The 115,343-nt window shown below is 72.6% G+C and carries 90 protein-coding genes and 6 pseudogenes (2 of these 96 cut by a window edge); 49 read left to right on the forward strand and 47 right to left on the reverse strand.

The window, feature by feature from the left end; translation table 11 throughout:
* Both cbiQ and ACSUPV_RS02645 read left to right on the forward strand, forming a co-directional pair.
* A protein-coding gene (gene cbiQ, locus ACSUPV_RS02640) for a cobalt ECF transporter T component CbiQ (RefSeq protein WP_031117656.1) crosses the window boundary here: on the forward strand, window positions 1-632 show its 3' portion. 118 nt of this gene lie to the left of the window's left edge; 632 of the gene's 750 nt are visible here — the last part of the coding sequence; the start codon falls outside the window, past its left edge; the stop codon is at window positions 630-632.
* A complete protein-coding gene (locus ACSUPV_RS02645) occupies window positions 629-1,489 on the forward strand; it encodes an energy-coupling factor ABC transporter ATP-binding protein (RefSeq protein ID WP_037764356.1) in 861 nt (286 codons plus the stop codon). Before cbiQ ends, ACSUPV_RS02645 begins: the two co-directional genes overlap by 4 nt.
* A gap of 53 nt (window positions 1,490-1,542) precedes the next feature.
* Here ACSUPV_RS02645 and ACSUPV_RS02650 read toward each other — a convergent pair whose 3' ends face one another.
* Window positions 1,543-2,679, reverse strand: coding sequence for an amidinotransferase (locus tag ACSUPV_RS02650; RefSeq protein WP_382608786.1), 1,137 nt, complete (start codon window positions 2,677-2,679; stop codon window positions 1,543-1,545).
* A gap of 103 nt (window positions 2,680-2,782) precedes the next feature.
* Between ACSUPV_RS02650 and ACSUPV_RS02655 the strand changes: the two genes are divergently transcribed.
* The 5 genes from ACSUPV_RS02655 (at window position 2,783) to ACSUPV_RS02675 (ending at window position 8,158) form a co-directional block, all read left to right on the forward strand.
* Window positions 2,783-3,460: a maleylpyruvate isomerase N-terminal domain-containing protein gene (locus ACSUPV_RS02655; RefSeq protein ID WP_436946828.1), complete on the forward strand. Its 678-nt coding sequence runs from the start codon at window positions 2,783-2,785 to the stop codon at window positions 3,458-3,460.
* A 145-nt stretch (window positions 3,461-3,605) separates the two neighbouring features.
* A complete protein-coding gene (locus ACSUPV_RS02660) occupies window positions 3,606-4,409 on the forward strand; it encodes an alpha/beta fold hydrolase (protein WP_031117652.1) in 804 nt (267 codons plus the stop codon).
* Entirely contained in the window at window positions 4,409-5,830 is a 1,422-nt protein-coding gene (locus ACSUPV_RS02665) for a PP2C family protein-serine/threonine phosphatase (protein ID WP_037764367.1), read from the forward strand. The genes ACSUPV_RS02660 and ACSUPV_RS02665 overlap by 1 nt, the downstream gene beginning before the upstream one ends.
* Window positions 5,827-6,159 carry an STAS domain-containing protein gene (locus ACSUPV_RS02670; protein ID WP_031117649.1) on the forward strand — a complete coding sequence of 111 codons (333 nt, stop codon included), beginning with the start codon at window positions 5,827-5,829 and terminating at the stop codon, window positions 6,157-6,159. The genes ACSUPV_RS02665 and ACSUPV_RS02670 overlap by 4 nt, the downstream gene beginning before the upstream one ends.
* A gap of 184 nt (window positions 6,160-6,343) precedes the next feature.
* Window positions 6,344-8,158 carry an ABC transporter ATP-binding protein gene (locus ACSUPV_RS02675; RefSeq protein WP_078650899.1) on the forward strand — a complete coding sequence of 605 codons (1,815 nt, stop codon included), beginning with the start codon at window positions 6,344-6,346 and terminating at the stop codon, window positions 8,156-8,158.
* 57 nt (window positions 8,159-8,215) lie between these two features.
* Here ACSUPV_RS02675 and ACSUPV_RS02680 read toward each other — a convergent pair whose 3' ends face one another.
* Window positions 8,216-15,598, reverse strand: a complete 7,383-nt coding sequence (locus tag ACSUPV_RS02680) for an SDR family NAD(P)-dependent oxidoreductase (RefSeq protein ID WP_436946829.1) — start codon at window positions 15,596-15,598, stop codon at window positions 8,216-8,218.
* A gap of 159 nt (window positions 15,599-15,757) precedes the next feature.
* Between ACSUPV_RS02680 and ACSUPV_RS02685 the strand changes: the two genes are divergently transcribed.
* The 6 genes from ACSUPV_RS02685 (at window position 15,758) to ACSUPV_RS02710 (ending at window position 21,100) form a co-directional block, all read left to right on the forward strand.
* Window positions 15,758-16,786 (forward strand): 3-oxoacyl-ACP synthase III family protein, encoded by a 1,029-nt coding sequence (locus ACSUPV_RS02685; protein WP_031117644.1) that lies wholly within the window; start codon window positions 15,758-15,760, stop codon window positions 16,784-16,786.
* A gap of 17 nt (window positions 16,787-16,803) precedes the next feature.
* Entirely contained in the window at window positions 16,804-17,727 is a 924-nt protein-coding gene (locus tag ACSUPV_RS02690) for an alpha/beta fold hydrolase (RefSeq protein WP_031117643.1), read from the forward strand.
* Window positions 17,724-19,319, forward strand: a complete 1,596-nt coding sequence (locus tag ACSUPV_RS02695) for an AMP-binding protein (RefSeq protein ID WP_436946830.1) — start codon at window positions 17,724-17,726, stop codon at window positions 19,317-19,319. Before ACSUPV_RS02690 ends, ACSUPV_RS02695 begins: the two co-directional genes overlap by 4 nt.
* Window positions 19,316-20,296 (forward strand): NAD-dependent epimerase/dehydratase family protein, encoded by a 981-nt coding sequence (locus ACSUPV_RS02700; protein WP_436946831.1) that lies wholly within the window; start codon window positions 19,316-19,318, stop codon window positions 20,294-20,296. The genes ACSUPV_RS02695 and ACSUPV_RS02700 overlap by 4 nt, the downstream gene beginning before the upstream one ends.
* 66 nt (window positions 20,297-20,362) lie before the next feature.
* A complete protein-coding gene (locus ACSUPV_RS02705) occupies window positions 20,363-20,776 on the forward strand; it encodes an SRPBCC family protein (protein ID WP_031117640.1) in 414 nt (137 codons plus the stop codon).
* 15 nt (window positions 20,777-20,791) lie between these two features.
* Complete coding sequence (locus tag ACSUPV_RS02710) at window positions 20,792-21,100, forward strand: hypothetical protein (protein ID WP_359794216.1); 309 nt, start codon at window positions 20,792-20,794, stop codon at window positions 21,098-21,100.
* Between the two features lie 16 nt (window positions 21,101-21,116).
* Here ACSUPV_RS02710 and ACSUPV_RS02715 read toward each other — a convergent pair whose 3' ends face one another.
* From ACSUPV_RS02715 to ACSUPV_RS02745, 7 genes are all read right to left on the reverse strand, one after another.
* Window positions 21,117-22,289 carry an aromatic ring-hydroxylating oxygenase subunit alpha gene (locus tag ACSUPV_RS02715; RefSeq protein ID WP_037764380.1) on the reverse strand — a complete coding sequence of 391 codons (1,173 nt, stop codon included), beginning with the start codon at window positions 22,287-22,289 and terminating at the stop codon, window positions 21,117-21,119.
* Between the two features lie 171 nt (window positions 22,290-22,460).
* Complete coding sequence (locus ACSUPV_RS02720) at window positions 22,461-23,087, reverse strand: hypothetical protein (protein ID WP_037764383.1); 627 nt, start codon at window positions 23,085-23,087, stop codon at window positions 22,461-22,463.
* 86 nt (window positions 23,088-23,173) lie between these two features.
* A complete protein-coding gene (locus tag ACSUPV_RS02725) occupies window positions 23,174-23,806 on the reverse strand; it encodes a potassium-transporting ATPase subunit C (RefSeq protein WP_436946832.1) in 633 nt (210 codons plus the stop codon).
* A gap of 5 nt (window positions 23,807-23,811) precedes the next feature.
* The gene (kdpB, locus tag ACSUPV_RS02730; protein WP_382608801.1) at window positions 23,812-25,890 is read right to left on the reverse strand and encodes a potassium-transporting ATPase subunit KdpB; all 2,079 of its coding nucleotides are present in this window, start codon (window positions 25,888-25,890) and stop codon (window positions 23,812-23,814) included.
* Window positions 25,887-27,551, reverse strand: coding sequence for a potassium-transporting ATPase subunit KdpA (gene kdpA / locus ACSUPV_RS02735; protein WP_359794226.1), 1,665 nt, complete (start codon window positions 27,549-27,551; stop codon window positions 25,887-25,889). Before kdpA ends, kdpB begins: the two co-directional genes overlap by 4 nt.
* 1 nt (window position 27,552) lies before the next feature.
* Window positions 27,553-27,642: a K(+)-transporting ATPase subunit F gene (kdpF, locus tag ACSUPV_RS02740; protein WP_009326374.1), complete on the reverse strand. Its 90-nt coding sequence runs from the start codon at window positions 27,640-27,642 to the stop codon at window positions 27,553-27,555.
* Complete coding sequence (locus ACSUPV_RS02745; protein WP_382608806.1) at window positions 27,639-27,767, reverse strand: hypothetical protein; 129 nt, start codon at window positions 27,765-27,767, stop codon at window positions 27,639-27,641. Before ACSUPV_RS02745 ends, kdpF begins: the two co-directional genes overlap by 4 nt.
* Window positions 27,768-28,183: 416 nt before the next feature.
* On the opposite strand from ACSUPV_RS02745, the gene ACSUPV_RS02750 reads away from it, so the two are divergent.
* The 3 genes from ACSUPV_RS02750 to ACSUPV_RS02760 all read left to right on the forward strand — a co-directional run bounded on the left by ACSUPV_RS02750 (window position 28,184) and on the right by ACSUPV_RS02760 (window position 30,668).
* Window positions 28,184-28,759: an RNA polymerase sigma factor gene (locus tag ACSUPV_RS02750; protein WP_037764953.1), complete on the forward strand. Its 576-nt coding sequence runs from the start codon at window positions 28,184-28,186 to the stop codon at window positions 28,757-28,759.
* Window positions 28,756-29,751 (forward strand): hypothetical protein, encoded by a 996-nt coding sequence (locus ACSUPV_RS02755; protein WP_037764397.1) that lies wholly within the window; start codon window positions 28,756-28,758, stop codon window positions 29,749-29,751. Before ACSUPV_RS02750 ends, ACSUPV_RS02755 begins: the two co-directional genes overlap by 4 nt.
* Before the next feature lie 170 nt (window positions 29,752-29,921).
* On the forward strand, window positions 29,922-30,668 hold the full coding sequence (locus tag ACSUPV_RS02760) for a dienelactone hydrolase family protein (RefSeq protein WP_031117632.1): 747 nt from the start codon (window positions 29,922-29,924) through the stop codon (window positions 30,666-30,668).
* Window positions 30,669-30,680: 12 nt separating this feature from the next.
* Here the strand turns inward: ACSUPV_RS02760 and ACSUPV_RS02765 are convergent, their stop codons facing one another.
* The 4 genes from ACSUPV_RS02765 to ACSUPV_RS02780 all read right to left on the reverse strand — a co-directional run bounded on the left by ACSUPV_RS02765 (window position 30,681) and on the right by ACSUPV_RS02780 (window position 37,745).
* The gene (locus ACSUPV_RS02765; RefSeq protein ID WP_031117631.1) at window positions 30,681-31,646 is read right to left on the reverse strand and encodes a YihY/virulence factor BrkB family protein; all 966 of its coding nucleotides are present in this window, start codon (window positions 31,644-31,646) and stop codon (window positions 30,681-30,683) included.
* A 171-nt stretch (window positions 31,647-31,817) separates the two neighbouring features.
* Window positions 31,818-34,763 (reverse strand): hypothetical protein, encoded by a 2,946-nt coding sequence (locus ACSUPV_RS02770; RefSeq protein WP_436946833.1) that lies wholly within the window; start codon window positions 34,761-34,763, stop codon window positions 31,818-31,820.
* 2 nt (window positions 34,764-34,765) lie between these two features.
* Window positions 34,766-36,622, reverse strand: coding sequence for an HSP90 family protein (locus tag ACSUPV_RS02775; RefSeq protein ID WP_037764402.1), 1,857 nt, complete (start codon window positions 36,620-36,622; stop codon window positions 34,766-34,768).
* Between the two features lie 136 nt (window positions 36,623-36,758).
* Window positions 36,759-37,745: a hypothetical protein gene (locus ACSUPV_RS02780; protein WP_382608816.1), complete on the reverse strand. Its 987-nt coding sequence runs from the start codon at window positions 37,743-37,745 to the stop codon at window positions 36,759-36,761.
* A 184-nt stretch (window positions 37,746-37,929) separates the two neighbouring features.
* On the opposite strand from ACSUPV_RS02780, the gene ACSUPV_RS02785 reads away from it, so the two are divergent.
* The 5 genes from ACSUPV_RS02785 to ACSUPV_RS02805 all read left to right on the forward strand — a co-directional run bounded on the left by ACSUPV_RS02785 (window position 37,930) and on the right by ACSUPV_RS02805 (window position 50,823).
* Window positions 37,930-46,257 (forward strand): SDR family NAD(P)-dependent oxidoreductase, encoded by an 8,328-nt coding sequence (locus tag ACSUPV_RS02785; protein ID WP_436946834.1) that lies wholly within the window; start codon window positions 37,930-37,932, stop codon window positions 46,255-46,257.
* A gap of 32 nt (window positions 46,258-46,289) precedes the next feature.
* Window positions 46,290-46,781 (forward strand): DUF2975 domain-containing protein, encoded by a 492-nt coding sequence (locus ACSUPV_RS02790; RefSeq protein ID WP_031117624.1) that lies wholly within the window; start codon window positions 46,290-46,292, stop codon window positions 46,779-46,781.
* Window positions 46,781-47,026, forward strand: a complete 246-nt coding sequence (locus tag ACSUPV_RS02795; RefSeq protein WP_031117623.1) for a helix-turn-helix domain-containing protein — start codon at window positions 46,781-46,783, stop codon at window positions 47,024-47,026. Before ACSUPV_RS02790 ends, ACSUPV_RS02795 begins: the two co-directional genes overlap by 1 nt.
* An 11-nt stretch (window positions 47,027-47,037) precedes the next feature.
* The gene (locus tag ACSUPV_RS02800; protein WP_382608821.1) at window positions 47,038-48,177 is read left to right on the forward strand and encodes an NAD(P)/FAD-dependent oxidoreductase; all 1,140 of its coding nucleotides are present in this window, start codon (window positions 47,038-47,040) and stop codon (window positions 48,175-48,177) included.
* 168 nt (window positions 48,178-48,345) lie between these two features.
* The gene (locus ACSUPV_RS02805) at window positions 48,346-50,823 is read left to right on the forward strand and encodes a transglycosylase domain-containing protein (protein ID WP_436946835.1); all 2,478 of its coding nucleotides are present in this window, start codon (window positions 48,346-48,348) and stop codon (window positions 50,821-50,823) included.
* 285 nt (window positions 50,824-51,108) lie between these two features.
* Here ACSUPV_RS02805 and ACSUPV_RS02810 read toward each other — a convergent pair whose 3' ends face one another.
* Window positions 51,109-51,249 carry a hypothetical protein gene (locus ACSUPV_RS02810; protein ID WP_436946836.1) on the reverse strand — a complete coding sequence of 47 codons (141 nt, stop codon included), beginning with the start codon at window positions 51,247-51,249 and terminating at the stop codon, window positions 51,109-51,111.
* 659 nt (window positions 51,250-51,908) lie between these two features.
* Between ACSUPV_RS02810 and ACSUPV_RS02815 the strand changes: the two genes are divergently transcribed.
* The 3 genes from ACSUPV_RS02815 to ACSUPV_RS02825 all read left to right on the forward strand — a co-directional run bounded on the left by ACSUPV_RS02815 (window position 51,909) and on the right by ACSUPV_RS02825 (window position 57,075).
* Complete coding sequence (locus tag ACSUPV_RS02815) at window positions 51,909-53,219, forward strand: MFS transporter (RefSeq protein WP_436946837.1); 1,311 nt, start codon at window positions 51,909-51,911, stop codon at window positions 53,217-53,219.
* Between the two features lie 125 nt (window positions 53,220-53,344).
* Complete coding sequence (locus ACSUPV_RS02820; protein ID WP_382608828.1) at window positions 53,345-55,786, forward strand: SpoIIE family protein phosphatase; 2,442 nt, start codon at window positions 53,345-53,347, stop codon at window positions 55,784-55,786.
* Between the two features lie 89 nt (window positions 55,787-55,875).
* Entirely contained in the window at window positions 55,876-57,075 is a 1,200-nt protein-coding gene (locus ACSUPV_RS02825; protein ID WP_436946838.1) for a GTP-binding protein, read from the forward strand.
* A 26-nt stretch (window positions 57,076-57,101) separates the two neighbouring features.
* Here the strand turns inward: ACSUPV_RS02825 and ACSUPV_RS02830 are convergent, their stop codons facing one another.
* Complete coding sequence (locus ACSUPV_RS02830) at window positions 57,102-58,814, reverse strand: IlvD/Edd family dehydratase (protein ID WP_382608831.1); 1,713 nt, start codon at window positions 58,812-58,814, stop codon at window positions 57,102-57,104.
* Window positions 58,815-58,863: 49 nt separating this feature from the next.
* Here ACSUPV_RS02830 and ACSUPV_RS02835 point away from each other — a divergent pair, with 49 nt between their 5' ends.
* The 3 genes from ACSUPV_RS02835 to ACSUPV_RS02845 all read left to right on the forward strand — a co-directional run bounded on the left by ACSUPV_RS02835 (window position 58,864) and on the right by ACSUPV_RS02845 (window position 61,398).
* On the forward strand, window positions 58,864-59,688 hold the full coding sequence (locus tag ACSUPV_RS02835) for an IclR family transcriptional regulator (protein WP_037764415.1): 825 nt from the start codon (window positions 58,864-58,866) through the stop codon (window positions 59,686-59,688).
* Window positions 59,689-59,779: 91 nt separating this feature from the next.
* Window positions 59,780-60,802: a zinc-dependent alcohol dehydrogenase gene (locus ACSUPV_RS02840; RefSeq protein WP_037764417.1), complete on the forward strand. Its 1,023-nt coding sequence runs from the start codon at window positions 59,780-59,782 to the stop codon at window positions 60,800-60,802.
* A gap of 137 nt (window positions 60,803-60,939) precedes the next feature.
* Entirely contained in the window at window positions 60,940-61,398 is a 459-nt protein-coding gene (locus tag ACSUPV_RS02845; protein WP_037764419.1) for an SRPBCC family protein, read from the forward strand.
* Between the two features lie 175 nt (window positions 61,399-61,573).
* On the opposite strand, the gene ACSUPV_RS02850 is transcribed toward ACSUPV_RS02845, so the two are convergent.
* Window positions 61,574-63,328 carry a lysyl oxidase family protein gene (locus ACSUPV_RS02850; RefSeq protein WP_436949866.1) on the reverse strand — a complete coding sequence of 585 codons (1,755 nt, stop codon included), beginning with the start codon at window positions 63,326-63,328 and terminating at the stop codon, window positions 61,574-61,576.
* 446 nt (window positions 63,329-63,774) lie between these two features.
* Entirely contained in the window at window positions 63,775-64,167 is a 393-nt protein-coding gene (locus ACSUPV_RS02855) for a nuclear transport factor 2 family protein (protein ID WP_037764420.1), read from the reverse strand.
* Window positions 64,168-64,302: 135 nt separating this feature from the next.
* On the opposite strand from ACSUPV_RS02855, the gene ACSUPV_RS02860 reads away from it, so the two are divergent.
* Both ACSUPV_RS02860 and ACSUPV_RS02865 read left to right on the forward strand, forming a co-directional pair.
* Window positions 64,303-64,878, forward strand: a complete 576-nt coding sequence (locus ACSUPV_RS02860; protein ID WP_436946839.1) for a PadR family transcriptional regulator — start codon at window positions 64,303-64,305, stop codon at window positions 64,876-64,878.
* A gap of 241 nt (window positions 64,879-65,119) precedes the next feature.
* On the forward strand, window positions 65,120-66,322 hold the full coding sequence (locus tag ACSUPV_RS02865) for an MFS transporter (RefSeq protein WP_436946840.1): 1,203 nt from the start codon (window positions 65,120-65,122) through the stop codon (window positions 66,320-66,322).
* A gap of 10 nt (window positions 66,323-66,332) precedes the next feature.
* On the opposite strand, the gene ACSUPV_RS02870 is transcribed toward ACSUPV_RS02865, so the two are convergent.
* Window positions 66,333-66,932: a beta-ketoacyl synthase N-terminal-like domain-containing protein gene (locus tag ACSUPV_RS02870; RefSeq protein ID WP_436946841.1), complete on the reverse strand. Its 600-nt coding sequence runs from the start codon at window positions 66,930-66,932 to the stop codon at window positions 66,333-66,335.
* Between the two features lie 12 nt (window positions 66,933-66,944).
* On the opposite strand from ACSUPV_RS02870, the gene ACSUPV_RS02875 reads away from it, so the two are divergent.
* The 5 genes from ACSUPV_RS02875 (at window position 66,945) to ACSUPV_RS02895 (ending at window position 72,042) form a co-directional block, all read left to right on the forward strand.
* Complete coding sequence (locus ACSUPV_RS02875; RefSeq protein WP_436946842.1) at window positions 66,945-67,400, forward strand: thioesterase II family protein; 456 nt, start codon at window positions 66,945-66,947, stop codon at window positions 67,398-67,400.
* Window positions 67,391-68,215: an SDR family oxidoreductase gene (locus ACSUPV_RS02880; protein WP_436946843.1), complete on the forward strand. Its 825-nt coding sequence runs from the start codon at window positions 67,391-67,393 to the stop codon at window positions 68,213-68,215. Before ACSUPV_RS02875 ends, ACSUPV_RS02880 begins: the two co-directional genes overlap by 10 nt.
* A 14-nt stretch (window positions 68,216-68,229) precedes the next feature.
* Window positions 68,230-71,049, forward strand: a complete 2,820-nt coding sequence (locus ACSUPV_RS02885; RefSeq protein WP_436946844.1) for an amino acid adenylation domain-containing protein — start codon at window positions 68,230-68,232, stop codon at window positions 71,047-71,049.
* A gap of 77 nt (window positions 71,050-71,126) precedes the next feature.
* Entirely contained in the window at window positions 71,127-71,891 is a 765-nt protein-coding gene (locus tag ACSUPV_RS02890; protein ID WP_436946845.1) for a thioesterase II family protein, read from the forward strand.
* 7 nt (window positions 71,892-71,898) lie between these two features.
* Window positions 71,899-72,042, forward strand: a complete 144-nt coding sequence (locus tag ACSUPV_RS02895) for a TetR family transcriptional regulator (protein WP_382608857.1) — start codon at window positions 71,899-71,901, stop codon at window positions 72,040-72,042.
* On the opposite strand, the gene ACSUPV_RS02900 is transcribed toward ACSUPV_RS02895, so the two are convergent.
* Window positions 72,006-72,275, reverse strand: coding sequence for a hypothetical protein (locus ACSUPV_RS02900; RefSeq protein WP_382608860.1), 270 nt, complete (start codon window positions 72,273-72,275; stop codon window positions 72,006-72,008). The genes ACSUPV_RS02895 and ACSUPV_RS02900 overlap by 37 nt on opposite strands.
* Before the next feature lie 45 nt (window positions 72,276-72,320).
* Window positions 72,321-73,195, reverse strand: a pseudogene (locus ACSUPV_RS02905) (glutathione S-transferase C-terminal domain-containing protein).
* Between the two features lie 776 nt (window positions 73,196-73,971).
* Here ACSUPV_RS02905 and ACSUPV_RS02910 point away from each other — a divergent pair.
* The 6 genes from ACSUPV_RS02910 to ACSUPV_RS02935 are packed head-to-tail and all read left to right on the forward strand — an operon-like array spanning window position 73,972 to window position 80,858.
* Window positions 73,972-74,760 carry a GntR family transcriptional regulator gene (locus ACSUPV_RS02910; RefSeq protein ID WP_382608865.1) on the forward strand — a complete coding sequence of 263 codons (789 nt, stop codon included), beginning with the start codon at window positions 73,972-73,974 and terminating at the stop codon, window positions 74,758-74,760.
* A 50-nt stretch (window positions 74,761-74,810) separates the two neighbouring features.
* The gene (locus tag ACSUPV_RS02915; protein WP_055491243.1) at window positions 74,811-75,038 is read left to right on the forward strand and encodes a 4Fe-4S dicluster domain-containing protein; all 228 of its coding nucleotides are present in this window, start codon (window positions 74,811-74,813) and stop codon (window positions 75,036-75,038) included.
* Between the two features lie 36 nt (window positions 75,039-75,074).
* Entirely contained in the window at window positions 75,075-76,418 is a 1,344-nt protein-coding gene (locus tag ACSUPV_RS02920) for an ABC transporter substrate-binding protein (RefSeq protein WP_382608868.1), read from the forward strand.
* Entirely contained in the window at window positions 76,415-77,278 is an 864-nt protein-coding gene (locus ACSUPV_RS02925) for an ABC transporter permease (RefSeq protein ID WP_382608871.1), read from the forward strand. The genes ACSUPV_RS02920 and ACSUPV_RS02925 overlap by 4 nt, the downstream gene beginning before the upstream one ends.
* Complete coding sequence (locus ACSUPV_RS02930) at window positions 77,262-78,029, forward strand: ABC transporter ATP-binding protein (protein ID WP_037764444.1); 768 nt, start codon at window positions 77,262-77,264, stop codon at window positions 78,027-78,029. Before ACSUPV_RS02925 ends, ACSUPV_RS02930 begins: the two co-directional genes overlap by 17 nt.
* Window positions 78,030-78,041: 12 nt before the next feature.
* A complete protein-coding gene (locus ACSUPV_RS02935) occupies window positions 78,042-80,858 on the forward strand; it encodes a fumarate reductase/succinate dehydrogenase flavoprotein subunit (protein ID WP_436946846.1) in 2,817 nt (938 codons plus the stop codon).
* A 967-nt stretch (window positions 80,859-81,825) separates the two neighbouring features.
* On the opposite strand, the gene ACSUPV_RS02940 is transcribed toward ACSUPV_RS02935, so the two are convergent.
* The 6 genes from ACSUPV_RS02940 to ACSUPV_RS02965 form a co-directional block, all read right to left on the reverse strand.
* Window positions 81,826-82,158 (reverse strand): acyl-CoA dehydrogenase family protein, encoded by a 333-nt coding sequence (locus tag ACSUPV_RS02940; protein WP_051648981.1) that lies wholly within the window; start codon window positions 82,156-82,158, stop codon window positions 81,826-81,828.
* A complete protein-coding gene (locus ACSUPV_RS02945; RefSeq protein ID WP_359786159.1) occupies window positions 82,155-83,318 on the reverse strand; it encodes an LLM class flavin-dependent oxidoreductase in 1,164 nt (387 codons plus the stop codon). Before ACSUPV_RS02945 ends, ACSUPV_RS02940 begins: the two co-directional genes overlap by 4 nt.
* 27 nt (window positions 83,319-83,345) lie before the next feature.
* A complete protein-coding gene (locus ACSUPV_RS02950; protein WP_382608884.1) occupies window positions 83,346-84,542 on the reverse strand; it encodes an SfnB family sulfur acquisition oxidoreductase in 1,197 nt (398 codons plus the stop codon).
* A complete protein-coding gene (gene ssuE / locus ACSUPV_RS02955) occupies window positions 84,539-85,096 on the reverse strand; it encodes an NADPH-dependent FMN reductase (protein WP_031115456.1) in 558 nt (185 codons plus the stop codon). Before ssuE ends, ACSUPV_RS02950 begins: the two co-directional genes overlap by 4 nt.
* Window positions 85,097-85,135: 39 nt before the next feature.
* Entirely contained in the window at window positions 85,136-86,263 is a 1,128-nt protein-coding gene (sfnG, locus tag ACSUPV_RS02960) for a dimethylsulfone monooxygenase SfnG (protein ID WP_359786153.1), read from the reverse strand.
* 189 nt (window positions 86,264-86,452) lie between these two features.
* A complete protein-coding gene (locus tag ACSUPV_RS02965; RefSeq protein ID WP_351078001.1) occupies window positions 86,453-86,533 on the reverse strand; it encodes a putative leader peptide in 81 nt (26 codons plus the stop codon).
* A gap of 138 nt (window positions 86,534-86,671) precedes the next feature.
* On the opposite strand from ACSUPV_RS02965, the pseudogene ACSUPV_RS02970 reads away from it, so the two are divergent.
* Window positions 86,672-87,578 (forward strand): annotated as a pseudogene (locus ACSUPV_RS02970) (LysR family transcriptional regulator).
* A 263-nt stretch (window positions 87,579-87,841) separates the two neighbouring features.
* Window positions 87,842-88,549: a DUF1684 domain-containing protein gene (locus tag ACSUPV_RS02975; RefSeq protein WP_436946847.1), complete on the forward strand. Its 708-nt coding sequence runs from the start codon at window positions 87,842-87,844 to the stop codon at window positions 88,547-88,549.
* Between the two features lie 101 nt (window positions 88,550-88,650).
* Here the strand turns inward: ACSUPV_RS02975 and ACSUPV_RS02980 are convergent.
* The 10 genes and pseudogenes from ACSUPV_RS02980 to ACSUPV_RS03025 form a co-directional block, all read right to left on the reverse strand.
* Window positions 88,651-89,135 (reverse strand): annotated as a pseudogene (locus tag ACSUPV_RS02980) (LLM class flavin-dependent oxidoreductase); the annotation flags it as partial.
* Window positions 89,087-89,439, reverse strand: a pseudogene (locus ACSUPV_RS02985) (LLM class flavin-dependent oxidoreductase); the annotation flags it as partial. The pseudogenes ACSUPV_RS02980 and ACSUPV_RS02985, both read right to left, overlap by 49 nt.
* Window positions 89,436-90,809 carry an NtaA/DmoA family FMN-dependent monooxygenase gene (locus tag ACSUPV_RS02990; protein WP_436946848.1) on the reverse strand — a complete coding sequence of 458 codons (1,374 nt, stop codon included), beginning with the start codon at window positions 90,807-90,809 and terminating at the stop codon, window positions 89,436-89,438. The pseudogene ACSUPV_RS02985 and the gene ACSUPV_RS02990, both read right to left, overlap by 4 nt.
* A gap of 20 nt (window positions 90,810-90,829) precedes the next feature.
* A complete protein-coding gene (locus tag ACSUPV_RS02995; RefSeq protein WP_037764463.1) occupies window positions 90,830-92,032 on the reverse strand; it encodes an LLM class flavin-dependent oxidoreductase in 1,203 nt (400 codons plus the stop codon).
* A gap of 212 nt (window positions 92,033-92,244) precedes the next feature.
* Window positions 92,245-93,228 carry an ABC transporter substrate-binding protein gene (locus tag ACSUPV_RS03000; RefSeq protein WP_359786142.1) on the reverse strand — a complete coding sequence of 328 codons (984 nt, stop codon included), beginning with the start codon at window positions 93,226-93,228 and terminating at the stop codon, window positions 92,245-92,247.
* A gap of 38 nt (window positions 93,229-93,266) precedes the next feature.
* Window positions 93,267-94,073, reverse strand: coding sequence for an amino acid ABC transporter ATP-binding protein (locus tag ACSUPV_RS03005; RefSeq protein WP_382608895.1), 807 nt, complete (start codon window positions 94,071-94,073; stop codon window positions 93,267-93,269).
* Window positions 94,070-95,092, reverse strand: a complete 1,023-nt coding sequence (locus ACSUPV_RS03010; RefSeq protein WP_436946849.1) for an amino acid ABC transporter permease — start codon at window positions 95,090-95,092, stop codon at window positions 94,070-94,072. The genes ACSUPV_RS03005 and ACSUPV_RS03010 overlap by 4 nt, the downstream gene beginning before the upstream one ends.
* A 21-nt stretch (window positions 95,093-95,113) precedes the next feature.
* Window positions 95,114-96,070, reverse strand: a complete 957-nt coding sequence (locus ACSUPV_RS03015) for an ABC transporter substrate-binding protein (RefSeq protein ID WP_436946850.1) — start codon at window positions 96,068-96,070, stop codon at window positions 95,114-95,116.
* Window positions 96,067-96,609: a GNAT family N-acetyltransferase gene (locus tag ACSUPV_RS03020; protein ID WP_436946851.1), complete on the reverse strand. Its 543-nt coding sequence runs from the start codon at window positions 96,607-96,609 to the stop codon at window positions 96,067-96,069. The genes ACSUPV_RS03015 and ACSUPV_RS03020 overlap by 4 nt, the downstream gene beginning before the upstream one ends.
* A complete protein-coding gene (locus ACSUPV_RS03025) occupies window positions 96,606-97,742 on the reverse strand; it encodes an LLM class flavin-dependent oxidoreductase (RefSeq protein ID WP_436949867.1) in 1,137 nt (378 codons plus the stop codon). Before ACSUPV_RS03025 ends, ACSUPV_RS03020 begins: the two co-directional genes overlap by 4 nt.
* Window positions 97,743-98,337: 595 nt before the next feature.
* Here ACSUPV_RS03025 and ACSUPV_RS03030 point away from each other — a divergent pair.
* From ACSUPV_RS03030 to ACSUPV_RS03040, 3 genes are read left to right on the forward strand one after another with little or no spacing between them, the layout of a single operon-like run.
* Complete coding sequence (locus ACSUPV_RS03030; protein ID WP_037764469.1) at window positions 98,338-99,345, forward strand: amino acid ABC transporter permease; 1,008 nt, start codon at window positions 98,338-98,340, stop codon at window positions 99,343-99,345.
* On the forward strand, window positions 99,342-101,318 hold the full coding sequence (locus tag ACSUPV_RS03035; protein WP_436946852.1) for an FAD/NAD(P)-binding protein: 1,977 nt from the start codon (window positions 99,342-99,344) through the stop codon (window positions 101,316-101,318). The genes ACSUPV_RS03030 and ACSUPV_RS03035 overlap by 4 nt, the downstream gene beginning before the upstream one ends.
* Window positions 101,319-101,322: 4 nt before the next feature.
* The gene (locus ACSUPV_RS03040; RefSeq protein WP_359786128.1) at window positions 101,323-101,628 is read left to right on the forward strand and encodes a (2Fe-2S) ferredoxin domain-containing protein; all 306 of its coding nucleotides are present in this window, start codon (window positions 101,323-101,325) and stop codon (window positions 101,626-101,628) included.
* 24 nt (window positions 101,629-101,652) lie between these two features.
* Here ACSUPV_RS03040 and ACSUPV_RS03045 read toward each other — a convergent pair whose 3' ends face one another.
* The 8 genes and pseudogenes from ACSUPV_RS03045 to ACSUPV_RS03080 all read right to left on the reverse strand — a co-directional run bounded on the left by ACSUPV_RS03045 (window position 101,653) and on the right by ACSUPV_RS03080 (window position 107,351).
* Complete coding sequence (locus ACSUPV_RS03045) at window positions 101,653-102,417, reverse strand: class I SAM-dependent methyltransferase (RefSeq protein WP_359786126.1); 765 nt, start codon at window positions 102,415-102,417, stop codon at window positions 101,653-101,655.
* 277 nt (window positions 102,418-102,694) lie between these two features.
* Window positions 102,695-102,958 (reverse strand): metal ABC transporter permease, encoded by a 264-nt coding sequence (locus tag ACSUPV_RS03050; RefSeq protein ID WP_359786246.1) that lies wholly within the window; start codon window positions 102,956-102,958, stop codon window positions 102,695-102,697.
* 21 nt (window positions 102,959-102,979) lie between these two features.
* On the reverse strand, window positions 102,980-103,192 hold the full coding sequence (locus tag ACSUPV_RS03055; RefSeq protein ID WP_382609308.1) for a hypothetical protein: 213 nt from the start codon (window positions 103,190-103,192) through the stop codon (window positions 102,980-102,982).
* 13 nt (window positions 103,193-103,205) lie between these two features.
* Window positions 103,206-103,994 (reverse strand): annotated as a pseudogene (locus tag ACSUPV_RS03060) (metal ABC transporter solute-binding protein, Zn/Mn family); the annotation flags it as partial.
* The gene (locus tag ACSUPV_RS03065; protein ID WP_436946853.1) at window positions 103,991-105,190 is read right to left on the reverse strand and encodes a hypothetical protein; all 1,200 of its coding nucleotides are present in this window, start codon (window positions 105,188-105,190) and stop codon (window positions 103,991-103,993) included. The pseudogene ACSUPV_RS03060 and the gene ACSUPV_RS03065, both read right to left, overlap by 4 nt.
* A 47-nt stretch (window positions 105,191-105,237) precedes the next feature.
* Entirely contained in the window at window positions 105,238-106,041 is an 804-nt protein-coding gene (gene aztB, locus ACSUPV_RS03070) for a zinc ABC transporter permease AztB (RefSeq protein ID WP_436946854.1), read from the reverse strand.
* A 220-nt stretch (window positions 106,042-106,261) separates the two neighbouring features.
* Window positions 106,262-106,431, reverse strand: a pseudogene (locus ACSUPV_RS03075) (hydrolase); the annotation flags it as partial.
* A gap of 38 nt (window positions 106,432-106,469) precedes the next feature.
* Window positions 106,470-107,351, reverse strand: coding sequence for a universal stress protein (locus ACSUPV_RS03080; RefSeq protein ID WP_436946855.1), 882 nt, complete (start codon window positions 107,349-107,351; stop codon window positions 106,470-106,472).
* Window positions 107,352-107,776: 425 nt separating this feature from the next.
* On the opposite strand from ACSUPV_RS03080, the gene ACSUPV_RS03085 reads away from it, so the two are divergent.
* Together ACSUPV_RS03085 and ACSUPV_RS03090 are read left to right on the forward strand one after the other, a co-directional pair.
* Window positions 107,777-108,655, forward strand: a complete 879-nt coding sequence (locus ACSUPV_RS03085) for a universal stress protein (RefSeq protein WP_436946856.1) — start codon at window positions 107,777-107,779, stop codon at window positions 108,653-108,655.
* A gap of 380 nt (window positions 108,656-109,035) precedes the next feature.
* Window positions 109,036-109,533, forward strand: a complete 498-nt coding sequence (locus ACSUPV_RS03090; RefSeq protein ID WP_359786105.1) for a hypothetical protein — start codon at window positions 109,036-109,038, stop codon at window positions 109,531-109,533.
* 153 nt (window positions 109,534-109,686) lie between these two features.
* On the opposite strand, the gene ACSUPV_RS03095 is transcribed toward ACSUPV_RS03090, so the two are convergent.
* From ACSUPV_RS03095 to ACSUPV_RS03105, 3 genes are all read right to left on the reverse strand, one after another.
* On the reverse strand, window positions 109,687-110,517 hold the full coding sequence (locus tag ACSUPV_RS03095) for a hypothetical protein (protein WP_436946857.1): 831 nt from the start codon (window positions 110,515-110,517) through the stop codon (window positions 109,687-109,689).
* Between the two features lie 273 nt (window positions 110,518-110,790).
* A complete protein-coding gene (locus ACSUPV_RS03100) occupies window positions 110,791-113,520 on the reverse strand; it encodes a cation-translocating P-type ATPase (protein WP_436946858.1) in 2,730 nt (909 codons plus the stop codon).
* A gap of 2 nt (window positions 113,521-113,522) precedes the next feature.
* A complete protein-coding gene (locus ACSUPV_RS03105) occupies window positions 113,523-114,404 on the reverse strand; it encodes a universal stress protein (RefSeq protein WP_359786099.1) in 882 nt (293 codons plus the stop codon).
* 285 nt (window positions 114,405-114,689) lie between these two features.
* Between ACSUPV_RS03105 and ACSUPV_RS03110 the strand changes: the two genes are divergently transcribed.
* Complete coding sequence (locus ACSUPV_RS03110; protein WP_031115487.1) at window positions 114,690-115,169, forward strand: cation:proton antiporter regulatory subunit; 480 nt, start codon at window positions 114,690-114,692, stop codon at window positions 115,167-115,169.
* Window positions 115,170-115,172: 3 nt separating this feature from the next.
* Window positions 115,173-115,343 carry the 5' end (the start) of a cation:proton antiporter gene (locus tag ACSUPV_RS03115; protein WP_436946859.1) on the forward strand. 1,026 nt of this gene lie beyond the right edge of the window, so only the first 171 of its 1,197 coding nucleotides appear in the window; the start codon lies at window positions 115,173-115,175; its stop codon lies off the right edge, out of view.

Genomic DNA, 115,343 nt, shown 5'->3' on the forward strand with positions numbered 1-115,343 from the left:
GCGCGGCCCTGGTGCTCGTGGCGGCACTGTCCCTGCTGCTGGGGCCGGCCGGTGTGCCCGGCCGACGGCTGTGGCGGGCCTACCGGGTGCCGCTCGGCTTCTGCGTGACCGGCGCGCTCCCCCTGCTCGTCCAGGTCGGTGGGCCGGAGGGCTTCGTCTCCCTCGCCGGTGACGGGCCGGTGCGGGCCGGGGAGTTGCTGCTGCGCACCTCGGCGGCCTCCCTGGGCGTGCTGCTGTTCGCCTTCACCACGCCGATGTCCGACCTGCTGCCCCGCCTGGTGCAGGCGGGCGTGCCCGCGCCCGTCGTCGACGTCGCCCTGGTGACGTACCGGATGAGCTTCCTGCTCCTGGACTCCGTGCGCCGCGTCCGGGACGCCCAGGCCGCCCGGCTCGGGCACACCGGCCGGGCCGCGGAGTGGCGGTCCCTGGCCGGGCTGGGCGCCACCGCGTTCGTCCGGGCCTTCGACCGGGCGGCCCGCCTCCAGGCCGGTCTCGCCGGGCGCGGCTACGACGGCACCCTGCGCGTCCTGGTGCCCGAGGCCCGCGTCTCCGTCCGCTTCACCACGGCCAGTTGCGCGCTCCTCGCGGCGCTGGCGGTGCTCACCTTCGTGCTGGAAAGGCCGCTGACATGAGCGAGGCCGCCCTCGTCGCCCTGCGGGGCGCGTCCTTCGCCTACGAGGACGGCCCGGCCGTGCTCAGCGGCCTCGACTTCGAGATCCGCGAGGGGCGCGCGCTCGCGCTGCTCGGCCGCAACGGCAGCGGCAAGACCACGCTGATGCGGCTGCTCAGCGGCGGACTGCAGCCGCACCGGGGCCGGTTGACGGTCGACGGGCAGCCGGTGACGTACGACCGCAAGGGCCTGACCCGGCTGCGCACGACCGTTCAGCTGGTGGTGCAGGACCCGGACGACCAGCTGTTCGCGGCCTCCGTCGAGCAGGACGTGTCGTTCGGGCCGCTGAACCTCGGCCTGGACGACACGGAGGTGCGGGCGCGGGTGGCTCAGGCGCTCGACGCCCTGGACATCGCCGCCCTGGCCGACCGGCCCACCCATCTGCTCTCCTACGGGCAGCGCAAGCGGACCGCCATCGCGGGCGCGGTCGCCATGCGGCCCCGGGTCCTCGTCCTCGACGAGCCGACGGCCGGGCTCGACCCCGACGGGCAGGAACGGCTCCTCGACACGCTCGACGGGCTCCGCGCCCGGGGCACCACGGTCGTGATGGCCACCCACGACGTCGACCTCGCCCTGCGCTGGGCCGACGACGCGGCGCTCCTCACGCCGTCCGGCGTCCGCACCGGGCCCGCGCCGACGGCACTGGCCCGCACCGATCTCCTCCGGGAGGCGGGGCTGCGGCTGCCGTGGGGCGCCGCCGCGGCGGAACTCCTCCGCGCCCAGGGTGTGTTGGCCGAGTCGGCGCCGGGCCCGCGAACGCCGGACGAGCTGGCCGCCCTCGCGGCGGGACAGCGGCCGACGACACCCCGGAGCGGCTGAGGGGAGTGCGGTCGGTCAGTTACGGTCGGTCAGTTACCGTCGGTCAAGCACGATCAGTCGAAGTACGACTGGAGCGAGCCGCGGCGGCGGATGTCGAGCGTCGCGCAGTGGAACGAGCCGCCGAACGGCGCGTAGTGCAGCAGGTCGCACGGGATCGGCTCGAAGCCCCACTTCTCCAGCGCGCGCAGCATGCCGGTGTGGTGCCGCTCCGCGATCACCCGCCGCTCGTCGATCATGAGCACGTTCATGCTGAGCCACTTGCCGCACATCGAGGTGACCCTGAGCAGCCGCTCGTCGATCGGCTCGGGCTCGGGGGCGACCAGGACGTCCCAGGAGTCCAGGACGGCGGGCAGCCGGTCGACGTCGATGTACTCGGGGTTGACCAGCACCTTTCCGGGCGCGAGCAGGACGAACGTCGTGTCGATGTGCATGGGCGTGCGGCAGCGGCTCTCGATCTCGTGGATCCGGTACCCCGGCCCGAGGTGGCGGCGCAGCCAGTCGATGCCCATCGCGTTGGTGACGTTGCTGCGCGTGACGAACAGGTCGCGTCCCGCCCGGACGAAGTCCGCCGCGTCGAAGACGGGCTCGAACTCGGTGAGGATGTACCGCATGGGCTCGCCGTCCTCCGGGACGCGGAAGTCCCGATCGAACAGCTCGTCCGTGAGCTGCGGCCTGGGCGCCGCCGTCCAGCGCGCGCCGCGCCGGAAGTAGTCCTTGAGGATCGGGCGGTAGGAGTGCGTCTCGAAGTACCGGCACGGCCACGCCATCGGGGTCTCGATGATCTCGTCGCCGATCACGAGCATGCTGTCGCGCGGACAGGTGTTGCAGAAGCCGCGTGAGGACCAGTCCGGGGTGGCGAAGCGGCGCCGGTGGTCGACCGCGTCCGGGCGCCGGACCGTGACGCCGAGGGACTCCAGCAGGCCGACGAACCCGTCGATCTCCTGCTGCGCCTGCTCGACGAGCACGCGTGGGTACCGGAAGCCCGCGGCGAGCCCCTGCAGCCGCCCGGCCCACGGGGGCACGTTGCAGGTCACCACCGGGTGGTCGGAGGGGATCGTCGCGCCCTCCAGGCGCCCGACGATGATCTCCTCCAGCGGATCCCACTCGGTGTGCGAGTTCACCGGCGACACCTGCTGCTCCACCAGCTCGCCGGTCGGGGTCGGTACTCCTGGATTCTGCAGGACCGCCATGCTCACCCCCTCGGAGTCGCGGGCTTCACGGATGCCACCGCTACCCAGCCGGTTGCCCCGAATTCGCTTGTCCACGCCCGCGGCGCCGCACTACGTTGCCGAGATGGATCATCACGGTGCCGACGCGGATCTCTTCGCACGCTCCTGGACGGCCTTGAGCGAGGCGGTCGCCGGTCTCTCCGACGAGGACTTCGCCCGGCCGTCCGGCTGTACGGGCTGGCTGGTGCGGGACCTGGTGTGCCATCTGGTCATCGACGCCCAGGACGTGCTGATCACCCTCGCCACCCCTTCCCGCCAGGAGCCGACCCGGGACGCGGTGACCTACTGGGAGGTCTCCGGCACACCGCCGACCGGCGACGACCCGCTCGACGCGCTGACGGTGCGGCTCGCCGCGGCGTACCAGGAGCCGCACCTGCTCAAGTTCCACCTGGACGACGTCGGCTCCGCCGCCGGCCGCGCGGCCCTGCTCGCCGACCCGGCCGCCAGGGTCGGCACCCGCGACGAGGTCCTCACGGTGGCCGACTACCTCTCGGTGTACGTCCTGGAGTGGACGTTGCACCACCTCGACCTGATCGCGTACCTGCCGGACCCGGAGCAGCCGCCGGCCGAGGGGCTCACCCGGTCCCGAGAGTTGCTGGAGCGGATCGCGGGGAGCCCGTTCCCCGCCGCCTTCCACGACCTGGACGCACTGCTGGTCGGGACCGGGCGGCGGGCGCCGACCGAGGCGGAGCGGGCCGAGCTCGGCGATCTCGCCGCGCGGCTCCCGCTGTACCTGGGCTGACCGGCTCCCCCCCCGGCTGACCGGCTCCCTGGCTGGGCTTCGGGCTTCGGGCTTCGGGCTTCGGGCTTCGGGCTTCGGGGAGGACGATCGCGCTGCTCAGGAGCCCGCCGTGGGACGGTCCCGGGTGAGGTGGGAGCATGGGGGCATGGACATCCGCCGCCGGAACAACGTCAACGTCACCGGTCGCGACGACGCACCGGTGCTGCTGCTGGCCCACGGGTTCGGCTGCGACCAGAACATGTGGCGCCTGGTGGTGCCCGCGCTGGCGGAGCGGTACCGGGTCGTGCTGTTCGACTACGTCGGCTCCGGCGGCTCGGACCTGTCGGCGTGGAGCGAGGAGCGGTACGCCTCGCTGCACGGCTACGCCGCGGACGTCGTCGACGTGTGCGAGGAGCTGGATGTGCGGCAGGCGGTGTTCGTGGGGCACTCGGTCAGCGCCATGGTCGGGGTGCTGGCGGCGCAGGCCGCGCCCGAGCGGATCGGGGCGCTCGTGATGGTGACGCCCTCGCCCTGCTACATCGACGACGAGGGCTACCGCGGCGGCTTCAGCACGGCGGACATCGACGAACTGCTGGACTCCCTGGAGGCGAACTACCTGGGCTGGTCGTCCGCGATGGCCCCGGTGATCATGGGCAATCCGGAGCGGCCGGAGCTGGGCCGGGAGCTGACCAACAGCTTCTGCGCCACGGACCCCGACATCGCCCGGGTCTTCGCCCGCACGACCTTCCTCACCGACAGCCGCGAGGACCTCAAGAGCGTGTCCGTGCCGACCCTGGTGCTGGAGTGCGAGCAGGACGCCATCGCGCCCCGCGAGGTCGGCGCCTACGTGCACGCGGCGATCCCGTCCTCCCACCTGGTCACGCTCGCCGCCACGGGGCACTGCCCGCAGCTGAGCGCGCCGGAGGCCACCGCCGAGGCGATCCTCGACTTCCTGGAGTCACGGCAGTGATGTGTCGCGCCGGCGGGGTGCCGGACCCCGCGGGGAACGGGGCCGGCATGGACGCGGCGTTCACCGCGCTGCTGGAGGACAGCGCGGAGGACCTGTACGAGTCGGCGCCGTGCGGCTATCTGTCCACGATGATGGACGGCACCATCGCCAAGATCAACGCGACGCTGCTGGACTGGCTCGGCCTGGAGCGCGAGGCCGTGGTGGGCCACAGGCGCTTCGCGGACCTGCTCACCGTCGGCGGGAGGCTGTACCACGAGACGCACTTCGCGCCGCTGCTGCGCATGCAGGGCGAGCTGCGCGGTGTCGCCCTGGAGATGCGGAGGCAGGGCGGCGGCCGGCTGCCCGTGCTGGTCTCGGCCGTGGTCAAGCACGGCACCGGCGGCGAGCCGCTGCTGATCCGTACCACCGTCTTCGACGCCTCCGACCGCCGCTCCTACGAGGAGGAACTGCTGCGGCGCCGCAAGGAGGCCGAGCGGGTCCGAGCCGAGGCCGAGCAGGCCCGCGTCGAGGCGGAGCAGGCCCGCGTCGAGGCCGAACGCGCCCGGGCGGAAGCGGAACGGGCCCGTGCCGAGGCCGAGCGGGCCCATGCCGAGGCGGACGAGGCCAGGCGGCAGGCCGAGGCCGACCGGACCCGGCTGGCCGCCGCGCTCGCCGTCCTGCAGCAGTCCCTCGTGCCGGACTCGCTGCCCGCCGTGCCGGGCCTGGAGACGGCCGTGCACTACCACACGGCCGCGCCCGACCAGCTCGGCGGCGACTTCTACGACCTGTTCCCCGTCGCCGGCGGCCGCTGGGCGTTCTTCCTCGGCGACGTGTGCGGCAAGGGCCCCGAGGCCGCCTCCCTCACCTCGCTGACCCGCTACACCCTCCGGGCCGCCGCCCACCACGATCCGGAGCCCGCCTCGGCCCTGGCCACGCTGAACGCCGTGCTGCACGACCGGTACACCGCCGGCGGCGACCCGCGGTACTGCACCTGCGTCATCGGCGTCGTCGAGCCCGGCGGCGAGCACGGGTCCGTGACCGTGCGCATCGCCTCCGGCGGCCACCCGCCGGCGCTCGTCCTGCGGTCCGACGGCAGCGCCGAGTACCTGCCCACCCCCGGCGGCCTGCTCGTCGGCATCCTGCCCGGCGCGCCGATCGGCACGGCGGAGACCGTGCTGGCCCCCGGCGACACGCTGGTGCTGTACACCGACGGCCTCACCGAGGCCCGCACCGGCCCCGGCCGCGACGACCTGTACGGCGAGGACGCCCTGCGCGCCTTCGGCGCCGGTCACGCCCCCGCCGGACCACGCGAGGTGATCACCGCGCTGACCGGGCTGCTGGAGAGCTTCGGTGAGGGTCTGGACGACGACACCGCCCTGCTCGCCCTCGGCGTCCCCGCCGCCCCGTCCCCGACCCGCCCGACCACGAGCCCCACCTCATGAAACCGCTGACCATCGACCACCGCTCCACCGCGACCGGCCCCGTCCTGCGCGTGGCCGGCGACCTGGACTTCGACCAGGCCCCCGAACTGCGCCGCCGGATCGGCCTTCTGCCCCTCGCGCCGGGACAGTGCCTGGTCCTCGACCTGTCCGGGCTGGAGTTCTGCGACTCCTCCGGCATCACCGCCCTCCTCGCCGCCCGCCAGCACGCCCTGGCCGCCGAGGCCGACGCCGTCCTCGCCGCCGTACCGGCGAACCTGCTGCGGGTCCTCACCCTCGTCGGTCTCGATCAGGTCTTCACCCTGCGCCCGTACAGCGACCCCGCGTCCTGAGTCCGCCCACCGTGCCTCTTGGCGCTCCCCGGACACCACCGCCGGGCCGGAAAACACTTGGACTGCGCGGTCGCGGTCGCGGGACACTTCCGGACTCGAACCGAAATCCACACATCCGTTGCGGTGATGGCCCCTGCCCGCACACCGCGCGTGGCGGCGGGCCACAGGACGACACAGGGGTGGGATGGAAACGCCTGGAACACGCAGGGTTCAGCCGGGCAGGCGCTCGGTACTCCTCGCACTTCGCTACTACGGACGGGAGTTGACCCGGCTGCGCCGGTGGACGGCTCCCGCGATGCTGCTCTCGGCGCTGGGCAACATCGGAATCAACTACGTCGCGCCGCTGATCGTCGCCAAGCTCGTCGGCGACATCGCCGGTGATGAGGACCTCACCGTCGCCTCGGCACTGCCGTACGTGCTCGGCTTCGCCGGTGTCCTGCTGCTCGCGGAGGCACTGTGGCGCGTCGCCCTGCACTGCCTCAACCGGCTCGACGCCCTCGGCATCGAGCACCTGTACGTGATCGGGATGGACGAGCTGTTCGCCAAGGACGCCGCGTTCTTCCACGACAACTTCGCCGGTTCGCTGACCAAGCGGGTCCTCAGCTTCGCCTCCCGCTTCGAGCAGTTCGTCGACACGGTGACCTTCCAGATCGTGGGCAGCTTCGTGCCGCTGGCGTTCGGCGCGGTGGTGCTGTGGCGCTACGAACCGCTGCTCGTCGTCGGCCTGCTGGTGATGATCACGCTGACGGCGGTGCTGGTGGTGCCCCTCATCCGGCGCCGCCAGGTCCTCGTCGACCAGCGTGAGGAGGCGATCGCCCGGGTGTCGGGCCATGTCGCCGACAGCCTGATGAACATGGACACGGTCCGGGCGTTCGCGGCGGAGGAGCGCGAGGCCGCCGAGCACCGGGCCCGGGTCGCGATGTCGCGCCGGCTCACCGTGCGGTCGTGGGACTACGGCAATCTGCGCATCGACACCCTGGTCGCGCCGATGTCCGTGCTCACCAACGCCATGGGTCTGCTGCTGGCGGTCATGCTCGGCGGGGGCGCGCACGGCGTGGAGGCGATCGTGGTCGCCTTCGCCTACTACAACAACGCGACCCGGATCATGTTCGAGTTCAACCAGATCTACCGCCGGCTGGAGAGCTCGATGACGGAGGCGGCGCAGTTCACGGAGCTGCTCCTGACGCCGCCGACGGTGCTCGACCCGCCGGCACCGGAGCCGCTGCGGCCCCGGGCCGCCGATGTCCGCTTCGAGAAGGTGAGGTTCGCGCACCGGGGTGGCCGGCCGCTGTTCGACGGGCTCGACCTGACCGTGCCGAGCGGGGCGAAGGTCGGCCTCGTCGGCCGGTCCGGCGGCGGCAAGACCTCGCTGACCCGGCTGCTGCTGCGGATGACGGACATCGACGGCGGCCGCATCCTGGTCGGCGGCCAGGACATCAGCCGGCTGCGCCAGGCCGACCTGCGCGGTCAGATCGCCTACGTGCCACAGGATCCGGCGATGTTCCACCGCACCCTGCGGGAGAACATCGCGTTCGCCCGGCCGGACGCCGGCGACGCCGAGATCCGGCGGGCGGCCGAGGCGGCGCACGTCACGGAGTTCGCCGACGCGCTGCCGGACGGCTTCGACACCATGGTGGGCGAGCGGGGCGTCAAGCTGTCCGGGGGTCAGCGCCAGCGGGTTGCGCTCGCCCGGGCGATCCTGCGGGACGCGCCGATCCTGCTGCTCGACGAGGCGACCAGCGCGCTGGACTCCGAGAGCGAGCTGCTCGTCCAGGAGGCGCTGTGGCGGCTCATGGAGGGGCGGACCGCGCTGGTGGTGGCGCACCGGCTGAGCACGGTGGCCGGCATGGACCAGTTGGTCGTCCTCGACCGCGGCCGGATCGTCGAGCAGGGCACGCACCAGGAGCTGCTCGCGCTCGACGGGGCCTACGCGAGGCTCTGGGAACACCAGTCGGGCGGGTTCCTCGACGACACCGCCGGGCGGGCCGAGGTGCTGTAGCGCGGGTCCGGGGGCCGTCTCCCCGCCTGGGGAGGCGGCCCCCGGAAGGCCCTGGCGTCACGTCAGCTCCAGGCGGGTGTGCACCAGGTGCGCGAGGTGGTTCAGCGTCCGGTCGCTGCTCATCAGCTCGGCGGCGGCGAGGCGGACGTCGAAGTGCTCGCCGGCCCGCACCAGGAACTCGGTGATCAGCAGCGAGTCGAGGCCGAACTCGGTCACCGGCCGGGCCGGGTCCAGTTCCTCGGGGTCGCTGTGCAGGACGGCGGCGAGCAGCCGGGTCAGGGTCCGGGTGATGGCGGCCCGGGCGTCGTCGGGTGTCAGGGCGGACAGTTCCCGCAGCAGGTCCGCGCGGCCCTCAGGGTCGGGGGCGGCGTCCGCCGGCACCATGCCGGTGAACCGGGCCGTGGCCAGGGCGGGCAGCAGGCGGCGGGCGCGGCTCCAGCGGTAGCGGCCGATGCCCGCCACGTCGGTGCCCTGCCGCAGCAGGCCGCCGGCGGTGGCGAGGGCCTCGGCGACGGAGAGGGGCTGGAAGCCCCGTTCGGCCATGGCGTCGCCGATGGCGTGCCGGGCGACGTATCCGGTCTCGCCGATCGGGCCGAAGGCGAGGGCCGTGGCCGGCCGCCCCTGGGCGCGGCGGGCGCGGGCCTGGGCCTCCAGGTAGGCGTTGCCGGCCGCGTAGGGGGCCTGGCCGGCGTTGCCGACGGCGGCGGCGATGGAGGAGTAGGTGAGGAACAGGTCGAGTTCGTGGTCCGCGGTGAGGCGGTGGAGCCGGGCCGCGCCGTCGGCCTTGGGGGCGAGGACGGCGGTGAACCGGTCGTCGGTGAGGTCCGCGAGGGGCGCGTCGTCGAGGTGCATCGCGGCGTGGACGACGCCGCGCAGCCGGTTTCCGGTGGCGTCGACCGCGTCGACGACCCGGCGCAGCGCCGCCTCGTCGGTGACGTCGGCGGCGTACGCGGTGGCGTGGACGCCGCGCCGGGCCAGTTCCTCCAGCAGGGCCGGTGCTTCGGGGGTGGCCCGCCCGCGGCGGGAGACCAGTGCCAGGTGCCGGGCGCCGTGGTCGGCCAGCCACCGTGCGGTGGCGGCGCCGAAGCCGCTCGCGCCGCCGGTCACGAGGTAGGTGCCGTCGGCGTCCAGGGCGGGCTGGTGGGGTGCGGGCCGGACGGGGACGGGCTCGTCCAGCGGGTCCTCGAAGGAGACGACGACCTTGCCGATGTGCCGGGAGTGCTGGAGGACCTGGAAGGCCTCCTCCACCCGGGCGGCCGGGTAGACCGTGTGCGGCAGCGGCCGGTAGACGCCGCGGTCGATGTGGGAGACGAGGTCCGTGACGAGGCGGGCGCCGCGTGCCCGGTCCAGGACCACGTGGTCGAGGTTGAAGCCGATGAAGGTCAGGCTGCGGTCGAAGGGGCGCAGCGGCAGCGTGTTGTTGAGGTAGATGTCCCGTTTCCCCAGTTCGACGAAGCGGCCGTTGGGGCGCAGCAGGTCCAGGCCGTGGGCGATCGCCTCGCCGCTGAGGGAGTTGACGACGACGTCGACGCCCCGCCCCTCGGTGAGTTCGCGGACGCGGGGGACGAAGTCCAGGCTGCGCGAGTCCAGGACGTGCCAGGCCCCGAGGCTGCGCAGCAGGTTCCGCTTGGTCTCGGTGCCGGCGGTGGCGATGACGCGGGCACCCCGGGCGTGGGCGCACTGCAGTGCGGCCAGGCCCACGGCTCCGGCGCCGCCGTGCACGAGCACCGTCTCCCCGGCCGCCAGGTGTGCCTGCGCGACCAGGGCGTGGTGGACGGTCAGGAAGGCGACGGGGAAGGTCGCCGCCTCGGCGTGGCTCATGTCGTCGGGGATCTTCATCAGGGTGTGGGCGGAGGTGACGCCGTGGGAGGCGAGGGCCGCGGGGACGGCACCGCACACCCGGTCGCCGACCGCGAAGTCGGTGACTCCGGGTCCGACGGCGCACACGATCCCGGCCCCGTCGGTGCCGAGTCCCTGGCTGAGGGGGCTGTCCTCCACGGCCTCGGGCGGCAGCAGGCCGTTGGCGCGCAGGGGGTCGCGGTAGTTCAGCGCGACCGCGCGCATCTCGAGTGCGACTTCCCCGGGGCCGGGTTCCGGGACGGCCGTCTCCCGCCAGACCAGGCGGCGGGCCGGGCCGGGGTCGCGTGCCTCCAGGACGTAGGGGGCGCCGGTGGGGACGGCGGGAGGCTCGTCGGCCGGGTGCTCGACGTGCCGGGGGGTGAAGCGGCCGGCCGGTGTGAGGACGACCTCGTCCTCGTCCGCGCCGTCGGTGCCGTCCGGGGAGTGGCCCGGGGTGAGCAGTTCCACGGCGAGCCGCCGGGCGTCGGCGGCCGGGTCCGCGGTGCGGTCGAGGGAGACGCGCCGCAGTCCGAGTCCGGGTTGTTCGTTGGCGAGGGTGCGGGCGACGCCCCAGACGGCGGCGTCCTCGGGGTGCGCGGGGCGTTCCGGGGCGGGAAACAGGCCGGTGGGGCGCGTGACCAGCCAGACCTGGGGCGCGCGCTCCTCGGGGCGGGTGCGGCAGGCGGCGGCCAGGGCGCGCAGGACGGCCGCGCGGTGGGTGGTCCGGACGACGAGCCGCCGCGGGTCGGCCTCGGCGAGCAGCAGGACGATGCGGGGCGTGACCTCGGCGGGCAGGGCCGCCGTCCACGCGCCGGCGTCGGCGGGCGCGGTCAGGACCGTCGCCGGGCCGAGCAGGGCGGCCAGTTCGCGCGCGGTCGGGGTCTCGGCGTCGGTCTCCGTGGCGACGATCCAGGCCGTGTCCGGCGCTGGTCCAGGCAGGGCGGTCGGAGCGGCCGGTGCGACCGGTGCGGCCGGTGCGGCGGCTGCCACGACCGAGTGGTCTGCGGGCCCGGTCTGCCAGGGGTCGGTGAATCCGCACCGCTCCAGCAGGGGCGTCCACGCGTCGCGGGGCAGCAGCCGGGTGGTGGGGCGCAGGGCCCGGTCACCGCGTTTCCACCAGGACTCCAGCCCGCCCAGGAGCAGGGCGTCGAGCCGCTCGTGGTGCCGCTCGGTGGCCAGCAGGTGGCCGCCGGGGGCGAGGAGCGTGCGGACGTGGCCCAGCGTGGCGGCCAGGTCGGCGGTGGCGTGCAGGGCGTCACCGGCCAGGACGAGGTCGAAGCTCGCCGGGGCGAAGCCCTGGACGGCCGGATCGGCGTCCGGGTCGAGGGTGCGGTACTCGATGAAGCGGCAGGCGGCGAAGCGGTGCCGGGAACGGGCGAAGGGGGCGTTGGACGGGGCGGTGCAGGTGTAGTGGGTGCGGTCGGCCGGGAGCAGGGGCAGCACGGCGGCGGTCAGGGCCGTGCTGGTCGCGCCCACTTCCAGGACGCGGAGCGGGCGGTCGGCGGGCCAGCCGTGGACGATCCGGTCGAGCAGTGCCTGCACCACGCGGTGGGTGAAGCGGTGGGCGGGTGCGGTCTCCTGCCACTGTTCGAGGAAGTTCTCGCCGACGGTCAGCAGGTCGCGGGGGTCGACGCCGCCGCGCAGCACCTCGGGCAGCTGCCGCAGCTGGCTGTTGATCAGCAGCGCGACGGGACCGAACCGCGGGTGCTCCGCCACCAGGCTCCGCAGCGACTCCTCGGGGCGGGCCGTGACGTCGGTGAGCCGCCACGTCTCCCCGTCGGCCCGCGCCCGGTGGTGTTCGGCCAGCAGGGGCAGCATCAGGCGCACCAGCCTGCGGTGACGCGGTGCCAGGCCCCGGGCGACCAGGTCCGCCATGGTGAACGGCGCGTCGGGGCGGGGCGCCAGGTCGCGCAGGGCCGCTGCCCAGCAGGTCGCGCCGGCTCGTTCGGCGGCGGCGGTGAACGCCGCGTGGCCGCTGTCCTCCCAGGCGGCGCGGGCGGCGGCGATACGGCCTCGGGCGGCCTCCGCCAGTTCGGCGGGAGGGGGCAGCGGGGACGGCGGGGCGGGCGTCGAGGGGTGCGGGGCCGCGCGCAGGACGGTGTGCTGGACGGTCAGTGGGGCGTGGTCCGAGATGCGGGCGCGCCGGGTGCGGCACTTGTCGATCTGGGCGCTGACGGTGCCGTCGAGGTCGGCGTAGGTGATGTCCCAGCAGATCTCGTTGGCGCTGCGGCTGCGGCGCCGCAGGTGGACGACGCCCTCCTGGGCGGGGGTGCGCCAGACCCGTACGGCTCCGAAGGCCGAGGGCAGGTAGCTCGCGGCCTCCCGGGTCGGCTGGTCGGCCAGGGCGACGGTGGCCTGCAGGGGGCCGTCCAGCAGGACGGGGTGGACCGTGTAGCCGTCGGCCGGGTGGTCGAGCCGGTACCACGCGAGGAGTTCGCCGTCGCCGACGTCCAGGGTGCGCAGGAGCCGGAACCCGGGTCCGAGGTCCAGTCCGACGCGGTGGCAGTGCTCGTAGTAGTCGGGGCCGGTGAGGGCGCGGGGGCAGCGGGCCTTGAGCGCGGCGACGTCCAGCGGGGCGGGGGCGGTGCCCAGCCGGGTGCGTACCTGGGCGCGGACGACCGGCTGGACCTCGGTGCCGCGGGTGTCCCGGCTGCTGATGGTGAGGGTGCCGTCGGCCGGGGTGACGGCGGTCTGGAGCGCGGCTCCCGCAGGGTCGGGCCACGCGATCGCGAAGGGGCGGGAGATCTCCAGGTGCCGCACCTCCACCGGGCGGTCCAGCGCCCGCAGTCCGGCCGTGACGGCCATCTCCACGTACGCGGCGGCGGGCATCAGCACGTCGCCGCCGATCCGGTGGTCGCCCAGCCAGGGCACGAGCTGGGGTTCGACGCCGCCGTGCCACAGGGGGTGGGGGGCGGGCAGGCGTTCGCCGAGCAGGGGGTGGTCGAGCACTCCGGTGCCGCTGGTGTGCAGGACGAGGTCCTGCGGGGTGCTGTGCCAGTGCCGGTCGCGCTGCCAGGGGTAGGCGGGCAGGTCGGCGACCCGGCCGGGGTGCGGGAAGTGCGTCTGCCAGTCCACGTCGGCGCCGGCCGCGAGCAGGGCGGCGACGGCGGCCGTGGCCTCGCGCGGCCCGTTCCCCTCCCGGTGCAGGGTCGGCACGTACGTCAGGCCGGTTCGGCGCAGGTACGGGCGCAGGACCGGGTGCGGCCCGATCTCCACGACGATGCCGACGCCCTCGTCCGCGAGCCGTGCCATGGCCTCGGCGAAGCGGACGGGTTCGCGCACGTTGCGCCACCAGTACGCCGCGTCGAGTTCCGGGCCGGTCAGCGGGGTCGCGGTGACGGTGGAGACGAACGGCACCCGTGCCGTGCCGGGGGTCAGGCCGGCGAGGGCGGCGCACAGGGGTTCCTCGATGGGATCCATGGCGCGGCTGTGGAAGGCGTAGTCCAGGTCCAGCTCGCGGAAGAAGACGTCCCGAGCCGTGAGGTCGGCGCCGAGGGCGGTCAGCGCGTCGGGGGCGCCGGCCACGGTGACGTCGCGGTCGCTGTTGATCCCGGCGATCTCCAACACGCCGTCGAAGCGCGCCAGTTCCGCGCGGGCCGCGTCCTCGGCCAGCCCGACGGCGGCCATGCGGCCCCGGCCCGCGGTGGCGGCCTGGGCGCGGCTGCGCTGGGCCAGCACCAGCGCAGCCTGCTCCAGGGTCAGCGCCCCGGCCGCGTGGGCGGCGGCCACCTCGCCGACGCTGTGCCCGGCGACCGCGGCGGGGCGCAGTCCCTGCGCGGCCAGGAGTGCGGTCAGGCCCGTCTGCACGGCGAACAGCACCGGCTGGGCGATCTCGGTCCGCGCCCAGCGTGCCGCGGTGGGGCGCTCCAACTCCTTCGCCACGGACCAGCCCAGGTGCGGGGCCAGCGCGGCGTCGGCCTCCTCCACGGCGGCGCGGAAGACGGCCTCGCCCGTCATCAGGTCGGCGGCCATCCCCGGCCACTGGGAGGCGTTGCCGGAGTAGACGAACGCCACGGCGCCCCGCTCGGCCCTGCGGGTCACGGCCCCGCCGGCCGGCGCGTCGGTGAAGAGGTTCTCCAGCGCGTCGGCGGCCTGCCGTGCGTCGGCGGCCAGCACGGCGGCCCGGTGCGGGTGGGCGCCGCGCCGCAGCGTGCTGGTGCGGGCGACGTCGTAGAACTCCTCCGGTGCCGCGCCGCGCAGCCGTTCGGCCATGCGCGTGGTCAACTCCCGCAGTGCCTTGGGCGACCGCGCGGAGACCACCACCGGCACGGGCCGGTGCACCGGCTCCGGCGCGGGTGGTCCGGGAGGTGGTGGTACGACGACGGCGTGGGCGTTGGCACCGCCGAAGCCGAAGGAGTTCACCCCCACCGCGGCGCGTACCGTGCGGGGCAGTTCGACCGGCGTGACGGTGGGGGCCAGGCCGAGGGCGTCGAAGTCGATGGCCGGGTTGAGCGGCAGGGCATGCAGGGAGGCGGGTGCGGTCCGGTGGCGGAGCACCAGGATCGCCTTGAGCAGTCCGGCCATGCCCGCCGCGGGCTCCAGATGGCCCAGGTTGGACTTCACCGAGCCGATGGGCAGCGGGCCGGCGCCGCGCCGGGTGCCGAGGGCGCGGCCGACTGCTTCGGCCTCGGCGGGGTCGCCGACGGGGGTGCCGGTGCCGTGCGCCTCGAAGTAGACCAGGTCGTCCGGGCCGATGCCGGCCTCCTCGCACACCGCCCGTAGCAGCGCCTCCTGGCCTCGCGCGCTGGGCAGTGTCATGCCGGTGGTGCGGCCGTCGCAGTTGCTGCCGGTGCCGGCGAGGACGGCGTGGATCCGGTCGTCGTCGGCCACCGCGTCCGCCAGCCGTTTCAGCACGAGCACGGCGCCGCCCTCGGCCCGCACGAAGCCGTCGGCCTCGGCGGAGAAGGCCGCGCACCGGCCGCGCCGCGACAGCATTCCGGCGTAGGAGAACCCGGCGTACGAGAACGGGTTCATCAGCACGTTGACGCCGCCGGCCAGGGCGACGCGGCTGGTGCCCTCCCGCAGGGTGCGGCAGGCGCGGTCGAGTGCCACCAGGGACGAGGAGCAGGCCGTGTCGACGGCCATGCTGGGGCCGCGCAGGTCGAAGGCGTACGACAGGCGGTTCGCCGCGATGGACAGGGTGGCGCCGGGCATGGTGTGCGGGCTGGTGTGGTCCTCCAGCATCGACAGGACGGTGCCGTAGGCCGGGTCGGAGACGCCCACGTACACGCAGGTGTCGGACCCGGCGAGCGCCTCCGCGGGGAGGGCGGCGTCGTCCAGGGCCTCGGCGGCCATCTCCAGCAGCAGCCGCTGCTGCGGGTCGAGGTGGGCGGCCTCCTTGGGTGAGATGCCGAAGTAGGCGGCGTCGAAGGAGGCGATGTCGTCGAGGAAGCCGCCGGCGGCGGTGTAACTGCGGCCCGGCCGCACTGCCCCCGGGTCGACGAACCGGTCCTTGGGGAACCGGTCCGGCGGCATCTCCCCGACGAGGTCGCGCCCGTCCCGCAGCGCCGCCCAGAGCCCGTCCAGGTCGGTGATCCCACCCGGCAGCCGACAGCCGATGCCCACCACCGCCACGGACCGGTCGTCCCGTCCCACCGCCATGAACTGCCCCCCTGCTGCCCAGCGTTCGTCGGTTCGAGCGGAGAGACACTGCCCTGGCGGCGCGGCGGCCAAGGTTCGTTTCACCCCTGGGTGTGATCCCCGTCCACCACACGAGTGATCGTCAGGTCACGGTACGTGACCGGCCGTTACGGTGGCGCGGTGCTCGAAGCTCCGCGTGCCCGCTTGACAGCCGTCGCCGTCCATCTGCCGTCCCGCTACCGGACCTTGGAGGAGATCCGGGCCGGGATCGCCGCCGCCGGAAGTCCCTATGTCCCGCCGCCCGGCCTCCTGGAGGACATCACCGGTGTGCGCGGGGTGCACGCCTGCGAGCAGGGGGTGTGTGCCTCGGACCTCGCGGTCTCGGCCGCCCGCAAGGCCCTCGCCGAGGCCGGGACGACCATCGACCAGGTCGATCTGCTGCTGTTCGCCGCCACCTGCCACGACATGCTCGAACCTTCGACCTGCCACCTCGTGGCCGCCAAACTCGGCGCGACCTGCCCGGTGTTCGACGTGAAGAACGCCTGCAACAGCGTCCTCAACGCCATGGAGGTGGCGACCGCGTTCATCGCCACCCGCCGCTACCGCACGGTGCTCATCGCCTGCGGCGAGGTGGGATCCATGGTCACGCGCTGGCACGTCCCCGACCACGAGGCCCTGCTGCGGGCCATGCCCGGCTACACGGTCTCCGACGCCGGCGCCGCCCTGCTCCTGACCGCCGGGCCCGCCGGGGACGGCGACCCCGGGGTGCTCACCCTGCGGTTCTCCGCGGACTCCACCGCCTGGAACGCCTGCACGGTGAGCGGCGGCGGCTCCATGCACCCGCGGGCGTTCGACGACGAGCACCTGACGATCCGGCTCAACGGCGACCTGCTGCGCACGACCGCGGTGGAGGGCCTGACGTTCCTGCGGCAGGCGGCGGAGCGGGAGTTGGAGGCGGTCCGCTCCAGCGCCTTCATCGCCTTCCACCAGATCGGCATGCCGCAGTACCAGGAGATGGTCGACAAGCTGCCCCTGCCCGCCGACCGGTGCATGCCCGCCGTCGCCGAGCACGGCAACTGCGCCGCGGCGTCCCTGCCGCTGCAACTGGTCAAGGCGCGGGAGACCGACCGCATCGAGCCGGGCGACACCGTGGCGATGCTCGGCCTGGCCAGCGGCATGAGCTTCGGTCTGGCGCTGGTCCGCTGGTGACCGCCGACAACCGGCGCATGTCCGGCGCCACGCGCACCTCCGTGCTGCAGGAGCTGCTGCCCGGCTACCCGGCGCGCGAGCACTGGCGGCTCGTACCGTCGACCGGCCAGCACTACCTCGACGTCGGCACGGGCGCGCCGCTGCTGTTCCTGCACGGCAACCCCACCTGGAGCTACGCGTGGCGCAAGCTGCTGCCCACGCTCGTCCCGCACGCCCGGTGCCTGGCGCCGGACCTGCCCGGCCTCGGCCTGTCGCAGCACCTGGCGTCGCCGTCCGACCCGGCGGGCCGCTACCTGCACCAACTGGACCATCTGGACGCCCTCTACCGCCACGTGGTCCGTGACGAGGGGGTCCCGCCGCGGGGCTGGACGTTCGTCGTGCACGACTGGGGCGGCCCGCTCGGCTTCGCCTGGCTCCTGCGCAACCCGGGCGTGGTCTCCCGTCTGGTGGTCCTCAACACCATCGCCTTCCCCTGGCCCGAGGGGTACCGCCTGCCGTTCTACCTGCGCTGGATCCGGGACCACCGGCCGGTGGCCGCCGCCGTCCACGCCACCAACGCCTTCGCCCGGGCCACGGTCCGGCTCGGCGTCACCCACGGGCTCAGCGCCGCCGAGCGGCGCGCCTACCTGCTGCCCCATCTCCGCCGCGGCAACCGCCGGGCGATCACGGAGTTCGTCCGCGCGATCCCCCGGAGCCCCGAGGACGCGGCGTGGCGGCTGCTCACCCCGCCCGAGGGGGCGGACGACCTCGGACGGCTGCCCATGTTCATCGGCTGGGGCATGCGCGATCCGGTCTTCACGCCGCTGGTCCTCGCCGAGTGGATCCGCCGCCATCCGCACGCCGCCGTCCACCGCTTCCCCCGCGCCGGCCATCTGGTGATGGACGACGCCGGGGCCGAACTCGGCGTCCACATCCGCGACTTCCTGCGAGGACAGCGATGACCATCGCACCCGGCAGCGTCTTCACCCGCCTGGCCCGGCTGACCGAGCACCCCCGGGCGACCGTGCTCGTCCGCTGCGCCGGCGCCCTGCGCACCGAGGACGTGACGGCGGCCCAGCTGCTGGACGGCTGCCGCCGCACCGCCGACGCGCTCCGGGCGGCCGGGGTCCGGCGCGGCGACAAGGCCGTGGTCATGACCCGGGACGCCTACCGACTCGTGGCGTCCGTCTACGCGCTGGTCTCGCTCGGCGCGGTCCCCGTGCTGATCGAGCCGCGCGCGGAGGTGCGGCGCTGCCTGGACGAGATCGCCCCCGACGTGTTCATCGGGGACCCGCTGGCCCATGTGGCGCGGCGGGCCCTGGGCTGGGGGCGCGGCCGGGTCCGTACGACCCTGGTCACCGGCCGCGCCTTCCCCGGCCGGGCCCGGTTGCTGGGCTTGCTGGGCTGGGGCGAGAGCCTGCCGTCGGCGGTGCCGGACGGCGGCGGCCCGGCGCCGGACGTCCCGGAGCCCCGGCCGGACGACCTGGCGATGATCGCCTTCACCTCGGGCTCCACCGGGCAGCCCAAGGGCGTGGAGTACCGCCACGCGACCCTGGCCGGACAGCTCGCGACACTGGACGCCGTGCTCCGCGCCGAGCCCGGCGACGTACTGCTGTCCTGCTTCCTGCCGTTCGCCGCGCTGGGCCCGCTGCTCGGCGTGACGACCGTCGCCCCGCAGGTCGACCATCTGGCCCCGGCCCGCACACCCCCGGGGCACCTCGTCGGGCCCCTCCTGGGCCACCGGGCGACCCTCGTCCTCGGCTCACCGGCGGTCCTGGCCCTGATCGCCGGGCACTGCGTCCGCCACGGCCTGACGCTGCCCTCGGTCCGCCGCGTGCTGTCCTTCGGCGCGCCCCTGCGGCCCCGCCTCGTCGAGATGCTGGCGAAGGTCCTGCCGCCCGGGGCGGAGATCCTCAGCGTCTACGGCGCCACGGAGTGCCTGCCGGTCGCCGCGATCGACGCCGACGCGTTGCGGGTCGAGCCGCCGCCGGGGCACGCCGGCACCTGTCTGGGCCGCCCCCTGCCCGGTGTCAGGGCCCGGGTCCTCGACGCGGACGGGACGGGGCTCGGGGAGATCGCCGTCGCCGGGCCGGTCGTCAGTCCGGCCTACCACGCCCGCCCCGACGCCACGGACGCCGCCAAGTCGTTCGCGGACGGGGCCCTGTGGCATCGCACCGGCGACCTGGGGCGCCTCGACGACGACGGCCGCCTCTGGTACCTCGGCCGCACGGCCCATCTGGTGACCGGCGCGGGCTTCACCCTCACCACCGAGGACGTCGAGGCCGCCGCCGACACCGCGCCCGGCGTCCGCCGCACCGCCCTGGTCGGTGTCGGTTCCGCCGGGCGGCAGCGGGCGGTGCTCTGCGTCGAACCGGACCGCGGGGCGCGGCAGGAGGCGGTCGTGGACGCGCTGCGCGCCGCCCTCGGCGGCCATCCGCACGCCCGGAGCATCGGCACCGTGCTCTTCCGTCCGCGCTTCCCGACCGACATCCGCCACAACTCCAAGATCGACCGTGCCCGGCTCGCCGCGTACGCCGAAGGAGGCCGACGTTGAAGGTCCTGGTCACGGGCGGGAGCGGCTTCCTGGGGCAGGAGATCTGCCGCCGGCTCGTCGCCCGGGGCACCGAGGTCTCCTCCCTCGGCCGCCGCCCGAGCCCCGCCCTGGAGAGGCTCGGTGTCCGGCACCACCAGGGGGACCTGGCCGACCCGGCCGCCGTCTCCCGCGCGGTCGCCGGTTGCGACGCCGTCCTCCACAACGCCGCCCTCGCCGGTGTCAGCGGTCCGCTCGCGCCGTACTGGCGGACCAACGTCGTCGGCACCCGCAACGTCATCGACCAGTGCCGCGCCCACCGGGTCGGCACGCTGGTCCACACGTCGACCGCCAGCGTCGTCTTCCGGCCCGGCGGCCTGCGGAACGCCGACGAGCGCTGCCCCTACCCCGACCGGCACCTGGCCGCCTACCCGCGCACCAAGGCGCACGCGGAAGCCCTCGTCCTGGCCGCCCACTCCCCCGGCCTGGCCACCGTGTCCCTGCGCCCCCACATCATCTGGGGGCCCGGCGACCCGCACTTCGCCCCGTCCCTGGCACGGGCCGTGCACGCGGGCCGGCTGGTGATGCCCGGCGACGGCAGGAACCTCGTCGACACGACCCATCTGCACACCGCCGCCCACGCCCACCTGCTCGCCCTGGACGGGCTCCGGGAGGGACGCCCCCTCGGGGGCCGCGCCTACTTCATCACCCAGGACGAGCCCCGCCCGCTGCGCGAGATCGCCGCCTGCTTCCTGCGCGCGGCCGGGATCGAGGCCACCTGGTGCACCGTGCCCGGCCCACTGGCCCGGGCCGCCGCGACGGCCTGCGAATCCGCCCTCCGGCTGACCGGCCTCGTCCGCACCCACGCCCTGAGCCGCTTCCTCGTCGCCGAGCTGCTGCACCCGCACTGGTTCAGCGTCGAAGCCGCCCGCCGCGACCTCGGGTTCGCACCGCCGATCACCTTCGACGCGGGCATCACGGCGCTGTCGGCGGCCTCCTGAGTTTTGCAGTCGGCCGGGCCGGGAACGCGGTGGGCTGTCCGATCCCGAGACGAGGCCGGTACCGCGATGACCGAGTACGAACGTTCACGGACGATGCCCGCACAGCCCGAGCAGGTCTTCGACGAGGCCGCGAACGTCGGCCGGCTGGACAGCTGGCTGCCGGACGCCCTGCACGTGCGGGCCGAAGACCTGCCCGCCGTCACCGTGCACGAGGACCGCACCGACGAGGACACCTCCGCCCTGCTGCAGGCCCGGCGCGAGCAGATGCGGCTCGAATGGGGCACCCGCGACCAGGGCGCCTACGCGGGCTGGCTCCAGGTGGCCGGCGTCGGCAGCGGGGCCAGCGAGGTGACGGTGCACCTGTCGTTCTTCGACGACAGCCACGACCCCGGCGAGCAGGCCGTCGGCGAGGCCCTGGAGACCAGCCTGGGGCGCCTGGAGGAGCAGGTGCGGCTGCGCGTCGGCCACGCGGCCGGCTGAGCGGCGGGACGCGCCGTGGCACGCGTCAGGCAGTACGCCGTCGCGGCGTCCGGCCAGTGGACCGACGAGGAGGAGGGCCGGCGCCGCCTGCCCTCCGGGGAGGTGCACGCCTGGGAGCCGGGCCGCAACGAGACCGTGTGCGGACTCTCCCTGAGCCGCTCCCAGCTGGTCCGCTTCCCCCACGTCGGCTGGCCGGACACCTTCCCGGAGTCCGGGGGCGCGGCGGACCGGGTGCGGCGGCAGTGCCCGCGCTGCGCCTCCGTCGCCGGCCGCCGCGGCCACGACGCCCGCCCGCGCTGGCACCGTACCCGTCCCCGGCCGTGAGACGGCGCCCGCTCACCTATCCGTCGGTGGCTCCCAGACAGCGAGGCGCCCCGGGGCCGCACGCGGAGGGCCGGAGCGGGACGCCGTTGCCGCGCAGCACCTCGCGGACGTCCAGGATCAGGGAGAACACCTCGTGGTTGCGGTCCTCCCCCTGCTCGTCCCAGGCCCGCTGCTCGGCTTCGACGGCCATGCGGTCCTCGGCGAACACCCGCTCGGTGAAGCGCCTGATGAACGGCCGGGCCAGGTGGAGCACGCCGGGCACCCGGGGCTTCTCGATCATGAGCAGGCCGTAGGTGTGGCAGATGCGCTGCTCGGCGTCCTCGGGCACGTAGGCGGCCCAGAGGCGGAAGGCCGGGCGCTCGGCGTTCTCCGGGACCAGGTCCAGGGTCTGGTACGGGTACTCGGTGCGGATGGTCATGAGGTCCCGGGAGTCGCTGCCGCCGATGCCCTCGGCCGCCAGCAGGCTCGCGCCGCGGCTCCGCTTCCCGCCCGCGTGCGTGAACAGGTACCTGGCCTCCACCGAGCGCGCGTCGCTCCGGTGGTCCAGCAGTTCCGGGCGGAGCCGGCCGACGACGCCCCGGTGCAGGAACTGGTGGTTCATGTCGAGCAGGTTCTCGTGCAGGAAGGAGTAGTGGCAGCGCACCGTCCGGGAGTAGGTCATGGTCAGGTACCGGGGTGAGCCGAAGGCCGGCAGGTCCGGCAGTGCGGTGGTGGCCGCCTTGTCGGGGTCGCCGGGGAACACGAACACCAGGCCGTACGCCTCGCGGACGGGGTAGCCGCGCACACCGCGCGGCGGCCGGCCGTCGCCCTTGGACAGGTAGGGGATCCGCGAGATGCGGCCGTCCCCGCGATAGGCCCACGCGTGGTAGCAGCACAGGAGGGTGTCGCCCTCCACGACGCCCATGCTCAGCGGCACCTGCCGGTGGGCACACCGGTCCTCCAGGGCGTGGACCGTGCCGCTCTCGCCGCGGTAGAGCGCGATGCGCTCACCGGCGAAGGCGGTCGCGAACGCCCGCTTGCGGCGCACGCTCCGCGAGCGGGCGACGGGGTACCAGAAGTCGGGGTTCGCCCCGACACGCCGAAGGTCGCTCACGCCGGAGGCCGGTGCGGGCTGCCGCGCGGGCCGACCGGTTCCGGCCTCGGCCGCGGCCTCGGCGGGGAGGGGTTCGGCCCTGTCGGTCTCGGTCATACCTCTCCCTCGCGCGTACCCGGGCGGGGCAGTCGCCCGTCCCCTCAGGCATCACCGACCCGCCGACGCGGGCGTCCCGGCATCCTCCATGCTGAGGGCAGCGTCCCGTTCGCGCCCTGCACAGCGCGTACGACCGGGTGAGGGTCCGGTGCCCCGCTGCCCGGTGGGCGCTCAGTGGGCGAAGGGCGGCGGGAAGCAGCCGGTCTCCAGGTACGGGCCGTTGGCCAGTGCCTCGAAGTTCGTCTTCTGCACGAACGCCGTGACGCAGGCGTCGTCATGGACGCGCAGTCCGACCATCGCCCCCTCCGGCGTGACGTAGCCGCCGTTCTCGTAGCGCGAGCGCATCCCCGTGACGGTGAGCGTCCCGCCGAGCCGGGTGCCGTCCCGGGCGAGGCGCTCCTCCTCGTAGCCGAGCCGGAGCAGGGCCGTCCGCACCGACGCGGGGTCCCACGTGCCCTGTTCCCACAGCCGCTTGAGCACCGGCCTGATGCGGTCGGCCTCGCGCTCGGCGTCCCGCGCGTGGGCGGGGGACATCTCGCCGGGTCGCCGGTGGGCGTTGTTCTCGTTGTAGTGCGGGGCCCCGTCACCGGCCCCCGGCTCCACGTACGGCGAGGCTCCCGCGGCACTGGGTGAGGCTCCCGCGGCACTCGGCGAGGACCCGCCGGAGCCGCTCGGCGCGGCTCCGGCCGCCGGGCCCGGGGCGTGCTGCTCGCCGCAGGCGGTGAGACCGAGGCCCGCGGCGAGGACGAGGGCCGCGGCGGTCAGGGGTCTCAGCCGGGCGGATGTTGAAGTGGGCATGAAGCAACCTTCTCATCGGGCCCGGCTCCCGGCCCCGGACATGGCACTTTCCGGTCAGCAGGCCGGCACGTCCCCGCGCCTGGCCGTCACCCCTTCGCCACCAGCTCCTTGAGCGCGATGTTGAGTTCGAGCACGTTCACCCGGGGTTCGCCCATGAACCCCAGGGTGCGGCCCTCGGTGTACGCGTCGACGAGCCCGCGGACCTCGGCGACGGACAGGCCGTTCCGCTCGGCGACCCGGTGGACCTGCAGGGCGGCGTACTGCGGGGAGATGTCCGGATCCAGGCCCGATCCGGACGAGGTCACCGCGTCGGGCGGGATCTCGGAGGCCTTGACCGTGTAGCCGGGCACGGAGTTGTCCTTGACCACCTGGGCCTTGGCGTCCTGGACCTGCTTGACGAGTTCCGGGTTGTCGGCGGCCAGGTTGGTGGCGCCCGAAAGGATCAGCTTGTACTGGGTGTTGACCGAGTTCTCGCCGAGGCCGTGCGCCGGGCGCGGCTGGAAGTATTCCAGGCTGTAGCCCTGTTGCCCGATGAGGGACGAGCCGACGACCTTGCCGTCGGCCTTGATCTCGGAGCCGTTCGCCTTGCCGGGGAACAGCCCCTGTGCGACACCGGTGACGACCAGCGGGTAGACGACGCCGGTGACCAGGGTCAGCACGAGGAGGGCGCGCAGGCCCGCCCCGAGCAACCGGGCGGTGTTCGTGAAAGAGGTGTTCATGGCGGTCAGCCGATCCCGGGTATGAGGGAGAGGAGCAGGTCGATGAGCTTGATGCCGACGAACGGCGCGATCAGCCCGCCGACGCCGTAGACCGTGAGGTTCCGGCGCAGCATCCGGTCGGCGCTGACCGGCTTGTACCGCACGCCCTTCAGGGACAGCGGCACCAGCGCGATGATGATCAGCGCGTTGAAGACGACGGCCGACAGGATCGCGGAGTCGGGCGAGGACAGCCGCATGATGTTGAGCTTGTCCAGCCCCGGGTAGACCGTCGCGAACAGCGCGGGGATGATCGCGAAGTACTTGGCGACGTCGTTGGCGATGGAGAACGTCGTCAACGCGCCCCGAGTGATGAGGAGTTGCTTGCCGATCTCGACGATCTCGATGAGTTTGGTCGGGTCGGAGTCGAGGTCGACCATGTTGCCGGCCTCCTTGGCGGCCGACGTGCCGGTGTTCATCGCCACGCCGACGTCCGCCTGGGCGAGCGCGGGGGCGTCGTTGGTGCCGTCGCCGGTCATCGCGACGAGCTTGCCGCCCGCCTGCTCGCGCTTGATGAGGGCCATCTTGTCCTCGGGGGTGGCCTCGGCGAGGAAGTCGTCGACGCCCGCCTCCTCGGCGATCGCCCGGGCCGTCAGCGGGTTGTCGCCGGTGATCATGACGGTCCTGATGCCCATGCGGCGCAGCTCGCCGAACCGCTCGCGCATGCCGTCCTTGATGACGTCCTTGAGGTGGATGACGCCCAGCACCCGGGCGCCGTCGGCGTCCTCGACCGCGACCAGGAGCGGGGTGCCGCCCGATGCGGAGATCCGGCGGGCGATCCCGTCCGCGTCCGCGGCGACCGTGCCGCCCTGCTTCTCGACCCAGGCGGTGACCGAGGCCGTGGCGCCCTTGCGGATCTTGCGGCCGTCGGCGTCGACACCCGACATCCGGGTCTGCGCGGTGAAGGCGACCCACTGGGCGCCGACGAGTTCGCGCTCGCGCAGTCCGTACCGCTCCTCGGCCAGGACGACGACGGAACGGCCCTCGGGCGTCTCGTCGGCCAGCGACGACAGCTGTGCGGCGGCGGCCAGTTCGTCCTCGGTGACACCGCGGACGGGGACGAACGCGGCGGCCTGCCGGTTGCCGAGCGTGATGGTGCCGGTCTTGTCCAGCAGCAGCGTCGACACGTCGCCCGCGGCCTCCACCGCACGACCGGACATGGCGAGCACGTTGCGCTGCACCAGCCGGTCCATGCCCGCGATGCCGATCGCCGACAGCAGCGCGCCGATCGTGGTCGGGATGAGGCACACCAGCAGGGCGACCAACACGACCATCGTCAGATGCGTACCGGCGTGGTCCGCGAAGGGCGGCAGGGTGGCGCAGGCGAGCAGGAAGACGATCGTCAGCGAGGCGAGGAGGATGTTGAGCGCGATCTCGTTCGGTGTGCGCTGCCGTGCCGCACCCTCGACCAGGCCGATCATCCGGTCGATGAAGGTCTCCCCCGGTTTCGTCGTGATCCTGACGACGATCCGGTCGGACAGCACCCTCGTACCGCCGGTGACGGCCGAGCGGTCGCCGCCGGACTCCCGGATGACCGGAGCGGACTCACCGGTGATGGCCGACTCGTCGACGGACGCGACGCCCTCGACGACGTCCCCGTCGCCGGGGATGGTGTCGCCGGCCTCGCAGACGACCAGGTCGCCGACCCGCAGCTCGGTGCCGGGGACGACCGTGCCGTCCACCCTGCGGGCCACGCTGTCGGTCCTGGCCCGGCGCAGGGTGGCGGCCTGCGCCTTGCCGCGGCCCTCGGCGACCGCCTCGGCCAGGTTGGCGAACAGGACGGTCAGCCACAGCCAGGCGCTGATGGTCCAGCCGAACCAGTCGCCCGGGTTGCCGAAGGAGAAGACCGTGGTCAGCACGGACCCGGCCCACACCACGAACATCACGGGCGACTTGACCATCGTCCGGGGGTCGAGCTTGCGGAACGCGTCCGGCAGGGACCTGAGCAACTGCCGGGGTTCGAAGAGGCCCGCGCCGACCCGGCCCTGTGGAGGCTTGTGCTCCGTCGGCGCGTCCTGGCGGGGCACCGGTTCGGTGCGCGTGGTCATGAGGCCAGTCCCTCCGCGAGCGGGCCCAGAGCGAGGGCGGGAAAGTACGTCAGACCGGTGATGATCAGCACCGCGCCGACCAGCAACCCGGTGAACAGGGGTTTCTCGGTGCGCAGGGTGCCCGCGGTGACCGGGACCGGCCGCTGCCCGGCGAGCGAGCCGGCCAGCGCCAGGACGAAGACCATGGGCAGGAAGCGGCCGAGCAGCATCGCGAGTCCGGTCATGGTGTTGTACCAGTCGGTGTTCGCGTTCAGGCCGGCGAAGGCCGAGCCGTTGTTGTTGGCGGCGGAGGTGAAGGCGTACAGGGCCTCGGAGAAGCCGTGCGCACCCGGGTTGAGCAGGGAGTGCGGCGGTGTCGGCAGCGCCATGGAGGCCGCCGTGCAGCCGAGCACCAGCGCCGGGGTGACCAGGATGTAGCAGGCGGCGAGCTTCATCTCCCGCGCGCCGATCTTCTTGCCGAGGTACTCGGGGGTACGGCCGACCATCAGGCCGGCGATGAACACCGCGATGACGGCGAGGACCAGCATGCCGTAGAGGCCGGAGCCCACACCGCCGGGAGCGATCTCGCCCAGCATCATCGACAGCATCGTGATGCCGCCGCCGAGGCCGGTGAAGGAGGAGTGGAAGGAGTCGACCGCGCCGGTCGAGGTCAGGGTCGTGGACACCGCGAAGATCGAGGACGAGCCGACGCCGAAGCGGACCTCCTTGCCCTCCATCGCCCCGCCCGCGGCCTGGAGCGCCGGGCCGTGGTGCGCGAACTCCGTGCACATCATCAGCGCCACGAACCCCAGCCAGATGGTGACCATCGTGGCGAGGATCGCGTAGCCCTGCCTGACCGAGCCGACCATGATCCCGAAGGCGCGCGGCAGCGAGAACGGGATGACCAGGATCAGGAAGATCTCGAAGAGGTTGGTGAAGGGCGTCGGGTTCTCGAAGGGGTGGGCGGAGTTGGCGTTGAAGTAGCCGCCGCCGTTGGTGCCCAGCTCCTTGATGGCCTCCTGCGAGGCGACCGCGCCGCCGTTCCACTGCTGCGAGCCCCCCATGAACTGTCCCACCTCGTGGATGCCGGAGAAGTTCTGGATCACACCGCACGCCACGAGCACGAGCGCCGCGACGAACGCGCCCGGCAGCAGGACGCGGGTGACACCGCGCACCATGTCCGCCCAGAAATTGCCCAGTTCGCCGGTCCGGGACCGCGCGAAGCCGCGCACCAGCGCCACGGCGACGGCCATCCCGACCGCCGCGGACAGGAAGTTCTGCACGGCGAGACCGGCCGTCTGCACGACGTGCCCCATGGTCTGTTCGCCGTAGTACGACTGCCAGTTGGTGTTGGTCACGAACGACACGGCCGTGTTGAACGACTGCGCCGGGCCGACGGAGGCGAAGCCGAGCGAGCCGGGCAGGATGCCCTGGAGCCGCATCAGCAGGTAGAGGAACAGGACGCCCACGGCCGAGAAGGCGAGGACCCCGCGCAGGTACGCGGGCCAGGTCATGCCGGCGTCCGGGTCGGCTCCGATGCCTCGGTAGATCCACTTCTCCACCCGCAGGTGCTTCGCCGAGGAGTAGACCCGGGCCAGGTAGGTGCCGGCGGGGACGTGGACCAGCGCCAGCGCGCCGATGAGGGCCAGCAGCTGGAGCACGCCCGCCAGGACGGGGCCCATCTCAGAACCTCTCCGGGAAGATCAGGGCGAGGACGAGATAGCCCAGCAGGGCGACGGCCACGACCAGGCCGACGACGTTCTCGGCGGTCACAGCTTCGTCACCCCCTTGGCGACGAGAGCCACCAGTGCGAAACCGGCGAGCACGGTGACGACGAAGGCCAGGTCGGCCATCGCGAACTCCTGAGTGAGGTGCGGTGAGAGGGACGACTGAAGCAAAACGCCTTCCCGGCCGGATCGGGCCACTCGTTGACGGCTCCCATACGGCCACGCCCCCGGCTTTGACGGATCCCTGACGCTCCCGGTGCTCGGGCCTGACCAGGCAGATGTCACAACTGCCGTGGTAATCAGCACTGTTGTGGTGCGTGCGATGCGCGGGCGGTACCCGAACAAGCCTTCCGGAAGGGGAATGTGCGGCATGGATCCTGTGATCGTCGGAGCGGTGGTGACCGTGGCCGTCACCGTTGTCAACGGCGTAGTGAAGGTCGCCCAACGGCGTCTGAACGCCGATGTGGAGATAGCGCGCATCACCGAGTCCGGACAGACCGACCGGATCCGCTGCATCACGGCGCAGGAGGACCGCCCCGGTCGCCCCGTCCGCCCGGTGCCAGCCGACCGGAACGGGGGTGGGCGCCATGGAGGACGCGCTCAGTACTGAGATCGATCTCGTCGACCATGTCGAGATCAGCTCGGCGCCCCTGCCCGGCATCGAACTCGCCGAGGCGCTCCACCACGAGCAGTACCCGGCGCTGGTCCGCTTCCTGCTGCTGCACGGAGCCTCCTGGGCGGAGGCGCAGGACGCCGCCCAGGACGCCTTCACCCAGATGTGCGCGCCCGGTCTGTCGTTGACGCACCCCCGTGCCTGGCTGCGCACCGTCGCCTGGCGGTCCTGGGTGAGCCAGCAGGTCAAGCCGGAGGACGCCTGCGCCGACATGCCCGAGCCGGAGACCACCCTGCGCTGGCAGACCCCGGCCCACGCGGCCGAGCTCGGGGAGGAGGAGCGCCGGGTGATCGCGCTGCTGCTCCAGCTGCCGGCCAAGCAGCGTGCCGCCATGGCCTGGCACCTCGACGGCTTCACCACCGAGGAGAGCGCCCGCGCCATGGGAACCACCCGGGCCGCCGTGCGCCAGAACCTGGCCCGGGCCAGAGCGGCCCTGAAGGAGGGCCTGCGTCTGGAAGGCCGTCACCACGAGGAGAGGAGGGCGACGTGACGGACCGCGATGCGCGTACGCCCGGGTCGCGGCCCGGCCGCGAGGACGTGCTGGACACGCTGCTGGCCCGTGTCCACGACGGGTTGGGGACCGCCGTCACCGACCGTGTCACCGCACAGGGCGGGCCGCCCGAGCTGCGGCCCCCGGACCTGGCGCTGGACCGTCTGCTGGCGGCCGCCCACCGCTCGATCGGGACCGCGGTCACCCGCCGCCGCTCCCGTGAGGCCCGTGCCGCCCTGGCCCAGCGGAACCCGGAGCTGGAGGCGCGTCTGTCGGAACGGGGCCCGCTCTTCAACCGGCCCTCGCCGGTGCGGGTGAAGTACCGGCAGGAGGCGCTGCGGCTGGCCCACCGCTACTGGCCGGCCGATCTGGCCGAGGGCATGCGGGCCGCGGTCCGCATGGTGCAGAACCTCACCGACCTGCTGGAGGGCACCGCTCAGACCGTCACCGACGCGGAGCTGGTGGTGGAGCAGCTCCGGGAGAGCCTGCGGGCGATGTCCCGGCTGCCCAAGCCGCAGCGGCCACCGGTGACGCTCACCGGCCTCGACTACCTCGTGGCCGTGGAGTCGGTGCTCGCCGAGCCCGCCGAGCGGCTGCTGCACGACCTGCACCGCGTCCAGCAGTTGCTCGACGAGGAGCTGGAACCGGCGATCTTCACCCTGGAGTCGTCCTCGCCCGGCTATGTGTTCGGCGTGGACGCGGTCGCGCAGGACCTCATCGACGATCTGACCCAGGGCTGCGACCAGGCGGACGCCCTGGCCAGGGCCGTCGCCGAGGTCGAGCGGGCGAGCAGCGACTTCGTCGGGGCGGACCTCAGCAGCGCCAAGCTGGACGGCGTGCTGCTCGAAGGGATCCTGTGGGACGCGACGACCGTGTGGCCCGGGGAGTGGGAAAGCCTCGTCCGCCGTGCCTCGCTGCCGTCCGGCGAGGAACGAGGAGTGCTCATCGTCGCCGCCGAACCGTCCGAGACCGTCATCCACGCCGAGGCGTGACGGGGGCCGCCGGCCTCCGTCACGCGGTGGCAGGGATGCGGCCCGGGGTGAGGATCGAGCCGATCACGGTGGTCTTCTCGCCATGATCGGCCGGCGGCCCTTGGCCCCGACCGGGCCGCAGGACATGCTGGACCGGCCCGCCAGGGCAGTCGAGGAGAGGAAGATCCACCATCCCCAGCGAGACCCTGCACCTACCCACCCCGGACGGCCGGGCCGACGCGTTCGCCGCCTTCCCCGACGACGGCGGGCGGCACCCCGGTGTGCTGATGTACCCGGACGGCTTCGGCATCCGGCCGGTACTGCGGGAGATGGCCCGTGAGCTGGCCGGGCACGGCTACTTCGTGCTCGTCCCCAACGTCTTCCACCGGCACGGCCCGGCACCGGTGATCGACCTTCCCGAGCACATCGGGGAGGAGGCCCGGCCCGCGGTCCTCGCCCGGCTGATGCCGCTGATCGAGGCGCACACGACCGAACGCGTCCTGCGGGACGCCGACGCCTACCTCCGGTTCCTCACCGCCCGGCCCGAGGTCGCCGCCGGACCGGTCGCGGTGACCGGCTACTGCATCGGCGGCCTCCTGGCGATGCGCACCGCCTCGGCCCACCCCGGGCGGGTGGCCGCCGTCGCCGGATTCCACGGCCCCGTCACCGCCGACGGGCCCGACGGCCTGCACCGCCTGCTCTCCCCCATCACCGCCGAGGTCCACCTCGGGCACGCCGCGAGCGACCTGACGCCCGAGGCCCTCGGCGAGCTCAACCGTGCCCTGGACGCCGCGGGGGTCGACCACACCTCGGAGATCTACCCCGGCACCGTCCACGGCTTCACCATGTCCGACACCGACGCCTTCGACGCCGCCGCGCTGCGACGCCACTGGGACCGCCTGCTCCCGCTGCTGGAGCGGACCCTCGCCCACGGCTGAGGCGGCGGCGCCTCACGCGCCGGGGCCGGGGTCCGGCCGGACCGCCGTCTCGATGCCGGCGCGGGCCGCTTCCAGCTGGGCGGCGAACGCGATGCCGAGGAACAGGGCGACGGCCGTGAGGTTCGCCCACAGCAGCAGGGCGATGAAGGCGGTGAGCGGCCCGTACACGGCGCCGAAGGCACCGCTCTCCTCGACGTACAGCGCGAGCAGCCAGGTGGCCGCCACCCACAGCAGCAGGTGCACGGCCGAGCCGAAGGCCAGCCAGGTGTAGCCGGGCTGGACGCGGCGCGGCGACCAGCGGAAGATCACGGCGGAGGCCACCCAGGCCAGGGCGAGCCCCACGGGGATGTCGAGCGCGCCCCACCACTGCGTGCCGCCGCCCTCCCAGCCGGCGGTGTCCGCGACGGCGTCGCCCACGGCCTCACCGGCGACGAGGACGACGAACCCCAGTACCAGGGGCAGACCGGCGGCGAGCGCGAGCACGATCGCCCGGGCGTACTTGCGCGGGAAGGGACGATCGCGCTCGATGCCGTAGATCCGGTTGGCGCCGCGCTCGATCTGGCCCATGGCGGAGGCGAGGTTGAGCAGCGCGAAGCCCAGGCCGAGCCAGAGGGCGAGCGTGCTCCAGACGTCGCCGTGGGCGGTGCGCCGCGTCCCCTCGAAGGCGTCCTCGACGATCTCCGCGCTGGCGCCCGGCACGATCCGGCCGAGCGTGAGCTCGATGACCCGGCCCACGCTCTCCGTGTGCACGGACGTCGCCAGCCCGACCAGCGCGACGGTGCAGGGCAGCAGCCCGACCACCACCTGGAAGGCGAGGGCCCGGGCGTTGGTGAAGCCGTCGGCGTAGCGGAACCGTGCGAAGGAGTCGGTCAGCAGCCGCAGTCCCCCGTAGTGGCGCAGGGCGGTGAACGCCTCGTCTCCGGAGAGCTCGTCCCCGATCATGTCCCGGGTCTGCGGGACGTGGACGGCGGTACCCATGGCGGACGCTCCTTGTCGTACGGCTGCTCCCTGTCCGGTTGCCCCGGGAACCTTCCCGTCCGACCTCCTCCTTGCGACATGGCCTCCGGTGCGTCGCCCGTTCGGCAGTCCCGGCGACGGTGCCCGCGCCCCCGCGGTGGTCCGGGCGGCCACCGCGGGGCCGGCGGGGTGTCACTCCTCGTCGCGCAGCCGCGCCGCCAGGGAGGTCAGGGGCTCGGTCTCCTCGGTGTGGCCCAGGGCGGTCAGGCGGGAGACCGCCGCGTCGAGGCGGGTGAGGGCGGGGGCGGGGCGTTCGAGGTAGATGCCCTCCACGGCACCCGCGAGGCGGACGCACTCGGCCCACTCGCCGGCCTGGTCCTGGTCCGGTCCCGGCTCGCCGAGGAGGGCGAGGGCCTTCTCCAGGGCGGCCAGGGCCTCCTCGTACGCACCGGCGTAGGCGTTGACCCGTCCGTGCTCGTAGGCCAGGGCGGTGTCCAGGGAGCGGCCCCGGGCCTCGTACCCGGCGGCGCGGGCCTCGTCGGCGATCCGGCCGGCGTCGGCGAGGAAGGCGCGGGCGCCGGCCAGGCCGTCGGGACCCTGCTGCTGCGCCTGGAGGCGGGCGAGTTCGCGCAGGCAGTTGCTGAGCAGCTCGTGGCGCGGGTCCCGGGCGTGGGCGGCGAGCGCCTGGTCGGCGGCCTCGCGGGCGCGGCCGAAGTCGCCGGACTCGCCGAGGAGTACGGCCGTCTCCGCGGCGATCATGGCGTGGCTGCCCGGGTCGTCGTCCCAGCCGGCCGACTCGGCGGCGAGGGCGACGAACTCCGCGGTGGCGGCCTTGAGGTCCTCCCCCGCGTGCAGCGCCCGGGCGCGGGTCAGGCGCAGCTGGGCGACGAGCCGGTCGTCCAGCTCTCCGGCGGTGACGTCCGGTTCGGCCAGCAGGGAGTCGAGCAGGGCGATGCTGTCCTCGACACGGCCGAGGTCGAGGCTGAGCTGGGCCGCGTTGCTGTAGGCGCAGTAGGCGTCCGTGCGGCTGCCGTGGCGAAGGTCCAGTTCGGCGGAGCGCGTCAGGTGCCGCAGTGCCTCGTCGGGGCGGCCCAGGTGCATGCAGACCTCGGCGAGTTCGCCGTGGAGGCGGCCGGTGTCGACCGCGTCGGCCGGCCAGTCGGCGGCCAGCCGCAGGGCCTCCGTCAGGTTCGCGTGGGCGGCCTGTGCGTCCCGCAGGCCGAGCTGGAGCCGGGCGCGCAGGCCGAGCGTGCGGGGCAGGTGCCAGGCGGGGCCGTGCGCCCTCAGCCGGTCGAGGAGGGCGTCGAGCTCGGTGACGGCGGTCGGCAGGTCGCCGGAGATGGCGTGGGTGCCGGCCCGCAGCAGCAGGGCGCCGGAGATCTGCCCGGCGATGTCGTGCCGCGTGGCGAACGCGAGCAGCAGGTCCGTCTCGGCGAAGGCCGCGGCGGCGTGCTCCTCGCTCCCGGAGGTCTGCAGGCGCAGGCCGAGGGCGGTCGCCCGCATCCGCAGCAGGCGGGACTCCTGCTGCGGGGCGAGGCCGGGCGTCTCCTCCTGGAGGCGGACCATGGACGCGTGGGCGGCGGTCAGCGCGGCGGCCTTCGCCTCGGCCCGCTCCGCGCCGTCGGCGGGGCCCTCCGCGGGGATCTCGGCGGTGGCGAACAGGGCACCGGCGCGGGCCACCGCGGCATGACCGGGCAGGCCGGCGTCGTCGTACAGGGCCGCCGCCTCCTCGTAGAGGGCGGCGCAGTCGGCGAACTCGTCCTTGTCGCCCGCCCGGCTCGCCTCGTCGGCCAGCAGGTCCGCGCGCAGGCGCACGAGCGGGCCGACGGCCGGGTCGTCGGGGTGGGTGTACTCGCGGGCGGCGACGAGGGTGCGCAGCCGTGCCCAGCAGGCGCGTGCGTCCGGATGTCCCTGCTCCTCCAGGCCCCTGGCCCGGAGGATGAGTTCGGGCAGCGACTCGGGGACGGCGGCGGCCGTGCGGGCGGCGGCAGCGGGGGCCGGGGCGGCCGGGGCCACCTCGTCGAGGCCGCGGGTGCGCAGGGTGAGTTCCAGCGCGTCCAGGAGCGGAGCCCGGTCGAGGCGGGCCGTGCGGCGGTCGGTGTGGGCCGTGGTGCCGTTGCGGGCGTCGAAGCGGGCGGCGAGGTCGTCGGCGCGGCCGCGCACCTCGGCGCGCAGGCCGGCCACGGTCCAGATGCGGCCCGCGTATCCGGCGGCGGGCAGCTCGCCGTGGCCGAGGAGTTCGACGCGCTGGAGGAGGACCTCCACGCCGGTGAGGAAGTCGAGCTGCTCCAGCGGCGAGTCGACCTCGTCGAACAGGTTCCGGTTCTCGGCGAGCAGTTCCAGGCCGCGGGCCTCGTTGCCGGTCAGCGCGCAGAACTCCAGGTGCCGGCCGACCTCGCCGGACATCGAGGGGTTGCGGCGGCAGCCGCGGTAGCCGGCGAGGTGCAGTTCGCGGGCCCGGTCGGCGCGGTCGGTGCGCAGCAGGGGCAGCAGCGCGTACGAGAAGGAACGGGCGGGTTCCTCCTGGCAGGACTCCTTCCCGGCCAGCACGGGTTCCCAGGTGCGCAGGGCCCGCTCGTCGTCGCCCGCCCTGAGGTGGTGGCGGGCGCGCTGGCAGATCTCGCAGGCCTCGCAGTCGCTGAGCCGGGTGCGGGTGCGGCCCGCCCACAGCTCGTAGGCGAGGGCGGTGTCCTCGCCGATGTGGGCGGCGAGCTGGTACGCCTGCCCGTAGTAGGGCTGGAGGCCGAGGCCGGCCTTCTCGTAGCGGTCGCGCATCTCCGTCAGCCACTGGCGCAGGCTGGTCAGCGGTATCTCGGGCAGGGCGCGCAGCGCGCCGGCCACCCACTTGAACCGCCAGAACAGCAGGTGGCGCAGGCGGTCGTCGAAGACGTCGGGCTGCTCGTCGAAGAGGGTGAGCAGGCGGGCGAAGACGACGGGCGACTTCCGGGGCTCGGAGCCGTAGGTGTACGCCTCCTGCAGTTCGAGGAGGGCGTGGACGAGGGGGACGGTCTCCTCGAACTGCTCGGCGGCGTCGACGAGTTCCTCGGCGGTGACGGTGCGGGTGCGGCCGTAGGGGCGCTGGTCGTTCTCCTGGAGCGCCTGGTACAGCTCGTCGGTGGTCTGGGGTGTGGTCGGCATAGTCAGCTGTCCTTGCGGAGGGCGTGGGCGAGGAGGTCGAGGAAGGAGCGGTTGATGAGGCTCGACTCGGCGGGCCTGAGCGGGCGGCGGGACAGCATCGCGGCCTGTCCGTAGAGGGCTTCGGCGCTGGTGCGGGCGAGTTCGGGTTCGTCGATGGTGACGGCGGTGCGGACCAGCGGGTTGAGCTGGTTGAGGATCAGCTGGGCGCGCGGGGCTTCCTGGCGCAGGGCGCCGAGGATGTCGCCCCACAGGCCGCCCTCCTGCTCGCGGGCGAGCTGGGAGCGGGTGCGTTCGTGCCGGGCCTCGCGGCTGTCCACGAGGAGGGCGGGGGCGGAGGCGGGCTGGAAGGTGCGCAGCGCGACGTCGCAGTCGAAGACGGCGAGGGCGTCGCGGGCCTGGGCGAGGTAGGCCGCGGCGGCGAGTTCGGTCTCGCGGTCGACGGGGTCGAGGTGGGCGGTGAGCGTCGCCGGGTCGAGGTCGGCGACGGTGGCCTCGGGCCTGATCTCGGGCAGCCGGTGGACCAGTTCGCGGTCGTAGGTGTAGCCGCCGTTGACGACGCCGAGTCCGGCGGCCGAGGCGATCGCGGCGACCTGCCGGAACTCCTCCACGCTCGACGTCACGAGGACGGTGCGGTGGGTGCGCGCGAACTCGTCGAGGGTGGTGTGCCCGTCGGTGGTCTCGAACGGCAGCCAGGGCAGCAGCATCCGCAGGATCTCGTCGTCGTGCACGGCGAGGGACTTCACGGCCAGGTGGTGGGCCTGGAGGAAGCGGTGCAGCAGGTCCGGGTCGCTGGCGGCGGCCCGGGCGATCCAGGCGCGCAGCCGCTCGGCGAGGGCGTCGCGTACGGCGGCGAGGGTGTCGTCCTCGTACAGGGACTCGCGGGACGCCGTGGGGCGCAGGCTCTCGGCGTCGACGACGCAGCGGACGAAGAACGCCCAGTCGGGCAGGATCTCCTCGGCCTGCTCGGAGAGCAGCATGCCCTTGACGTGCACGCGGTGGCCGTGGCGGCGCCCGGCCGGGACCGTCTCGGGCAGCACGCAGGCGATGCCCTTCAGACCGACGGCGGGCAGGTCCAGCTCGATGGTGTCGAGCGGGGTGAAGCCGAAGACCTCCTCGCCGTAGGCGGCCAGGGCTCGGGAGCGGGCTCCCGGGGTGGGGTACGTGCGCGCCCAGGGGGCGGGCTCGGGGTTGACGGATGCGCCGGTGGCTCCGGGTCCGGCCGTGCCGTCGTCGAAGGTCACCGGGTGGCGCAGCAGGGAGCCGAAGTGGCGGGCCAGCGCGTGCACCTGGGCCGGGCGGGTCCACTCGCCCGCGTCGGCGCGGGGCGTCAGGGTGACCGTGGTGCCGGGGCGGGGGCGGGCGGAGGCGGGCAGGGCGCGGACGGTGTAGCTGCCGTCGCCGCGTCCGCGCCACTCCACGGCCGGGGCGTCGGGGGTGCGGGCGGAGCGGCTGAGGACGTGGATCTCGTCGGCGACGAGGAAGCAGGAGAGCAGGCCGATGCCGAACTGGCCGATGAAGTCGCCGCGCTGCTCGGCGATGCGGTCGGCGCGCTTGCTGCTGCGGCCGATGGTGGCGAGGAAGCTGTGGACGTCTGCCTCGGTCAGACCGACGCCGTCGTCCTCGACGCGTACGACCGAGCCGTCGGCGTACAGGCGGACGCCGAAGGCGTCGGCGGGGGCGGCCGGTTCGAGGGCGTGCCGGGCGGTCAGCGCGTCCACGGCGTTCTGCATCAGTTCGCGCAGGTAGACGCGGGGGCTGGAGTAGAGGTGGTGGGAGAGGAGGTCGACGAGACCGCGCAGATCCACCTGGAAGGTGCGGTCGGCGCCGGCCGGGGTCGCGGCGGTGTCGGGCAGAGTCATCGGCAGTCCGGAGTGGGAGGGGTGACGGGTGTGCGGGCGCACGGCACCTGGGCCGGGTCGGGCGGGTGAACGGGCGCGCGGGGCCGGCGGGTGCTCGCGGGAGGCGGCACCGGGCGCGGCGGGGCCGGCCGGGTGGTCAGGCGCGGCGGTGGTGGCGGGCGAACTGCTTCTCGGGCTCGCCGAAGTACGTCCACGGCCACTTGGTGTAGGCGCCGTCCAGCGTCTGGAAGACGCGCCGGACCGTGTGGCGCTCACCGGCCAGCGACAGGGCCATGGCGAACATGTTGTAGTCGTGCTGCCAGCCCGGGCGCCACACGTAGGCGGGGTGGAGGATGCTGCGGTCGGCCGCCTCCCGCAGCTGCGCCCGGATCTCGTCGGTTTCGAGGTGGTCCCCGCGCTCCGCCTCGACCCACTCCTCGATGTACGCCATGGCGAGCACACAGCCGAGGCGGTGGCCCTCCGGGGCGCGGGCGGCGGCCTCCTGGGCGAACGCCAGCGCCTGCCCCGGCTCGCCGCCCCAGCGGGGCTGCAGCTGCGACACCCACTCGATGTGGGTCTCCAGGTCCAGCGGGTCGCGGCGCAGGGCGGCGTCGAACCGGGTCTCGTTGACGGCGGAGCCCAGCGACATGCCGCGGCCGGAGGTGAGGAGGCGGCGCCACGGGGTGACCCACTCCGGCCGCAGTTCGGCGGCCTCGAACAGCTGCTCCTCGGCGATGTGGAGCCGCTCGTGGAAGACCCGCCACTGCTCCTGCGTGACGTCGACGGCCCGCGCTGCGGTGCGCGCCTCCCAGCCCCAGATGATGTGCCGGGTGCCGGATATCAGCAGGGCCGTCGCCCGGTGCTCCTTGTCCTCCTCCACGGCCCGGCCGATCCAGTCCTGCACCCCGTCCAGTTCGGCGAGCTCGCCCAGGATCTGGTGGTCGCGGCCGAGGTCGAAGGGCGCCAGCGCCGCCTTGACCGCCTCCCAGTCACCCGCGTCGGCCGCCTCCACCAGCGCGAGCACCCGCGCGTCGCCGAGCGCGCGCAGCGTGTACATCCCGTTCTTCTGTCTGCGCGGGACCGGCAGGGCGTGCGGATCCGCCACCGGTCTCTCCGCCCCCCTGCCGAACAGCTTGCCGAACATGCCGCGCCCTCCCCTGGTCCGCGTGATCGTTCGGAGCAGCATAAACGGCCCCACGGACACCGCTTCCACAGGGTTTTCACCCGCCTTTCACGGCCCCCGCCCCGGCGTCGCGCGCAGGTCGGCGGCCACGCGTCCACGTACGCTCAACATCGTTGTGGGGTTGGGGATTTGAAGGGTGGAGCACATGGGGCGTGACGAGCTGATCCGGCCGGTGGCGGACCTGTTGAAGGAGCACGCCGGGTCGGCGGCGCGCCGGATCGCGTACGCCGACTCCTCGCGCGGCGTCACCTACGGCGAGCTGGAGCGGCGCACCCGGGGCCTGGCGGCGTACCTCCTGCGGACGGGGCTGCGTCGCGGCGACCGCGTCGCGATCTGCCTCGGCAACCGTGTGGAGACGGTGGAGAGCTGCCTCGCCGTCCTGCGGGCCGGGCTGGTCGGTGTCCCGCTCAACCCTCGGTCCTCGGACGCGGAGCTGGCGCACTTCCTGAAGGACAGCGGTGCCGCGTTCGTCATCACGGACGCCGCGCGCCTCGCCCGGCTGCGGCGCCTGGGACCGCCGTACGACGGCCTGGGCGTCCTGGTCGCGGGCGCCGGCCCGGTCCCGGAGGGCGTCCGGCTGTTCGACAACGCGGCCGAGAGCGAAGGGGCCGCCGAGAGCGAAGAAGTTGCCGAGTCCGCCGGGATCGACACGCTCGGCCTCGACGAGCCGGCCTGGATGCTCTACACCTCGGGCACCACCCACCGGCCGAAGGGCGTGCTGTCCACGCAGCGGGCCGCGCTGTGGTCCGTGGCCGCCTGCTACGCCCCGGTGTTCGGTCTCTCGCCCGACGACCGACTGCTGTGGCCGCTTCCGCTGTTCCACAGTTTCAGCCACTCGCTGGCCATCCTGGGCGTGACGGCCGTGGGCGCGAGCGCCAGGATCGCCGGGGAGCTGCCGGGGCCGGGCGGTCTGCGGCGGGAGCTGCTCACGGCCCACGAGGAACTCGGCGGGCCCTTCACCCTGCTGGCCGGTGTGCCGGCGACGTACCACGGGCTGGTCGACTCGGCCGGTGCGGCCCCGCCGGCGCTGCGGCTGTGCCTCGTGGCGGGCGCGCCCAGTGGCCCCGCCCTGCGCGCGGCCGTGGAGGAGACCCTGGGGGCGCCGCTGCTCGACGCGTACGGCAGCACCGAGACCTGCGGCATGATCGCGGCCAATCGTCCCGAGGGGCCCCGGGTCGACGGTTCCTGCGGGCCGCCCGTGCCGGGTGTGGACGTGCGCGTCGTCGATCCGGGGAGCGGCGCGGACGTCCCCGACGGTGAGGAGGGCGAGCTCTGGGTGCGCTCGCCCGGCCTGATGACCGGTTACCACGAGCAGCCCGAGGCGACGGCTGCCGCGCTGCGGGACGGCTGGTACCGCACCGGTGACCTCGGCCGCCGCGTCGAGCACGGCCATCTGATGCTCACCGGGCGGGTCAGCGAGCTGATCATCCGGGGCGGCGAGAACATCCACCCGACGGAGATCGAGCAGGCCCTGCTGCGGTGTCCCGGCGTGTCCGACGCCGTGGTGGTGGGGGAGCCGCACGACGTGCTGGGCGAGGTGCCGGTCGCCTTCGTCGTACCGGGTCCGGACGGGATGGACGCCGGGCGGGTGCTCGCCGCGTGCCGGGCCCTCCTGGCCGACTACAAGGTGCCGGCCGCGATCCGCGAGATCGCCGCCGTCCCGCGCACCGCGTCGGGCAAGACCGCCCGGCACGAGCTGAAGGTCCCGCCGCCGGCCGTCTCCTCCGCGGCCGGCACAGCGCCGACCGCCCTGCGCGAGCGGCTCCTGCCCCTGTCGCGCGACGACCGGCAGCGCGCGTTACGCGAGACAGTGCTCGCCGAGACGGCCGAGGTGTGCCGGCTCGCCCCGGACGAGCCGCCCGGGCCGGACAGCCCCTTCGCCGACCTCGGCATGACGTCCGTCGGCGCGGTCGAACTGGTGGACCGGCTCGCCGCGCTGACCGGCCTGAGCCTGCCGTCGACGCTGGTCTTCGACCACCCGACGCCGGAGGCGGTGGCCCGGTACCTGCGGGTCGCGCTCCTCGAAGCCCGGCCGGAGAGCCGCCCGGAGCGGCAGCGCGGACAGGACGGGTCCGCCGAGGACGACCCCGTCGTCATCGTCGCCATGGCCTGCCGGTACCCCGGTGACGTCGAATCCCCCGAGGACCTGTGGGAGTTGGTGGCGCGGGGGCGGGACGCCATCTCGGAGTTCCCGTCCGACCGGGGCTGGGACCTGGACGCCCTCCACGACCCCGACCCCGACCGGATCGGCACGTCGTACACGCGGCACGGCGGGTTCCTGCACCGGGCCGCCGAGTTCGACGCCGGGCTGTTCGGGATCTCGCCGCGCGAGGCGCTCGCGACGGATCCGCAGCAGCGGCTGCTCCTGGAGACGTCCTGGGAGGTGTGGGAGCGGGCCGGGGTCGACCCGGCGTCCGTGCGCGGGAGCGACACCGGTGTGTTCGTGGGCGTGATGTACGGCGACTACGCCACCCGTCTCACCCGCCCCCAGGAGCTGGAGGCGCACCTGGGGCTCGGCTCGACGGGCAGCGTGGCCTCCGGACGGCTCTCGTACGTGTACGGGCTGCGCGGTCCCGCCATCACGGTCGACACCGCGTGCTCGTCCTCGCTGGTGGCGCTGCACTGGGCAGCGCGGGCGCTGCGCTCGGGCGAGTGCTCACTGGCGCTGGCCGGCGGGGTCACGGTGATGGCGACGCCCAAGTCGTTCCTCGCCTTCAGCCGACAGCGCGGGCTGGCGCCGGACGGGCGCTGCAAGTCGTTCTCGGCGGCGGCGGACGGCACGGCCTGGGGCGAGGGTGTGGGGCTCGTGCTGCTGGAGCGGTTGTCGGACGCGCGGCGCAACGGCCATCCGGTGCTGGCCCTGCTCCGCGGCTCCGCGGTCAATTCCGACGGCGCCTCCAACGGGCTCACCGCGCCCCACGGCCCCGCCCAGCAGGAGCTGATCCGGCAGGCACTGGCGGACGCCGGGCTGCGCCCCGGTGACGTGGACGTGGTGGAGGCCCACGGCACGGGCACCACACTGGGCGACCCCATCGAGGCACAGGCCGTTCTCGCCACGTACGGGCAGGACCGGGAGCGGCCGCTGTGGCTCGGGTCGGTCAAGTCCAACCTCGGGCACACGCAGGCGGCGGCCGGAGTCGCCGGCGTCATCAAGATGGTGCAGGCCATGCGGCACGGGGAGTTGCCCCGGACCCTGCACGCCGAGTCGCCCACACCGCACGTCGACTGGTCCTCGGGCCGGGTGGAACTGCTGACCGCCCCCCGGCCTTGGCCGGCCTCGGACCGCCCGAGGCGTGCGGGGGTCTCGGCGTTCGGGATCGGCGGGACCAACGCGCATGTGATCCTGGAAGAGGCGCCGAAGACGGCTGTTTCCGCGCCCGAGCCGGCTGGTTCCGCGCCCGAGCCGGCTCCTTCCGGTCCGGAAACGGCTGCCTCCGCCCCGGCGACGGCTGCCTCCGCCCCGGCGACGGCTGCCTCCGCGCTGCCGGGGGATACGGCGCGCGGAACGATTGCGTCCGCACCAGAGACGGCTGCTTCCCCGCAGCCGGGGGATGCGGCGCCCGAGGCGGCTGCCTCCGCCCCGGAAACGGCTGCTTCCCCGGAGCCGGGGAATGCGGCGCCCGAAACGGCTGCATCCGCCCCGGAGCCCGTCTCCGCCCTGCCCGCTCCATGGCTGCTCTCCGCCGCCGACGAGGCCGCCCTGCGCGCCCAGGCCGGGCGGCTCGCGGCCGCGGCGGCGCACCGGCCGGACCTGTCGCCCCTCGACATCGGCTACTCGCTGGCGGTGTCGCGCGGCGCCCTCGCCCACCGGGCCCTCGTGCCGAGCGGTGACCGGGCCCGCATGCTGGAGGCGCTGCGCGCCCTCGCGGCGGGCCGCGACGCGCCGGGTGTCGTCCGAGGGGTGGCGGACCCGGAGGTCCGTACGGCGTTCCTGTTCACCGGGCAAGGCGCCCAGCGCCCGCGGATGGGTGCCGCGCTGCGTGCCGCGTTCCCCGTCTTCGCCGCGGCCTTCGACGAGGCGTGCCGGCATCTGGACGACCATCTCCCCCAGCCGCTCAGCGCGGTCCTGTCCGCCGAGCCGGGCTCACCGGAAGCGGCCCTGGTGGACCGTACGGACTTCACCCAGGCCGGACTGTTCGCCTTCGAGGTGGCTCTGTTCCGGCTGCTGGAGTCGTGGGGCGTGCGAGCCGACCGGCTGGTGGGCCACTCCGTCGGCGAGCTGGCGGCCGCGCATGTCGCCGGTGTGCTCGATCTGCCCGACGCGGCGACGCTCGTGGCCGCGCGCGGCCGGCTGATGCAGGCCTTGCCCGAGGGCGGCGCGATGGTGGCACTGGACGCCACGGAGGACGAAGTCCTCTCCCGGCTGGCCGGGTTCGGGTCCCAGGTTGCGATCGCCTCGGTCAACGGGCCCCGCTCGGTGGTGGTCTCGGGCGTGGACACCGCGGTGCGGGCGGTCGCGGCCGGCTTCGCCGCGGAGGGGCGCCGCGCCGTGCGGCTGCGTGTGAGTCACGCCTTCCACTCGCCGCTGGTGGAGCCGATGCTCGACGAGTTCCGGCGCGTCGCCGAGGAGTTGTCCTTCCGGCCGCCGCGCGTCCCGGTCGTCTCCACGGTGACGGGCCGGGTCGCGGAGGCCGCCGACCTCTGCTCCCCCGAGTACTGGGTGCGGCACGCCCGGCTGCCCGTGCGCTTCCAGGACGCGGTGCGCCGGCTCGCGGCGGACGGCGTCTCCGCCTTCCTGGAACTCGGCCCCGGGCCCGTGCTCACCGCGGCGGCCGCCGACTGCCTGACCGGCGCGGAGACGAGCGGCTCCGTGCTCGCCGTGGCCACCCGGGGCGGTGCGTACGAACCGGAGACGCTCCTGTCGGCCGTGGCGCGGCTGCACGTGGCCGGGGCCGCCGTCGACTGGGCGGCGGCGTACGCGGGTTCCGGCGCGCGGCGCGTGGACCTGCCGACGTACGCCTTCCAGCGGCAGCGGTACTGGCTCGACGAAGAGCCTCTCCCGGCGCCCGATGCCCAGCCGCTGCTGGGCCCGGCCTTCCCCGTGCCGGACACCGGGCGGACGGTACTGACCGGGCAGTTGTCCCGAGCGGCCCACCCGTGGCTCGCGGACCATGTCGTCGCCGGGCGGGTGGTCGTACCGGCGACGGTGTTCGTGGAGATGGCCGTGCGGGCGGGCGACGAGGTGGGCTGCGACGCGGTCGACGACCTCGTGCTGCTGTCGCCGCTCGCCCTGCCCGGCGCCGCGCGTGTGCGGGTCCAGGTCGTGGTGGGCGCTCCCGACGACTCGGGCCGCCGGCCGGTCGACATCTACGCCCGGCCGGAGGAGTCCGCCGAGGAGGTCCCGTGGACCCGGCACGTCTCCGGGCAGCTGGGCCGCGGCCGTGCCGCCGAGGACGAGCCGGCCCCGTGGCCGCCCGAGGCCGCCGAGGCGGTCGACCTCACCGGAGCGTACGCCGCCCTCGCCGGGGCCGGGCTCGCATACGGGCCCGCCTTCCAGGGCGTCGGCGCCGTCTGGCGCTGCGGCGACGACGTCTTCGCGGAGGTCCGGCTGCCCGCGCCGCACACGGCGGGGGCGGGCCGGTTCGGGCTCCATCCGGCGCTGTTCGACGCCGCGACGCACGCGCCGCTGCTGGCCGTGCCCGCCGACGCGGGCGCGATCCGGGTGCCGTTCGCCTGGAGCGGGGTGCGCCTGTACGCCTCCGGGGCCACGGAGCTGCGGGTCCGGGTGACCCGGACCGGCGCCGACACCGTCTCGCTCACCCTCACCGACCCGGCCGGCCGGCTCGTGGCCCGCGTGGACTCCCTGACCACCAGGGAGCTCCCGGCCGAGCGGGCCGAGCGGGCCGACCTGACGGACGACGTCGTACGCGGGTCGCTGCTGCGCCCCGAATGGACCCCCCTCGAACTCTCCGAAGACGTCGATGAACGCGCCTGGGAGGTGCGCGGTCCGGACGAGCTCGGCCTCGCCGCGTACCTGCCCTGCGCCGGGAAACCGGAGTTCGTCGCCGTCACGGCCCTGGCCCGCGCGACGGACCCCGATATGCCGGCGGCCGTCCACGAGTTGACCGGCAGGGTGCTCTCGGCGCTCCAGGACCTGCAGGACGATCCGCACACGGCGGGTTCACGGCTGGTGGTGGTGACGCGGGACGCCACCGCGCCCGTGCCGGACCTGGCGGGGGCGGCGGTCTGGGGACTGGTGCGCACGGCCCAGTCGGAGCTGCCCGGCCGTGTCGTCCTGGTGGACGTGGACGGGCGGCCCGAGTCGCTGCGGACCCTGCCCGCGGCCGTCGCGACCGGCGAACCGCAACTGCGGGTGCGGGACGGGCGGGTGACGGTTCCCGCCCTGACCACGGTCCAGGAGGCCGCGGACGCGGAGGACGCGGACGCGGAGGCCGCCTTCGGAGCGGACGGCACGGTGCTCATCACCGGAGGCACCGGGGCCCTCGGCGCCGAACTCGCCCGTCACCTGGTCACCGCGCACGGCGTACGACACCTGCTGCTGACCGCACGCCGGGGCCCGCGGGCGCCGGGGGCCGAGGAACTGCGCGCCGAACTGGCGGAGTCGGGCGCGCGGGTCGGCATCGTCGCGTGTGACGCGGCCGACCGTGCCGCCCTGGCCGAGGTGGTCCGGAGCTGTGAGCCGCCGCTGACGGCCGTGGTGCACGCCGCCGGGGTCCTCGACGACGGTGTGCTGGACTCGCTGACCCCCGGGCGGATGGCCGCCGTGCTGCGGCCGAAGGCCGACGCGGCCTGGAATCTCCACGAACTCACCCGGGACACGGGGCTGTCGGCGTTCGTCGTGTTCTCCTCCGTCTCCGGTCTGCTGGGCCGGGCCGGCCAGGGCAACTACGCGGCCGCGAACTCCTTCCTCGACGCCCTCGCCCAGCGCCGCACCGCCGAAGGCCTGCCGACTCTGTCGCTGGCGTGGGGCCCGTGGGAGCACACCGGCGGCATGGCGGCGGGGCAGCCCCGGCACCGGCCCGGGTCGCGTGACGTGCTGGTGCCGCTGTCCACGAGGCAGGGCCTGTCCCTGTTCGACGCCGCGGTGCGCACGACCGAGCCGGTCCTGGTGCCGGTCCGGCTGGACCGCGCCGCGCTTCGGTCCGCAGCGGGAGCGCTGCCACCGCCGTTGCGCGGCATCGTCCGCCCGGCCCGGCCGACCGTCGCGACGACGGCGACGGCGGCGGGGACTGCGGCGGCGACGGCCTCCGGCTCTCCCGGCGGTACCGGGCGGATGCCGGAGGCGGGGGCCTGGCGGGCGCGGCTGGACCTGCTGCCCGCGAGCGACCGGCGGGCGACGCTCACGGACCTGCTGCGGGCCGAGGTGGCCGATGTGCTCGGCTACCCGCACGCCGACGCGCTCCCGGCCGGCAGGTCCCTCGCCGAGCTGGGATTCGACTCCCTGACGGCGGTGCAGATCCGCAACCGGGTGAGCGCCGCGCTGGGGCTCCGGCTGCCGGTGGGGGTGGTGTTCGACCACCGCACGGCGGAGGACCTGGCACGCCACCTGCTCGGGCTGCTGCCCGCCGACCCCACTGCCGCGGCCACCCACGCCTCTCCGGCCACCACGGAGGCCGGGGCGCGGCCCGCGTACACCCTGTCCTCGCTGTTCCGGAACATCAGCGCCGCCGGGCAACCCGTGGCGGCGATGCACCTGCTCGTCACCGCGTCCCGGGCCCTGCCCACCTTCACGGCGGATCGGGGCCACGAGCACGCGCTGCCCCCGATCCGCCGCTCCCCCGGCCGCCCCGGCTCCGGACGGCCGACGATCGTCTACTTCCCGGCCTACCACCCCTCGCTCCCCTCGGAAGGCGGGGACTTCCCCCGATTCCACCGCGCCTTCCACGACGACCTCGACGTCCTGGAGTTCCCACATCCCGGGATCGGCGCCGGAGCGGCCGTACCGGAGGACCTCGCCGCGCTGGCACGCACGCAGGCCGGGAGCATCCTGCGGCACGTCGGCGAGGGGCCCGTCGTGCTCGTGGGACGGTCCGCCGGCGGCAACGTCGCGCACCTCGTGGCCCACCGGCTGGAAGGCATGGGCCGGGCGCCGTCCGGGCTGGTCCTGCTGGACACGTACCACATCACGCCGGACAACAGCGGCACGGACTGGCTGCTGTCCCTGGCCGCTCCACCGCCGTCGGAGACCGGACAGCCCGGCTTCGCCCGGGACGACGACGGTGCCCTGGCCGCGATGGGCGCCTACAACCGGATCTTCCTCGGCTGGACCCCCGAGCCGGTGACCACGCCCACCCTCCTCGTACGCGCGCAGCGGCCCACGCCCGCCATGGCCGACTCCGCCGACCGGGACGACTGGCGCACGTCCTGGCCGACGGCGCACGACGTCGTGGACGTCCCCGGCGACCACCTGACGATGATGCGGGAACACGCCGGGAGCACCGCGTCGGCGATCCGCGCCTGGATCGAGGAACGCGTGGTGCCCACCCTTGCCCTCCCTATCGAATCTCGATAGATTTCCATCGCGATTCGATTGAAGGGGCATCGATGGGAAAGATCACCGTGCTGGCGCTGCGTGCCGTGCTCGTGGCGCTGCTCGCGGGTTCGCTGTTCGTGCAGACCGTGATGGTCGCGCTGCTGGCCGACGACATGGAGGGCAGTGTCCTCGCGGACCGGCGGGTCCCGATCCTGCTGATCGTGGTCCTGGGCATCGGCACGGCGCAGGCCGTCCTGGTCTGCGTCTGGCAGCTGGTGACGATGGTGCGGCGCGGGAACGTGTTCTCCGACGGCGCCTTCCGGTACGTGCACGTCGTGATCGGCGCGTTCGTCGCGGCGGCGCTCCTGGTCTTCGCGCTGGGCGTGGTGCTGGCTCCGGGTGAGGCCGTGGCCCCGGGCGTCGTCCTCCTGCTGGGGGGCGTCTCCCTGGCGGTCTTCGCCGTCGCCCTGATCGTGCTCGTGCTGCGGATGCTGCTCGCCCAGGCCGTCGCCCGCGACGTCGAGGCGGCCCGCATGCAGGCAGAGCTGGCCGAGGTGATCTGATGCCGATCGTCGTCGACATCGACGTGATGCTGGCCAGGCGGAAGATGTCCGTGGGCGAACTCGCCGACCGCGTCGGCATCACCCCCGCCAACCTGGCGGTCCTCAAGAACGGCCGTGCCAAGGCGGTGCGCTTCACGACGCTGGCCGCTCTCTGCGAGGTCCTGGAGTGCCAGCCGGGAGACCTGCTGCGCTGGGAGGCCGAGAGCCTCGCGGACGAGGCCACGCCGGCAGGACGTCACCTGTGAAACCGGCCGACATGCCCCGACCCGGGGCCACCACCCGCAGCGACGTCCTCGTCGTCGGCGCGGGACTGGCCGGCCTCCACACCGCCACGCTCCTCGCCCGGCAGGGCCACGACGTGCTCGTGGTGGACCGGCGCACCAGTCTCGCCGGCGCGATCCGCACCACGGGAATCTTCGTACGGAAGACGCTCGACGACTTCCCGCTGCCCCCGGAGCACCTCGGCCCGCCGATCCGACGGGTCGTCCTCTACCCGCCCGACCTGCGCCGCCCGGTAACCCTGGTCAGCGCCCGCGACGAGTACCGCGTGGGCGACATGGCTCCCCTCTACACGGCGACGGCGGCCACCGCGACGGCCGCCGGCGTGCGGATCGCCCTGGGCACGCGTTACGCCGGCCGCCAGGGCGGCGCCTTCCATCTGGTCGGTCGCGACGGGCCGACCGTGGTCCGGGCACGTTTCGTCGTCGGCGCCGACGGGGCCCGCTCCAGCGTCGCCCGGGACCTCGGCCTCGACCGGAACCGCCACCTGCTGGTCGGAGCCGAGGAGGTGTTCGACCTGCCCGGGCATGACGAGCCGCCGACCTTCCACTGCGTGCTCGACCCGTCGCTCGCTCCCGGCTATCTGGCCTGGGTGGTCGACGACGGGCAGCACGCGCACGTCGGCGTCGCCGGCTATGCGGACCGCTTCCCGGAGGGACTTCGCGGGGCGCTGCGGCGGTTCAGCGCGTCGGCACCCGGCCTGGCCGGCCGGGACCGGCCGGAAGCGGTGGAGCGGCGCGGCGGCCCGATTCCCGTCGGTGGCGTGCTGCGCCGGATCGGTTGCGCCGACGGTCTTCTCGTGGGGGACGCGGCGGGCGCGGTCTCCCCCCTCACCGCCGGGGGGCTGGATCCGTGCCTGCGGCTGTCGGAGTTCGCGGCCGCGGTCCTCGACGACGCGCTGCGGTCCGGGCGGGCGGACGCGCTGGCCTCCTACGACGGTGCCGCTCTGCGCGCCCGCTTCCGAGGACGGCTCACACTGCGCAGGGGGCTGGCCCAGGTGCGCACGCCGAGCATGGCGGGGGCGGCTTTCACCCTGCTGCGCACGCCGCTCGGCCGGGCGGCGGCCGGCCGGGTCCTCTTCGGCGACAAGTCCTTCCCGACCCCGGCCCCTCGCTGATCCCACGCCACTCTGCCGGTCCTTCGGCCGAGGCGATGCGGTCGAGGCAAGGCAAGGAGACCGGAATATCTGCCCGATAAGCCGGTCAACAGCAGCCCAAACCATCCGGCCCGCGCCTCGGCGGCCGCTTACGCTCATGCCCTCCCGCATCTCACCGAAGGCAAGCACATGAGCGATGGCCGCAGCGCACCCTCCTGGCCGGACGGCGAGTACGTCACGCCGCCCGCGGGCGGGCAGGCCCGGTTGACGCGGGCGGAGATGCGCAGGGCCGCCCGGACGGCGAACCGGCGGCCGGCGCGCGGGCCAGGCCGGGCGCGGACCCGGAGCGCCTCGGGGGCCGCCGGGTCCGCGTCGCGGCGACGGCCGTCGGGGAAGCGCAGGTTCATCGACTACCCGCGGGCGGGCAGACGTGGTGTGCGGCGCTGGCTGCCGTCGTGGAAGCAACTGGCGGGACTGTTCCTGACGGTGTGCGGCAGCCTGCTCGCCGCGGTGGCCTACGCGTACGCGACCGTGTCCATTCCCAGCGTCAATCCGGACACGCAGACGCAGGCGAACACCTTCTACTGGTCGGACGGCTCGCAGATGGCGGAAGTCGGCCAGGTCGACCGGCAGAACGTGACGCTCTCCCAGGTGCCCTCCGCCGTCCAGTGGGACTTCCTCGCGGCCGAGAACGCCTCGTTCTACACCGACCCGGGTGTCGACCCGCAGGGGATCCTGCGGGCGATCTACCACATGGCCGAGGGCGGTGAGGTGCAGTCCGGGTCGACCATCACCCAGCAGTTCGTCAAGAACACGTACCTCAACCAGAGCCAGACCCTCTCGCGCAAGCTCGACGAGATCATGATCTCCCTGAAGATCGGCGGGAAGCTCAGCAAGCGGCAGATCCTCCAGGGTTACCTCAACACCTGCTACTACGGCCGGGGCGCCTACGGCATCGAGGCGGCGTCAGAGGCGTACTACGGCATGCCGGTGCAGAGACTGACCGTCAGCCAGGGCGCGTTCCTCGCCGCGACGGTGAACGCGCCCAGCGTGATGATGAACGCCGACGACCCGCAGCAGCGGGCACCGGCCGTGGCCCGCTGGAAGTACGTCCTGGGGCGGATGGCGGCCATCGGCAAGATCAGCGCGGCGCAGAAGGACCGTTACCTGCGCGCCGGTTTCCCGACGCCCGAGCCGATGCGCGGACGAGGCTCCATGAGCGGGCAGATCGGCTATCTGGTCCAGGTCGCCGAGCAGTACGTGGAGCAGCACTCGTCGATCTCGGACCAGCAGTTGAACGAGGGCGGCTACCAGATCCACACGACCTTCGACAAGCACGAGGTGGCCGAGCTGAGTTCCTCGGTGGCGGCCATGCGCAAGCAGCATCTGGACCCGGACCACCGCGCGGCCGACCGCGACGTCCAGGTCGGTGCCGCCTCCGTCGACCCGACCACGGGGGCCGTCGTCGCCCTGTACGGCGGGGACGGGTGGGACAAGGGCCACTACACCGACAACGCCGACAGCTCCGGCGTGCCGGTGGGCTCCACGTTCAAGCCCTTCGACCTCGCCGCCGCGCTCGACCACGGCGCCGTGCTCTCCCCCGGCGCGCCGCCCTCCCCCATCACACCGGAGAGCCTGTTCGACGGCGACGACGGCATCGAGATCAAGAACCAGCAGGGCCACTACCTCTCGGACGGCAGCGACCCCACCGGACTGCTGCACCAGCAGAACGACACCCCCACCAAGTGGGGGTACATCACCCTGCGCAAGGCGATGGAGCAGTCGGTCAACACGCCGTACGTGCAGCTCGGGGAGTACGTGGGCTACGACAACGTGGAGAACGAGGCGCTGCGGGCCGGTCTGCTGCGGAACACCCTGCAGTACGACACCGCCGGTTTCTACATCGGCACCTCCACCCCGTCCGCGATCCGGATGGCCGACGCCTACGGCACGTTCGCCGACCACGGCATCCGCCACCAGCCCTACTCCGTCACCGAGGTCGTGCACGCCGGCGCGCGACTGCCCGGGTTCCAGGCGCCCTCCGGTGTGCGGGCGATGCCCGCCTCGACCGCCGACACCGTCACCGGCGTCCTCCAGGACGTCGTCAAGCACGGCACCGGCACCAACGCCCTCGCCCTCGGACGGCCCGCCGCCGGCAAGACCGGCACGACCGACGACTACAAGTCCGCCTGGTTCATCGGCTACACGCCCCAACTGTCCACGGCGGTCGCCCTGTTCAAGGAGAACCCGAAGAACTCGGGCCTGCAGTCGATGGCCGGGGTCGGCGGCTACAGCAAGGTCTTCGGCGCCGACATGCCCACCCAGGTCTGGCTCGGTTACATGACCGCGGCCCTCCAGGGGCAGCCGGTGCTCTCCTTCCCCGCCGCGCCGCACCTCGGCCAGGGCACGAACGAGAACGGCGCGCCCTCCCCCGGCCCGTCCCCGTCGCCCAGCGCGACCCCCACCCCCTCCCCCACCCCGTCGGCCCCCTCACCCACCCCGTCCCTCACCCCGTGCAGCGACATCCCCGGCGGGTGCGTCTCCCCGACACCGGCTCCTTCCCCGTCGCAGACCGGGGTCGGCACCACGGGAGGCCTCTTCGGGCCGGGAACCGGAGGCCAGGGACAGGGAGTCGCCCCCGGGCCGTCGATGCGTCCACGGAACTGAGGTCCGCGCCTTCCCGCGCCGCAGGGACGTCGCGGCGGCGTATCCGGCACCCGCTTCCGCGGTGGCCCAGACACCGGCTCCGGCGACGCTGTACGGAGCCATGCGGTGGTAGGGCAGGCAGGTGGCGCCCGCGAAGTGCGGGGCGCCTGCCCGTGCGGTGGGCGAGGAAGTCACCGGCCACGACGGCGGCGGCCGCGACGACGAGAGGGAGACTGATGTGACCGGCGCGGGCGAGTGCCCCGGCGGTCAGGAGCAGGGGGAGCGTCGGGACGAAGGCACCGGCGTTCACCGCCGCGCCTCCTCGGGCCGCGTCCCGGTGCGGTCGTCGGGGGCGAGGGGGCGCCGCAGGTGCCAGACGTGGGCGGGAGGCAGGTTGGCCCACACGGTCCAGCGGCCGGTGGCGTAGGCGCGTTGGTAGGCGGCCATGACCTCGTCCACGGCGGCGTGCCGGCGGGCTTCGGCTCGCGAGGCCGTCAGGCGCGGGCTCTGCGGGTGCCGAGGTAGGCGAAGTAGGTGAGCGTGCCGCCGGGGTGCAGCAGCTCCAGGGAGCGGGTCATGATGCGCTCGACCTGGTGCACGTCGCCCGGCCGGGCCGCCCGGCCAGGCCGGGATGCGTGGCGACGAGGTGACGCAGCCGCGCGGCGAAGCGCGGGTTCGCCTCGACGATGTCCAGGCGGCTGCCGCGGGACAACCGGGGATCAGCGCCCGGGTGACCGCCCCGGTGCCGACACCGGCCTCCAGGACCGCGGGCGGGCGGGACGCCTGTGCGCGGACGGGCTCGGTCAGGGCGCGCGCCAGTGCCGTCCCGCTCGGCGCTATCGCGCCGGTGGTGCGCAGATCGCGGGCCGCGCCCGCTTTCCCGTCGGGCCGCCGACGGCTAGGGTTCGGACGCAGCGAGTCACTACGAGGAGCGAAGACATGGTCGGTGTTCCGAGCGCGCGTTGACGCTTTCGGCCGTGATCGGCCCGTCATCGCGTGCTGCCCTTGATGTTGCGGCACAGCGAGCCTTCCCCCGCCTGAACCGCCGGTGCACGTTTCCTGTGCTCGGTGGCGGGCCTCGTCGTCGGCAACCACAAGGGATTCCCGTGCCGTCCGCTTCCCCCGCCGTATCCGATTCCGATGGGCCCGTTCCGCCCAGTCTGTGGCGGGACGCCGACTTCCGCAGGCTCTGGATGGGCCAGACAGCCTCCCAACTCGGCGAACACGCGACCCTGGTGGTCCTGCCGCTCTTCGCCGTCCTCACGCTCCACGCCGGGCCCGGCCAGCTGGGCGCGCTCCGCGCGGTGGGGCAGGCGCCGATCCTGTTGCTCTCGCTCTTCGTCGGCGCGTGGGTGGACCGATGGCGGACCCGCACGACGATGGTGCTCACGGACGCCGGCCGGGCCCTGGCCCTGGGCGCCGCCGCCCTGGCGGGCCTCCTCGGCTGGCTCGGCCTGCCCGCCCTGTTCGCGCTCGCCTTCGCCGTCGGGGCCCTGTCCGTGTTCTTCGACGTGGCGTACCAGACGTCCCTGGTCCGACTGGTGGAACGCGACCAACTGGTGGCGGGCAACAGCGCGTTGGAGGGCAGCCGGTCCGCGGCGCAGACCGGTGGCCCCGCTCTCGGCGGTGCGTTGGTGTCCCTGCTGTCGGCGCCGCTGGCCGCCGCCTCCGGCGCACTGTTCTTCGCGCTGTCGTTCCTGTGGATCCGGCGGATCCGCCGAACCGAAGCGGTCCCGGAGCGCCCGACCGCCCGTGGAACGCACGCCCCTCGGGTGTGGCGGCGCATTCACGAGGGCCTGCGTTTCGTCGCCGCCGATGCCGTGCTGCGGACCGTGTGCCTCGCCTCGGCCGCCTTCCAGTTCTCCTTCGCGGCCCTGATGACCGTCTATCTGCTCTTCCTGCCGCGGGAACTGCACCTGTCGGGCACCGTCGTCGGGTTGGCGCTCACGGCGGCGGGACCGGGCGCGCTCCTGGGCTCGCTGCTGGCCGCCCGCCTGCCGGGCCGGTTCGGTCACGGCGTGGTGCTCGTGGGCGCGGCGGCACTCGGCGACGGCGCGTTCCTGTGGGTGCCCGCGTTGCGGGACTCCTCCGCGGTGACGGTTCCCGCGCTCCTCGCGGTCGGCTTCGTGTTCGGGTGCGGCGGCCAGTTGGTGAACGTCACCGTCATGGCCGTCCGGCAGGCCGTCACTCCGGACCGGATGCAGGGCCGCGCGGCCGCGACCATCACGTTCGTGGGCATGGGGATGACGCCGCTCGGTTCTCTGGCCGGCGGATTCCTCGCGGCGGAGTGGGGGTTGCGCACGAGCCTCCTGGTGACGGCCGCGGGCATGATGCTGTCCCCCGTGATCATGGCCTTGTCCCCGCTCGCCCGCCTGGGCCGCGAGCTTCCGGCCCCGCACGACGCGCCGCCGACCTGACAGGGGGCACGTTCTGATCACGTACCCACTCAGCATCCTTTATTGCACTTTCATCACCAATGCTGAATTCTGAACTGTATGTATCGGTCTGCTGTTTCGTCGGACCGGTGCCTGCTGTCGGCGGGATGAGCGTGATGCCTCGACCAGTGCCCACCGGGGACGAGGGAGCAGGGCTGCAGCCGCTGCCGTCGATCGACGACACGGCCACGGCTCGCGCCGTCGTGGACGCCCGCGGCACGGTCGTCGGATGGAGCGAGGGCGCACGCCGCCTGGTGGGCTACCCGGAGTCGGAGATCATGGGCCGGTCCGCGGCCGTGCTGCTCGCCGGGAAACCCCCCGCCGGGACCCTGCGGTCCCTCGACGGCGTGCGGCGGTGGAACGGTTCGGCGACCCTGCGCCACCGGGACGGACGCGTCCTGCCGGTGACCTTGCTGGCCCACCGGCGGGAGCGAAGCCCGGGAGGCGACGAGACCCACGCGTGGGTGCTGGTCTCACCGGTACCCTCCCCCGGGCCGGAGTTCGACGAGCACGCTCTGATCGACTGGTCCCTCGCCCAGTCCCCGTGCACCATGGCCCTCTACGACACCCGTCTGCGGCTGCTCAGGGCCAACGCGGACATGGAACGCGTGATGGGACTCCCCGAGTCGGAGATGCGCGGGCTGAGGGTGTCGGAGATCGTCCATGACCCCCAGGGCGAGCGCGCCGAGGAGCTGATGCGGCAGGTCCTCGGCACCGGCGAACAGCGGCACCTCAAGGCGGCTCTGCACCTGGCCGGCGACGACCACGAGAGCGTGTGGTCGGTGTCCCTGGCCCCGGTGCGCGATCCCCAGGGAGTGGTGCGGGGGGTGCTGCTGTCCGCGCACGACATGACCGAGCAGCACCTGGCCCGGCAGCGGCTCGCCCTGGTCGCCGAGGCCGGCGTGCGCATCGGCACCACCCTCGACCTGGCCCGCACCGCGCAGGAACTGGCCGAGGTGGCCGTCGGGGAGATGGCGGACTTCGTCACCGTGGATCTGCTGCCGGACATCGAGGACGACCGGGAGCTGCGGGCGGAGACGCTGCCCGACCCGATCACCCTGCGCCGTGTCGCCAATCAGTCGGTGCTGCCGGGGTGCCCCGAAGCCGTGGTCCCGCTCGGTACGGTGGCGGCCTACCCGGGCACCTCGCCCGCGGCCGAATGCCTGGTCTCCGGGCGGCCGCTGATCCACACGGTGACCCCGGAAGGCATCGACCGGTGGGCTTCCCTGGCGCCGGACCGGGCGGAACGCGTCCGGCGGTTCGGCTTCCACTCGGTGCTGGCCGTACCGATGCGCGCCCGCGGTGTCACCCTGGGGGTGGCAACCTTCTCCCGTCACCGGCGGCCCGAGCCCTTCGAGCAGGACGACCTGCTGCTGGCCCAGGAGCTCACCGCCCGGGCCGCCCTGTCCATCGACAACGCCCGCCGCTACACCCGGGAGCGCGACACCGCGCTGACCCTGCAGAGCAGCCTCCTGCCGCGGAAACTGCCCGCGCAGCCCGCCGTGGAGGTCGCCTCCCGCTATCTGCCGGCCAGTGCGCAGGTCGGTGTGGGCGGCGACTGGTTCGACGTCATCCCGCTCTCCGGCGCCCGCGTGGCCCTGGTGGTCGGTGACGTCGTGGGCCACGGCATCCAGGCCTCCGCCGCCATGGGACGGCTGCGCACCGCCGTGCGCACCCTGGCCGACGTCGACCTGCCCCCCGACGAGCTGCTCACCCACCTGGACGACCTGGTCAACCGGTCGCTGGCGGAGACCGACGCCACGTCCGGCACCGCCGACATCGGCGCCACCTGCCTGTACGCGGTGTACGACCCGGTCTCGCGGCGCTGCACCCTCGCCCGCGCCGGCCATCCGGAACCGGTGCTGGTCAGTCCGGCGGGCGAGGCGCGCGTCCTGGACCTGCCCGCGGGGCCCCCGCTGGGGCTGGGCGGCCTGCCGTTCGAGTCGGCCGAGGTCGAGCTGCCCGAGGGCAGTCTGCTCGTGCTGCACACGGACGGCCTCATCGAGGCCCGGGGCCGCGACGTCGACGAGGGGCTCGACCTGCTGCTGAACGCGCTGGTCCGGTCGGGCACCTCCCTGGAGGGCATCTGCGACGCCGTCCTGCGCGAGGTGCTGCTGCCCCGGCCCACCGACGACGTGGCGCTGCTGCTGGCCCGTACCCGGGCGCTGGACTCGGCCCACGTGGCCACCTGGGACGTGCCGCCGGAGCCGTCGGCGGTGGCCGAGGTGCGCAGCAGGGCGAGCCGGCAGCTCGAGGAGTGGGGCCTGGGGGAGGCGACGTTCGTCACCGAGCTGGTCGTCAGCGAACTGGTCACCAACGCCATCCGGTACGCCGGGCCGCCGATCCAGCTGCGCCTGATCCTGGACCGCCGGCTCATCTGCGAGGTGTCCGACGCCAGCAGCACGGCCCCGCACCTGCGCCGGGCCCGTGTCTACGACGAGGGAGGACGCGGCCTGCTGCTGGTCGCCCAGCTGTGCCAGGGGTGGGGGACCCGCCATACGTACCAGGGGAAGACGATCTGGGCCGAGCAGGCCCTGCCGGCCCGGTGACGACCCGGCAGACGGACACCCCTCGGCAATTTTGGAAACGGGATCCATTTTCATATACCGTTCTCCTCGCCCGTCACAGGAGGAGAACCATGACCGTCCCCCAGGGGAAAGTGCCGCACCGGCTGCCGGTGACCGTTCTGTCCGGCTTCCTCGGGGCGGGGAAGACCACGCTGCTCAACCACGTGCTCGGCAACCGCGAGGGACTGCGTGTCGCGGTCATCGTGAACGACATGAGCGAGGTCAACATCGACGCGGCGCTGGTGCGCGGCGGTGAGGCCGCGCTGTCGCGCACCGAGGAGCGCCTGGTCGAGATGACCAACGGGTGCATCTGCTGCACCCTGCGCGACGACCTGCTGGAGGAGGTCGACCGGCTGGCCCGCGAGGGCCGTTTCGACTACCTCCTCATCGAGTCCAGCGGCATCTCCGAGCCCATGCCGGTCGCGGCCACCTTCGCCTTCGCCCGCGACGACGGCGCCACGCTCGGCGACCTCGCCCGTCTGGACACCATGGTCACGGTCGTCGACGCGGCCAACTTCCTGCCGGAACTGGCGAGCGGCGACGAACTGGCCGAGCGCGGCCTCGACCAGTACGAGGACGACGAACGCACGGTCAGCGACCTGCTGATGGACCAGATCGAGTTCGCCGACGTCCTCGTGCTCAACAAGCTCGACCTGGTCGACGACGCCGACGCGGAGCGGCTGCGGGCGACGCTGGCCCGCCTCAACCCGGTGGCCCGGATCGTGCCCGCCGTCCAGGGCCGCGTGGAGCTCCAGGAGGTACTGGGCACCGGGCTGTTCGACCTGGAGCGCGCCCAGCAGTCCCCCGGCTGGGTCATGGAGCTCAATGGCGACCATGTTCCGGAGACCGAGGAGTACGGCATCTCGTCCACCGTGTTCCGCTCCGCACGGCCCTTCCATCCGGGGAGGTTGTGGCGGTTCGTGACCGAGGAGATGGACAGTGGCGCCTACGGCCAGGTGCTGCGCTCCAAAGGCTTCTTCACCCTGGGCAGCCGCCCAGGGGTGACGGGGCTGTGGTCGCAGGCCGGCTCCGTCGCACGCTTCGAACCCTCCGCCGCCCGCGACACCGACAGCCCCGCGGGCCAGGAACTGGTCTTCATCGGCACGCACCTGCACGCCGAGGCGCTCCACGCCGCCCTCACCGACTGCCTGCTGACGGACGGCGAGAGCGCGCCCGCCGACGATCCGTTCCCCGCCTGGCACACCTACGGCATCGACGACACCTGCGACCACGAACAGCCCGGGCACCGCGAACTCGTGGCGCGCACCTGAGCCCCCGAGGTGCCGGAGCCGACAGCTCAGTGCGACTCGCGGCTGACCTCCGATCCGCTGGACCCCACGAGGAAGTCCAGGTCGGCGCCCGCGTCGGCCTGGAGGACGTGGTCGACGTAGAGGCGTTCCCAGCCACGCCTCGGGGCGGCGAAGCCGGCGACGGTCGCTTTGTTCGGTGTGCGGTCGGCCAGTTCGTCGGCCGGGACCTCGACGTCGATGCGGCGGGCTTCGACGTCGAGGCTGATGACGTCCCCGGTGCGCACCACGGCCAGGGGGCCGCCGGCCGCCGCCTCGGGCGCGACGTGCAGGACGACGGTGCCGTAGGCCGTGCCGCTCATCCGGCCGTCGCAGACGCGAACCATGTCGCGTACGCCCTGCTCCAGCAGCTTCTTGGGCAACGGCATGTTGGACACCTCGGGCATGCCCGGGTACCCCTTGGGTCCGCAGCCGCGCAGGACGAGGACGGAGTCGGCGTCGACGTCGAGGTCCGGGTCGTCGATGCGGGCGTGGAAGTCCTCGATGCTGTCGAAGACGACGGCCCGGCCGCGGTGGCGCAGCAGGTGCGGGGAGGCGGCGGCCGGTTTGATGACGGCGCCGTCGGGTGCGAGGTTGCCCCGCAGCACGGCGATGCCGCCCTCGGCCACGAGGGGCCGCGAGCGGGTGCGGATGACCTCCGTGTCCCAGATCGGGGCGTCGTCGAGGTGGTCCACCAGTGGGCGGCCGGTGACGGTCAGCGCCCCGGGGTCGAGCAGGTCGCGGACCTCCCGCAGGACGGCGAGCAGGCCCCCGGCGCGGTGGAAGTCCTCCATGAGGAAACGCCCGGCCGGGAGGAGGTCCACGAGCACCGGGACCCGCGAGCCGATGCGGTCGAAGTCGTCGAGTGTCAGGTCGATGCCCAGTCGGCCGGCGATGGCGAGCAGGTGGACGACCGCGTTGGTCGATCCACCGATGGCGGCCAGCGCCACGATCGCGTTGTGGAAGGACGCCTTCGTCAGCAAGGCGCCCGGCCTTCGGTCGGCGGCCACCATGTCGACGGCCAGGCGGCCGGTCCCGTGGGCGGCCTCCAGCAGGCGGCTGTCGGGCGCGGGGGTGCCGGCGACCCCGGGGACGACCGTCCCGAGCGCCTCGGCGAGCAGCGCCATGGTCGAGGCGGTGCCCATGGTGTTGCAGTGTCCGCGGCTGCGGATCATGGCCGACTCGGAGCGGGTGAACTGCTCCTGGGAGAGCGTGCCTGCCCGCACCTCTTCCGACAGCCGCCAGACGTCGGTGCCGCACCCCAGTGGCCGGCCGCGGAAGGTGCCGGTGAGCATCGGGCCGCCGGGCACGACGACGGCGGGCAGGTCCACCGAGGCGGCGGCCATGAGCAGCGCCGGGATGGTCTTGTCGCAGCCGCCCAGCAGCACCACGCCGTCGATCGGGTTGGCCCGCAGCATCTCCTCCGTCGCCATGGCCGCCATGTTCCGCCAGAGCATGGCGGTGGGCCGCATCTGGGTCTCCCCCAGTGACACGACGGGCAGTTCGAGCGGGATGCCGCCGGCCTCGTACACACCGTCGCGGACGGAGGCGGCCACCTCCCTCAAGTGGGCGTTGCACGGCGTCAGGTCCGAGGCGGTATCGGCGATGGCGATCTGTGGACGGCCCTCGAAGGCATCGCCCGGGACGCCGCGCCGCATCCAGGCCCGGTGGATGTAGGCGTTGCGGTCCTGACCCGCGTACCACTGTGCGCTGCGCAGCCCCACACTCGCCTCTTTCCGGTAATCGGTACGGCGGTCTAATCTCTGGAACCCCATGGAGGATACGCAGACGCCCAGAGGATCGACAGACCGCGACGGGGACGACGCGGAACCCGCCGCCGCCAGTCGCCTGGTCGGGTCCGACCGTGTTCTCGCCGTCCTCAAGGAACTCGCCCGCTACCCCGAGGGCGTGGGCCTGGAGGAGCTGACCCGGGTGATCGGCAGCCCGAAACCCACCGTGCACCGGGCCCTCGGCGCCCTGCGCCGCGCGGGTCTGGCCGGGCAGGACGCACGCGGCCGGTACCTGCTGGGGGACGAGTTCCTGCGCATGGCCTTCGCCCACCACGAGGCCCGCCCGGAGCACGTCCGCGTCCGCCCGGTGCTGGAGGCTCTGGCCCACCGGTTCGGCGAGACGGCGCACTACGCGGTCCTCGACGGCCGGGAGATCGTCTACCGGGCCAAGGTCGATCCGCCCACCGGCGCCGTCCGGCTGACCTCGACGATCGGCGGCCGCAACCCGGCGCACGCCACCGCTGTGGGGAAACTGCTCCTGGCGCACCGGCTGGACACCCTGGAAGCCGTCCGGGACTGGATCGGTGACTCCCCGTTGGAGCCCCGGACCACGCACACGTGCCGCACGGCCGAGGCCCTGCACGGCGAACTGCAGGCCGTCAGAGAACGGGGCTACGCCCTCGACGACCAGGAGAACGAGCCCGGCGTCAACTGCCTCGCGGTACCCGTCTACGCGGCCTCGCCCACGGCACCCAGCGGGGCCGTGAGCGTCAGCGCCCTGACCTATCGCACGCCGCTGCGCACGCTGGCCGGAGCCGCCGACGAGATCCGGGCCGCGCTCGGCCCGCTGGCGCACCCGCACCGCTGAGTTCCCGAGTCCACGCCAAGCCCACAGGACGGAGATCACCCATGCGTCTCATGCGCGTAGGCCCCACCAGCAGCACCACCGGCTCCCTCGCATGAGGGCCTTCGTCCTGACCGCCCCCGGCGCGTACGAGGTGCTGGAGGTCCCCGCGCCCGAACCGGCTCCCGGAGAGGCCGTCATCGACGTCGAACGGGTCGGTGTCTGCGGTACGGACGTCGAGTTCTTCACCGGCGAGATGGCCTACCTGCACCAGGGCCACTCCTCCTACCCCATGCGCCCGGGACACGAATGGGCCGGCCGAGTGGCGGCCGTGGGCCACGGCGTCGACACCTCCTGGATCGGCCGACGGGTCATGGGCGACACCATGCTCGGCTGCGGCACCTGCCGCCGCTGCCTGCGCGGCCACCAGCACGTGTGCGACCAACGGCAGGAGGTCGGCATCCGCGGGAACCGGCCCGGCGCTCTCGCGGAGCAACTCGCCGTGCCGGTCTCCTCGCTGCACGCCCTGCCCGACTCCGTCGACGCCACCCTCGGCGCCCTGGTGGAGCCGGGCGGCAACGCCCTCCGGGCCGCCGAGGCGGCACAACCGCGTTCCGGTGACCGGGTGTTGGTGCTCGGCCCGGGCACCATCGGTCTGCTCGTGGCGATGTTCGCCCGCGCCTTCGGCGCCGAGGTCCACCTGATGGGCCGGACCGAGAGCTCCCTCGCCTTCGCCCGCACGCTCGGCTTCGACCACGTATGGCCGGAGACCCAGGTCCCGGACCTCCCCTTCGACGCGGTCGTCGACGCCTCGAACGCCGCCCACCTGCCCGCGACGGCCCTCGACCTGGTGGAACCGGGCGGCCGTGTCGTCTGCATCGGACTCGCCGGCGAACCCAGCCGGATCGACAGCCGCACGCTCGCCCTCAAGGACGTCACCGCCGTCGGCATCCTCTCCGCCTCCCCCGGCCTGGCCGCCACCATCCGCGCCTACGCGGCCGGAACCGTCGACCCCGCACCCCTCGTCGCCGCGACGGTCGGCCTCGCCGAAGCAGGCGCCGTCCTCGCCGGGGAACGCCCGCACGGCGCGGGACCCGGCCCCAAGATCCACGTCGATCCCCGTCAGACGGCCGTCTGACCTGATCGAAAGGTGAACCTTCCCGGTCACCGGCTCTCCGGACCGCGCCTGCCGACGGTGACGGCCATGCTGGAGGGAAGGAGGTGCAGCCCCGGCCGACGTACCGGCCGGAGGCACGCGTACGAGGAGGCAGGGCGATGGCGATCGACGTGACGGTGCGGCGCGTGATACCGCTGCCGCCCGAGCGGGTGGCGGAGTACGCCCTGGACTGGCGCCACGACGCCGAGTGGACGCAGGGCATCCGTACGGCGGAGCTGACGCGGCAGGCGGACGGCGGCGGCTTCGGGACAGGCGCCGAGGTCACCCGCACGGCGTACTTCCTCGGCCGGCGCATCGACTACGTCCTGCGCGTGGCCGCGTACGAGCCCCCACGGCTGCTGGACATGGTGTCCGTGGTCGCTCCCATGCCGATGCATGTGACGTACTCCTTCGAGCCGCATCCGCGCGGTACTCTCGCCGCCATCCGCGTCCGGGGAGGACCCGGCGGTCTCTTCCGCCTGGCCGCGCCCCTGCTCGCTCGCCAGGTCCGCTCCTCCCTGACCAAGGACCTGCGCGACCTCGAACGCAGGCTCACCGAGGAGCAAGGAGGCGCCTGATGGCGTACGACGAGCAACGGGCCGAGCAGATCCGCATGGGAGCCCGCCCGCGAGGGCGCGCAGATCCTGCACCGCCAACTGGGCCGGAGCCACCCCAAGACGGAGGACGCCCTCGCGTTGGCGGGTCTGAAACGGTGACCTCGGGCGGGGGCGCCCTCCCCGTCGTGCGGCGGGGTCAGTTGGCGTCGACCAGGTCGTGCGCCGGCACGGTGACCGTCCGCGCCCCCGGCTTCCCGCCGAGCTCGATCTTCCGCAGGGCGCTGTTGTTGCCGAGGTCGGTTTCCTTCAGCCGCTTCTCGGGGTTGGCCAGCACCTGGATGTAGTAGGTGCCGTTGGGCACGTCGGTGATGTCGAACGACTGGCCCGGCAGGTCCTGGGTGTAGGTGTCACCGGAGCCGACGTCCAGCACCTCGCGGACGGAGATCGAGTTCTCCTCACCGCAGGCGGTGGCCAGGTCCGTGTTGTAAGGGTGCCAGTTGGCGTTCTTCACCGTGTAGTCGATCGCGTCGGTGTTGGCCAGGCAGAAGGCTTCCTTGCCGCTGCGCACGGCCTCCTTCTGGTCGGCCTTCAGCAGCCGGTAGCTGGCGAAGTCGGTGAAGTGCCAGTGCTCGTGCCCCGGGCGCGGGTCCCACTCCATGGTGCCGGTCGGGGTGTAGCCGACCTGCTTGCCCTTGGCGTCGTAGAAGTACTGGTAGGCGTCCATGGTGGCCTTGCCGGGCGAGCGGAACCCGTCGACCACGAGCTGCGCCGGGCCGGCGTTCCAGACGTTGGCGCTGAACGCCAGATAGTCCTTGCCCGGGTTGTCCTTGCCGCCGTCCGCGATGGTGATGCCGTAGGCCGGCAGGGAGCGGAGGTCCGGCTTGGGGACGTCCGGGACGGAGGGCTTGCCGGTGGGCCGCTTCGACAGCGGTTCGAGGGCGGGCGCCTGACGCGAGCCGTCGGTCTGACCGCCACGGTCCCCGGCCTGCGGGGACAGCGAGGACTTCTGCTTCTTCTTCAGCGCCCACGGCAGGGCCGGCGGCGCGGCCTTCAGCGGACCGTGGCCCACGTTGTACGAGGGACCCGCACCGCTCGTCACCGGCGCGGCGGCCTCGGCGGGTGCCGGGGCATGCCCCGGTCCGTGCCCGGCGTGCGCGGTCGGGGCCTGGTGACCGGCGTGTCCGGCGTGCTCGCCGACCTTCGCGGAGCGGGGCGCCGCCCCGGTGGTGCTCTCCTCGTCCTCGACGCTGCGTTCCACCACGGTCACCTTGACGGTGGCCGGCTTGTCGGCGATGCCGAACAGGTCGCGGTACTTCTTGGCGACACCGACCTCGGCCGTGTAGGTACCGGCCGGCAGCTGGACCGGCTCGGTGTAGGAGCCCCCGTAGGTGTTGGCCGCCCAGCCCTTCTCGACGCCCCACACGGAGCCGAGGGTGAAGGGGTTGGTGGGGCAGCTCTCCGGATACTTGGAGATGGAGGGGGCGTCGGGCCGCACTCGGCCGCTGGCGTTGTTCGGGCAGAAGCTCTCGCTGCGGGTGAGGACCTTCCGGCCGGCGTCGTCGGTGAGGGTGATCTCCGTGAAGCCGGGCAGCCCGGAGAAGTCCTTCACGGTGCCCGTGGGCAGCTTCTTCGCCCGGGCCTTGCCGCCCTCGTACACGCTCTGAGTGACAGTCACCGGGTCCTTGTAGGACTTCCGGGTCACCTTCAACTCCAGCGGCGTCCCCTCGGCGATGAGGTAGGTGCCGAGGTCCAAGTACACACCCGGTTCCTCCTTCCAGGTGGTGAGCGTCACCGACGTGGTCGCCGCGACGAGGCTCAGCTCGGGGCCCGTCGCGGCCTTGGCGGGCTCCTGCGCCGCGGCCACGATGCCGGCCGTCACGGCCGTCACGGCGATGGCCGTGGTGCCGGCGAGCAGCGTGCGCCTCAGCCGGGTGGTGCGTCTTCTGGTCAGTCTTCCGGTCATGGTTCGCTCGTTCTCCGGTGCTGTGAGAAGGAACAGACGTCACGGCGCGTCCGGGAGGTCCGGGCCGGGGCCGTCACGTGAGAGGCGTTCGCTTCGCCCGCGTTGTGAGAGGAACGGACCGTTTGCGCGGTTGTCCGGAGAACGGAAAGGGGTGGAGGGTTGGCCGAATGCCGCCGTGGTGACGAGATCCGGCCGTTGGGACGGGAACGTCTCACACGGCAACCTTGCAGGCGGCACCTCCCGGCCGGTCTGGCCGGTGCACCGACCTTCGCTGCCCCCGTCACCTGCACCAGAAGAACCGCCCGCGAACTGCCCGCGGGGCCCACGGCACGGCCGCGCTCGGTGAGGATCGTCCCGCGCGTTGGAGGGCGACGACGGCGGTCAGTCCGGGTTGCCCGCGCCGATGACCACCGCGTCGAGGTCCGTCGTCGCGGTCACTGCTCGGCAGCCTCTCGGGCGATCTGCTCGAACTGGGCGCCCATGGCCTCGGAGAGCGCCTGGGCGGCGGAGAGCGGGCGCACCATCACCGTGAACTCGTCGATCTTCCCGTGGTCGTCGAAGTGCAGGAAGTCGCAGCCCTGGAGCTGCTTGCCGGCGACGGTGGCGGTGAAGACGAAGGCGTGGTCGCGGCCGTCGGGGTTGGCTATCTCGCGGACGTAGGTGAAGTCCTGGAAGACCCGGGACACGCCGCGCAGGATCGCGGCGGTGATGGCCTTGCCCGGGTACGGCTTGAAGGCGACGGGGCTGGTGAAGACGACGTCGTCGGCGAGCAGAGCGGCCACGGCGTCCATGTCGCCGCTCTCGACAGCTTTACGGAAGGGATGCACGAAGAACCCGCCTCTCATGGTAAAAAAATTGAATAAGCGCAAAGGAGACTAGAGGCCTCACCAGGGCCTGTCTACTGGGAGGGGGTGACCACCACTCACTTCGTTGAGTAATCACAGCGGTGCTAGCGTGTGTCCATGGCTTTGCGGAACGCGGTGATGGCCGCGCTGTTGGAGGGCGAGGCGTCCGGGTACGACCTCGCGAAGGCGTTCGACGCGACGGTCGCCAACTTCTGGATGTCGACGCCCCAGCAGCTCTACCGGGAGCTGGAGCGCATGGAGGCCGAAGGACTCGTCACGGCCCGCGTCGTCGAGCAGGAGCGACGCCCCAACAAGCGACTGTTCTCCTTGACGGAGGCCGGGCGGAGGGCCGTCCGCGCCTACACCGCCGAGCCGTTGGGTAAACCGGCGGTCATCCGGGACGAGCTGATGGTCAAGGTGCAGTGCCTGGACGCGGGCGACATGGACGCGGTCCGGACCGCCATCGCCGAACGCATGGAGTGGGCCACCGCCAAGCTGGCCCACTACGAACGGCTCCGGCAACGTCTGCTCGACGGGCGCTCCGAGGAGGCGTACTTCGCCGAGGCCGAGCGCATCGGCCCGTACCTCACCCTGCTACGCGGAATGTCCTTCGAGCGGGAGAACCTCCAGTGGGGGGACATGGCACTGCGCAGGCTCGAACAGCGCACGGCCACGCTCCGGGCCGACAACTGACCTGCGGCGGCCCCACCGGGAGCCGGTAACGTCCTGCGTGGCTTGCACCGTCCAACTACCGTCCGAAGGACACCGGCCTGCGGCGCTCCGGTGCCGGTGGACCGGACGGCCGGGTGTTCGAACGGCGTGGTACGTTGCAGCTCGTTCCGGCGACGGGCGGGTCGGCCGGGTAGGAGCGGACCGCGCGGGTGTCCTCCAGTCCCCCGGGGCCCGTTCCCGGACGCGAGGGAGCAGCTCTGTGGTGACCGAGGCGGAGCAACGGGCCGTCGGGCGCACCGGAAAGCAGTCCGTGCGGTACGCGCTCTGGATATCACTGGCCACTGGAATCGGCTATCTGCCGTTCGCTCTGACGATCCCGTTGCTGCCCGAACACGTGACCGGCCGGCTGAACGGCGGCCCTGCGCAGGTCGGTTCGGTGGTCAGCAGCTACGCCGTGACCTCCTTGCTCGTCCGGCCGGTGTCGGGCGCGCTGATGAACCGTCTCGGAGCCCGGGCGCTGACCGTCGGCGGGGCCGTGCTGACCACGCTGGCCACGGTGTGCTGTGCGTGGGCCGGCTCGATCACCCAACTGATGCTCTTGTGGCTGCTGGTGGGCGTCGGCATCGGCGTAATGCAGGCCGCGACCGGCGTCTGGCCCGTACAGCTGGTCGCCGAGGACCGGCAGAGCTGGGCGCTGGGACTGGCCGGCACCGTCAACTACCTGGCTCTGGGGCTCGGTGCGCCGCTCGGCACACTGATCGCGCGCCTGGTGGGCACGGCGAACGCCTTCGTGGTGGCCGGGCTGATCACGCTGCTGGTCGTCCCGATCGCCTGCTACGTGCCGGAGGTGCGCGTTCCCCCGAAGGGCGAGCGGCCCGGCGCCGGGCGGGGCCGGGCGCTGCTGGGCACCGCACTGCCCAGCACCGCTCTCGTCTTCACCGCGCTCGGTTTCGCTGCCGTCACCAGCTTCGCAGTCGCGAAGTACGACGAGCTCGGCGTCCCAGGGGGAGCGGCCGTCGTCACCGCCTACTCGCTGACCGTGGTGGTGCTGCGCATCGCCAGCACCTGGATCCGCTGGGAGGCCACACGGCCGGCCACGCTCGCGGCCCTGTTCCTGGTCGAGGCTGCGGGGATCGCGCTCATCGGGGTGTCGGACGGCTTGGTCGTGGGGGTGATCGGCGGGGTGCTCACCGGTGTGGGCATGTGGCAGATCTATCCGGCGCTGGGGGTGTTCGTCGTGCGCTCGGTCAGCGAGCGCCAGCGGCCCGCGGCGCTGTCCGTCTTCGGCGCCTGCTTCACGGTCGGTGTCGCCGCCGGCAGCGGCTCCCTCGGCGTGGTCGCCCAGGCCTTCGGCTACGAGGCGATGTTCGGTGTCTGCGCGGCCTGCGTCGTGGTGGGAATGCTGGTGGCGGTCGCCGCCTCCCGGATGCCCGTACCCGCCGCCGGGCAGCAGCGGACTTCCTGAACAGAAAAGATCAGGCCGCCTGGACGTTGGCGGTCGGCCCCCGCAGGCCCAGCTTGTAGGAGACGCGACTGGCGAGGTAGTCGCTGGTGGTGCCGGTCAGGATGTCCCAGCTGGTGATCGACGGGTCTTCCTGCTGCCTGGCGCGCAGGGTCTCCGTGTAGGTGGAGAGGCTGCACCCGGCGTAGATGCCGATCAGGCCGGGGAAGCGGTCCGGGTCGTAGCCGGCGTCCTCGATCGCCTCCAGCGAGCACTCCAGCAGGACCCGGTGCTGGGGGTCGGTGAGCAGCGCCTCACGCGGGGTGTAGCCGAAGTAGCCCGCGTCGAACCACTCGGGTTCCGTCAGGAGCCCGCCCGCGGGCACGTACTCACGGATGCCGCCGCCGGGGCTGGAGAAGCTCTTCCTGGGGAAGCGGCTGACGCTGTCCACGCCGGAGACGAGGTTGTCCCAGAACTGGTTGACGTTTGCCGCGCCCGGGAACCGGCAGGCCAGTCCGACGACGGCGATGTCCGTGTCACGCGCGCCTGATCCGGAACGGACCGGCTCCGGCCGTGCGGCCCGCTGCTGTTGTCGGGGGCCGGGGAAGGCACGGACATCGCACTGTTCGGGCACAGCCTCGGTGCGGTGCTCGCCTACGAGATCGCCAGGGAACTCGAACGGACCGGTCACCGACTGCGTCATCTGTACGTCAGTGGATCACCCGGGCCGCACAACGGGCGGACCGAGCGCGCCACCGGCCTGCCCGACGAGGAGTTCCTGGCCAGGGTGCAGCGCTTCGCCGGCTACCGGCACGCCGCCTTCGACGACCCGGAACTGGTCGAGGTGCTGCTCCCGGTGCTGCGGGCGGACGTGGAGATGCACGAGAACTACCGGGCGAGCAGCACCGAACCGCTCTCGGTGCCGATCACCGCCCTGCGCGGCGAGGACGACGAACTCGTCTCCCGGGAGCAGGCCGGACAGTGGTCCGCGGTGACGCGCGGGCCGTTCGCCTACCAGGAACTGCCGGGCGGCCACATGTACCTCGTCGACCAGCCCGAACAGGTGCTGCGCCTCATGGCCGGGAGCCCGGCATGCGGCTGACCGGCAAGACCGCGATCGTCACCGGCGCAGCCCGCGGTCTGGGCCGCGCCTGCGCGCTCACGTTCGCCGCCGAAGGAGCGGACCTGCTGCTGCTGGACATCGCGCAGGATCTCGACGGCGTGCCCTACCCGCTCGGAACGACCGGCCAGCTGGAACACACCGCGGACCTGTGCCGGCAGGCGGGCGCCGCGACGGTGACCGCCGCCGTCGACGTGCGCGACGCCCGGCAGTGCGCCCGGGCCGTCGACCAGGCACTGGACCGCTTCGGCAGGGTGGACGTGCTGGTCAACAACGCCGGCATCGCCTCGCCGTCCGGGAAGGTCGCACACGACATCAGCGAGCGTGAGTGGTCGCTCATGATCGACGTCGACCTGTCCGGCGCCTGGCGGATGATGAAGGCGGTCGCACCGGCGATGGTGCAGCGCAGGTCCGGCAGCATCATCAACGTGTCCTCGACCGCGGGCACGGTCGGATACCGGCACTTCGCGAGCTACGTCGCAGCCAAGCACGGACTGATCGGGCTCACCCGGGCGGCCGCCCTGGACTACGCCCCGGTGCAGGTCCGGGTGAACGCCCTGTGCCCCGGATCGGTCCGTGACGACCCGGTGCTGGAGGGCAGGATGCTCGCCGAGATCGCCCGGTCGCTGGAGGTCTCCGTCGACGATCACGAGCGGATCTTCGTCCGGGACCAGCCGATGAACGCGCTGATCGAACCGTCCGACATCGCCAACGCGGCACTGTGGCTGGCGACGGACGAGTCACGCCAGGTCACCGGCAGCGTGCTGACTGTCGACGGCGGCTTCACATCCCGATGACCAGGAGGACACCCGTGACGACATCGACGATTGATGATCTCGCCAGCGGATGCCACAGCCTCGTGCTGCGCCTGCCCGACACGGCCGATGCACAGCGCCTGCTGTCCGGGGTGACACCGGGTCCGGTGCACGTCTGGCGGACCGAAGTGCCCGCCGGCTCCGACGAGCCCACCGCCCGGGACCGCCGACGCACCGAGGCCCTGCGGCCGCTCCACCGCGACGGCCCGCCGCTGCGAGCCGTCGCCCTGCAGTACACCGACGGAGCGACGGACCTGGTCCTGGTGGCCGTCCGCACCGTGATCCCGCCGGCCGCACTGCTACGCATCGCCCGGACGGTGCTGGACGGGTCCGGCGATCTCCTGCCGCCGGTGCCCGCCGCCGCCACCCGTCCGGCTCCCGTCCAGCGCGGTCGTCTCGACTGGGGCCTGGGCGACCCGCGGCTGCTCGGGGTCACCGGCAGCACGCGGATCGACCTCACCTCTCTGCCCGCCGGGGCCGAACGGTTCCTGCCGGCGGCGATCGCCCTCGCCGTGAGCCGGTACAGCGGCGGGGACCCCACCGCCCTGGGCGTGCTCGACCTGGAAAACGGTCCGGGCGAGGACATCGGCGTCCATGCCCTCGACGCACCCCGGCAGGGAACGATCGCCGACCTCCTGCACCGGCTCGATCAGCCACCGACCGCCCCACAAGAGCCGCCGCCGGTCGGCGTCGTCCTCAGTCCCGCCTTCGAGGACGGCACGTACACGGCCTGCCTGGCTCCGGTCTTCCCGCTCACCGTCCAGCTCGACCGCGGCTGCGCCCTCGCGACCTGCTGGTTCGACCAGGGCATCGTGGACGCGACCGTGGCACGGCAGTTCTGCGGGCACGTGGCCCACCTCGCCGGGCAACTGGTGGCCGGTGACGCACAGCGGCCGCAGGTGGGGCTGGAACTCCTGCCGCAGGCCGAGCAGGCGGCGCTCCTTCAGGCCGGTCGGGCGGGCGCCGACGGGGACTCCGTGCCCGTGCGGGGCCGGATCGACCGCGCCTTCGAAGCGGTGGCCGCCAAGCAGCCCCAGGCCGTGGCGCTGGTCGCCGGCGAGGAAGAACTGACGTACCGGCAGCTGGACGAGCGGGCCGAGGCGGTGGCCGCGGGCCTGCGCGCCCTGGACGTCCCGCCCGGCAGCCGGATCGGCGTCTGCCTGGACCGGGACGCCGAGCTGGTGGTCACCCTGCTCGGCGTGCTCAAGGCGGACTGCGCGTACGTGCCGATGGACCCGCGCTACCCCGCGCAGCGGCTGAGCTTCACCACCCGCAACGCGGAGCTGCCCGTCGTCATCACCACGGCGGCGGAGTTCCCCGCGGAGCCAGGGACCCGGGTGCTGACGCCGCAGGAAGTGGCCCGGCCGGCGGCAAAGGGGGCGGCGGCCGGCCCCGGGCGGCGGCCGGCCGGCGAGAAGGGGCACCAGGGCGACGATCCGGCCTACGTGATCTACACGTCCGGCTCCACCGGCACGCCCAAGGGTGTCGTGGTGCCGCACCGCAACGTACTGGCGCTGCTGCGGGCCACCGAGCGGGACTTCGCCCTCGGCCCGGACGACACATGGACGCTGTTCCACTCCAGCGCCTTCGACTTCTCCGTCTGGGAGATGTGGGGCTGCCTGCTCACCGGCGGCCGCCTGATCGTCGTGCCCTACTGGACCACCCGGGACACCGACGAGTTCTACACCCTGCTCGCCGAGCAGCGCGTCACCGTGCTCAACCAGACGCCGTCCGCGTTCGCGCAGCTCATCCGCCACGACCAGCACGCTCGGCGGCAACTGGCCCTGCGGCTGGTCATCTTCGGCGGCGAGCCACTGGACGCGCGCATGCTGGCCCCCTGGTTCGCCCGCCACCCGGCCACCGACTGCCCGCTGGTCAACATGTTCGGCATCACCGAGACCACCGTGCACGTCACCGCGCAGACGGTCACCCCGCACGAGGTCGTCACGGGCTCACGATCGGTGGGCCGTCCACTGCCGGGATGGTCGGTGTCGGTCCGCGACGAACAGGGGCGGGTCCTGCCGCCCGGCCCCGCCGGCGAGATCTACGTCGGAGGGGCTGGAGTGGCCGACCGCTACCTGGGCCTGCCCGAGCTCACCCGGCAGCGGTTCGTCGTCGACGAGACGACCGGTGAACGGGTTTACCGCAGCGGCGACAAGGGCCGGCTGCGCCCCGACGGCCGTCTGGACCACCTCGGTCGGCTCGACAACCAGGTCAAGATCCGCGGACACCGCATCGAACTCGACGAGATCCGCGCCGTGCTGATGGGCGCGCCCCACGTGACCGCGGCGGCCGTTGTCGTCAACCGGGATCAGCCCGACGACCCCGCCGGCAGCCGGATCGACGCCTACGTCGTACTGACGACCGCGGCCGAGGCCGACCGCGCGCAGGTCCTCGCGCACGCCCGGGCCACCCTCCCCGACTACATGATGCCCGCGACGCTCACCCCGGTCAGCGAGATCCCGCTGACCATCAACGGGAAGCCCGACACCTCGAAACTGCCCGACCCGCGCGCCGCGGCACCGGCCGGCCTGCCCGAGGCCCGTCAACCCGTCGAAGCCGAAGCCGCCTCCGGCGCCGTCCCGGACGCCCTTGCCGACACCGTCCTGAGCATCTGGAGCAAGCAGCTCAACACTCCGGTGAAGCCCCAGGACAACTTCTTCGTTCTCGGGGGGAACTCACTCCTCGTGGTCCGGGTGCTCGCCGAGATGCGGGAGCGGAACCTGCCGAAGGTCTCGCTCAAGCAGTTCTACCGGCATTCCACCGCAGCGGAGTTCACCGAACTCGTCCGGCAGCTCCAGGACAGCAGCCACTGACACCGCGTACCGGGTCCGGGCCCGGGGCAGGACCCGGACCCGGTGCGTCGGCCCTACACCCCGCAGGAGCAGAGATCATGACGGAACAGCGCAGCAGCGCTTGGATCCGGCGGTTCCACCCGAAGCCGGGGGCGGAGACCCAGCTGGTCTGCTTCCCTCACGCCGGTGGGGCCGCCTCGTACTACCATCCGCTCTCCCGTGCGATGTCGGCGCAGACGGAGGTACTGGCGGTCCAGTACCCCGGCCGCCAGGACCGTCTCGGTGAAGCGTGCATCGAGGACATCCCCACGCTCGCCGACCGCATCGCCGAGGAGCTGATGCTGTGGTGCGAGGACCGGCGGACGGTCCTGTTCGGGCACAGCATGGGAGCCGCGGTGGCCTTCGAGGTCGCCCTGAGGCTCGAGAGCCGTGGAGTCGTCCTCGCCGGACTCGTCGTCGCTGGCCGGCAGGCACCGATGATCCAGCACGACCGGGGCACCCATCTGGCCACCGACGCGGAGCTGGTTCGGCGGTTGCGCACGCTCAACGCCGTCAACGCGGAGATCCTTGCCGATGCGTCGCTCCTGGAGATGGTGCTGCCGACGATCCGCAGCGATTTCCGGGCCAGCGAGCGCTACCTCAACACCAGGGCACCACAGCTGCGTTGCCCGATCACCGCCCTCGCGGGAGCCGACGATCCCATGGTGGAGGTCCGCGAGGTCGAGGCATGGGAGAAGCAGACCTCGGGGCCCTTCCGCATGAGGGTTCTCAGCGGAGGCCACTTCTTCCTCGACGACCACGCCGAGACCCTCCGGCACGAACTGTCGCCCCCTCGGCCCTCGGGCCTGCGGGGCGGGGCATAGGCCGGGGGTGCAGGCCGACCGACGCCAGACACTCTTGGTCACCAAGGGATCGGCGGCGGTCACGATCAACGCGGTCGCGCGGGAGATGGGCATGAGCGGACCATCGCTCTACCACTACTCCGCGACCCGGGCCCCCTCGTGGACGCGGTGACCGCGGGCTTCTTCGAGGAGCTGGCCGAAGCCGTGGAACAGGAACGGGACCGGCACGCCGACGCCATGCTCGGGGAGCGGCGCGCAGCACCAGCCCGACTCGGCCCGCTTCCAGGCCGGCCTGCGCTTCGCGTACGTCCTGCTCGACATGCTCATCGAGTTGTGGAACATCCGGCCCTTCCCGGTGCCGGAGTGGAAGTCCTGCACCAGATGGACTTCGTCCCTGACCGACATGGAACCGCTCTTCGAACAGTGCCTCGGCGAACAGCCGCTTGCCGGTCAGCCGGGCTGCCGCACCGGCTTCGGTGCCTTCTGTCGTGCGTACGCCGCCCAGTCCACGATCTGCACCGCCGCGCCGGCGGCCTCCTGACCCCGGCAGTGGGCGTGGTGCCTGCGGGCGATGCCGTCCAGGTCGAGGTGGGAGCCGAAGGCGGGGTGCGCCGCCAGCCGTCGTGCGTACGCCCACAGACGGGGATGGTCGGTGACCCGTGCACCGCTGCAGCATCCAGGTGGTGGCGGTGCACGGTGTCCAGCTGCACCAGCGTCACCCACAACTGCACGTCCGCGAGGGTGATTTCGCCGCCCAGCAGGTGCTTCCGGGAGGCGAGCCGCCACTCCAGCACGTCCAGCGCGCGCAGCAGGGTGGCCAGCGCGGTGTCGCGTGCCGCCGGGTCGCCGCCGGGCTGCCCGGCGCGCTGGGCGGCCCAGGTGATGCCCTGGTCGCAGAGCCGGCCTACGGCCGCGATCGCCTCGTCGGCACCGCGCGGGTGGAGGTCGGGACCGTGACCGGCGAACTGCCGGGTCAGGTCGCGCAGGATGTCGGGGGTGTGCGTGCTGACGATCCGCCCGGTCCAGTTGTCGCTGAGGACCGGCGCCACGGCCGGACCGGGGTGCTGGTGCGAGCTGGCCTCGTACAGCGGACGCAGGGCCCGGTGTTCGCCCCCGGGTGCGTCGGGTACGGCGGGCAGCAGCGTCACCGGGAGGGTGTCGTCCAGGCCGAGCAAGCTGTGTGTGACGACGATCTGCAGACAGTGCGGGCAGGACAGCGAGAGGTGGAGCCGGTAGCGGTGCGGCGCGGGGTAGTAACCGCTGCGCGCGTCACAGCCGATCCTGCTCCGGAAGGACGGCACGGCGGTCGGGGATGTGGCGGGCATGCGTCTCCCTGGAGTGCTCGGTCACAGGCATACGGGCATACGGAGGCGACGGCACGCGGCGGCTTCTGCACGGCCGGGGCCGCGGTACTGACGCGGGAGTGTCAGGCGTGAACGGGGGCCGGGCCACCGGCGCGCAGGGAACTTGCCGCACTGCACACACGCACGAGGTCGATGTGGCGACGGGACGTCAGCAGGGGCAGCCGGCGCACGGCGGTACGGACGACGTCACTGCCGGGTTCCGGCGCAGCACGGCCCATGATTCCCTACCAGTTCACTAGGATTCCTGTAGTGGAGTGTCGGGCCGCGTCCAAGCCGCGTCAAGAGGGCCGGTCATGCCGCGCCGGGACGTCTCACCACGTGAGAGGGTCCCGGGCCCGCCGGTGTGGTCAGGCCGCGCGGGCCGACCGGTCTCGCAGGCGGCGAGCAGCGCGGCGTCGAGCCCGGCGTCGTGCACGCCGCGAACGCCGAGCACGTGCGGAGGACGCCGCGGCATGCGCACGCGCTGCGGGTGCCGGTGGTGCCGCACGGGGCCGGGACGGGTCTGTCCGGCGCGCGGCGCGAACGCCGGCACGGGTGGCCCGTGCGAACACCGACTCCGCCTCCGCCGGCTGCCACGTGGTCATCGACCGACTGGCGGCCGTCGACGCCGAGGGGCCCTGGCAGATCTCGCCTCCTGTCCGCCGAAAGACCAGGTCAGCGGCGTACCCGGCGGTGTGTCAGGTGGCGCAACAGTTCCGCAACACCACTATCCCTACCGGATCGGTATGGTTCCGGCCATGCCTCCGACCGACCGCATCCGAGACCACGCCGGCCAGGGCGCGACCACCGTCGCCGCTCACCGCGCGCGACGCCGGCTGCGGGCAGACCGGGCCCGGCAGCTCGCCGACCTCCTCCGCCACCAGATCCTCGGCGGCGGCTTCCCCTCCGGCACCCTCCCCCACGAGTCCACCCTCGCCGCCGACTACCGCGCCTCCCGCAACACCGTCCGCGAGGCCCTGGACCTCCTGCGCACGGAGGGCCTCGTGGAACGCCAGCCCGGAGTGGGCACCGTGGTCGTGGGCCGCAAGTACCCCCACGGCCTCGACCGCCTGATGGGCCTCGCGGAAACCCTCCACGAGCACGGCCGGGTCACCAACGAGGTCCGCACCATGGGCCCCGCCCCGGCCCCCCTCCCCGTCGCCGATCGTCTCCGCGTCCCAGCGGGCACCGACGTCCTCTACATCGAACGCCTCCGCCGTCTGAACGGCCTGCCCCTGTCCCTGGACCTCACCTACATCCCCCTGGACATCGGCACCGCTCTGCTCGGCTGCGACCTGGAGAACACGGACGTCTTCCACCTCCTGGAAGCCGTCACCGGCCGGCCTCTCGGCCACGCCGAGATCACCCTGGAGGCGGTCAACGCGGACGCCCATTCCGCCGCCGTGCTCCAGGCCCCGCGCGGTGCGGCCGTGCTGATGCTGGAACGCCTCACGCACCTCGCCGACGGGCGCCCCGTCGACCTGGAGTTCATCCGCTTCCGCGGCGACCGCATCACGATGAGCGGCCTGCTGCGCCGCTCTCTCTGACACCTCCTCACACCTCCCTCTCACCGAGTCCGACCTTCCCGGAGACAGCCATGCCCTTGGCGCCCCAGCGGGCCGACGTGCCCGTGACCATCGACGAGTCGAAGTGCATCGACGGCTGCACGCTCTGCGTGGACATGTGCCCGCTGGACTCCCTCGCCATCGACGTCAGCAGCGGCAAGGCGTACATGCACGTCGACGAGTGCTGGTACTGCGGCCCGTGCGCGGCCCGCTGCCCCACCGGAGCCGTCACGGTCAACATGCCCTATTTGCTCCGCTGATCCCCTTGACCTGCTCCGGTGAAAGGCCGAACCACCATGAAACGCACGGCAGTCGCAGCATCCGCGGTCGTCCTTCTGCTCCCGCTCACCGCCTGCGGCGGTGCCGCCGAGGCCGGTGGCGGCTCCACGGTCACCGTCACCGTCGGCTACCAGTCCAAGACCATCAACACGGTCACGGCCGGCACCCTGCTCCGTTCCCTCGGCTACTTCGAGAAGCAGCTGCACTCGCTCGGCGACGGCGTCACCTACAAGGTCGTCTGGGAGGACTACGCCACCGGCGCCCCCATCACCGCCCAGATGACCGCCGGAAAGATCGACATCGGCTCGATGGGCGACTTCCCGCTGCTCATCAACGCGGCCCGCGGCAAGCAACTGGGCCGGCCCACCCATCTGGTCTCGGTCACCGGCTACAACCTGCGCGGTGGCCTGAACACCATCGTCACGGCGCCCGACTCCAAGCTCACCTCCCTGAAGGACCTGAGGGGCAAGAAAGTTTCCACGAGCGTCGGCTCCGCCGCCGACGGCACCCTCGTACGGGCCCTGCAACGCGCCGGCATCGACCCCGACAAGGGCATCGAGAAGCTCAACCAGCAGCCCGCGGTGGGTGCTTCGGCCCTCGCCGCGGGCAGCGCGGACGCGCTGTCGCAGTTCGTCGCCTGGCCGGGCCTGCTCGCCCACCAGGGCAAGGCCAAGGCCTTGTACGACGGTGCGCAACTGAACCTGCCCACCTTCCACGGCGTCACCGCCCGCGAGGACTTCGCGAAGGAGCGACCGACCGTGCTGGAGGCGTTCCTCAAGGCCCAGGCACAGGCCACCGACTATCTCAACGACCATCCCGTCACCGCCGCCGAGAAGGTCGCGGAGGCCACCGGCCTGCCCGCCGAGGTCGTCTACCTCTACAACGGCGCCCACGGCATCGCCACCTTCGACCCGGCCCTCAAGCCCCGGCTCGTCTCCGCCCTGAAGCAGGACGTGTCGATCCTGAAGTCCGCGAAGCTGACCGGCGACGTGGACGTGGACTCCTTCGTCGACGACCAGTACGTGAAGAAGGCCCTGGGAACGACGTACGCCGAGCGGCTCGCCGCCACGCTCCCGGCCGCCGCGAGCGAGGTGTGGAAGAAGGGCTCCGCGCGGACGCGGACCTTCACGTCGCCCGCCGACCTGCTGAGTTACGTGGCCTCCCACCGCGACACCGTCCGCGCCGCCTACGTCCCCGACGCCACCACCGGCACCCTGTGGTTCGCGGACAAGGCGGTGTGGGTGGCCGACGGCGAGAAGCTGCTGCCCTTCGTCGCACCGGCAACCGCGCAGACCTACGTCGACGGTCACGGCGGTGCGAGCGTCGTCACCTATGCCGAGGCACTGGAGCGGGCGTCGTGACCCGGTACGCGCTGCGCGGGCTGTCCCTGGCCGTCGGCCTCGGCCTCTGGCAGCTGCTGACCAGCCTGGACGTCGACGTCTGGCTGCGCTTCTCGCAGTTCCCCACGGTCACCGACGTGGCCCGGGCCTTCGCCGACCGGCTGTCCGGCCCCGACTACTGGACGGATCTGACCGACAGCCTCACCCGTATCCTCACCGGTTTCCTGTTGGCCACAGTGCTGGGGGTGGCCACGGGCGTGCTCGTGGCCCGCTCACGGCTCGCCGAGGACCTGCTCGGCCCACTGCTGGAAGTCGTCCGCCCCGTCCCGGCCATCGCCCTGGTCCCCGTGGCGATCCTGCTGTTCCCCTCCAACGAGCAGGGCATCGTCTTCATCACCTGCACCGCCGCCTACTTCCCGGTCCTGGTCTCCACCCGGCACGCGGTGCGCGCGCTGACCCCCGTGTGGGAGGAGGCGGTGCGCACCATGGGCGGCGGCCGGTGGCGGATCCTCGGCTCGGTCGTCCTGCCGGGCGCGCTGCCCGGCATCTTCGGCGGCCTGTCGGTCGGCATCGGCGTCTCGTGGATCTGCGTGATCTCCGCCGAGATGATCTCCGGCCAGTACGGCGTCGGCTACCGCACCTGGCAGGACTACACCGTCGTCGACTACCCCGGCGTGTTCGTCGGCATGGTCACGATCGGCGTGCTCGGCTGGCTCACCTCCACGGCCGTCGAGCTGCTGGGCCGCCGCCTGACCCACTGGCTGCCGCGTACGTCGTACGTCCCCGGCGGACGGGCTCCACGCCGGGTGCGCGGCGCCACAGCCCTCGTACCGGCCGGCCCCAGGACCAAGGAGAACGTGCCCCATGACCAGCTCGTCTGACGTGCGTTCCCCCGCTGGCACCGGTGCGGGGCTGGCCCTGCGTAGTGCCACGCTCGGACGGCCCGGCGCGCCCGTGCTCGACGAGGTGGACCTCCATGTGGCCCCCGGTGAGATCCTCACCGTCGTCGGCCCCTCCGGCTGCGGCAAGTCGACGCTGCTGCGCACGCTGGCCGGGCTGCTGTCGCCCCTCGCCGGAGAGGTCACCCAGGACGCGGGCCCACTGACGGGGCCCTCCGCCGACCGTGCGCTGATCTTCCAGGAGGACGCCCTCCTGCCCTGGCGCACCCTGCGCGCGAACGTCGAACTTCCCCTCGCCATCAAGGGGTTGTCCCGCTCCGAACGCCGTACCCAGGCCGATGCCTGGCTCACCCGCGTCGGGCTGACCGAACAGTCCCGGCAACTGCCGCACCGCGTCTCCGGCGGGCAACGCCAGCGCGCCCAACTGGCCCGGGCCCTCGCGGGAGAGCCCCGCGCCGTCCTGATGGACGAACCCTTCGGCGCCCTCGACGCCCAGACCCGCGCCGGCATGCAGGACCTGCTGGTCGAGGTGCTGCACGGCACGGGCGCGACCGTCGTCTTCGTCACCCATGACGTGGACGAGGCCCTGTTCCTCGGCGACCGCGTGGCCCTGCTCGGCGCCGGCCGCCTCATCGCCGTACGGGACGTCCCGCGCCCGCGCGAGCGCGCCGCCCACGACGATCCGGCGCGTATCGCCCTGCGGCGCGACATCCTCACCTCACTCGGTTCTTGAAAGGCCACCCTGGTGGACACCCCCTTGCAGATCCCTGCCCTCACCGACGCCGAGGAACTGACCTGCGACGTCCTCGTCATCGGCGGCGGCACCGCCGGCACCCTGGCGGCCCTGACCGCCGCCGAGCACGGTGCGAACGTGCTGCTGCTGGAGAAGGCCCACGTCCGCCACTCCGGCGCGCTCGCCATGGGCATGGACGGCGTCAACAACGCGGTCATCCCGGGCCGCGCCGAACCTGACGACTACGTCGCCGAGATCACTCGCGCCAACGACGGCATCGTCGACCAGTCCACCGTCCGCCAGACCGCCACCCGCGGCTTCGCGATGGTGCGGCGGCTGGAGTCGTACGGGGTGAAGTTCGAGAAGGACGAGCACGGCGAGTACGCGGTCCGCCAGGTCCACCGCTCCGGCTCGTACGTGCTGCCGATGCCGGAGGGCAAGGACGTCAAGAAGGTCCTGTACCGGCAGCTGCGCCGGCGGGAGATGCGGGAGAGGATCCGGATCGAGAACCGGGTGATGCCGGTGCGCGTGCTCACGGTGGAGGGGCGTGCCGTGGGCGCGGTCGGCCTCCACACGCGCACGGGCGCCTTCGTCACCGTCCGCGCGGGCGCGGTGATCCTGGCGACCGGCGCCTGCGGTCGCCTCGGCCTGCCGGCGTCCGGCTACCTGTACGGCACGTACGAGAACCCGACGAACGCGGGCGACGGCTACGCGATGGCCTACCACGCGGGCGCCGAGCTGACCGGCATCGAGTGCTTCCAGATCAACCCGCTGATCAAGGACTACAACGGCCCCGCCTGCGCGTACGTCGCCAACCCCTTCGGCGGCTACCAGGTCAACCGGCACGGCGAACGCTTCGTCGACTCCGACTACTGGTCGGGCCAGATGATGGCCGAGTTCGCGGCCGAAGTGGCCAGTGACCGGGGCCCGGTGTACCTGAAGCTGAGCCACCTGCCGGAGGAGTCGATCTCGGCCCTGGAATCGATCCTGCACTCGACGGAGCGCCCGACCCGCGGCACCTTCCACTCGGGCCGCGGCCACGATTACCGCACCCACGACGTCGAGATGCACATCTCCGAGATCGGCCTGTGCGGCGGCCACTCGGCCTCGGGCGTCCGGGTCGACGACCACGCCCGTACGACCGTCCCCCTGCTGTACGCCGCCGGGGACCTGGCCTGTGTCCCGCACAACTACATGATCGGCGCGTTCGTCTTCGGGGACCTGGCGGGCGCGGACGCGTCCCAGTACACGTCCTACGAAGGGGAACTGCCCCTTGACCAGCTCCAGGAGGCGCACGAGCTGATCTACCGCCCGCTGCGCCATCCCGACGGCCCGCCGCAGTCCCAGGTCGAGTACAAGCTGCGGCGCTTCGTGAACGACTACGTGGCCCCGCCGAAGTCCGGCGCCCGCCTGTCGCTGGCCCTGGAGGCGTTCGAGCGGATGCGCGCCGACATCGCCGCGATGGGCGCCCGCACCCCGCACGAGCTGATGCGCTGCGCCGAGGTGAGCTTCATCCGCGACTGCGCGGAGATGGCCGCCCGGGCCTCCCTGGCCCGCACCGAGTCCCGCTGGGGCCTCTACCACGACCGTCTCGACCATCCGCGGCGTGACGACGCGTCCTGGTTCCACCACCTCGATCTGCGCAAGTCCCCTACGGGGGCGATGGAGTTCACGGCACGTCCCGTGGCTCCCTATCTGGTCCCGGTCGACGAGTTCAGGCCGGTCGGCGGACCCTCCCGTCATCTCGGTGAGGTCCACCCGGAGCAGGTGGCGATCGCGGGGGCCCGGGAAGCGGCGCCGGTGGCGATGCGACAGGAGCCCGCAGTGACCGGTACCACCGGACACCCCAGTACCGACGCGGACGCGCCGACCACGCCACGCCTGCTCGAACTCCTCTCCCTCGCGGAGGACGAACCCCCGCTCCCCGCCCTCGCGCCCTACCTGACCGACCCCGATCCCACCGTCCGCCGAACCGCCGTCACCGTCCTGACGGAGACGGTGCCGACGGGCACCGGACCCGCACTGGCCGCCGCGCTCACCGACACCGACGCCGGCGTCCGCGCCACCGCAGCCGCTTCACTGAGCGAACTGGTCGAGACGCTGGCCCCCGAACCGGCCCTGCGCGACGGCCTCACCGCAGCCCTGTCCACAACGGACCCCGTCGCCCGCGCCGCCGCACTGGACACCCTGCGCGTCCTGCGCCTCGGTGACACCGGACTGTTCGCGAACTCCCTGTCGGACTCCGACATCACCGTCCGCATCGCGGCCGTGCGAGCGCTCGTGTCGGTCGACGCCGCCGCGGAGCTGGCCCGCGTGGCGACCGCCGACCCGTCCCGCGAGGTCCGTGTCACCATCGCCAAGGCCCTGGCCACCGTGGCGGGGCGGCAGCCCGGCGACACCGCGTCGACCGGCCCCGGGTCCGCCGTGGCCCACTCGGCCCTCGCCAGACTCATCGACGATCCCGACGCCCTGGTGCGTGCGGCCGCCTACGAAGCACTGGGCACGACCGGCTGCCCGGCTCCCCTGGCCGCCCGCTCGCAGGCAGCCTTGTCCGACCCGGCCTGGCAGGTGCGGGTCGGCGCCGCCGGCGCTCTGTCCCTCGCGGACCCCGGCCTCGCGGTCCCCGCCCTCGCCAAGGCCCTCGCCGACCCGAACGCCGACGTCCGCAAGGCCGCCGTGATGGCACTGACCCGGCACCGTGCCACCGAGGACGCCCGAGCGGCCCTGGCCACGGCGACGACGGACCCGGACGCGGACGTCAGGGCCTACGCTGCCCGGGCCCTGTGGGAACCGCTGCGACGACCGAAGGGGCGGAAGAGCCGAACGTGACCGCAGGCGGCGCCTGCAACGCCAGGGCCGCCTGCGATCCTTCGCGGAGTCGCCACCACCCTCCTCATCACCACCGTCGGCGCCATCGCCGCGAGCGACTCAACGGCCCAGCGAGCGCGCCGTCGGTCGAGCCGCCGGAGGCGATCCCGTACTCGGACTCCGGCACCACCTCCGGAGCGAGCAGCAGCGAGCGGCGGCCGTCGACGCCGTAGTGCTGGGTGGCCAGGGCCTTGTCGCGGTCGACGGCGTCCTGGGCGAGCTCGGCGGCGACCGCGCGTGCGGTGGCGATCCAGTCGGTGGTACGCCCTGGCGGAGAAGGGCACCAAGCACGCGCTGGAGTTCGCCACCCGCCTCAAGCCCCGCCCCGACGGCTCGTACCCGGCCTTCGCCCTCGCCCCGGACGACAGCCTCACCGCCGCCTTCGTCCCGCACGACGCCCCCGGCGTCACCGTCGTCGACGACTGGGACGGCATCGGGCAGCGCGGCACCGTGCGGTTCCACGAAGTGCACGTGCCCGCCGACCGGGTCGTGCCCCACCACCTCGCGTTCGAGCGGCCCGAAGTCTTCGGCGCCTTCGGTCAGTTCATTGCCTCCGCGACATCGCCCACAAGGCCCTTCGAGGAGGCCACCGGCGCCGAGCTGAAGGTCACCCCCGTCCCGTACGACAGGCTCACGGCCAGCACCGGAGGAGGGCGGCGAGCTGATCTGGCCCTGCTGGTAAGGGCCGCCGAGGCCCTCCTCCACCGGGGTGGCGCCGCCGTCGACGCCGCCCGCGGTGCCCCCGCCGACACCCGCGGCAGGATCCCGGACACGCACGGCGGGCGCCACGCTCCGCCAACGCGTGCACGGGCCGGGCGGCGGCCCTCGGATCCACGACGGCAACCCGGCCGCCCACCACCGCGAACTCGCCGCCCGGGAGCGGGCGACCGAGCGCAGGGTGCCGAACGGCCGAGCAGCACGACTTCTTCTACGCCGAACTGCTGGCCGGACGCAGGTTCGGCAATCCGTTCTCCTTCAGCACCTCCACGAAGAAGAAGTGGTTCTGCGGGATCTGGCCGATGCCGGAGTCGGCCGCGGACAGCAGCCGGACCACTTCGCCCAAGGTGCGAGCAGTGACCTCGGCGCCGCCGTGGGAGCGCGGCACGGTGATGCCGGGCAACCCGGAGTCCGACAGCTCGTCGAGCTCGGCGCGCGGCAGGATGCGTTCCGCGTCGCGCAGGGCGGCCTCGCGGGCGAACTTGGCGGCCGGCTCGGCGGCGACGGCGACCGCCTCGGCGTCGTCGGCGATCACGTGGGTCATCGCCGGCTCCCGGTGTCCGCGAAAGGGACCTGGGCGACGGGCGGTTCGGCGGTCGCACCGCGGAACGGATGCGTCCACAGCCCCTTCGCCTGAAGCCGCGGCAGGACGCCCTCACCGAACCAGTACGCCTCCTCCAGATGCGGGTAGCCGGAGAGCACGAACTCGTCGATGCCGAGGGCGTGGTACTCCTTGATGCGCTCAGCGACCTCGTCATGGCTGCCGACCAGGGCGGTGCCCGCGCCGCCGCGCACCAGGCCGATGCCGGCCCACAGGTTGGGGTGAATCTCCAGGCCGTCCCGGCCGCCGCCGTGCAGGACGAGCATCCGCTGCTGCCCCTCGGACTCGCTGCGGGCGAGCCCGGCCTGGACCGACCGCACGGTTTCCGGGTCGAAGCCCTCCAGGAGACGGTTCGCCTCCGCCCAGGCCTGCTCGGCGGTGTCGCGGGTGATGACGTGCAGCCGGATCCCGAAGCGCAGGGTGCGGCCCTCCTTGGCCGCCAGCGCCCGGATCCAGGCGATCTTCTCCGCGACGGCGGCCGGCGGCTCGCCCCAGGTGAGATAGACGTCGACGTGCCGGGCGGCGATCTCCCCGGCGATGGGCGAGGAGCCGCCGAAGTACACCTCGGGGACCGGGTCGGGTACGCGGGCCAGCTTCGCGTCCTCGACCTTCAGGTGCTCACCGGCCAGGTCGACGACCTTCCCCTCCCACAACTGCCGGACGATGTCCAGGAATTCGCCGGTGCGGCGGTACCGGTCGTCCTTGTCGAGGAAGTCTCCGTAGGCGCGCTGCTCGTGGCTCTCCCCGCCCGTGACCACGTTGAGCAGCAGCCGTCCGCCGGTCTGCCGCTGGAAGGTGGACGCCATCTGCGCGGCGAGCGTCGGTGAGACGAAGCCGGGGCGGAAGGCGACCAGGAACTTCAGGCGGTCGCTCGCCTGGGAGACCATGGCGGTGGTCAGCCAGGCGTCCTCGCACCAGGCGCCGGTGGGGGTGAGCGCCCCGACGAAGCCCAGGTCCTCGGCGGCGCGGGCGATCTGGCTGAGGTAGGCGACCGTGGGCGGCCGGTCCCGGCCGGACGCCGTGGCCGGGGTGCCGTGGCCGCCGCCGACGACGTGGCGGCTGTCGCCGTTGGTGGGCAGGAACCAGTGGAAGGTGAGGGACACGAAGGCCTCCGATGGGGGATTGGTTCGTCAGAGCAGGCCGTGCCGGGGCGGCCGTGTGCCGTTGAGCAGGTAACGGCCGATGTGCTGGACCTTCCAGCGGGCCGGGTCGTGCAGCGTGTGGGTGCGGGCGTCGCGCCAATGGCGGTGCAGGCCCAGGGAGTCGAGCGCCGACCGGGTGCCGGAGACCTCGAAGAGGGCGCTGCCGACCTCCAGGGCAGCCTCCGCCGCCGTCACCTTGGCAGCGGCCACCGCGATGGACGCCTCCGCGGCGGAGTCGTCGGTCAGGTCGGCGCGGGCCGCGTCCACGGACCTGGCCGCGGTGGCGAGCAGCGCGTCGGCGGCCCGGACGCGGATCGCCAGTTCACCGAACCGCTGGATCAGCAGGGGATCCTCGGCGGCGGTCGGGTGGCCTTCATCAACGCTCTCGAACCACGGGCGGCTCTTGGTGCGGACGAACTCCACGGCCTCGGCCAGTGCTCCGGCGGCGATCCCGGCGTCGATGGCGGCGTGCAGCAACTGGGCTACGGCTCCGTGGAGTTGGGGACCCCGGAAGGTGAGGTGGTGCGGCAGGACCCGGTCGGCAGGGACGAGCACCGACCCCAGACGGACGGTTCCGCTGGCGGTGGTCCGCTGGCCCATGCCGTCCCAGTCGTCCACGACCGTGAGGCCGGGCGCGTCGCGGGGCACGTAGGCCACGTGCAGGTTGTCGTCGTCGGCGCGGGCGAGGACGGGGATCCAGTCGGCGAACAGCGCGCCGGTGGAGTAGTGCTTGACGCCGTCGAGGACGTACGACCCGTCGGGGCGCCGCGCGAGCCGCGTACGGATGTCCTGCACATGGCTGGTGCCGGCCTCGGACTGGGCGTTGCCGAACCGCTTGCCCGCGAGCACCTCGCCGAGGAAGAACTCTTGCTGCGCCTGCGTCCCCTGCCGCCGGAGAACATTGACATACACGAAGTGACTCTGCGGGATCTGGGCGAGGCTGGCGTCGGCCGAGGCCAGCAGCCGGAAGATCTCCGCGAGTGTCCCGGTGCTGACGTCCGCGCCGCCGAACCGCGCGGGCACCGTCACGGCGAGCAGCCCGGACGCGGACAGCCGCTCCAGTTCCGCGTGCGGCAGCCGCCGCCGGGCGTCCCGCTCGGCGGCGTCCTTGCGGAAGGCGGCGGCCAGTTCGGCCGCGACGGCGAGGGCCTCGGCGTCGTCGGCGATCACGGTCGCGGCGCTCATCCGGTGGCCGCCAGCAGGGTCGGGCGGCCACCGAGCGCCAGCGAGAATTGGTCGGTGACCTGAGCCAGGGCCTCGGCGGGGCCCGGTGCGACGGTCAGGGTGCCGTCGTCGGCGACGGTGATGTCCTTGTCGAGCGTGAACCAGCCGGGCGTGATGTGGGCGGGTCCCATGGAGTTCAGCACGGGACGCAGGGCGTAGTCGATGGCCAGGACGTGGGCGGTGGTGCCGCCGGTGGCCAGCGGGAGGACGGTCTTGCCGGCCAGCGCGTACTGCGGGAGCAGGTCCAGCAGCGCCTTCAGCAGCCCGGAGTAGGCGGCCTTGTAGACGGGGGTGCCGATCACGATCCCGTCCGCCCGTTCGAACAGGGCGGTGGCCTCGACGATCGCCGGATGCCGGAAGTCGGCGTGCAGCAGGGCCTCGGGCGGGAGCGTACGGACGTCGAAGGGGATGACGTCGTGCCCCTGGGCCCTGAGCCGGCCGTCGAGGTGGCGCAGCAGCCGGGCGGTGCGGGAGGGGGCGGAGGGGCTTCCGGAGACGGACAGGACGGTGGCCATGCGAGGACCTTTCAGGGTCGTGTCGGATGCGGATGGCGGTCAGACTCGGGCGTCGACGGGCTCGGACTCGGCTTCCCGGGCCTCCAGTTCACGGACCAGGGGCAGCACCCGCTTGCCGAAGTACTCGACCTCCTCCAGGTAGTGCAGGAAGCCGAGGAGGAAGAGGTCGACGCCGAGCCGCTTGTAGGCGACGATCCGCTCGGCGATCTGCTCGGGTGTGCCGATCAGGCCGGTGCGGAAGCCGTCGTTGTACTGGACGAGGTCCTCGAAGGCGGAGTCCTGCCACATGCCCTTGCCGTCGGCGGTGGATCGCCCGGCCTGCTGGACGGCGTCCCGGAAGCCGTGCACGGCCGGGGTGTCGGCCTTGGCGACGATCTCGCGGAGCGTGTCGCGGGCCTCGGCCTCGGTGTCGCGGGCGATGAGGAAGCCGTTCAGGCCGAACTTCGGTGGCCTGCGGCCCGCTCGGGCGGCGGAGGCGCGCACGTCATGGATCTGCTCGGTGACGCCGTCGAAGTCCTTGCCGTTGGAGAAGTACCAGTCGGAGACGCGGCCGGCCATGGCGCGCGCGGCAGTGGAGTTGCCGCCCTGGAAGATCTCCGGGTGGGGGCGCTCGGGGGTGTTGAGCGGCTTGGGCTTGAGCGAGAAGTCGCGCAACCGGTAGAAGTCACCCGCGAGTTCGGCGTGGTCCTCGGTCCAGATCTGCCGCAGGGCGCGGATGAACTCCTCCGAGCGGCGGTAGCGCTCGTCGTGCTCCAGCCAGGGCTCGCCGAGAGCGGTGAACTCGCCCTTGAACCAGCCGCTGACGACGTTGACGGCGAAGCGGCCGTTCGACAGGTGATCGGCGGTGGCGCCGAGCTTGGCGAGGACGCCCGGGTGCCACAGGCCGGGGTGGACGGCGGCGATGACCTTCAGCCGCTGGGTGGCGAGCAGCAGGGCGAGGCTGAAGCTGGTCGACTCGTGCTGGTACTCGGCGCCGTAACTGGCCATGTAGCGGACCTGGCTCAGGGCGTAGTCGAAGCCGCTGTTCTCGGCGAGCACGGCCAGTTCGCGGTTGTAGTCGTAGCCCCAGTCGGTGCGCTGCTCGATCGTGCTGGTGACCAGGCCGCCGCTGACGTTCGGCACCCAGTAGGCGAAGCGGACGGGGTCGGATCCGGGCGGTACGGGCATGGGGGACTCCTGGCGGGAATGCGCACGCGAAAAAGGGCGCGTGCGGTGACAGGGAAACGTATTCAGTGATCGGGTTCAGGCGTGCGGGGACGACGTTCCCGGGAAAGACGGAATCACCACGGAAAACGGCCGGTGGTGGAATGCGCGACGGAAGATCGGCGCGGGTGCGAGGGTTTCCCTCGGGTGCGCTCAGACCCGACAGCGACAGCAGGAGCTGGAGACACGCGCGAGGTCGACGTGGCGCCGCCGCGTGAGGTCCTGTCGCTTCATGCCTTCGATCAAAGCAGCGGGGAGTCCGGCCGGTCAAGAATGCCCGGATGTCATTCCACATGCTGAGAGTCGGTATTCACGAGGTTGTGACAGGGATTCCCTTGAACGTGGCGTGCGGGGGACGGCAGCCTCCTTGTCGTGCGTATCGAACAGCTCGAATACATCGCCGCCGTCACCCGGTTGGGCTCGCTGCGACGCGCCGCCGAGGAACTGCACCTCTCCCAGCCCGCGCTCAGCGAGACCGTGCGCAACCTTGAGCGCGAGCTCGGCGTGGACCTGCTGGAACGCAAGCGGTCCGGGGCGAAGATCAGCGACGAGGGCCGCGAACTGCTGCCGCACATCATGAGTGTGCTGGACGCGGTCGACCGGCTGCGCGGTGCGGCCGGTGACCAGCACCGCATCAGCCGTATGGTCCGGCTCGGCACGGTCAACACGGCCACCGTCCCGCTGGTCATCCCGACCGTGCGGGAATTCCGGGCCTCACACCCGATGACCCAGGTGGAGCTGGTCGGCGCACAGCAGGCCGAGATCCATCGCGGGCTGCTGGAGGGGGCGTTCGATCTGGGGCTGGTGAACTACCTCGGAGGTGACGACATGCCGCCCGGCTTCGAGACCACCGAGTTGCTGCGCGGCCGGCCCGTGGTGTGCCTGCGCCCGGACAGTCCGCTGGCGGCCCTGGACGCGGTGGACGCCGACAGCCTCCTGGCCGAGCCGCTGGTCGTGATGCGGTCCGGCTACGTCATGCACCGCTTCGTCCACCGTCTGCTGGGCGGCCGTACGCCCTCCTTCTCCTACTCCACCGACGGCGCCGATGGGCAAGCTGATGGTCGCCGAGGGACTCGGGGCGACGGTACTGCCGGACTTCAGTGTCAACGGCGATCCCCTGGAACGGCGGGGCACCATCACCGTACGGCCGCTCGCCGGGGACACGACCGACGTGCTGCTGGTTCTGCAGCGCCGACACTCCGGTTCCGTCCCACGGGCCGTCCGCGATCTGCACGGGCTGTTCGTGCGCAACGCCCGTGCGTACCGCGCCCCTTCGTAAATCCGAACGGCCGCGCTGGTGCGCGCGCATACGCCTATGTGGTTACCTGGCTCCATGACCGTGCTCGTGACCCGCCGCCACGTCGACTACGTGCGTGTCACCACCACGGGTTGTTCCGCCGCGAGTTGATTCTGTCCTCCGGCGCCCGACCAGCCCTTTCCCACCGTATCGCGCTGACCGCTGATGGAGGCGGCAGGCTGCCGTACCAGCGGATCTTCGCCGCAGGAGAGCGGTCATCAGCGCCGCATTCCGCAGGAGTACACATGACCGTCCAGGATTCCGCCACCGACACCGGCACCTTCGCCACGGAATGGGAGGCGTGGCACCGGCGGAGGGATTCCGCCCTCGCCCATGAGCACGGATTCCTCGCCGTCACCGGCCTGCACTGGCTGGCCACCGACCCCCAGCGCTTCCCCGACGCGCCCGGCATCTGGTCGACGGGCGACGACGGCGTCACCGTCGTGCTCGGCGAGGGGGAGGAACTCGCCGTCGACGGCACGGTGGTACGCGGACGGCACACCTTCGGCGTCATCCCGGAACGCGGCGGCGTCAACGCCGTCTGGGGGGATGCGGTGATCGAGGTCGCCAAGCGCGGCGGCCACGACCTGATCCGGCCGCGGCACCCGGAGCATCCGCTGCGCACCGCGTTCACCGGGACACCCGCGTACGCGCCGGACCCACGCTGGGCGGTCACCGGCACGTACACCCCGTTCCCCGAGCCGCGGCCGACCACCGTGGGCGCCGCCGTCGAGGGGCTGCAGCACGTCTACGACGCCCCCGGCCGGATCCGCTTCCACATCGGAGGCCCCGCACTGGGTCTGACCGCGTTCAACGGGCACACACCGGGCAGCCTCATGGTGCTGTTCACCGACGCCACATCGGGCGTGACCACGTATCCGGCCAACCGCGCCCTGCACATCGACCCGCCCGGACCTGACGGCACCGTGGTGCTGGAGTGGCTTTCTGCGTAAGCGGACGGGGCCGGCGCGGTGAGCCGGCCCGCCGGCCCAGGTGGCGCGGGGGCACTCAGGTCGGTCCCGCGCCCGCTCCCCGTCGGCCTGCGCGCGGGAGCCCGGCGACGGTCTCCCGCATGCCGGGTGTCCACGCGGTCCCGCACCAGCTCCCGGTCCTCCTCACTCCACTCGAAGGCGCGGGCCTGCTCCGGCGTCGGGTACTCGATGGCGCCCTCGGCGGTGCGGATGCTGCGGCCCCAGGCCGGGTAGCCGGTGGCGAGCTCGTGGGCCGTCTCCTCGTCCTCCGCCACGACCACGTCGGCCGAGACGCTGACGTACGGCTTGTCGAGGACGTCGGAGGGCTGGAAGAAGGCCCGGTAGCCGTCCACGGCCTCCAGCACGGTGGCGGGGCTGACGTGGTAGTTCGCGGCGAACCGCAGCCCCCGCGCGCCCGCGACCTCGGCGCTCTGGCACCGCTGCTGCCCAGGATCCGCACCTCGACGTCGGCGCCCTCGCCCGGCACGGCGTGCGCCTCGACGCCCTCCGGGGACCGGTAGGTGCCGGCCAGCAGGGCGAGGATGTCATCGATCTGCTCGGCCAGATCTGCCGGAACACCTCGTAGCTCTCGGCGTTGCGGTCCCATTGGTCCTCGGGTGTGTGGAACAGCTCGCGCTGGGCGGCGCCGTTGCCCTTGCCGATGATCAATGCCAGACGTCCGCCGGAGAGATGGTCGAGGGTGGCGTAGTCCTCGTATCGTGCCGCTCCCCCACGCCGAAGCCGTCGAAGCCGAGTTCCTCGGCGAGCAGGGCGTTGTCGAGAACCTCGCGAAAGCGGTCCTGGGTCGTCTTCTGCACCCCGGTGATCGGGTCCGGGCGGTGCACGATCAGGGTGATGGCGAGGAACTTCACGACGCTGCCCGTTGGTCGCGGACGTCGTCGGGGTGGGCCAGGCCGAGGTGGTCGCGCAGGGTCGGGCCCTCGTACTCCGTGCGGAACACGCCCCGTTCCTGCAGGAGCGGGACGACCTTGTCGGCGAACTCGTCGAGGCCGGTGGGGGTGATGTGCGGGACGAGGATGAAGCCGTCACTTGCGTCGGCCTGCACGAACTCGTTGATGGTGCGGGCGATCGTCTCCGCCGAACCGATGAAGTTCTGCCGGTTGCCGGTCTCGATGACCAGGTCGCGGATCGACCAGTTGTTCGCGGCGGCGAGCTCGCGCCACTCGCGGGCGGTGGCCAGCGGGTCGCGGTAGATGCGGACCTGGGCGCGGCCCTGGGAGATGTGGTTGTCGCTGACATCGGGGTCGATGTCGGGGAGCGGCCCGTCCGGGTCGTAGGAGGACAGGTCCCGGTTCCAGACGAACTCCAGGTGCTTGAGGGCGGTGGCGCCGCTGACCTGCTGGCGGCGCACCTCCTTGGCGAGTTCCTCCGCCTCGGCGTCGGTGTCGGCGAGGGTGAAGGTGGCGGCGGGCAGGATCAGCAGCTGGTCGTGGTGGCGGCCGTACTTGGCGAGGCGCTTCTTGACGTCGGTGTAGAAGGCCTGGCCCGCTTCGAGGGTGGCGTGTCGGCTGAAGATCGCGTCGGCTTCGGAGGCGGCGAACTCGCGGCCCTCCTCGGAGTCGCCGGCCTGGAAGATCACCGGGCGGCCCTGCGGGGAGCGCGGCACGTTGAACTGCCCGTGGATGTCGAAGTGTTGCCCAGTGTGGACGAAGGCGCCGGCCTTGGCGTCCCGCAGGAAGCTGCCGCTCTCCTGGTCGGCGAGGATCTCGTCGCCGTGCCAGGAGTCGAAGAGCTCGTTCGCCGTGGCCAGGAACTCCTTGGCGCGGGAGTAGCGCTCCTCCTGCGGCAGGAAGCCACCGCGGCGGAAGTTCTCTCCGGTGAAGGCGTCCCAGGAGGTGACGACGTTCCAGGCGGAGCGCCCGCCGGAGAGGTGGTCGAGGCTGGCGAACTGGCGGGCGACCTCGTAGGGCTCGTTGAAGGTGGAGTTGATGGTGCCGGTCAGGCCGAGATGCTCGGTGACGGCGGCGAGTGCCGCCAGGACGGTGAAGGTGTCGGGGCGGCCTACGACGTCCAGGTCGTAGATCTGCCCGCCCTGTTCGCGGAGCCTGAGCCCCTCGGCGAGGAACAGGAAGTCGGACTTGGCGCGTTCGGCCGTCCGCGCGAAGTGCACGAAGGAGCTGAACTCGATGTGGCTGCCGGCCTTCGGATCGCTCCACACGGTGGTGTTGTTGACGCCCGGGAAGTGGGCGGCCAGATGGATCTGCTTCAAAGGCTTGGTCATCGGTCGGGGATCCTTCCGGCTCAGGCAGCGGCGTAGCGGTTGGCGGGGCGGGCCAGGCCCAGCAGGCCGCGCAGGGTGTCCGCCTCGTAGGCGCGGCGGAAGGCGCCGCGGCGCTGCAGTTCGGGGACCAGCCCCCGGGTGATCGCCGGGAGGTCGTGGCCGGCGACGGCGGGGCGCAGCCGGAAACCGGTCAACCCGGCGGTGTGCAACTCCTGTAGAACGTCAGCGAGTTGGTCGGGCGTGCCGGCGAAGATCCGGGCGTCGCTGGTGTACGGCTCCCCCGCGAGGGCGTCGAGGCGCGCGCGCCGGTCCTCCGCGGCAGCCTGGTCGTCGTCCAGGAAGACCACCACGTCACCGAAGACATGCAGGGGTTCGCCTGCTCGCCCGGCCGTCTCCTGCTCGGCGCGGATCTCGGCGACGATCGCGCGGGCCTGCTCGGCGTCGTGCGGGGTCACGTAGCCGATGTCGGCCTGCCGGGACACCAGCCGGTACGGAACGGTCTGGTGGGCGAGGGCGCTGACGATCGGCTGGCCCTGCGGTGGGCGGGGCGTGATGGAGGGGCCCCTGACGCTGAAGTGCCTGCCCTCGAAGTCGATGTAGTGCAGCTTGTCGCGGTCGATGAAGCGGCCGGTGGCGGCGTCCCGGATCTCGGCGTCGTCCTCCCAGCTGTCCCAGAGGCGGCGCACCACCTCCACGTAGTCGGCGGCTTCGTCGAAGAGGTCGGCGACCACCTCCCGGGTGTCCGGGTGGTCGTAGGCCTCGATGCGCGGGATGGTGCGGCGGCCGAAGTGCGCGGCCTCGTTCGGGCGGGCGGTGATCTGCACCCGCAGGCCGGCGCGGCCGGCGCTGACGTAGTCGAGGGTGGCGATCGCCTTGGAGATGTGGAACGGCTCCGTGTGCGTGGAGACCACCGTCGGCACCAGGCCTATGTGCCGGGTCAACGGGGCGACGCGGGAGGCGATGAGGACGGCGTCGAGGCGGCCGCGGACCTGGTCGGTGCGCTCGTCAGGGTCGAGGAAGTGGGAGGACTGCGGGCCGAGGCCGTCCTCGATGGTCACGAGGTCGAGCAGACCGCGTTCGGCCTCGGCGACCAGATCGGCCCAGTATCCGGCGGTGAACAGCTCGCGCGGGCGGGCCTCCGGCTCGCGCCAGGAGGCGGGGTGCCAGCCGGTGCCGTCCAGGGCGACGGCAAGGTGCAGGGAAGAAAGGGGTGTTGAGGACACGAGGGGTGCCTTCCTGGAAGTCCGTGACGAGAACGCCCGCCTCCCTCAGACAGGAGGAGGCAACGGCGGTGAAGGAACGGGTCAGGAACAACGGAGCGCGCAGGCCACGCGCTGAAGGTCCATGGGGTGCCGGGAGTGGAGGTGGACGGCGTGGCCGCACCTGGTACCGGTGCCGCGCCTCGGAGTTGGAGAGCCTGCGCACCCCGGGTCGGCTACTTGTTGGTCTTGGGCAGGCCGGGCGGGTTGATCTCGGACTTGGTCACGGCCTCGTCGGACAGGCCCCAGCGCTGAAGTACCTTCGCGTACGTGCCGTTGTCGATGACGTGGTTGAGGGCGTCGGCGAGCGGCTTGACCAGGCCGCTGTCCTTCTTGGTGGTGGCCGCGATGAGCCCCTGGAGGGTGGAGCCGGCGCCGGAGTAGGTGCCGACGACCTCGGTCTTGCCGGTGGTGGCCGCGTGGTAGGCGGCGGTCGGGTTGGGGCCGAGGTAGAGGTCGATGCGGCCGGACTGGAGGGCGAGGTAGGTGTCGCTGTCGTTCTGGTAGTACTTGATGTTCACCGGCTTGCGGCCGGCCTTCTCGTTCTCCTTGCTCCACTCGACGAGCAGCTTCTCCTGGTTGGTGCCGCTGCCCACCGCGACCGTCCTGCCCGCCACGTCCTCGGGCCCGGTGACCTTCAGGCCGCTGCCCTTCTTCGCCTCGAAGGCGAGGTTGTCCTCGCGGTAGGTGGCGAAGTCGTACTTCTCCTTGCGCTCCTCGGTGACGGTGATGTTGCTGAACCCGACGTCGTACTTGGCGCTGTCCAGGCCGACGAAGATGTTCTCCCAGGAGACCGTGTTGATGTGCAGCTTGAGGCCCAGCACGTCGGCGACCAGGGAGGCGAGGTCGGGCTCGACGCCGATGACGGTCTTGTTGTCGGTGGCGTAGAAGGTGAGCGGTGCGGCGGAGCCGGAGGAGTCGACGATCTCCAGGGTGCCTCTCTTGCGGATCTTCTCGGGGACCTCGGCGGCTATGGAGTCGACCTTGTCGGTGGTGATGCGGTTCTGGTCGGGACTGATGTTGATCTTCGTCTTGCTGCCCGGCGTGGCCGCGACCTCGGTCGTGCCGCCGTCGTCGGGGTTGCTGCACGCGGCGAGGACGAGGGCGGTGGCGAGTCCGAGCGCGGCTGCGGCGGTGCGGCGGGTGATCGAGGTGGACATGGTCGTGCTCCTTGCTCGCGGGATGGGGTGAGGGTCGGTCAGAGGACCTTGGAGAGGAAGGCGCGGGTGCGCTCGTGCTGCGGGGCGTCCAGGACGGCCGCGGGCGGGCCCTGCTCCACGACGACACCGCCGTCCATGAACACCACGGTGTCGGCGACCTCGCGGGCGAAGCCGATCTCGTGGGTCACGACGATCATGGTGGTTCCGGTGCCGGCCAGGTCCTTGATGACGTCGAGGACCTCGCCGACCAGTTCCGGGTCGAGCGCCGAGGTGGGCTCGTCGAAGAGCAGCACCTTCGGTTCGAGAGCGAGGGCGCGGGCGATGGCCACGCGCTGCTGCTGGCCTCCGGAGAGCTGCCGGGGGTAGGCGTCGGCCTTGTCGGCGAGGCCGACCCGGTCGAGGAGCCCGCGGGCGGTCTCCTCCGCTGCCTTGCGCGGGCGGCGCAGCGCGGAGACCGGTGCCTCGACCAGGTTGTCCAGCACGGTCAGGTGCGGGAAGAGGTTGAAGTTCTGGAAGACGAACCCGATGTGGGTGCGCTGCTTCAGAACGTCCTTCTCCTTCAGCTCGTGCAGCTTGCTCCCGGAGCGGCGGTAGCCGATGAGTTCGCCGTCGATGCTGATCCAGCCGCGGTTGACCTTCTCCAGGTGGTTGATGGTGCGCAGCAGCGTGGACTTGCCGGAGCCGGACGGGCCGAGGATCACGGTGACCTCGCCGGCGCGGACCTGGAGGTCGACGCCGCGCAGCACCTCCAGCGGGCCGAAGCTCTTGTGGACGCCGTGGAGTTCCACCATCACGTCGTCGACCGTCGGCGTCGTGTCCTCGACGGCCACTGTCACGTCGTTCATCGGCTGTCTCCCAAGGGCTTCAGGGGTGTGACGGGCTGGTTGCGCTGGGCGGCTGCCGCGCGCAGGGTGCGGACGAAGCGGCGGGCACGCTGGAGGGGGGTGGGCGGCGGGGTGCGGTTGGCGCCCCGGGCGTAGCGGCGCTCGACGTAGTACTGCGCGACCGACAGCAAGGAGGTCAGCACCACGTACCAGGCGGTGGCGACCAGCAGCAGCGGGATCACCCGGCCGTTGCGTCCGTAGATCACCTGCACCTGGTAGAACAGCTCACCGATGGACATCACGTAGACCACCGAGGTGCCCTTGAGCAGGCCGATGATCTCGTTGCCGGCCGTGGGCAGGATGGCGCGCATGGCCTGCGGTAGCACGATCCGGCGGATCTGCCGCAGCCGGGGGATGCCTAGCGCGGCGGCCGCCTCCAACTGCCCGTGGTCGACGGCGATGACACCACCGCGCACGATCTCGGCGGCATAGGCGGCCTGGTGCAGCGTCAGCCCGATGACGGCCGCGCCCATGGTGCCGATGATGCTGTTGCTGTCGACGGACCAGAACACCGGGCCGAAGGGGATGCCGAAGCCCAGCCTCTCGTACAGCGCGCTCAGGTTGAACCAGAACACCAGCTGGACGATCATTGGGATGGACCGGAAGATCCATATGTAGGTCCAGGCGACGGTCTGCAGCACCGGACTGCGCGACAGCCGCATGAAGGCAAGGACAGTGCCGAGGAGGAAGCCGAGCACGGTGGCGTAGGCGGTGAGTTGGAGGGTCACCCACACTGCATGGACGATCGTCTCGGACAGCACGTAGTCGCGGAAGACGCCCCACTCCCAGACCGGGTTGGTGGCCAGGCCGTGCGCGAACTGGGCGACCAGCACGATCACGGCGACGGCCGCCACCCAGCGGGCGTAGTGGCGGGCGGGGACGACCTTGAGGGAGGCCGGGTCGTCCGGGGTGGGCGGAGCCCCGGTGCCGGGCGAGGCCGCTGCGGGTGGCGCGGAGGCGGAAGGTGTGGTGAGTCCCATCGTGACGTTCCTGCTTACTCGTTACGTGTGCTCGGGCGGGTTGATCCGCGACGTGTCGATCGCGGAGGCGGAGGTGCCCCACTTCTTGAGGATCCGGGCGTACGTGCCGTCCTTGATCAGCTCGTTGACGGCCGCCTGGAAGGCCTTGGTGAGGGGGGAGCCCTTCTTGAACGCGAAGCCGACGTCGAGGCGGTGGAACTCACCGAGGAAGGTGGTCTGCGAGGCGGGCTGGGCCGCCTGGTAGCGCAGGCCGTTGATGGTCGACATGATCACGTCGATCCGGCCCTGCTGGAGCGCGGTGAGGGTCGCCCCGTTCTCCGAGTAGACCTTCACGTCGTACGGCTTCTTGCCCGCCTTCGCGCACACGCCCTTCTGCGCGGTGAGGGTCGCTTCGAAGGTGGTGCCGGCGCCTGTGCCGATGGTCAGCCCGCACAGCTGGGTGAGGTCGGTGACCTTCTTGCCGAAGGTGGTATTGCCCGTCTTCACCGCGAAGCCCTGGCCGTCGTTGATGTAGGTGACGAAGTCGATGGTCTTCAAGCGTTCGGTGGTGACGCCGAAGTTGCCGGTCCCGAAGTCGTACTTGCCGCTGCCCAGGGCGGGCAGGATCGTCTCGAAGGAGGCGTCCTGCCGCTCCAGCTTCACGCCGAGGACCTTGGCCACCGCGTCGGCGAGGTCGATGTCCTGGCCCGCGGGCGGCTTGTCCTGGCCGTTCGGGTAGTACGCCCCGGGCGGGAATCCGACCGAGCTGCCGACCCGCAGCGTGCCCGCTTCGCGGACGCCGACTGGCAGCAGGGCGGCGGCGGAGTCCACCTTGCGTACGGCGGCGACCGGGTCGTCGGCCGGCGCGGGGGACGCCTGAGCGGCCGCCGGTGCGGTGCCGGAGGTGTCGCCGGAGCCACAGGCGGTCAGCGCCAGTACGGGCAGCAGCGCGATGGTCGCGGCGACACGCAGGCGGGTTCTGATCGGGCGAGGGTTCACAGGTCGGCTGCCTTTCCCGTGCGTGCTGTGCGTGCTGTGCCTGCTCTGCGTGCTTCGGCCTGCAGATGCTTCTCGAAGGGCAGCGGGCCGATGGTTTCCGGGTCGGCCCCGGTGTCGAACAGCGGTGTGTAGCCGGTGGCCAGGTACAGGCCGCGGGCCTCGGGCTGGCGTGGCCCGGTGGTCAGATAGATCCGCCGGTAGCCACGTGTGCCCGCCTCGCGTTCCAGCTCGGCGATGACACGGCGGGCAAGGCCGCGCCGCCGGTGGGCGGAGTGGGTCCAGATCCGCTTCAGCTCGGCGGTGGTCGCGTCGTACCGCCGGAAGGCGCCGCCCGCTACGGGCTCGCCGCGCTCCAGCAGCAGGAGCAGCAGGCCGCCGTACGGTTCGGTGAACTCCTCGTCGGGGTAGCGGGAGATCTCGGCGTGGGCGTCCTTGCCGTAGCGCGTGGAGTACTCGTGGCCGAGTTCGCGCAGCAGGGGTCTCACGCGCGGGTCGGATACGGATACCTGAAGGACCGTCAACTCGGGAGCGGACGTCATCCGTTCACCGCCGTCAGGGTCTGCGTCCCGCCTGCCGCCCGCTCTGCGTCGCGCTTGGCGACCTCCTCGCGGACGATCGGGATCACGTACCGGCCGAAGTCGATGGCGTCGCCGAGCAGGTCGTAGCCGCGGGCGGAGAGGATGTCGACGCCGAGGTCGTAGTAGTCGAGGAGTGCCTGGGCGACCGTCTCCGGGGTGCCGACCAGGGCGTTGGAGTTGCCCGCGCCACCCGTCGCGGCGGCGGTCGGGGTCCACAGGGCGCGGTCGTAGCGCTCCCCCGCCTCGGCGATGGCGAGCAGCCGCTGCGAACCAGTGTTCTGCGGCTGGGCGTGTCCGTTGTGGCGCTTGGTGATCGCCTCGCCCTTCTCCTTCCGGGCCTTGATCGCGCCGACCGTGCGCTGGGCCTTCTCCCAGGCCAGCTCCTCGGTCGGGGCGATGATCGGGCGGAAGGCGACCTGGACGCGGGGCACGTCGGTGCGGCCCGCGGCCTTCGCGGCGGCCTTCACGTTCTCGATCTGCTCGGCGGTCTTCGCCAGGGGCTCGCCCCACAGGCAGTAGATGTCGGCCTCGGCGCCTCCGGCGGCGTACGCGGCAGGGGACGAGCCGCCGAACGAGACGTTCGGGCGGGGCTGTTGGAGGGGGAAGACGTCGCTGACGAAGTCGTGGAAGCGGTAGTGCTCGCCCTCGTGGTCGAAGGGCTCGTGGGTGGTCCAGATCTTCCTGACGATCCGGATGTATTCGCGGGTGCGGGCGTAGCGCTCGTCCTTGGTGAGGGTGTCGCCCTCGCGGCCCTGCTCGTGGTCGTTTCCGCCGGTGATGAAGTGCACGGTCAGCCGGCCGTCGCTGATCTGGTCGAGGGTGGCGAAGGTCTTGGCGGCGAAGGTGGGGTAGGAGACGTTGGGCCGGTGGGCGAGCAGGATCTGCAGGCGCTCCAGCCTGCTCGCGATGTACGCGGCGGCCGGGGCGGGGTCCGGGGACCCGGAGCCGTAGGCGAACAGCACCCGGTCCCAGCCGTGGTCCTCGTGGGCCCGGGCGAGCCGGAGCGTGTACTCCTTGTCGAACGCGGCGCCGGAGCGGGGCGTGGTTTCGGAGCCGTCGTTGGTGGCGGCGATGCCGAGGAACTCCACGGGCATGGGCATGGCCTTTCAGGGATCGCGGCGGCACGCGGGCATGGCGGAATCGCCCTGCGTGCAGGCATGAGTGAACAGACCGTCAGGCAGACGGGGCGGTGCGGTCGTGACGACGTCGAGCGTCGGGAGAAGCGGAGCTGCGGCAGCGCGCGTGAGGAGAGAACTCGGCCCGCGACGGGGTCACCGAGGGAGGGAAGGGCCGGTCAGACGGCCCGCTGCCGAGTCAGGCGCAACACGCGGCCGACCACACCCGACCGAAGTCGATGTGATCGCGCGAGACCAAGCGCTGCTGGGCAGTCATGCGACTACTTGAGCAGTACATCGTGGCGCTCGTCAAGCAGCGCCCGGATGCCGGACGGCTCGGGATCGGCGCTGCCCTGGGCGCTGTTGACACATCGATGCCCTGGGCACATACGATCGACAGCGGATCGGCCGCCCTGCCCGGCGGCCTTCCCGTCCGCGTTGAGGGACGCGGCGCATGTGACGACGCCGAGCCCCGGCCGCACCTACGCACGCAGCGCCTGTGGCGTTGCGCTCCCTGCGAGTGCCACCGGGTGGTCACCCACGCCTGCCATCCCCTCCCCCGGAGAGCCTCTCGATGGTCACGCCTTCCGAAGTCACGCCGGCCCCTGCGACGCAACCCCCGAAAAGGGCGAGTGCCCCTGGTCCCGACGTGCCGCGCATCGTGCCGCGCCGGCACCTCGGCCGCTGGGCGACCGCTGCCGCCGCGCTGCTGCTGTTCGCGATGGTCCTCAACTCCGTCGTCCGCAACGACGCCTTCCAATGGAGCGTGGTGGGCCGGTACTTCACCACCGCCGCCGTGCTCGACGGACTGCTGCTCTCCCTGTGGCTGACCGCCGTGGTGATGGTGCTCGGCTTCCTGCTCGGCACCGTGCTCGCGGTGATGCGCCTGTCGGCCAACCCTGTGCTTCGCACGCTGAGTTGGGGCTATGTGTGGATCTTCCGGTCCACGCCGCTGCTGGTGCAGCTGCTGTTCTGGTTCAACATCGGTGCCCTGTATCCGACGCTCGGCCTCGGCATCCCGTTCGGCCCGCAGTTCCTCACCGTCAAGACGGTCAACCTCCTCGGCCCCACCCTGACCGCCGTCATCGGCCTGACCCTGCACGAGACCGCCTACGCCGCCGAAGTGGTGCGCGGCGGCATCCTCTCCGTGGACCCCGGGCAGACCGAGGCCGCCCAGGCGCTGGGGCTGAGCAGGCGCCGCACGCTGCGCCGGATCGTCGTCCCCCAGGCGATGCGCTCGATCGTGCCCACGGCCGGGAACATGCTGATCGGCACGCTCAAGGGCACCAGCATCGTCAGCGTGCTGGCCGTGCACGACCTGCTGTACTCGGTGCAGCTGATCTACAACCAGACCTACCAGGTCATCCCGCTGCTGATGGTCGCCACCCTGTGGTACATCGCGGTCACCACGGTGCTGAGCGCGGGCCAGTTCCACGTCGAGCGGTACTACGCGCGCGGGGACTCCCGCACCCTGCCGCCGACCCCGCTGCAACGGCTGCGCGGCCATCTGACCGCCGTGCGCCATCGACTGAGCGCGGCCACGGCCGCCGACGCCCGCCCGGCGATCGGCGGTGACCGGTGAGCAGCACCCCTTCGCCGGCCGTCCTGGTCGTCGTCGGCGCGGGGCCGCGCGCCACGGGCCTGCTGGAGCGGATCGCCGCCAACGCACCCGAACTGTGGGACGAGGTACGAGAGTTGCGCATCCACCTGGTGGACCCGCACCCGCCCGGCCCGGGACGCGTCTGGCGTCACGAACAGTCGGCGCTGCTGCGGATGAACTCCATGGCCGAGGACGTCACCATGTTCACCGACGAGTCCTCCACGATCGACGGCCCGGTACAGCCGGGCCCCTCACTCGCCGAGTGGGCCGCCCAGTTCTCCGGCCGGAGCCCGCGCCACGCCCCGTACGCCGAACCCACCGACCCTGACGTGCTCGCCGAACTGCGCACGCTCGACGGGTCCGACTTCCCCACCCGCCGTGCCCAGAGCGCCTACCTGGACTGGGTGTTCCGCAGGGCGCTGGCCCAACTGCCGCCCACCGTCACGGTCGAGTGGCACCCCACCACCGCGACCGCCGTCACCGGTCCCCCGGACGGCCCGCAGCAGGTGCACCTCGCCGACCGCGCCACCCCGCTCACCGCCGACCTGGTCGTCCTCGCACAGGGACACCTCGGCTCCACTCCCGCCGCCGAGCACCGGGACCACGCCGCCTTCGCTCGCCGGCACGGCCGCTTCCACCTCCCGCCCGAGTTCTCCGCCGACGCCGACCTGTCCGCACTGCGACCCGGCGAGCACGTCATCCTGCGCGGCTTCGGGCTGGCCTTCATCGACGTGATGACGCTGCTCACCGAGGGACGCGGCGGCAGATACCGCACCGAGGCCGACGGCACCCTCACCTACCTCCCGTCCGGCCGCGAGCCCGTCCTGCACGTCGGATCGCGGCGCGGTGTGCCGTACCGCTCCAAGACCCGCTACCGCCTGCAGGGTCCCCGGCCTCCACTGCCGCGCCACTTCGGCCCTGAGGCGGTCGACGCACTGCTCGCCGAGGGCCGCCCGCTGGACCTGCGGCGCGACGTGTGGCCGCTGATGGCCAAGGAGATCGGCTTCGGCCACTACCACGAGCTCTTCCACGCCCACCCCGAGCGCACGGCCCTCCCCTGGCCGGATTTCGTCGCCGCCTACGACCGCCTGGGCTGGTACGACGCCGAGATGGCGGCCCTCGTCGCCACGGCCGTACCCGACCCGGCGGACCGCCTGGACTTCGAGGTCCTGGACCGCCCGCTGGACGGCCTCGCGTTCCCCACGCCGGAGGCGTTCCAGGACCACCTGCGCGACCACATCGCCCGGGACGTCGCCCGCCGCGAGGACCCGGCGTTCAGCGCCGACCTCGGGGCGTTCCTCGCCCTGCTCTCGGTCTACGGGCAACTGCCCCGCCTGGTCGCGGCGGGGCGACTGACCGCGCGTTCCGTCGCCGAGCAACTCGACGGCTGGTGGCACGGCTTCTTCAGCTTCCTGGCCTCCGGTCCGCCCGGCTTCCGCCTGCGCCAACTCCTCGCGCTGTCCCGGGCCGGCATCGTCCACTTCCTGGGGGCGGACATCCGCATCGCCACCGACGAGACGAGCGGCACCTTCACCGCGACCAGCCCCACCGTCTCCGGCCACACCACCCACGCCACGGCCCTGATCGAGGCGTACCTGCCGGGCCCCTCCCTGGCCCACACCGAGGACCCACTCCTGCGGGGCCTGCATCGGGAAGGCGCACTCGCCGAGGAGGTCATCGCCGACCCCACCCACACCCACCGCTCCGGCCTGCTCGCCGTCTCCCCCACGGACGGCCACGTCCTCGACCCGTCCCTCGACAGCCCCCACCCCCGGCGCATCGCCCTCGGCGCCCCCACCAACAGCCGGGCCGTCGCCGCCTTCGCCCGCCCCCGCACCAACGCCCCGGCCTTCCGCCAGAACGACGCCGTCGCCCGCGCGCTCCTGCGTGCTCTGAGCACCACCGAGGCCGAGACGGCAACGTCACCGGTGGACAGCCGACCTCTCGGAGTGTGAGACCTTGTGTGAGACCTTTCCCTGGAAGCCGTGCGAGGCGGGCGCACTCGACGGCATCGCGACCGTCCGCGTCACCGACTGCCTGGACGCCCGCGAGCACGCCAACGTCGTCGTCGTGCAGCCCTCGTCCGCCGGCCGCGCGGCGGGCGGCCGGCCCGTGTGGCTCGGCCTGGTCAACGACGCCGATGCCACCGCCGGCATCACCGCCTGGATCGAGCAGGGCGGGCCCGGACTCGCCGACCCGCCCGGCATCCTCGACCTGTACAGCTTCGCTCCCTCGCGCCGCGTGCGGGGGCAGGTGGAGGGCTGACGCACGAGACCCTGGGGAAGAGGCTCACCGGGCCTGCGGGCGCCGCCATGCCTGGATCCCTTCGGGTGCGGCCGGGTGTCGTTCGAGCCCCACCGCCGCCAACTCAGCGGCCAGCGTCTCGTCGGAGACGACATGGCAGTCGAACCCTGCGGTCTCCTCCCGGATCAGTTCGTCGCCGCGCCAGGTCCGGTAGGTCATCACCCAGCGGATCAGGTCCTCATCCACGACGTCTGCCCGCGCGAGGGTGTCGTAGCGGTACCGTCCCAGCGTGCCGCCAGGGACCACCGAGGGCGGGATGGCGGTCGCCGTCTGGGGGTGTTGCGACTCCATGATCAGCGCTCCCCCGGGGCGGAGTGCGCCGGCCCACTTGTGCCAGAGCCGAGCCCGCTGCTCCGGCGAGAGGTGCATGATCATGTTGAACAGCACCACGGCGTCCAGCGGTATGTCCACCTCGGCGGTCAGCGCGTCCTCGGGCAGCACGGTCACTGCGTCTGCGGCTGCCGGTATGCGGGACAGCCGCGTGACCAGAGCGGCGCGCATGATGCGCGTCGGCTCGATCGCGAAGATCTCGCCGTCCGGCCCGAGCAGTTCCAGCAGTACCTCGGTGAACACCCCTGTGCCCGGGCCGATCTCGGCAACCGTGCGGGATCCGGACACCAGCCGCCTCAGGGCGTCCGAGAACGAGGCTCGTACCGCCTCGGGGAAGATCAGGTCGTAGTAGGGGCCGTTGACGGCATAACCGAGCCCTTGATCGGCGCGGTCGGCCTCACTCGTGACGGTCTTGGTCATCTGTGCTGTGGCCTTTCTCGGTGATGAGCAGGTACCTCTCCGAACCGATGGCCCAGGCATCGGTGCGCGGTCGCGCGAGCACATCGGCGCTTTCCGCAGTCGCAGCGCACGGCGGAGTCGGCGGAACGGGAACTCAACCCCTCCCTGCCGTTCCTTCCGCCCGAACCACAACACCGTCGCACGCCATCGGGGAGCAACCGAGGGTGGCGGTACCCACGCCCCTGGGGCGACCGCGGCGAGCAACCCCGCGGGGTGCTCGGGGCTGCTGGTTGGGCGCTCACGGTCCGGCGGGCAGAGGAGCGGCGGGGTCCGGTCGCCGGACGAGCTTCGCCAGGAGCCCATGGCGGGGTGCCAGGCACCAGGTGAGAGCGAACAGGGCCGTGAGGACGACGACCACGGAGCCGCCTGCGGCCAGGTCGTATGTGTAGGAGACGTACAGACTCGCGACGCTGCCGGCGCAGCCGATGAGCGACGCACACCAGGCCGACGACTGCGGCGACGCCGAACGCCCACTGCATGAAGGGCAGTTGCCATGGGTCAGTGAAGAAGCCGAGGAGCTCGCTCATGATGCGGTCACCGTGCCGATCGCGCGGTCGAGGCCGAAGGCCCGCAGCATCTGGTCGGGCTCGGCGAGGAGTTCGGGGCCGCCCTCGGCGACGACCGTGCGGTTGATCAGCGCCACCCGGTGGCAGGTGCGGGCGGCGGCCGCCAGATCGTGGGTGGTCATCAGCAGGGCCCTGCCTTCCGCGGCCAGCCGGCCGAACAGCTCGTTCAACAACTCCTGGGTGGGGCTGGGAGGAGTCGGCGAACACGGTTTGTACGCCTGCCTTGCGCATCGCCTCGGTGAGTGAGCGCAGGTCGGAGGAGCTGGGCGAGGCCAGCGTCGTACCGCTCGGGACCACCGCGCCGATCACCCGGAAGCCGAAGCGGTCGGCGAGGTAGCCGAAGACGTGGTGGTTGGTCACCAGCGCGCGCCGCTTCTCGGGTATGCGGGCGAAGGACTTCTCCATCCAGGTGGTGAGGTCGGCGAGTTGGTCGTCGTAGCGGTCGGCATTGGCGCGGACCGTCTTCTCGTCCACGTGCTCGACGACCTGGTCGGCGATCAGGCCCACGACTTTGCGGACGCGGTCGGGGTCGGTCCAGAAGTGCGGGTCGGGCTGCTCGGCCTCCTCCTCGGGGCCTCCGTCGTCGTGCGCCTGGAAGGCGAGCGGGTCCGCCGCCTTGCCGGCCTCGAAGGTGGGCACCCCCGCCTCGCGGGCGGCGTTCACGTGCCGCAGTACGTTCTCCTCCAGTCCCAGTCCGTTGAAGACCACCAGGTCGGCGCGCTCCAACTCGGCGGCCTGCACGGCCGACAGGCCGAAGGAGTGCGGGTCGGCGTTCGCCTTCATCAGCACGGTGACGTCGGCCTCGTCGCCCACGATCTCCTGGGTGATGTCGCCCAGGATGTTGGTCGTCACGACCACGCGGGGCCGGTCGTCGCCGCTCGTACAGCCGGTGCCGGCACCGGCCAGGGCGAGGGTGAGCAGGAGCAGCAGGAGGGTGCGCAGCCGCCGCGACCCTCGCGTCTGTCTCGTCATCGTCCGGTCTCCACCATGAGGGCCGGCTCGATGTCCAGGTCGAAGGTGCGCGCGATACGCAGGTTGTCGTTGTAGTCGATCTCGTACACGCGTTTGCCCTTGGAGTCGTTGAGGTAGGCGCGGCTGCGGTCGACCTCGATGACCGGTGCCGCGTTCCCGTGGGTACCGGTCTCTGGGGCGCCCGTCAGAAGCGGCTTTGTCTGGGAGACCTGCTTGCCGGTGGCGATGTCGTAGCCGTGGAGTGCTCCGTCGGTCTCCAGGACGATCAGGACGGAGCCCTCGCCGGCGGTGTTGGCGGAGACGACGGGCCCGGTCTTCACCCGTGTCCACGTCCGCTCGCTGACGTCCAGCACCCGCACGGCCCGCTTCCCGGCCGGTGCCGTGAGCGTGTCGCTGCCGGGCCGGTGCCGGAAGGCCGTGGCCCGTTCCGCTTCGGGTACGTCGCTGCCGTAGGGGATCTTCTCGGCGGTGAAGGTGCCGTCGTCCTCACGGACGAGCAGGGCGCCGTCGGCGCAGCCGAGGACGACTCCGCGCCGGGTGACGGCGTCGCCCCGCGCCTCTTCGCAGCGGGCGTCCGGCGACGTGGCCCGCTTGCCCTCGCGGTCGTACACCGCGACCGTCCCGTCGTCCGTGACGCCGAGCAGGTGCTCCGCGTACGGCACGACGGCTCCCGCGTGTGTCCCGGGAAGCGTGCGGGCGGAGCCGACCTTGCCCTTTTCCAGACCGGCCCGGCGGTAGATGCTGGCCCGGCCGTCCTCATCGGTCACCGCGGTCACGGCGGCATCGCTGCGGATGCGCGTGCCCGGGCCTCCGGGCAGCTCGCCCACGTCACGTATCGCCGCGCGGTAGTAGTGGACGTGGTCGCCGTGGTCCACCATCCAGGCGCCAGCGTCGAGGACGTGCGTGCCGCCCGCGGTGTGGAAGTAACCGAACCGGCCGTCCGTGGTCAGTTCCGCGGTGCCCGCCGTCCGGGACACCTCGTGCACCTTTCCGGTGATCAGATCGAGTACCCGCGTGTCTCCGGGCCTCGGGGCGTTGAGCACCAGCCGGGACTGCTGCTCGGCCTTCTCCTGTGCCCCTGCGACGTAACCGTGCGGAGCGGAGGCCGGGGGCGCCGTCCTCGGGGCGGACGCGGTGTCGTCCCGGCCCGCACAGCCGGTGGTGAGCAGACAGACGGCCACGAGCGTGGTGGACATCCCAGCAGTGGCGTTTCTGCGGATGAACAAAGGGATCACCTCTTCCATCAGTGGGTGGCCGCGGCGTGAGCACCGGCGAGGCGCGCACGGCGGTGGTGGCGGAGACCGGATGCCAGGTGGGAGAGGAAGAACAGGCTCACCGCGAGGGCCGAGATGGTCGCGCCGGCCGCGGTGCTCAGGTGCCAGGACAGCAGCAGTCCGCCGAAGGTGGCGGTCATGCCGAGGAGTGCCGCGAGGGCCATGACACCCCGCACGCTGCGCGTCCAGGGCAGCGCGGCCGCGGGCGGGGCGATGAGCAGCCCCAGGACGAGCAGCGTGCCCACGATGTGGAAGGAGGCGACGATGGCCAGCGCCAGCAAGCCGAGCAGCACCGCATGAGCCAGGCGCGGGCACAGACCGAGCGTGTGGGCCTTGCGCGGGTCGAAGGCCAGGGCGAGGAAGGCCCGGTGGCCGAGGACCGAGACGACCAGCGCCAGCAGCAGCGCCACGCCCAGCAGCACCAGGTCCTGCTCTCGGACTGCGAGGACGTCACCGAAGAGGAACCCGGTCAGGTCGACAGCGAAGGACTGCGAGCGCGAGACGATGATGACGCCGAGCGACAGCATCCCCACGAACAGCAGACCGATCCCGGTGTCCTGGGACAACCGCGGGGTGCGGCCGAGGGCGGTGACCCCGGCCGTCATGACGGCCGCGCTGAGCAGCGCTCCCACCAGCAGGTTGCCGCCGAACAGCGCGGCGAGCGCGACTCCGGGCAACAGCCCGTGCGACATGGCGTCACCGAGGAAGGCCATCCCCCTGAGCACCACCCAGATGCCGGCGAGGGCGCAGATCGCCGACACCAACCCACTCACGACCTCGAAGCCGCGCGCTCAGCCGACATCTGCCTCCTGCTCAGCGACGGCCGCCTGGCGGAACAAGGCGACCCCGAGCGGCTCCTCACCCCTTCCACACTCGCCCGGACCTGGCAACCGGCCTGAGACCCCTGGATCGATCGCCCTGGTCGCCGACCGGTCAACGGCCGGTCGACGGCCGGTCGACCGGATCGGCCGACAGCGACGGCTTGGACCTCGCCGGTCGCCGCTGTCCGGGGTCCTCGGGCGCATGCTCTGCCAGATGAGCATCGAAGCGCTCTTCCACTCGGCCGCGTGGGCCCGGGCGGAGTCGGTGAAAACGCCGTCAGTGTCGAACACGACCGCCCTGACGTCCCGCAGCACAGGTGCTACCACGTCCTGACCGAACAGTCATCGCTGCTCTCCTCGTGACTGGGCCCAGGCAAGATTTAGGCGAGCTGCGGAACGACCGCCACCGGGCAGTACGCGTGGTGCAGCAGGGTATGGCTCACCCGGCCGAGTTGCAGGCCGAAGTGGCCATGCTTGCGACGCGCCCCGATGATCACGAGGTCGGCCGCGGCCGAGCGGTGTAGCAGCACCTTGCGGGCCGGGCCCTCTATCGTCGTACGGCTCACCCGCACATCCGGGTGATCGGCGACCGCGTCGCGCAGCAGCTCGTCCAGCTGGATGCGGGCCTGCTCCTCGTGGTACTGCGCCGGTGTCTCGGCAAGCGCGGCCGTGTCGGCGGTCTCGCGTGCGGGGCAGCGCCATGCCCGTACCACGTCGAGCGTGCACCTGCGGACCTCCGCCTCGCGGAAGGCGAACCGCGCCGCGATCCCGCTGCTGGTGGGGTCCCCGGCACCCAGGAGGATCCGCTCATGGCTGCCGGACACGCCGGCCTTGTCGCCGCGTACCACGATCACCGGGCAGTACGCCCGTGCAGCAACGGCCAGGCCGACCGAGCCGAGCAGCAGTCCCTTCAGCTCGCTACGGCCCCGCGACCCGGTGACCAGGGCGGTGGCGTTGTTCCCCTCGTGCAGGAGTGCCTCCGCCGCGTCAGCCGGGAGGACCTCGGTGGTCACCTTCACCTCAGGGTTGCGCCGCAGGGCGCGCTCCGCCGCGGAGGCGACAAGGTGGTCGGCCATCACCTGCTCCGACGGGCGTTCCAGAGTGACCGACGGTGTGATGCCCTCGTAGCGTTCCCAGAGGGAGGCGTAGACCAGCCGTAGCGGAAGCCCGTACCGGGCGGCTTCGTCCACCGCCCAGTCGACTGCCATCAGGCTGCCGTCCGATCCATCGACGCCCACGACCAGGGGGAGTTCCAGCGTCATCGTTCCCACCGCCTCGTACACGAGCAGCCTTCACATCCACTCTCAGCGTCCCGCCGGTGGCAGCCGGGGTAGGAGGGGCTGTCCGGCCCCGACCGGGACCGTTCGGCCCATGTCCCTGCCCATCCGGAGCGGCCCACAATGATCTGGTAGCCCGAAGTAAGGGAGCGAGAAGATGTCCATCGCCTCCCGGATCGTCGTCATCGGGGTCGATAATGAGTTCCGTCACGACGATGGCGTGGGCTGGGCCGTGATTGCGCGCCTCGAAGAGCGCACGGCTGACCGACCGCTGCCACCCGGCCCCGTTCTGGAGACTTTCGTCGGCGACCCGGGGAGGCTGCTGGGCCTGCGGGAGAACGCTGAGCTCGCGGTCCAGGAAGGCGGGCGCCCGTCCGCGCCGAACAGATCGCCACGGAAGGACGAGGCCGATGAACCTGCCGATCGTCGTCGGCGTGGACGGCTCCGAGGCCAGCCTGCGGGCCGCGGACTGGGCGGCCGATGAGGCCGCGCTGCGCGGCGCCCCACTGCGTCTGGTGCACGCCTCGCTCTGGGAGTGCTACGAACGTGCCGTCTTCCCCGCAGCATCGGAGAGGTGGGAGCAGCTGCTCACCGATGTCCTCGTAGTCGCCGCGGCCCATCGCGCCCGGCAGCGCGTCCCAGACATGAAGATCGACACCCAGGTCGTGCCCGAGGGGCCGGTGCCCGTTCTCATCCAGGAGGCACATCGTGCGTCCGTGCTGATCCTGGGATCGCAGGACCGCGGCGGCGTCGCCGAGCTGCTGCAGGGCTCGGTCGGCCTGACCGTGGCCGGCCTCGCCGACTGTCCGGTGATCGTGGTCCGCGGCGGACACGAGGGCGGGGACAGGTCCGGCGCGCATCGCCGTGTCGTGCTCGGCGTCGGCGAGGAGGCAGCAAGCGCGAACGCCATCCGGTTCGCCCTTGAGGAAGCGGAGCGGCGCGGCGCCGTACTCGAGGCCGTGCGCGCCTGGCGGCGCCCGGCGCACGAGACCACGGACCACCCATGGTTCGTCGGAGAACCGGCACATGTACGTGAGGAGCGGGCGGTGCAGGCCCTGGAAGCCGCGCTCCGTGAAGCCCCGGCGGGTGTGCGGCTGCACAAGCGTGCCGTGGAGGGTCCCGCCCGTCAGGTGCTCCTGGACACCTGCCAAGACGCCGACCTGCTGGTCCTGGGTGCGCGGCGCCGCCCTGGGCACTTCGGTTTGCACCTCGGCCGGGTCACCCACGCGGCGCTGACCCATTCCGCCTGTCCGGTCGCCGTTGTGCCTGAGCAGCCGCGATACCCGTAGTTCCCTTCCTGTCAAAGGGGCTCGTGACGAGCGGGCTCGTCGCGGGTTTCCGCGACTTCGCCGGATCGAGGCCTGGGCGGCGCGGATCGGCCAGGAGCTGACGAGCGCGAGGGATGCGTGCCAGGGTCGCGTCCTCCCGAGGTTGCGCCGAAGATGGATGTGTGGCTCGTCGAGATCCTCATGCCCGTGATGCGGGGCGCGCGGCCCAACGGCCAGGGATGTCGGGGACGCGCGTAGTCCTCGCTGTTCTGGGTCTCTCGGTGGCTGCATACGCATCCCTTGTGCGGCCACGGCTTCTCCGTTGGGGGGCCACGGATGAGGAGGCGCGAGGGCCTTTCCCGGGTGCTGACCTCATTCCTGGCGGCAAGCGGACGGCAACGATGGCGGTGACAATCAAGGCACCGCCATCGCAGGTCTGGCCATGGCTCGTCCAGATGGGGTGCGATCGTGCCGGCTGGTACAGCTGGGACCGCCTTGACAATGGCGGCGTCGCAAGCGCCAGGCGCATCCACCCAGAGTGGCAGCAGATCTCGGTTGGGGACCATCTCGCTTCGACGCCGAGCGGCAGTACCTGGTTCGAGGTGGCGGCCCTCGATCCGGGACGTTTCCTCGCTCTGCGCGCACCGTTTGACTTGCGGGGTCGTCCGTTCGATACAAGGGGACCGCGCCCGCGTCTCTACACCGATTCGCTGTGGGCTTTTCTCCTCGACGAAGTCCAGGGCGGGCGCAGCCGGCTCATTGTCAGCGGGTATGCGGCCGCCAAACCAGGTCTGCTCGCAGCCATCGGCAACTTCCTGCTGTGGGAACCGGCCCACTGGTTCATGCAGACCCGCCAGTTCGCGAACCTGAAGATCCGGGCGGAGGCCGGTCAAGAGTGACACCAGGCGTCAAAGAGCTGTTGGGCCATCCGGTGACCGATCCGGGGCCTTTCGGCCTATACGGTGGTCCAGCCCCGGCTCCTGACTTGAGAGTGGGACGACCAGTGGAGCTGCCGTACGGAGGCCGTCATGAACACCGCCTCGGCCCTTCGCTCAGGTGGAGTGGGAACCCCCGCCCTCATTACGCTGTATTGGCCGCCGTTGGGCGCCGGCGGTGTGCGGTTGGTCCGATGGAATGGCCGCCTGTATGAGGCGATCGCCGCGCATCTCCAGCACCGGGAATCGCTCGACCTGTATCACTCTGCTCTGCAGGTCCGACTCGGAGCCGACTGCTACGCCATCGAGATGGCTCCCGTGTGGCGCACGGACGAACCTGATCGGGCCGTGGTCGCCGAGGGGGCTGTGGGGCTGCCGCGGCTGGGCCGCTCGCGCCTGTTTCGCTATGAAGTCCGGCGTTGGCGCAACGGGAGCATCCCGGACGTCGCTGAGGCCGTGGCCAGCCCTCGGTGCCTGAGTGCAGACGCTGATCAGGTTCGGCGGATGCTGGACCTGGTTCCGTCCTTCCCACCATGACCTGGGGACGCGATGAGCTAGGCACCGGCGATCAGTGCCGACATGCATCGCGTAGGCCAGCGCTTCGGCGGTGGTCACAAGGTTCCTCGGCACCCCGATGAGGGGGGCCGTGGCCACCGTAGCCAACGGCGTCAGTTCACGGGCGTTGTCGTCGTCGAACAGACGGTTGCACTGGATCATGTCCTCTCGCTTGTTGGTGGCGAGCCGCAGACGGAGACCGTCAGAGGCCTCCTCTGCTGCGTGCACGGCGGAGCCGTTCCAGGGCTCCTTGCGAAGCATCTGCCTGAACTGCTCAGCCGCAGCAGGGTCGGTGATCTTCCTATCGGCCAGCAGCCGATCGACTGTGCCTGGATTCAGGGCGTCGAATGTGGCCCACGAGGGGCTGTAAGCCAGCACGTGGTCGGGGTTCAAGCGGGCCAGACAGCGAGCGACAGCGGGATGTCCGACCGAGCTCGAAGGCACCACGACACTTCCGCTGCAGCCCCACACCGTCGACAGTCGAGCCAGGGCCGCTGCCGTCCACTCAACCCAGCGCTCACCACCGTCGGGTGCCACCACGACGATGCGAGGCGGCCTGGCCGCGTAGGACAGTGTGAAGAAAGGTGAAGGGCTGCTCGGGCATCCGCCCAGTTTCGCACCTGTAGAGCGGCGGGTCGGTCCCTGCTGGGAGCCGATGGCACGCGGTCAGTCCTTGTGGCCGAGCCGTGCGCGTCCGGTGCGCCAGGCGTGTTCGGCCAGCAGCACGGTGGAGGCGGTGGCCAGGCATACGACCCACTGCAGGGGACTGAGGGGAACGGTGTCGAAGACGCCGTGAGCGAAGGAGACTTGAACGGCGATGACTTGGAGAGCGAGGACGGCTCCCAGGCAGATCCACAAGGTGCGGTTGTGCAGTTGATGGCGGCCGAGCACCGGGCCATCCTCGCTGCGTGCGGCCAGGGCGTTGAACAGTTGGAAGAGCACGAAGGTGGTGAACGCCATGGTCGCGGCGGCCGCTGTGTCGGTGAGGTGACGGCCGACGGAGAAGACGGCGAGGGTGCCGGTGGCCATCACGGTGCCCGAGCGGGTGATGGCGGCCAGGCGGCGGACATTGAGGATGCGGTCGCCGGGCGGGCGGGGCGGGCGTCTCATCACGTTGTCCCGTGGAGGGTCGATGCCCAGGGCCATCGCGGGCGGCCCATCCATGATGATGTTGACCCACAGCAGCTGGATCGCGGACATGGGCGCCGGCAGGCCGGCCAGCACGGCGGCGAGCAGGGTGAGGATGGCGCCGATGTTGGTGGACAGCTGGAAGCGGACGAAGGTGACGATGTTGTCGTAGATGGAACGGCCTTCGCGCACCGCGCGGACGATGGTGGAGAAGTCGTCGTCGGTCAGCACCATGTCGGCGGCTTCCTTGGCGACGTCGGTGCCGGTGACGCCCATGGCGACGCCGATGTGAGCTGCGCGCAGTGCGGCCGCGTCGTTGACACCGTCACCAGTCATGGCCACGATGTGGCCGCGCCGGGAGAGGGCGCGCACGATGGTGACCTTGTGTTCGGGGGCGACACGGGCGAAGACGCCGATGTCCTCGATACGGTCCTCGAGGTCCTGTTCGCTCATTCGGGTCAGTTCGTTGCCGGTTATGACGTCGCCGGAGATGCCGACTTCACGGGCGATGGCGGCGGCGGTGTCGGCGTGATCACCGGTGATCATTTTGACGGTGACGCCAGCGGTCTGGGCGAGGGCGACGGCGTCGCGCGCCTGAGGGCGGGGCGGGTCGGCGATCCCGGCGATCGCGGTCAGGGTCAGTCCTGTCACCTGCTGTGGGTGCGGCTGGTCCTGGTCGGTCGCGGTCGCGGCGGCGAGGACCCGCAGACCCTGGCTGCCCATGCGGCGGGCGGCCGTGGTGATCTCAGTGCGCCGCTCAGCGGTCAGGGGCACGGGTCCGTGGCCGGTCAGGACATGGGTGCAGCGATCCAGCAGGACGTCCACGGCGCCCTTTGCGTGGACGCGGGTGCGGCCGTCGGTATCCGTGTGGAAGGTGGCCATGTACTTGGCGGTCGGGTCAAAGGGGACCTCGGCGATGCGCGGGTTGCGTTCCCGCAGGGCCGCGGCGTCGAGGCCCGTCTTGGCGGCGAGCACGAGCAGGGCGCCCTCGGTGGGGTCTCCGATGATGCCGTTGCCGTCGGAGGTGAGGCGGGCGTCGTTGCACAGCGCGAACGGCAGGATCGCGTCGTGCAGCTGCGGGGATGCGTCCCCGATGTCGGCGGTGCGCACCGTGCCGACGGTGTCGTAGCCGTCGCCGGTCACGTCGTACAAGCGTCCGGCGGACCACAGTCCGCGAGCGGTCATCTCGTTCAGGGTCAGGGTGCCGGTCTTGTCGCTGCACACCACGGTCGCGGAGCCCAGCGCCTCGACGGAGGCCAGGCGTTTGACGATGGCACCGCGGCGGGCCATCCGGTACACGCCCAGGGCCAGAGTGAGGGCAAGGACGGCGGGCAGGCCCTCGGGGATCGCCGCGACCGCGAGGGCCACCGCCCGCAGCGCCAGGTCCGCCAGGTCCTCGCCCCGGATGAGGGCCACGAGTGCGTAGGCGGCCACGGCGACGCCGCTGACCACGGCCAGGCGTCGGCCCAGGCTGTCCATCTGGACCTGGAGCGGGCTGGGCGGTTCGCTGCCGGTGCGCAGCGCCTCAGCGATCGCTCCCACCTCGGTGCGCATGCCGGTGGCGGTGACGATCATCTCGGCGCGCCCGCGGGTGAGGACGGTGTTCATGAAGAGCATGCCGGTGCGTTCGGCGACCGGTACGGGTTCGTCGCCATCGGCCGCGGCGGGTGCGGTGGTCTTGGCCACAGGGTGGGACTCGCCGGTCAGTGCGCTCTCGGCGGCTTCGACGGATGCGGCGACCACCAGGCGTCCGTCGGCCGGGATGCGGTCGCCGGCTTCGAGCAGAACCACGTCGCCGGGCGTCAGGTCGCGCGCCGGAACCATACGGACCTGGCCGTCGCGGCGTACCCGGGCGGTGGGGACCAGCATCTGACGCAGCGCTTCCAGGCTGCGCTCGGCGCGGCGTTCTTGCAGGTAGCCGATGGTGGCGTTGATGAGGAGGACGACGGTGATGACGAGGGCGTCCTTGATCTCACCGATGATCCCGGCGACGACGGCAGCGACGAGCAGGATGCCGATCAGCCAGCTGCGGAACTGGTCCAGCAGGCGCAGCCACTGCGGTCTGCGAGCCGGCTCGGCCAGTTCGTTGGCTCCCCAGGTGGCCTGCCGCTGCTCGGCGTCCGCTGTGGACAGGCCCGCTGCCGGGTCCACGCTCAGGAGGTCCGCCACCTCGGCGGCATCGCGCCGGTAGGCCTGCGTCATCGGGTCTGGCTGCTTCCGGCTCGGCGGGGCGTCAGGCGCGGCGGCGGTGTGGGCCTGCTGAGGCATGGTCACTCCTCGCCGCGGACGACAGTGACCGGGCAATGGGCGTGGTGGAGCAGGGCCTGACTGACGGAGCCGAGGAGCAGTCCCGTGAAGCCGCCGCGACCTCGGGCGCCTGTCACGACCAGTTGGGCGTCCTGGCTGGCGTCGATCAAGGCCGGACGGACCCGGGAGCGCACCAGGCGCCTCTCCACCTCGACCTGCGGATATACCTCCTGCCAGCGGGCCACCGCATCGTCCAGTAGATGCTGCTCGGCTTCTCGGAGCCGCTCGGCATCCGCGACCACGGCCGTCAGCGGATCGCCGGGGCCCTCGTACGCCCGTTCGCTCCAGGTGTTCCACACGTGCAGCGCCACCAGCGGTGCCCCACGCAGCGCGGCCTCGGTGAACGCGAAACCGACCGCCTCCTCCCCCGCTTTGGAGCCGTCCACCGCCAGCAGCACGGGACCGGCCGGGTCGGGGCGGCCGCGCATCACCATGAGCGGGCAGTGGCCGTGGGCGGCCAGATGCACCGCGGTAGAGCCCAGCAGCAGTCCGGTGAAGCTGCCCAGGCCCCGGCTGCCGACCACCGCGAGCGCAGCGGAGCGCGACTCGATCTCCAGCACCGCGAGCGCCTCACCGGCCACGACGGACCGGGTCACCTCGATGCCCGGAGCGACGGCGTGCGCCCGTTGCTCGGCCCGGGCCAGTGCACCCTCCACCATCGGTTCCAGACTGTGTCCGGCCGGGTTCCACGGTGGGGCGCCCGTCGGCAGGTGCGCGGAGGGGTGACCGAAGGCGTGCACGACACGCAGCGGCGCCCCGCGCAGCCGCGCCTCACGGGCGGCGACATCGACCGCGTCAAGGCTGGAGTCGGAGCCGTCCACCCCTACGATCACCGGATCAATCACTGGCCTCTCCCGTCCATAACGCCGCCACGTGCGGCCGTTCGGGTCCAGCCTCGGCGCAGTCAGCCGCCCGGAACAGGGGCCATGGGGCCGCCTGAGGGGGCCGGTCGGCCCTGCCCACGCCGGCCCGGAGATCAGGAGACTGGCCGCCGGACCGCATGGACCAGACCGGACACCGGCGGCGCGCCGCTGCTCGAGTACCCGGTGAAGCCTGCCGAATATCTCTGGACGGCGGGCGGTGACTACGGCCGCACCGGAATTGAAATCAGGGCTGACGGGGTGATCCCAATGGACGTAAACGAGGTGCTGCTGCCCGGGGTCGGGCTGCGGTACGAGTTCGTCAACCAGGAGGGCGACACCGTCGGGGTCGTCGCCCAGCGCTCGGGGGACTTCGAGCTGGTGGTGTATCCCGGCGACGACCCCGACGAGGCCCGGTCGGTGCTCCGGCTCACCAGCGAGGAGGCCGACACCCTCGCCGAGATCCTCGGCGCCCCGCGCATCGCGGAGCGCTTCGCCGACCTGACCCGCGAGGTCCCCGGTCTGGGCGCCGAGCAGATCGAGGTGCGCCCCGGCAGCCCGTTCGCCGGCCGGGCTCTGGGGGACACCCGGGCACGAACCCGTACGGGGGCTTCGATCGTGGCCGTGGTCCGCGGCGAGGACGTGATCGCCTCGCCCGGGCCGGACCAGACCCTGCGGGCCGGAGACGTCCTGGTGGTGATCGGCACCCGCGAGGGCATCGCCGGAGTCCAGCGCATCGTCCAGGGCTGACCGGTGCACACACCCATCGCCCTGCTGCTGGAGCTCGGGGTCATCCTGACCGCGCTGAGTGTCCTCGGCGCCGTGGCACGGCGTTACGGCCTCTCCCCCGTGCCGCTGTACCTGGTGGCCGGACTGGTCCTCGGCGACGGCGGTCTCGCCCCGGTTCCGGCGGCCCGGGAGTTC

Origin of the sequence: Streptomyces sp. SudanB52_2052 (assembly GCF_964272415.1) — a bacterium.
Taxonomy (GTDB): domain Bacteria; phylum Actinomycetota; class Actinomycetes; order Streptomycetales; family Streptomycetaceae; genus Streptomyces; species Streptomyces olindensis.

Bases quoted from the DNA above. Each gene is read 5' to 3' on its own strand.
- ACSUPV_RS03045 (WP_359786126.1), bottom strand. From the start codon at position 102,417: ATGACCAAGACCGTCACGAGTGAGGCCGACCGCGCCGATCAAGGGCTC.
- ACSUPV_RS02790 (WP_031117624.1), top strand. From the start codon at position 46,290: ATGGGAAAGATCACCGTGCTGGCGCTGCGTGCCGTGCTCGTGGCGCTG.
- ACSUPV_RS02965 (WP_351078001.1), bottom strand. From the start codon at position 86,533: ATGAAGCGACAGGACCTCACGCGGCGGCGCCACGTCGACCTCGCGCGT.
- ACSUPV_RS02725 (WP_436946832.1), bottom strand. From the start codon at position 23,806: ATGAACACCTCTTTCACGAACACCGCCCGGTTGCTCGGGGCGGGCCTG.
- ACSUPV_RS03110 (WP_031115487.1), top strand. From the start codon at position 114,690: ATGGACGTAAACGAGGTGCTGCTGCCCGGGGTCGGGCTGCGGTACGAG.
- ACSUPV_RS02890 (WP_436946845.1), top strand. From the start codon at position 71,127: ATGACGGAACAGCGCAGCAGCGCTTGGATCCGGCGGTTCCACCCGAAG.
- ACSUPV_RS02900 (WP_382608860.1), bottom strand. From the start codon at position 72,275: ATGTCGGTCAGGGACGAAGTCCATCTGGTGCAGGACTTCCACTCCGGC.
- ACSUPV_RS02765 (WP_031117631.1), bottom strand. From the start codon at position 31,646: ATGGGTACCGCCGTCCACGTCCCGCAGACCCGGGACATGATCGGGGAC.
- ACSUPV_RS03020 (WP_436946851.1), bottom strand. From the start codon at position 96,609: ATGACGTCCGCTCCCGAGTTGACGGTCCTTCAGGTATCCGTATCCGAC.
- kdpA (WP_359794226.1), bottom strand. From the start codon at position 27,551: ATGGGCCCCGTCCTGGCGGGCGTGCTCCAGCTGCTGGCCCTCATCGGC.
- ACSUPV_RS02695 (WP_436946830.1), top strand. From the start codon at position 17,724: ATGACCATCGCACCCGGCAGCGTCTTCACCCGCCTGGCCCGGCTGACC.
- ACSUPV_RS02670 (WP_031117649.1), top strand. From the start codon at position 5,827: ATGAAACCGCTGACCATCGACCACCGCTCCACCGCGACCGGCCCCGTC.
- ACSUPV_RS02810 (WP_436946836.1), bottom strand. From the start codon at position 51,249: ATGGCCGCCTACCAACGCGCCTACGCCACCGGCCGCTGGACCGTGTGG.
- ACSUPV_RS03025 (WP_436949867.1), bottom strand. From the start codon at position 97,742: ATGCCCGTGGAGTTCCTCGGCATCGCCGCCACCAACGACGGCTCCGAA.
- sfnG (WP_359786153.1), bottom strand. From the start codon at position 86,263: ATGCCCGTACCGCCCGGATCCGACCCCGTCCGCTTCGCCTACTGGGTG.
- ssuE (WP_031115456.1), bottom strand. From the start codon at position 85,096: ATGGCCACCGTCCTGTCCGTCTCCGGAAGCCCCTCCGCCCCCTCCCGC.
- ACSUPV_RS02660 (WP_031117652.1), top strand. From the start codon at position 3,606: ATGGACATCCGCCGCCGGAACAACGTCAACGTCACCGGTCGCGACGAC.
- ACSUPV_RS02825 (WP_436946838.1), top strand. From the start codon at position 55,876: ATGACCGTCCCCCAGGGGAAAGTGCCGCACCGGCTGCCGGTGACCGTT.
- ACSUPV_RS02800 (WP_382608821.1), top strand. From the start codon at position 47,038: ATGCCCCGACCCGGGGCCACCACCCGCAGCGACGTCCTCGTCGTCGGC.
- ACSUPV_RS02880 (WP_436946843.1), top strand. From the start codon at position 67,391: ATGCGGCTGACCGGCAAGACCGCGATCGTCACCGGCGCAGCCCGCGGT.
- ACSUPV_RS03000 (WP_359786142.1), bottom strand. From the start codon at position 93,228: ATGTCCACCTCGATCACCCGCCGCACCGCCGCAGCCGCGCTCGGACTC.
- ACSUPV_RS02775 (WP_037764402.1), bottom strand. From the start codon at position 36,622: ATGACTCTGCCCGACACCGCCGCGACCCCGGCCGGCGCCGACCGCACC.
- ACSUPV_RS03100 (WP_436946858.1), bottom strand. From the start codon at position 113,520: ATGCCTCAGCAGGCCCACACCGCCGCCGCGCCTGACGCCCCGCCGAGC.
- ACSUPV_RS02990 (WP_436946848.1), bottom strand. From the start codon at position 90,809: ATGACCAAGCCTTTGAAGCAGATCCATCTGGCCGCCCACTTCCCGGGC.
- ACSUPV_RS03090 (WP_359786105.1), top strand. From the start codon at position 109,036: ATGGCGGTGACAATCAAGGCACCGCCATCGCAGGTCTGGCCATGGCTC.
- ACSUPV_RS03085 (WP_436946856.1), top strand. From the start codon at position 107,777: ATGAACCTGCCGATCGTCGTCGGCGTGGACGGCTCCGAGGCCAGCCTG.
- ACSUPV_RS02785 (WP_436946834.1), top strand. From the start codon at position 37,930: ATGGGGCGTGACGAGCTGATCCGGCCGGTGGCGGACCTGTTGAAGGAG.
- ACSUPV_RS02690 (WP_031117643.1), top strand. From the start codon at position 16,804: ATGTCCGGCGCCACGCGCACCTCCGTGCTGCAGGAGCTGCTGCCCGGC.
- ACSUPV_RS02680 (WP_436946829.1), bottom strand. From the start codon at position 15,598: ATGGCGGTGGGACGGGACGACCGGTCCGTGGCGGTGGTGGGCATCGGC.
- ACSUPV_RS02840 (WP_037764417.1), top strand. From the start codon at position 59,780: ATGAGGGCCTTCGTCCTGACCGCCCCCGGCGCGTACGAGGTGCTGGAG.
- ACSUPV_RS02930 (WP_037764444.1), top strand. From the start codon at position 77,262: ATGACCAGCTCGTCTGACGTGCGTTCCCCCGCTGGCACCGGTGCGGGG.
- ACSUPV_RS02910 (WP_382608865.1), top strand. From the start codon at position 73,972: ATGCCTCCGACCGACCGCATCCGAGACCACGCCGGCCAGGGCGCGACC.
- ACSUPV_RS02650 (WP_382608786.1), bottom strand. From the start codon at position 2,679: ATGGCGGTCCTGCAGAATCCAGGAGTACCGACCCCGACCGGCGAGCTG.
- ACSUPV_RS02975 (WP_436946847.1), top strand. From the start codon at position 87,842: ATGACCGTCCAGGATTCCGCCACCGACACCGGCACCTTCGCCACGGAA.
- ACSUPV_RS02645 (WP_037764356.1), top strand. From the start codon at position 629: ATGAGCGAGGCCGCCCTCGTCGCCCTGCGGGGCGCGTCCTTCGCCTAC.
- ACSUPV_RS02845 (WP_037764419.1), top strand. From the start codon at position 60,940: ATGGCGATCGACGTGACGGTGCGGCGCGTGATACCGCTGCCGCCCGAG.
- ACSUPV_RS03080 (WP_436946855.1), bottom strand. From the start codon at position 107,351: ATGACGCTGGAACTCCCCCTGGTCGTGGGCGTCGATGGATCGGACGGC.
- ACSUPV_RS02770 (WP_436946833.1), bottom strand. From the start codon at position 34,763: ATGCCGACCACACCCCAGACCACCGACGAGCTGTACCAGGCGCTCCAG.
- ACSUPV_RS02805 (WP_436946835.1), top strand. From the start codon at position 48,346: ATGAGCGATGGCCGCAGCGCACCCTCCTGGCCGGACGGCGAGTACGTC.
- ACSUPV_RS02750 (WP_037764953.1), top strand. From the start codon at position 28,184: ATGGAGGACGCGCTCAGTACTGAGATCGATCTCGTCGACCATGTCGAG.
- ACSUPV_RS02820 (WP_382608828.1), top strand. From the start codon at position 53,345: ATGAGCGTGATGCCTCGACCAGTGCCCACCGGGGACGAGGGAGCAGGG.
- kdpB (WP_382608801.1), bottom strand. From the start codon at position 25,890: ATGACCACGCGCACCGAACCGGTGCCCCGCCAGGACGCGCCGACGGAG.
- ACSUPV_RS02950 (WP_382608884.1), bottom strand. From the start codon at position 84,542: ATGAGCGCCGCGACCGTGATCGCCGACGACGCCGAGGCCCTCGCCGTC.
- ACSUPV_RS02940 (WP_051648981.1), bottom strand. From the start codon at position 82,158: ATGACCCACGTGATCGCCGACGACGCCGAGGCGGTCGCCGTCGCCGCC.
- ACSUPV_RS02920 (WP_382608868.1), top strand. From the start codon at position 75,075: ATGAAACGCACGGCAGTCGCAGCATCCGCGGTCGTCCTTCTGCTCCCG.
- ACSUPV_RS02915 (WP_055491243.1), top strand. From the start codon at position 74,811: ATGCCCTTGGCGCCCCAGCGGGCCGACGTGCCCGTGACCATCGACGAG.
- ACSUPV_RS03030 (WP_037764469.1), top strand. From the start codon at position 98,338: ATGGTCACGCCTTCCGAAGTCACGCCGGCCCCTGCGACGCAACCCCCG.
- ACSUPV_RS03005 (WP_382608895.1), bottom strand. From the start codon at position 94,073: ATGAACGACGTGACAGTGGCCGTCGAGGACACGACGCCGACGGTCGAC.
- ACSUPV_RS03065 (WP_436946853.1), bottom strand. From the start codon at position 105,190: ATGTCCACCACGCTCGTGGCCGTCTGTCTGCTCACCACCGGCTGTGCG.
- ACSUPV_RS02720 (WP_037764383.1), bottom strand. From the start codon at position 23,087: ATGCCCACTTCAACATCCGCCCGGCTGAGACCCCTGACCGCCGCGGCC.
- ACSUPV_RS02665 (WP_037764367.1), top strand. From the start codon at position 4,409: ATGTGTCGCGCCGGCGGGGTGCCGGACCCCGCGGGGAACGGGGCCGGC.
- ACSUPV_RS02860 (WP_436946839.1), top strand. From the start codon at position 64,303: ATGGCTTTGCGGAACGCGGTGATGGCCGCGCTGTTGGAGGGCGAGGCG.
- ACSUPV_RS02705 (WP_031117640.1), top strand. From the start codon at position 20,363: ATGACCGAGTACGAACGTTCACGGACGATGCCCGCACAGCCCGAGCAG.
- ACSUPV_RS03010 (WP_436946849.1), bottom strand. From the start codon at position 95,092: ATGGGACTCACCACACCTTCCGCCTCCGCGCCACCCGCAGCGGCCTCG.
- ACSUPV_RS02780 (WP_382608816.1), bottom strand. From the start codon at position 37,745: ATGTTCGGCAAGCTGTTCGGCAGGGGGGCGGAGAGACCGGTGGCGGAT.
- ACSUPV_RS02715 (WP_037764380.1), bottom strand. From the start codon at position 22,289: ATGACCGAGACCGACAGGGCCGAACCCCTCCCCGCCGAGGCCGCGGCC.
- ACSUPV_RS02675 (WP_078650899.1), top strand. From the start codon at position 6,344: ATGGAAACGCCTGGAACACGCAGGGTTCAGCCGGGCAGGCGCTCGGTA.
- ACSUPV_RS02835 (WP_037764415.1), top strand. From the start codon at position 58,864: ATGGAGGATACGCAGACGCCCAGAGGATCGACAGACCGCGACGGGGAC.
- ACSUPV_RS02655 (WP_436946828.1), top strand. From the start codon at position 2,783: ATGGATCATCACGGTGCCGACGCGGATCTCTTCGCACGCTCCTGGACG.
- ACSUPV_RS02795 (WP_031117623.1), top strand. From the start codon at position 46,781: ATGCCGATCGTCGTCGACATCGACGTGATGCTGGCCAGGCGGAAGATG.